Origin of the sequence: Bhargavaea cecembensis DSE10 (assembly GCF_000348905.1) — a bacterium.
GTDB classification, from domain to species: Bacteria; Bacillota; Bacilli; order Bacillales_A; family Planococcaceae; genus Bhargavaea; species Bhargavaea cecembensis.
This window is the reverse complement of record NZ_AOFT01000003.1, coordinates 1-112,210: the sequence shown is the minus strand read 5'-3', so window position 1 is coordinate 112,210 and position 112,210 is coordinate 1. Positions and strand designations below refer to the sequence as shown.

The 112,210-nt window shown below is 55.1% G+C and carries 115 protein-coding genes and 1 pseudogene (1 of these 116 cut by a window edge); 76 read left to right on the top strand and 40 right to left on the bottom strand.

Annotated elements, in window-relative coordinates; genetic code table 11:
• Window positions 1-702, top strand: the 3' portion of a protein-coding gene (locus tag C772_RS04015; protein WP_008297622.1) for a substrate-binding domain-containing protein. 444 nt of this gene lie to the left of the window's left edge; 702 of the gene's 1,146 nt are visible here — the last part of the coding sequence; its start codon lies off the left edge, out of view; it ends in the stop codon at window positions 700-702.
• 374 nt (window positions 703-1,076) lie between these two features.
• Here the strand turns inward: C772_RS04015 and C772_RS04010 are convergent, their stop codons facing one another.
• Window positions 1,077-1,604 (bottom strand): VanZ family protein, encoded by a 528-nt coding sequence (locus C772_RS04010; RefSeq protein ID WP_008297621.1) that lies wholly within the window; start codon window positions 1,602-1,604, stop codon window positions 1,077-1,079.
• A gap of 139 nt (window positions 1,605-1,743) precedes the next feature.
• On the opposite strand from C772_RS04010, the gene C772_RS04005 reads away from it, so the two are divergent.
• The 9 genes and pseudogenes from C772_RS04005 to ssuE all read left to right on the top strand — a co-directional run bounded on the left by C772_RS04005 (window position 1,744) and on the right by ssuE (window position 9,601).
• Window positions 1,744-2,763 carry an NAD(P)H-dependent flavin oxidoreductase gene (locus C772_RS04005; RefSeq protein WP_008297620.1) on the top strand — a complete coding sequence of 340 codons (1,020 nt, stop codon included), beginning with the start codon at window positions 1,744-1,746 and terminating at the stop codon, window positions 2,761-2,763.
• Window positions 2,760-3,107: a cupin domain-containing protein gene (locus C772_RS04000; protein ID WP_008297619.1), complete on the top strand. Its 348-nt coding sequence runs from the start codon at window positions 2,760-2,762 to the stop codon at window positions 3,105-3,107. The genes C772_RS04005 and C772_RS04000 overlap by 4 nt, the downstream gene beginning before the upstream one ends.
• Window positions 3,108-3,384: 277 nt before the next feature.
• Window positions 3,385-4,839 (top strand): annotated as a pseudogene (locus C772_RS16810) (choice-of-anchor I family protein); the annotation flags it as partial.
• 228 nt (window positions 4,840-5,067) lie between these two features.
• Window positions 5,068-5,865, top strand: coding sequence for an amino acid ABC transporter ATP-binding protein (locus C772_RS16805; RefSeq protein WP_081607117.1), 798 nt, complete (start codon window positions 5,068-5,070; stop codon window positions 5,863-5,865).
• Window positions 5,866-5,905: 40 nt separating this feature from the next.
• Entirely contained in the window at window positions 5,906-6,577 is a 672-nt protein-coding gene (locus tag C772_RS03990) for an amino acid ABC transporter permease (protein WP_008297617.1), read from the top strand.
• Window positions 6,578-6,597: 20 nt separating this feature from the next.
• On the top strand, window positions 6,598-7,392 hold the full coding sequence (locus C772_RS03985; protein WP_008297616.1) for a transporter substrate-binding domain-containing protein: 795 nt from the start codon (window positions 6,598-6,600) through the stop codon (window positions 7,390-7,392).
• Between the two features lie 18 nt (window positions 7,393-7,410).
• Window positions 7,411-8,742, top strand: a complete 1,332-nt coding sequence (locus C772_RS03980) for an LLM class flavin-dependent oxidoreductase (RefSeq protein ID WP_008297615.1) — start codon at window positions 7,411-7,413, stop codon at window positions 8,740-8,742.
• A gap of 41 nt (window positions 8,743-8,783) precedes the next feature.
• Window positions 8,784-9,041, top strand: coding sequence for a glutaredoxin family protein (locus tag C772_RS03975; RefSeq protein ID WP_008297614.1), 258 nt, complete (start codon window positions 8,784-8,786; stop codon window positions 9,039-9,041).
• 17 nt (window positions 9,042-9,058) lie between these two features.
• The gene (gene ssuE / locus C772_RS03970) at window positions 9,059-9,601 is read left to right on the top strand and encodes an NADPH-dependent FMN reductase (RefSeq protein WP_008297612.1); all 543 of its coding nucleotides are present in this window, start codon (window positions 9,059-9,061) and stop codon (window positions 9,599-9,601) included.
• 60 nt (window positions 9,602-9,661) lie between these two features.
• Here ssuE and C772_RS03965 read toward each other — a convergent pair whose 3' ends face one another.
• The 3 genes from C772_RS03965 to C772_RS03955 all read right to left on the bottom strand — a co-directional run bounded on the left by C772_RS03965 (window position 9,662) and on the right by C772_RS03955 (window position 11,662).
• Window positions 9,662-10,297, bottom strand: a complete 636-nt coding sequence (locus C772_RS03965) for an O-methyltransferase (protein WP_008297610.1) — start codon at window positions 10,295-10,297, stop codon at window positions 9,662-9,664.
• Window positions 10,298-10,430: 133 nt separating this feature from the next.
• On the bottom strand, window positions 10,431-11,345 hold the full coding sequence (locus tag C772_RS03960; protein WP_008297607.1) for a hypothetical protein: 915 nt from the start codon (window positions 11,343-11,345) through the stop codon (window positions 10,431-10,433).
• A complete protein-coding gene (locus C772_RS03955) occupies window positions 11,345-11,662 on the bottom strand; it encodes a YbjQ family protein (RefSeq protein ID WP_008297605.1) in 318 nt (105 codons plus the stop codon). The genes C772_RS03960 and C772_RS03955 overlap by 1 nt, the downstream gene beginning before the upstream one ends.
• A gap of 364 nt (window positions 11,663-12,026) precedes the next feature.
• Here C772_RS03955 and C772_RS03950 point away from each other — a divergent pair, with 364 nt between their 5' ends.
• Window positions 12,027-12,701, top strand: coding sequence for a hypothetical protein (locus C772_RS03950; protein ID WP_008297603.1), 675 nt, complete (start codon window positions 12,027-12,029; stop codon window positions 12,699-12,701).
• Between the two features lie 74 nt (window positions 12,702-12,775).
• Here C772_RS03950 and C772_RS03945 read toward each other — a convergent pair whose 3' ends face one another.
• Window positions 12,776-13,702, bottom strand: a complete 927-nt coding sequence (locus C772_RS03945; RefSeq protein ID WP_008297601.1) for an HD-GYP domain-containing protein — start codon at window positions 13,700-13,702, stop codon at window positions 12,776-12,778.
• Window positions 13,703-13,898: 196 nt separating this feature from the next.
• Between C772_RS03945 and C772_RS03940 the strand changes: the two genes are divergently transcribed.
• Complete coding sequence (locus tag C772_RS03940) at window positions 13,899-14,540, top strand: Type 1 glutamine amidotransferase-like domain-containing protein (protein ID WP_008297599.1); 642 nt, start codon at window positions 13,899-13,901, stop codon at window positions 14,538-14,540.
• A 6-nt stretch (window positions 14,541-14,546) separates the two neighbouring features.
• Here C772_RS03940 and C772_RS03935 read toward each other — a convergent pair whose 3' ends face one another.
• Window positions 14,547-15,212 carry a CPBP family intramembrane glutamic endopeptidase gene (locus tag C772_RS03935; protein ID WP_008297597.1) on the bottom strand — a complete coding sequence of 222 codons (666 nt, stop codon included), beginning with the start codon at window positions 15,210-15,212 and terminating at the stop codon, window positions 14,547-14,549.
• An 18-nt stretch (window positions 15,213-15,230) separates the two neighbouring features.
• On the bottom strand, window positions 15,231-16,112 hold the full coding sequence (locus tag C772_RS03930) for a DMT family transporter (RefSeq protein ID WP_008297596.1): 882 nt from the start codon (window positions 16,110-16,112) through the stop codon (window positions 15,231-15,233).
• A 436-nt stretch (window positions 16,113-16,548) separates the two neighbouring features.
• Here C772_RS03930 and C772_RS16290 point away from each other — a divergent pair, with 436 nt between their 5' ends.
• The 6 genes from C772_RS16290 to C772_RS16495 all read left to right on the top strand — a co-directional run bounded on the left by C772_RS16290 (window position 16,549) and on the right by C772_RS16495 (window position 20,930).
• The gene (locus C772_RS16290; RefSeq protein ID WP_008297595.1) at window positions 16,549-18,075 is read left to right on the top strand and encodes a T7SS effector LXG polymorphic toxin; all 1,527 of its coding nucleotides are present in this window, start codon (window positions 16,549-16,551) and stop codon (window positions 18,073-18,075) included.
• 10 nt (window positions 18,076-18,085) lie between these two features.
• Entirely contained in the window at window positions 18,086-18,526 is a 441-nt protein-coding gene (locus C772_RS03915; RefSeq protein WP_008297594.1) for an SMI1/KNR4 family protein, read from the top strand.
• 34 nt (window positions 18,527-18,560) lie between these two features.
• Window positions 18,561-19,052, top strand: a complete 492-nt coding sequence (locus C772_RS03910; protein WP_008297593.1) for a hypothetical protein — start codon at window positions 18,561-18,563, stop codon at window positions 19,050-19,052.
• A gap of 183 nt (window positions 19,053-19,235) precedes the next feature.
• Complete coding sequence (locus C772_RS03905) at window positions 19,236-19,643, top strand: hypothetical protein (RefSeq protein ID WP_008297592.1); 408 nt, start codon at window positions 19,236-19,238, stop codon at window positions 19,641-19,643.
• 123 nt (window positions 19,644-19,766) lie between these two features.
• Entirely contained in the window at window positions 19,767-20,216 is a 450-nt protein-coding gene (locus tag C772_RS03900) for an SMI1/KNR4 family protein (protein ID WP_008297591.1), read from the top strand.
• Window positions 20,217-20,633: 417 nt separating this feature from the next.
• On the top strand, window positions 20,634-20,930 hold the full coding sequence (locus C772_RS16495; RefSeq protein WP_008297589.1) for a hypothetical protein: 297 nt from the start codon (window positions 20,634-20,636) through the stop codon (window positions 20,928-20,930).
• 60 nt (window positions 20,931-20,990) lie between these two features.
• Here the strand turns inward: C772_RS16495 and C772_RS03885 are convergent, their stop codons facing one another.
• On the bottom strand, window positions 20,991-21,362 hold the full coding sequence (locus C772_RS03885) for a VOC family protein (protein WP_008297587.1): 372 nt from the start codon (window positions 21,360-21,362) through the stop codon (window positions 20,991-20,993).
• Window positions 21,363-22,324: 962 nt separating this feature from the next.
• On the opposite strand from C772_RS03885, the gene C772_RS03875 reads away from it, so the two are divergent.
• The 5 genes from C772_RS03875 to C772_RS03855 all read left to right on the top strand — a co-directional run bounded on the left by C772_RS03875 (window position 22,325) and on the right by C772_RS03855 (window position 28,150).
• Entirely contained in the window at window positions 22,325-24,580 is a 2,256-nt protein-coding gene (locus C772_RS03875) for a DEAD/DEAH box helicase family protein (RefSeq protein WP_008297585.1), read from the top strand.
• The gene (locus C772_RS16025) at window positions 24,528-24,884 is read left to right on the top strand and encodes a hypothetical protein (RefSeq protein ID WP_008297584.1); all 357 of its coding nucleotides are present in this window, start codon (window positions 24,528-24,530) and stop codon (window positions 24,882-24,884) included. Before C772_RS03875 ends, C772_RS16025 begins: the two co-directional genes overlap by 53 nt.
• A 367-nt stretch (window positions 24,885-25,251) precedes the next feature.
• Complete coding sequence (locus tag C772_RS16020; protein WP_008297582.1) at window positions 25,252-26,301, top strand: GGDEF domain-containing protein; 1,050 nt, start codon at window positions 25,252-25,254, stop codon at window positions 26,299-26,301.
• A gap of 38 nt (window positions 26,302-26,339) precedes the next feature.
• Window positions 26,340-27,380 carry a GGDEF domain-containing protein gene (locus C772_RS16015; RefSeq protein WP_008297581.1) on the top strand — a complete coding sequence of 347 codons (1,041 nt, stop codon included), beginning with the start codon at window positions 26,340-26,342 and terminating at the stop codon, window positions 27,378-27,380.
• A gap of 86 nt (window positions 27,381-27,466) precedes the next feature.
• Window positions 27,467-28,150 (top strand): phosphoribosylaminoimidazolesuccinocarboxamide synthase, encoded by a 684-nt coding sequence (locus C772_RS03855; RefSeq protein WP_008297579.1) that lies wholly within the window; start codon window positions 27,467-27,469, stop codon window positions 28,148-28,150.
• Window positions 28,151-28,223: 73 nt separating this feature from the next.
• Here the strand turns inward: C772_RS03855 and C772_RS16010 are convergent, their stop codons facing one another.
• Window positions 28,224-29,111, bottom strand: a complete 888-nt coding sequence (locus C772_RS16010; RefSeq protein ID WP_008297578.1) for a TetR/AcrR family transcriptional regulator — start codon at window positions 29,109-29,111, stop codon at window positions 28,224-28,226.
• A gap of 163 nt (window positions 29,112-29,274) precedes the next feature.
• Here C772_RS16010 and C772_RS03845 point away from each other — a divergent pair, with 163 nt between their 5' ends.
• On the top strand, window positions 29,275-32,436 hold the full coding sequence (locus C772_RS03845; protein WP_008297577.1) for an efflux RND transporter permease subunit: 3,162 nt from the start codon (window positions 29,275-29,277) through the stop codon (window positions 32,434-32,436).
• A 496-nt stretch (window positions 32,437-32,932) separates the two neighbouring features.
• Window positions 32,933-33,493 carry a superoxide dismutase family protein gene (locus tag C772_RS03840; RefSeq protein ID WP_008297576.1) on the top strand — a complete coding sequence of 187 codons (561 nt, stop codon included), beginning with the start codon at window positions 32,933-32,935 and terminating at the stop codon, window positions 33,491-33,493.
• Between the two features lie 178 nt (window positions 33,494-33,671).
• Here the strand turns inward: C772_RS03840 and C772_RS03835 are convergent, their stop codons facing one another.
• A complete protein-coding gene (locus C772_RS03835) occupies window positions 33,672-34,811 on the bottom strand; it encodes a CAP domain-containing protein (protein WP_008297574.1) in 1,140 nt (379 codons plus the stop codon).
• A 128-nt stretch (window positions 34,812-34,939) separates the two neighbouring features.
• Here C772_RS03835 and C772_RS03830 point away from each other — a divergent pair, with 128 nt between their 5' ends.
• The gene (locus tag C772_RS03830) at window positions 34,940-35,917 is read left to right on the top strand and encodes a bile acid:sodium symporter family protein (protein ID WP_008297573.1); all 978 of its coding nucleotides are present in this window, start codon (window positions 34,940-34,942) and stop codon (window positions 35,915-35,917) included.
• A gap of 35 nt (window positions 35,918-35,952) precedes the next feature.
• Here the strand turns inward: C772_RS03830 and C772_RS03825 are convergent, their stop codons facing one another.
• The 3 genes from C772_RS03825 to C772_RS03815 form a co-directional block, all read right to left on the bottom strand.
• Window positions 35,953-36,771: an SDR family oxidoreductase gene (locus C772_RS03825; protein WP_051059395.1), complete on the bottom strand. Its 819-nt coding sequence runs from the start codon at window positions 36,769-36,771 to the stop codon at window positions 35,953-35,955.
• A gap of 75 nt (window positions 36,772-36,846) precedes the next feature.
• The gene (locus C772_RS03820) at window positions 36,847-37,629 is read right to left on the bottom strand and encodes an RsiV family protein (RefSeq protein WP_008297569.1); all 783 of its coding nucleotides are present in this window, start codon (window positions 37,627-37,629) and stop codon (window positions 36,847-36,849) included.
• 269 nt (window positions 37,630-37,898) lie between these two features.
• Window positions 37,899-39,044: a zinc-dependent alcohol dehydrogenase gene (locus C772_RS03815; RefSeq protein ID WP_008297567.1), complete on the bottom strand. Its 1,146-nt coding sequence runs from the start codon at window positions 39,042-39,044 to the stop codon at window positions 37,899-37,901.
• A 239-nt stretch (window positions 39,045-39,283) separates the two neighbouring features.
• On the opposite strand from C772_RS03815, the gene C772_RS03810 reads away from it, so the two are divergent.
• The 7 genes from C772_RS03810 to C772_RS16620 all read left to right on the top strand — a co-directional run bounded on the left by C772_RS03810 (window position 39,284) and on the right by C772_RS16620 (window position 42,893).
• Window positions 39,284-39,925 carry a pentapeptide repeat-containing protein gene (locus tag C772_RS03810; RefSeq protein WP_008297565.1) on the top strand — a complete coding sequence of 214 codons (642 nt, stop codon included), beginning with the start codon at window positions 39,284-39,286 and terminating at the stop codon, window positions 39,923-39,925.
• Between the two features lie 19 nt (window positions 39,926-39,944).
• On the top strand, window positions 39,945-40,316 hold the full coding sequence (locus C772_RS03805) for an iron chaperone (RefSeq protein ID WP_008297564.1): 372 nt from the start codon (window positions 39,945-39,947) through the stop codon (window positions 40,314-40,316).
• A 62-nt stretch (window positions 40,317-40,378) separates the two neighbouring features.
• The gene (locus C772_RS03800) at window positions 40,379-40,846 is read left to right on the top strand and encodes a hypothetical protein (protein ID WP_008297563.1); all 468 of its coding nucleotides are present in this window, start codon (window positions 40,379-40,381) and stop codon (window positions 40,844-40,846) included.
• 97 nt (window positions 40,847-40,943) lie between these two features.
• Window positions 40,944-41,354, top strand: coding sequence for an HIT family protein (locus C772_RS03795; protein WP_008297561.1), 411 nt, complete (start codon window positions 40,944-40,946; stop codon window positions 41,352-41,354).
• Between the two features lie 61 nt (window positions 41,355-41,415).
• Entirely contained in the window at window positions 41,416-42,327 is a 912-nt protein-coding gene (locus C772_RS03790) for an EamA family transporter (protein ID WP_008297560.1), read from the top strand.
• 179 nt (window positions 42,328-42,506) lie between these two features.
• Entirely contained in the window at window positions 42,507-42,695 is a 189-nt protein-coding gene (locus C772_RS03785; protein ID WP_008297558.1) for a hypothetical protein, read from the top strand.
• 24 nt (window positions 42,696-42,719) lie between these two features.
• Entirely contained in the window at window positions 42,720-42,893 is a 174-nt protein-coding gene (locus C772_RS16620; protein WP_008297556.1) for a hypothetical protein, read from the top strand.
• Window positions 42,894-42,929: 36 nt separating this feature from the next.
• Here the strand turns inward: C772_RS16620 and C772_RS03780 are convergent, their stop codons facing one another.
• From C772_RS03780 to C772_RS03765, 4 genes are all read right to left on the bottom strand, one after another.
• Entirely contained in the window at window positions 42,930-43,823 is an 894-nt protein-coding gene (locus tag C772_RS03780; protein ID WP_008297555.1) for an ABC transporter permease subunit, read from the bottom strand.
• Window positions 43,824-44,011: 188 nt separating this feature from the next.
• On the bottom strand, window positions 44,012-44,755 hold the full coding sequence (locus C772_RS03775) for an ABC transporter permease subunit (protein ID WP_008297553.1): 744 nt from the start codon (window positions 44,753-44,755) through the stop codon (window positions 44,012-44,014).
• 136 nt (window positions 44,756-44,891) lie between these two features.
• Complete coding sequence (locus tag C772_RS03770; protein WP_008297552.1) at window positions 44,892-47,042, bottom strand: MMPL family transporter; 2,151 nt, start codon at window positions 47,040-47,042, stop codon at window positions 44,892-44,894.
• 177 nt (window positions 47,043-47,219) lie between these two features.
• Window positions 47,220-47,717 carry a CarD family transcriptional regulator gene (locus C772_RS03765; RefSeq protein WP_008297551.1) on the bottom strand — a complete coding sequence of 166 codons (498 nt, stop codon included), beginning with the start codon at window positions 47,715-47,717 and terminating at the stop codon, window positions 47,220-47,222.
• A gap of 148 nt (window positions 47,718-47,865) precedes the next feature.
• Here C772_RS03765 and C772_RS03760 point away from each other — a divergent pair, with 148 nt between their 5' ends.
• Window positions 47,866-48,306: a MarR family winged helix-turn-helix transcriptional regulator gene (locus tag C772_RS03760; protein ID WP_008297550.1), complete on the top strand. Its 441-nt coding sequence runs from the start codon at window positions 47,866-47,868 to the stop codon at window positions 48,304-48,306.
• Between the two features lie 15 nt (window positions 48,307-48,321).
• Window positions 48,322-48,561, top strand: a complete 240-nt coding sequence (locus C772_RS03755) for a hypothetical protein (protein ID WP_008297549.1) — start codon at window positions 48,322-48,324, stop codon at window positions 48,559-48,561.
• 59 nt (window positions 48,562-48,620) lie between these two features.
• Here C772_RS03755 and C772_RS03750 read toward each other — a convergent pair whose 3' ends face one another.
• Window positions 48,621-48,821 carry a cold-shock protein gene (locus C772_RS03750; RefSeq protein ID WP_008297547.1) on the bottom strand — a complete coding sequence of 67 codons (201 nt, stop codon included), beginning with the start codon at window positions 48,819-48,821 and terminating at the stop codon, window positions 48,621-48,623.
• A 277-nt stretch (window positions 48,822-49,098) separates the two neighbouring features.
• On the opposite strand from C772_RS03750, the gene C772_RS03745 reads away from it, so the two are divergent.
• Window positions 49,099-49,641, top strand: coding sequence for an NfeD family protein (locus C772_RS03745; RefSeq protein ID WP_008297546.1), 543 nt, complete (start codon window positions 49,099-49,101; stop codon window positions 49,639-49,641).
• A gap of 49 nt (window positions 49,642-49,690) precedes the next feature.
• Window positions 49,691-51,265: a flotillin family protein gene (locus C772_RS03740; protein WP_008297545.1), complete on the top strand. Its 1,575-nt coding sequence runs from the start codon at window positions 49,691-49,693 to the stop codon at window positions 51,263-51,265.
• Window positions 51,266-51,412: 147 nt separating this feature from the next.
• Here C772_RS03740 and C772_RS03735 read toward each other — a convergent pair whose 3' ends face one another.
• Both C772_RS03735 and C772_RS03730 read right to left on the bottom strand, forming a co-directional pair.
• Entirely contained in the window at window positions 51,413-51,706 is a 294-nt protein-coding gene (locus tag C772_RS03735) for a hypothetical protein (protein ID WP_008297544.1), read from the bottom strand.
• A gap of 415 nt (window positions 51,707-52,121) precedes the next feature.
• Entirely contained in the window at window positions 52,122-52,592 is a 471-nt protein-coding gene (locus C772_RS03730) for a GtrA family protein (protein WP_008297543.1), read from the bottom strand.
• A 289-nt stretch (window positions 52,593-52,881) separates the two neighbouring features.
• Here C772_RS03730 and C772_RS03725 point away from each other — a divergent pair, with 289 nt between their 5' ends.
• On the top strand, window positions 52,882-53,580 hold the full coding sequence (locus C772_RS03725; RefSeq protein WP_008297542.1) for an ABC transporter ATP-binding protein: 699 nt from the start codon (window positions 52,882-52,884) through the stop codon (window positions 53,578-53,580).
• On the top strand, window positions 53,570-54,847 hold the full coding sequence (locus C772_RS03720) for an ABC transporter permease (protein ID WP_008297541.1): 1,278 nt from the start codon (window positions 53,570-53,572) through the stop codon (window positions 54,845-54,847). Before C772_RS03725 ends, C772_RS03720 begins: the two co-directional genes overlap by 11 nt.
• Window positions 54,848-54,927: 80 nt before the next feature.
• Here the strand turns inward: C772_RS03720 and C772_RS03715 are convergent, their stop codons facing one another.
• The gene (locus C772_RS03715; RefSeq protein WP_008297540.1) at window positions 54,928-55,332 is read right to left on the bottom strand and encodes a hypothetical protein; all 405 of its coding nucleotides are present in this window, start codon (window positions 55,330-55,332) and stop codon (window positions 54,928-54,930) included.
• Window positions 55,329-55,781 (bottom strand): GNAT family N-acetyltransferase, encoded by a 453-nt coding sequence (locus C772_RS03710; RefSeq protein ID WP_008297539.1) that lies wholly within the window; start codon window positions 55,779-55,781, stop codon window positions 55,329-55,331. The genes C772_RS03715 and C772_RS03710 overlap by 4 nt, the downstream gene beginning before the upstream one ends.
• A gap of 177 nt (window positions 55,782-55,958) precedes the next feature.
• Here C772_RS03710 and fumC point away from each other — a divergent pair, with 177 nt between their 5' ends.
• The 4 genes from fumC (at window position 55,959) to C772_RS03690 (ending at window position 59,694) form a co-directional block, all read left to right on the top strand.
• A complete protein-coding gene (gene fumC / locus C772_RS03705; RefSeq protein WP_035001346.1) occupies window positions 55,959-57,341 on the top strand; it encodes a class II fumarate hydratase in 1,383 nt (460 codons plus the stop codon).
• Between the two features lie 282 nt (window positions 57,342-57,623).
• Window positions 57,624-58,172: a PCYCGC motif-containing (lipo)protein gene (locus tag C772_RS03700; protein ID WP_008297536.1), complete on the top strand. Its 549-nt coding sequence runs from the start codon at window positions 57,624-57,626 to the stop codon at window positions 58,170-58,172.
• Window positions 58,173-58,429: 257 nt separating this feature from the next.
• Window positions 58,430-59,089, top strand: coding sequence for a Dph6-related ATP pyrophosphatase (locus tag C772_RS03695; protein WP_035001343.1), 660 nt, complete (start codon window positions 58,430-58,432; stop codon window positions 59,087-59,089).
• Window positions 59,086-59,694 (top strand): tetratricopeptide repeat protein, encoded by a 609-nt coding sequence (locus C772_RS03690; RefSeq protein ID WP_008297533.1) that lies wholly within the window; start codon window positions 59,086-59,088, stop codon window positions 59,692-59,694. The genes C772_RS03695 and C772_RS03690 overlap by 4 nt, the downstream gene beginning before the upstream one ends.
• Before the next feature lie 62 nt (window positions 59,695-59,756).
• Here C772_RS03690 and C772_RS03685 read toward each other — a convergent pair whose 3' ends face one another.
• The 4 genes from C772_RS03685 to nfsA form a co-directional block, all read right to left on the bottom strand.
• Window positions 59,757-60,122, bottom strand: a complete 366-nt coding sequence (locus C772_RS03685) for a helix-turn-helix domain-containing protein (protein ID WP_008297531.1) — start codon at window positions 60,120-60,122, stop codon at window positions 59,757-59,759.
• Between the two features lie 111 nt (window positions 60,123-60,233).
• Window positions 60,234-61,055 (bottom strand): purine-nucleoside phosphorylase, encoded by an 822-nt coding sequence (locus C772_RS03680; RefSeq protein ID WP_008297530.1) that lies wholly within the window; start codon window positions 61,053-61,055, stop codon window positions 60,234-60,236.
• Between the two features lie 83 nt (window positions 61,056-61,138).
• On the bottom strand, window positions 61,139-62,317 hold the full coding sequence (locus tag C772_RS03675) for a class I SAM-dependent methyltransferase (RefSeq protein WP_008297528.1): 1,179 nt from the start codon (window positions 62,315-62,317) through the stop codon (window positions 61,139-61,141).
• 50 nt (window positions 62,318-62,367) lie between these two features.
• Window positions 62,368-63,099 carry an oxygen-insensitive NADPH nitroreductase gene (gene nfsA, locus C772_RS03670; RefSeq protein WP_008297526.1) on the bottom strand — a complete coding sequence of 244 codons (732 nt, stop codon included), beginning with the start codon at window positions 63,097-63,099 and terminating at the stop codon, window positions 62,368-62,370.
• Window positions 63,100-63,230: 131 nt separating this feature from the next.
• Between nfsA and C772_RS03665 the strand changes: the two genes are divergently transcribed.
• Window positions 63,231-64,820 (top strand): FMN-binding glutamate synthase family protein, encoded by a 1,590-nt coding sequence (locus C772_RS03665; protein WP_008297525.1) that lies wholly within the window; start codon window positions 63,231-63,233, stop codon window positions 64,818-64,820.
• Between the two features lie 96 nt (window positions 64,821-64,916).
• A complete protein-coding gene (locus tag C772_RS03660; protein WP_268743600.1) occupies window positions 64,917-66,581 on the top strand; it encodes an AMP-binding protein in 1,665 nt (554 codons plus the stop codon).
• Window positions 66,582-66,740: 159 nt separating this feature from the next.
• On the opposite strand, the gene C772_RS03655 is transcribed toward C772_RS03660, so the two are convergent.
• Window positions 66,741-67,112: a DUF2188 domain-containing protein gene (locus C772_RS03655; protein WP_008297522.1), complete on the bottom strand. Its 372-nt coding sequence runs from the start codon at window positions 67,110-67,112 to the stop codon at window positions 66,741-66,743.
• Window positions 67,113-67,450: 338 nt separating this feature from the next.
• On the opposite strand from C772_RS03655, the gene putP reads away from it, so the two are divergent.
• Window positions 67,451-68,938, top strand: a complete 1,488-nt coding sequence (putP, locus tag C772_RS03650; protein ID WP_008297520.1) for a sodium/proline symporter PutP — start codon at window positions 67,451-67,453, stop codon at window positions 68,936-68,938.
• A 91-nt stretch (window positions 68,939-69,029) separates the two neighbouring features.
• Here the strand turns inward: putP and C772_RS03645 are convergent, their stop codons facing one another.
• Entirely contained in the window at window positions 69,030-70,598 is a 1,569-nt protein-coding gene (locus C772_RS03645; RefSeq protein ID WP_008297519.1) for a BCCT family transporter, read from the bottom strand.
• A gap of 168 nt (window positions 70,599-70,766) precedes the next feature.
• On the opposite strand from C772_RS03645, the gene C772_RS03640 reads away from it, so the two are divergent.
• Window positions 70,767-71,468 (top strand): VOC family protein, encoded by a 702-nt coding sequence (locus C772_RS03640; protein ID WP_008297517.1) that lies wholly within the window; start codon window positions 70,767-70,769, stop codon window positions 71,466-71,468.
• 54 nt (window positions 71,469-71,522) lie between these two features.
• Window positions 71,523-72,800: a GTPase HflX gene (hflX, locus tag C772_RS03635; RefSeq protein ID WP_008297515.1), complete on the top strand. Its 1,278-nt coding sequence runs from the start codon at window positions 71,523-71,525 to the stop codon at window positions 72,798-72,800.
• A gap of 58 nt (window positions 72,801-72,858) precedes the next feature.
• Here the strand turns inward: hflX and C772_RS03630 are convergent, their stop codons facing one another.
• On the bottom strand, window positions 72,859-74,454 hold the full coding sequence (locus tag C772_RS03630) for a glutathione ABC transporter substrate-binding protein (RefSeq protein ID WP_008297514.1): 1,596 nt from the start codon (window positions 74,452-74,454) through the stop codon (window positions 72,859-72,861).
• Between the two features lie 217 nt (window positions 74,455-74,671).
• Window positions 74,672-76,306: a glutathione ABC transporter substrate-binding protein gene (locus tag C772_RS03625; RefSeq protein WP_008297513.1), complete on the bottom strand. Its 1,635-nt coding sequence runs from the start codon at window positions 76,304-76,306 to the stop codon at window positions 74,672-74,674.
• A gap of 320 nt (window positions 76,307-76,626) precedes the next feature.
• On the opposite strand from C772_RS03625, the gene nikC reads away from it, so the two are divergent.
• From nikC to C772_RS03605, 4 genes are read left to right on the top strand one after another with little or no spacing between them, the layout of a single operon-like run.
• Complete coding sequence (gene nikC / locus C772_RS03620) at window positions 76,627-77,520, top strand: nickel transporter permease (protein WP_008297512.1); 894 nt, start codon at window positions 76,627-76,629, stop codon at window positions 77,518-77,520.
• A 15-nt stretch (window positions 77,521-77,535) separates the two neighbouring features.
• Window positions 77,536-78,477, top strand: a complete 942-nt coding sequence (locus tag C772_RS03615; RefSeq protein ID WP_008297511.1) for an ABC transporter permease — start codon at window positions 77,536-77,538, stop codon at window positions 78,475-78,477.
• 35 nt (window positions 78,478-78,512) lie between these two features.
• Entirely contained in the window at window positions 78,513-79,538 is a 1,026-nt protein-coding gene (locus C772_RS03610; protein ID WP_008297510.1) for an ABC transporter ATP-binding protein, read from the top strand.
• Window positions 79,510-80,541, top strand: coding sequence for an ABC transporter ATP-binding protein (locus C772_RS03605; RefSeq protein ID WP_008297509.1), 1,032 nt, complete (start codon window positions 79,510-79,512; stop codon window positions 80,539-80,541). The genes C772_RS03610 and C772_RS03605 overlap by 29 nt, the downstream gene beginning before the upstream one ends.
• Window positions 80,542-80,895: 354 nt before the next feature.
• Here the strand turns inward: C772_RS03605 and C772_RS03600 are convergent, their stop codons facing one another.
• Together C772_RS03600 and C772_RS03595 are read right to left on the bottom strand one after the other, a co-directional pair.
• Window positions 80,896-81,957 (bottom strand): permease, encoded by a 1,062-nt coding sequence (locus C772_RS03600; protein WP_008297508.1) that lies wholly within the window; start codon window positions 81,955-81,957, stop codon window positions 80,896-80,898.
• A 120-nt stretch (window positions 81,958-82,077) separates the two neighbouring features.
• The gene (locus C772_RS03595) at window positions 82,078-83,796 is read right to left on the bottom strand and encodes an ABC transporter ATP-binding protein (RefSeq protein ID WP_008297507.1); all 1,719 of its coding nucleotides are present in this window, start codon (window positions 83,794-83,796) and stop codon (window positions 82,078-82,080) included.
• A 164-nt stretch (window positions 83,797-83,960) separates the two neighbouring features.
• On the opposite strand from C772_RS03595, the gene C772_RS03590 reads away from it, so the two are divergent.
• The 12 genes from C772_RS03590 to C772_RS03535 all read left to right on the top strand — a co-directional run bounded on the left by C772_RS03590 (window position 83,961) and on the right by C772_RS03535 (window position 95,500).
• Complete coding sequence (locus C772_RS03590) at window positions 83,961-84,830, top strand: DUF6612 family protein (protein ID WP_008297506.1); 870 nt, start codon at window positions 83,961-83,963, stop codon at window positions 84,828-84,830.
• Between the two features lie 286 nt (window positions 84,831-85,116).
• Entirely contained in the window at window positions 85,117-86,067 is a 951-nt protein-coding gene (locus tag C772_RS03585; protein ID WP_008297504.1) for an ABC transporter permease, read from the top strand.
• Window positions 86,060-87,010: an iron chelate uptake ABC transporter family permease subunit gene (locus C772_RS03580; RefSeq protein WP_008297501.1), complete on the top strand. Its 951-nt coding sequence runs from the start codon at window positions 86,060-86,062 to the stop codon at window positions 87,008-87,010. The genes C772_RS03585 and C772_RS03580 overlap by 8 nt, the downstream gene beginning before the upstream one ends.
• On the top strand, window positions 87,007-87,768 hold the full coding sequence (locus tag C772_RS03575) for an iron ABC transporter ATP-binding protein (RefSeq protein WP_008297499.1): 762 nt from the start codon (window positions 87,007-87,009) through the stop codon (window positions 87,766-87,768). The genes C772_RS03580 and C772_RS03575 overlap by 4 nt, the downstream gene beginning before the upstream one ends.
• A 37-nt stretch (window positions 87,769-87,805) precedes the next feature.
• A complete protein-coding gene (locus C772_RS03570; protein ID WP_008297497.1) occupies window positions 87,806-88,780 on the top strand; it encodes a siderophore ABC transporter substrate-binding protein in 975 nt (324 codons plus the stop codon).
• A 202-nt stretch (window positions 88,781-88,982) separates the two neighbouring features.
• On the top strand, window positions 88,983-89,591 hold the full coding sequence (locus tag C772_RS03565) for a phosphatase PAP2 family protein (RefSeq protein WP_008297495.1): 609 nt from the start codon (window positions 88,983-88,985) through the stop codon (window positions 89,589-89,591).
• A gap of 77 nt (window positions 89,592-89,668) precedes the next feature.
• A complete protein-coding gene (locus tag C772_RS03560) occupies window positions 89,669-90,322 on the top strand; it encodes a uracil-DNA glycosylase (protein ID WP_008297493.1) in 654 nt (217 codons plus the stop codon).
• A gap of 32 nt (window positions 90,323-90,354) precedes the next feature.
• Window positions 90,355-92,040: a putative bifunctional diguanylate cyclase/phosphodiesterase gene (locus tag C772_RS03555; RefSeq protein ID WP_008297491.1), complete on the top strand. Its 1,686-nt coding sequence runs from the start codon at window positions 90,355-90,357 to the stop codon at window positions 92,038-92,040.
• A 222-nt stretch (window positions 92,041-92,262) separates the two neighbouring features.
• Window positions 92,263-93,072 (top strand): zinc transporter ZupT, encoded by an 810-nt coding sequence (gene zupT, locus C772_RS03550; RefSeq protein WP_008297489.1) that lies wholly within the window; start codon window positions 92,263-92,265, stop codon window positions 93,070-93,072.
• A 79-nt stretch (window positions 93,073-93,151) separates the two neighbouring features.
• On the top strand, window positions 93,152-94,375 hold the full coding sequence (locus C772_RS03545) for an MFS transporter (protein WP_008297487.1): 1,224 nt from the start codon (window positions 93,152-93,154) through the stop codon (window positions 94,373-94,375).
• 47 nt (window positions 94,376-94,422) lie between these two features.
• Window positions 94,423-94,767 carry a DUF6054 family protein gene (locus C772_RS03540; RefSeq protein WP_008297486.1) on the top strand — a complete coding sequence of 115 codons (345 nt, stop codon included), beginning with the start codon at window positions 94,423-94,425 and terminating at the stop codon, window positions 94,765-94,767.
• Window positions 94,768-94,882: 115 nt separating this feature from the next.
• On the top strand, window positions 94,883-95,500 hold the full coding sequence (locus C772_RS03535; protein ID WP_268743598.1) for a class I SAM-dependent methyltransferase: 618 nt from the start codon (window positions 94,883-94,885) through the stop codon (window positions 95,498-95,500).
• A 30-nt stretch (window positions 95,501-95,530) separates the two neighbouring features.
• On the opposite strand, the gene C772_RS03530 is transcribed toward C772_RS03535, so the two are convergent.
• From C772_RS03530 to C772_RS03515, 4 genes are read right to left on the bottom strand one after another with little or no spacing between them, the layout of a single operon-like run.
• Entirely contained in the window at window positions 95,531-96,043 is a 513-nt protein-coding gene (locus tag C772_RS03530; protein WP_008297482.1) for a GNAT family N-acetyltransferase, read from the bottom strand.
• Window positions 96,044-96,076: 33 nt separating this feature from the next.
• Window positions 96,077-96,646 carry a DUF7010 family protein gene (locus C772_RS03525; protein ID WP_008297481.1) on the bottom strand — a complete coding sequence of 190 codons (570 nt, stop codon included), beginning with the start codon at window positions 96,644-96,646 and terminating at the stop codon, window positions 96,077-96,079.
• A gap of 38 nt (window positions 96,647-96,684) precedes the next feature.
• Window positions 96,685-97,476: an SGNH/GDSL hydrolase family protein gene (locus tag C772_RS03520; RefSeq protein WP_008297479.1), complete on the bottom strand. Its 792-nt coding sequence runs from the start codon at window positions 97,474-97,476 to the stop codon at window positions 96,685-96,687.
• A complete protein-coding gene (locus C772_RS03515) occupies window positions 97,473-97,784 on the bottom strand; it encodes a nucleotide pyrophosphohydrolase (RefSeq protein ID WP_008297477.1) in 312 nt (103 codons plus the stop codon). The genes C772_RS03520 and C772_RS03515 overlap by 4 nt, the downstream gene beginning before the upstream one ends.
• A gap of 102 nt (window positions 97,785-97,886) precedes the next feature.
• On the opposite strand from C772_RS03515, the gene C772_RS03510 reads away from it, so the two are divergent.
• The 7 genes from C772_RS03510 to C772_RS03480 all read left to right on the top strand — a co-directional run bounded on the left by C772_RS03510 (window position 97,887) and on the right by C772_RS03480 (window position 103,355).
• The gene (locus C772_RS03510) at window positions 97,887-98,480 is read left to right on the top strand and encodes a DNA-3-methyladenine glycosylase (protein ID WP_008297475.1); all 594 of its coding nucleotides are present in this window, start codon (window positions 97,887-97,889) and stop codon (window positions 98,478-98,480) included.
• Between the two features lie 60 nt (window positions 98,481-98,540).
• On the top strand, window positions 98,541-99,059 hold the full coding sequence (locus C772_RS03505; RefSeq protein WP_008297473.1) for a type 1 glutamine amidotransferase domain-containing protein: 519 nt from the start codon (window positions 98,541-98,543) through the stop codon (window positions 99,057-99,059).
• A 246-nt stretch (window positions 99,060-99,305) separates the two neighbouring features.
• On the top strand, window positions 99,306-99,638 hold the full coding sequence (locus tag C772_RS03500) for an ArsR/SmtB family transcription factor (RefSeq protein ID WP_008297469.1): 333 nt from the start codon (window positions 99,306-99,308) through the stop codon (window positions 99,636-99,638).
• Complete coding sequence (locus tag C772_RS03495; RefSeq protein ID WP_008297468.1) at window positions 99,635-100,930, top strand: arsenic transporter; 1,296 nt, start codon at window positions 99,635-99,637, stop codon at window positions 100,928-100,930. The genes C772_RS03500 and C772_RS03495 overlap by 4 nt, the downstream gene beginning before the upstream one ends.
• Window positions 100,931-100,940: 10 nt before the next feature.
• Window positions 100,941-101,360: an arsenate reductase (thioredoxin) gene (gene arsC / locus C772_RS03490; protein WP_008297466.1), complete on the top strand. Its 420-nt coding sequence runs from the start codon at window positions 100,941-100,943 to the stop codon at window positions 101,358-101,360.
• A gap of 118 nt (window positions 101,361-101,478) precedes the next feature.
• Entirely contained in the window at window positions 101,479-102,297 is an 819-nt protein-coding gene (locus C772_RS03485) for a GNAT family N-acetyltransferase (RefSeq protein WP_008297465.1), read from the top strand.
• Window positions 102,298-102,536: 239 nt separating this feature from the next.
• Window positions 102,537-103,355 carry an alpha/beta fold hydrolase gene (locus tag C772_RS03480; protein ID WP_008297463.1) on the top strand — a complete coding sequence of 273 codons (819 nt, stop codon included), beginning with the start codon at window positions 102,537-102,539 and terminating at the stop codon, window positions 103,353-103,355.
• Window positions 103,356-103,476: 121 nt separating this feature from the next.
• On the opposite strand, the gene hmpA is transcribed toward C772_RS03480, so the two are convergent.
• Window positions 103,477-104,661 carry an NO-inducible flavohemoprotein gene (gene hmpA / locus C772_RS03475; protein WP_008297461.1) on the bottom strand — a complete coding sequence of 395 codons (1,185 nt, stop codon included), beginning with the start codon at window positions 104,659-104,661 and terminating at the stop codon, window positions 103,477-103,479.
• 221 nt (window positions 104,662-104,882) lie between these two features.
• Here hmpA and C772_RS03470 point away from each other — a divergent pair, with 221 nt between their 5' ends.
• The 3 genes from C772_RS03470 to C772_RS03460 all read left to right on the top strand — a co-directional run bounded on the left by C772_RS03470 (window position 104,883) and on the right by C772_RS03460 (window position 107,307).
• Window positions 104,883-105,326, top strand: a complete 444-nt coding sequence (locus C772_RS03470; RefSeq protein ID WP_008297459.1) for an RrF2 family transcriptional regulator — start codon at window positions 104,883-104,885, stop codon at window positions 105,324-105,326.
• A 49-nt stretch (window positions 105,327-105,375) separates the two neighbouring features.
• Window positions 105,376-106,305 (top strand): manganese-dependent inorganic pyrophosphatase, encoded by a 930-nt coding sequence (locus tag C772_RS03465; RefSeq protein WP_008297457.1) that lies wholly within the window; start codon window positions 105,376-105,378, stop codon window positions 106,303-106,305.
• Between the two features lie 135 nt (window positions 106,306-106,440).
• The gene (locus tag C772_RS03460) at window positions 106,441-107,307 is read left to right on the top strand and encodes a YitT family protein (RefSeq protein ID WP_008297456.1); all 867 of its coding nucleotides are present in this window, start codon (window positions 106,441-106,443) and stop codon (window positions 107,305-107,307) included.
• 52 nt (window positions 107,308-107,359) lie between these two features.
• Here the strand turns inward: C772_RS03460 and C772_RS03455 are convergent, their stop codons facing one another.
• Window positions 107,360-108,148 (bottom strand): AAA family ATPase, encoded by a 789-nt coding sequence (locus tag C772_RS03455; protein WP_008297454.1) that lies wholly within the window; start codon window positions 108,146-108,148, stop codon window positions 107,360-107,362.
• 94 nt (window positions 108,149-108,242) lie between these two features.
• A complete protein-coding gene (locus C772_RS03450; protein WP_008297452.1) occupies window positions 108,243-109,616 on the bottom strand; it encodes an FAD-dependent oxidoreductase in 1,374 nt (457 codons plus the stop codon).
• A 117-nt stretch (window positions 109,617-109,733) separates the two neighbouring features.
• Here C772_RS03450 and C772_RS03445 point away from each other — a divergent pair, with 117 nt between their 5' ends.
• Window positions 109,734-110,372 carry a DsbA family oxidoreductase gene (locus C772_RS03445; protein ID WP_008297450.1) on the top strand — a complete coding sequence of 213 codons (639 nt, stop codon included), beginning with the start codon at window positions 109,734-109,736 and terminating at the stop codon, window positions 110,370-110,372.
• A gap of 89 nt (window positions 110,373-110,461) precedes the next feature.
• Here C772_RS03445 and C772_RS03440 read toward each other — a convergent pair whose 3' ends face one another.
• Window positions 110,462-111,034 carry a YceI family protein gene (locus tag C772_RS03440; RefSeq protein WP_008297449.1) on the bottom strand — a complete coding sequence of 191 codons (573 nt, stop codon included), beginning with the start codon at window positions 111,032-111,034 and terminating at the stop codon, window positions 110,462-110,464.
• 209 nt (window positions 111,035-111,243) lie between these two features.
• Here C772_RS03440 and murB point away from each other — a divergent pair, with 209 nt between their 5' ends.
• The gene (murB, locus tag C772_RS03435; protein WP_008297447.1) at window positions 111,244-112,158 is read left to right on the top strand and encodes a UDP-N-acetylmuramate dehydrogenase; all 915 of its coding nucleotides are present in this window, start codon (window positions 111,244-111,246) and stop codon (window positions 112,156-112,158) included.
• Window positions 112,159-112,210 lie beyond the last annotated feature (52 nt).

Here is a 112,210-nt window from a genome sequence, read left to right as displayed (position 1 = left end):
AAGGATTATGACCCGTACATGAGCGAAGTGATGTCGAACCGCACCGGACAGGCGTACGAGAGCCTCATAAACGGTGAAGTGGATCTGATTTTTGCGGCAGGCCCATCGGAGGCCCAAAAAGAACGGGCAAGACAGGCCGGAAAAGAACTGGACCTCACGCCGATCGGCAAGGAAGCGTTCGTCTTCTTCGTCAACCGGAAAAATCCGGTCGATGGCCTCAGCCAGAAAGAAATACGCGGTATCTACGCCGGTGAAATCACCAACTGGAAGGAAGTCGGAGGTCCTAGCACGGAGATTCGCGCCTACCAGCGGCCGCCGGACAGCGGCAGCCAGACGGCGCTCGAAGCGTTCATGGGAGACACGCCGATCATGGAGGCGCCGACCGAACAGACTGCAGACCTCATGAGCGGCATCATTGAAGATGTCGCCGACTACCGGAACTACGGCGGCGCGATCGGCTACACGTTCCGGTTTTATTCCCAGTCGATGATCGGCAACCATGACGTCCGGCTGCTCGCGGTCGACGGTGTGGAGCCGACCGCGGACAACATCCGCTCCGGCGACTACCCGATCGTCAGCGAACTGTACGCCATCACCGCCGGCACCGACAACCCGAACGTCGCGCCGTTCATCGACTGGATCCTATCGGAGGAAGGGCAGGAGATCGTGGAGAAGACCGGGTATGTGGGGATCGGTGAGTAAATCAATATAAAAGCCGCCTTTTAGGGGCGGCCACGGAAAAATCAATCCAGTGTGGACGAATGATGACCGGAGGCGGTGGTGATCGTAATCCAGCCGCAGGTGGTGATTTCATCATTCATCCGTTTGATCTCGTCATTCATTCATCCAATCTCGTCATTCGACCGGGTAATTTCGCCATTCGCGTTCTGAAAGCGGACGAATGACGAAATCGGGGCGTTGAATGCCGAAATTAAGTCCCCGAATGACGAAATCGACGGAAGATGCAATCATTTGTTGCTGCCGGATTTCACCTGAAACCGTCTGGTGCTAGTTAAGAGCCGGCACTCAAAAATTTGAGTGTGGCTTTTACATTGGACTTTTTCAATGGCCCCTATCTAGGGAGCTTTTTTCATATCAACCATCTTCCACGCCCCACACCCGACCAGTGCCCCGAACGTATTCAGGATGACATCATCCACATCCGTCGTTCGCCCGAGGAAGTACTGGACTGTTTCCACACCACCCGACAGCAGCAGGCCGGCCAGCGTCCCTTTTAAAACCAGGTGACGGCGGACAGTCCCTCTCGCCCCGAACAGGAATCCGAACGGCACGAACAGCAGGATGTTCAGCACGATATTGCGGAGCGGGACGCCCGGACTGACGGCATTGGCAATCATCTCCGTCATGCTTTTGAATGGAATGAGATTGATGTTCTGTTCGCCTGTGGGACCGGGATCCTTCGGGTACAGCGTGATGAACAGGATCGCCATGACGCTCAGTGCGAACAGGACGTTGACGAAGATTCTCTTTCGGCTCAGGCCGGGATTCCGCAAATGAATAACGGCAAAAATCACACCTGTAACGGCGGCTGTGAATACAAACAGCGGGATCACCCCGTCAAATGCTCTCCAGAGCTGTTCCATGGCGGCACCTCCGGTCCCGAATACTGTCTGTCTACCCGGGACGGGGGCGGGGCATGCAGGAAGGAAATCGAAGGGCAGAACGAGAAAGGGAATGGGTGGAGATTGGACGGCGGAAATGGCAACCAAAGGAGACGATCAAATGAACACAAACTGGTGGAAAGCACTCGAGATGGAGTACCCGATCATCCAGGCGCCAATGGCCGGCTCGACCACGCCCGGGTTTGTCGCGGCGTGCCTGGAGGCGGGTATTCTCGGTTCGCTCGGGGCGGGGTATATGACGGCCGAGGAGACGCGGGCGGCCATCCGGAAAATCCGGAACCTCTCCGATAAGCCGTTCAGCGTCAACCTGTTCGTGCCGGAGCGGCCGGAGCGTGACGAGGCGGTGATCGGGGAGGCGCACCGGGCGCTGGCACCTTTTCGTGAGGAGCTTGGGCTGCCCGGGGAAACGCCGGCGCTGAGCGAGAGCGAGTTTGCGCGCCAAGTGGACGTCTTGATCGATGAAGGTGTGGAGGTGGTGTCGTTCACGTTCGGGCTGCCCGATGAGGAGACGGTCCGCAAGCTGAAGGATGCGGGCGCTTTGCTGATCGGCACGGCGACAACGCCGGAAGAAGCCTTGGAAGCGGAGCGGAGCGGGATGGATGCGGTCGTGCTGCAGGGCAAGGAAGCGGGGGGGCACCGCGGTGCATTCATCGGAGATGACCGCTTCCTGACGCTCCATGAGCTGCTCGCCGAGGCCAGGCTGACGGTGCCGGTCATCGCTGCCGGCGGCATCCACGACGCGGAAACGGTCCGCGCGGCGCTGGACGCCGGAGCTTCCGCGGTCCAGGTCGGAACCGCGCTCCTCGTCACGGAGGAAAGCGGCGCGAATGACTTGCATAAGGAAGCGATCCTGAACTCCGATGAAGGCGAGACGGTGATCACCAAGGCATTCAGCGGCAAAAACGCGCGCGGGCTCAACAACCGCTTTATCGAGGAAATGGCAGAAGCAGCGATTGCCCCGTACCCGATCCAGAACGACCTGACCAAGCAGATCCGCTCGGCGGCCGGCAAACAGGGCAAGGCGGGCCTGCTGTCGCTCTGGTCGGGTGAGAGCGGATGGAAAGCCAGGCGCGGCAAGGTTTCCGAGATCGTCAGAAGGCTGATCGGAGAAGAGGAATGAAGTTCTTTCGGTTTGATGCGGGCACAGCGAAGCCAGTCACCCACGGCGGATCCGACTTTACCGTCCAGCCGTTTGTCCGCTCCGGAGGCCGCTTTCAGACCGCACTGATGACGCTCGGGGAAAACGGGGTCATCGCGTACCACGAGGCCTCGGTGCCGCAGGTGATGATCGTGCTCAGCGGCAGCGGGACCGTCTGCAATGAAGAAAAGCGGTATCACCCAGTCCGGGAAGGATCGGCCGTCTTTTGGGACAGGGGCGAGTGGCACGAGACCCGCTCGGAAAAGGGGATGACCGCCCTCGTAATTGAGGGGGAGGGCCTCAAGGAAAGCGACATTCTCCTATAAGATTGAATCCATCCTTCTGCGGGTCGTTGCCGCAGAAGGGTTTTTTATTGGACGGATCTTAAACATGTCCTCAACAACCTCTCAACATTCGATTGTTACGCTCTCCTTTGAATGCATTTGAGTGGAGGGAACCGGAGTGAAGTTCAGGAATATCGTGTGGACGGGTGTGGCCGCCGCCGGGCTGCTGATTGCGGGAGGACAAAGCTATAAGGTGCTTGGGGAGGAGCCGTCATTTTTCCAGTATCAGGGCGGTCATCTGACTGCTACTCAGGTCGGTATGTATGACAGCGGTTCGGGTGAAGGCGGGACGGAGATCCTTGCCTACGACGAGAAGCTGAAGAGGGCATTTGTGACGAACGGAGCGGAGTCGGCAATCGATGTGGTGTCATTCGAGCGGCTGGACACTGGTGTATTCAAGAACATGAAGCGGCTGGACCGCATCCATCTTGCTGAGTTTGATATCCGTGATGTGGACGACATCACGAGTGTGGCAGTCCACCCTGAGCGTGACCTGGTCGCGCTGTCCGTTGTCAGTGACCCGAAGATGGACCCGGGATACGTCGTCCTGCTGACGAAGGGAGGAAAATTCGTCGATCAAATTCAGGTCGGCGCACTGCCGGACATGGTGACGTTCACACCGGACGGCAAGAAACTGCTGGCCGCCAACGAAGGAGAGCCGGCAGATGATTATTCGGTCGATCCGGAAGGCAGCATCTCCGTCATCGACCTGGACACGCTTACCGCAAAGACGCTGACGTTCGAAGGCGTGCCGCTGGATAACCAGGTCCGCGTCTCTTCGGAAGGCAGCGTCCTGCAGCAGCTGGAGCCGGAGTTCATCACGGTGTCCGACGACAGCAAAAAGGCGTTCGTGACACTCCAGGAAAACAACGCCATCGCAACAGTCGACCTGGAGGCCGATCGGATCATCGATGTCAAAGGGCTCGGCGTGAAAGACCACTCGCTCCCTGGCAACGAGCTCGACGGAAAAGAAAATGGCGAGACGAAGCTGGAGCAATTGCCGCTCCTCGGCCTCTATATGCCGGATGCCATCGATACATTCACTGGCGGCGAGAAGACCTACATCGTGACGCCGAACGAAGGCGATGCGAGGGACTATGACGCATATTCCGAGGAAGCCGAAATCGGCGATATTTCAGGCCAAATCAAACTCAACGCCGAGCACTACGAAGGGTATAACCAGAAACAGCTGGACCGCCTGTTGGACAAGGGGCTGCTGGATGAACTGGCCGATACGAAGATCACCCTGGAGAACGGAAAAAATGAAAACGGCGATTATGAGGCGCTCTATACATACGGCGCACGCAGCTTCTCCATCTTCGACGCCGAAACGATGGATCTTGTCTATGACAGCGGCAACGAATTCGAGAAAGTCACTGCCAAGGCACTTCCGAAATTCTTCAATACGACAAACGATGAAATTGCCTATGATGACCGCAGCTCTTCCAAAGGGCCGGAACCGGAAACCATCGTGACGGGTGTCATCAACGGAACGACATATGCTTTCATCGCCCTGGAGCGTACGAGCGGGATCATGGTCTATGACCTGAGCCGTCCGGAAAAACCGAAGTTCACCACGTTCATCACGAGCCGTGACTTTAGCGAAGACGTGAAGGGGGACGTCTCTCCGGAAGGCCTGCAATTTATCCCGGCCGATGACAGCCCGATCGGCAAGCCGCTGCTCGCAGCGACCCATGAAGTGTCGGGAACGGTGGCGGTATACGAGTTTGAATCATCCAAAGGGAAGAAGAATTTAATAGAGATGAATCCGACCCCTGTTGCAGAATGGAAACTGCAACTGGGGTTTTACTTTGCAGTTAAAGTAGAGCGCTTACATTTATGGAGTAAAACAATCTTATTGACGATGAAGAAATATCACACTATACTAACTCCAGTTAAACCTACTAACCTAATAGGGTTAATCGTAGTAGGGAGGTACCATATGATCAAGGTCACAGATCTGAAAAAAAGCTTTAACCGCACAGAAGTGCTGAAAGGAATAAATTTCGAGGTCAATGACGGGGAAGTGGTGGTCATTATCGGGCCTTCGGGATCGGGAAAGTCCACTTTGCTCCGCTGCCTGAACTTTCTCGAGCGCCCGGATTCCGGTGTGATCCAGATCGGCGACCAGATGGTTGATGCCCAATCCGCCAAGCGTGCGGACATCAACCGACTGCGCATGCAGACGTCCATGGTGTTCCAGCACTATAACCTGTTCAAGAACAAGTCCGCTCTTGAAAATGTGGCGCATGCCCTGATCGTCGCCAAGAAAATGAAAAAGAGCGAAGCCTACGAAAAGAGCCGTGCTTTGCTGAAGGAAGTCGGGCTGTCGGATAAAGAGGCCAACTACCCGGTCGCCCTGTCCGGCGGCCAGCAGCAGCGGGTCGGGATTGCCCGTGCGCTTGCAGTGAACCCGTATGCCATCCTGTTCGATGAGCCGACCTCTTCGCTCGACCCCGAATGGGTAGGGGAAGTGCTCAGGGTCATTGCCCGCATTGCAGAAGAACAGAAAACGATGGTGATCGTCACCCACGAAATGGAGTTTGCCCGTGAAATCGCGGACCGCGTCGTGTTCATGGCGGATGGATTCGTGGTCGAGGAAGGCTCGCCCGAAGACATTTTTGATCATCCGAAAAACGAACGGACGAAGAAATTCCTGCAAAGCTACAGAAATGCGTCTGCCCGTCAGAAAACCGCCATGCAGGCGACCGACGAAACCATCACCCCGGAGGCGCACTGATGGCTCAACACTTTAATTTAATTGTTGGCGGTGTATGTAAATGAATTTCGACCTCGGTTATATGATTGAAATCATTCCGGAACTCCTCAAGTATTTGCCGATGACACTTTACCTGGCGATCGTATCCATGATCATCGCGGTGATCATCGGTGTGATTCTTGCATTGATCCTTGTGAATAAAACGCCTGTACTTCTGCAGATTGCCAAAGTGTATATTTCCTTCTTCCGCGGAACGCCGGCGCTTGTCCAGCTGCTCCTGATCTACTTCGGGCTGCCGCAGCTGTTCCCGGGACTGAATGCGATGTCTGCTGCAACTGCCGCAATCATCGCGTTCAGCCTGAACACCTCTGCCTACCTCGCCGAAATCTTCCGCGCGGGACTCCAATCGGTCGATAAGGGGCAGGCGGAAGCCGCGGTATCAGTCGGCATGACTTATGCACAGGCCATGAGAGGGATTGTGATTCCACAAGCAGTGCGAAACGCGATTCCGGCAACAGGAAACATCTTCATCGGGCTGATCAAGAACTCGTCGCTCGCGTTTACGATCGGCGTCACGGAACTGCTGTCGCAGGGGAAACTGCTGGCAACAGCCAATCTGAGATTCTTCGAGGCGTACCTCGCCGTCGGCCTTATCTACTGGGCACTGACGATTCTGTACAACTGGCTACAGCAATGGTATGAACACCGGATCGGCAAGCCGTACCGGGTCTGAACTAAGGGGGATAACATCCAATGAGAACACTTAAATTCACACTGGTCCTGCTGGCGATCGCTGCTCTTCTGGCAGCATGCGGCGGCGAGGCTGGCGATAGCGCTGACGGCGGCTCCGATAAGAAAGTCGTCAAAGTCGGCGCCACACCTGACGGTTATCCGCAGTACTTCAAGGAAGACGGCGAGCTGAAGGGCTTCAGCGTTGACGTCATCGAAGCCATCTATGATGAACTGGGTTACGAAGTCCAGTGGGAAGTAACGGATTGGACCGGCGTGCTAGCGAGCATGGAAACCGGCAAAATCGACACGGTCGCGAACTTCGCGGCTACACCTGAGCGGGGCGAGAAGTACAACTTCTCCGATCCGTACTACAATTCAAAGGCTGTGCTGGCAACCGGCAAAGACCGGGAAGAAATCTCGTTCGATGAGCTGAAAAAAGGGAAGATTGCCGTAGCTATGGGAACCAACTATCCGAACGTCCTGACAACAGCTTATCCGGACGAAGAGTTTAATTTTGTTACGTACGAATCAGCTGATGTCATCTATAGCGATGTCGGCAGCGGGAAACTGGATGCTTTCGTGCATGGCAGGGAGATCCTCATGGCGCAGATCAATGAAAAAGGCCTGCCGCTCCGTGTGGTTGGCGAACCGTTTGGCGACCAGCCGGTGGCACTGCCGTTCAAAAAGAATGAAGAAGGCGACAAGATGATCGAAGAGGTCAATGGGGCGCTTGAAACACTCCGCGCGGACGGAACGATCTCCGAGCTGTCGGAAAAATGGTACGGCATGGACCTGCTTGAAGACAGCAAGAACTAAGGAAGAAGGGAATCGGACATGACGAACAAACAGATCAATCTCGGGGTTCTGCTTTATGGCCCGGGTGCCCATATGAATTCCTGGAAAGCGCCGGACGTCCCGGCTGACGGCAGCATCAACCTCGAACATTACGTGAACATCACCAAGAAAGCGGAGAATGCCGGCTTTGCGTTCGCGTTTATCGCGGACGGGCTCTATATCGACGAGAAGTCGATCCCGCATTTCCAGAACCGATTCGAGCCGCTGACGCTTTTGTCTGCACTGGCGATGGTTACCTCGAAAATCGGGCTGGTCGGCACGGTCTCGACGACGTACAGCGAGCCGTTCAACATCGCCCGACAGTTCGCGTCTCTCGACAAGCTCAGCGGCGGACGCGCCGGCTGGAACGTCGTGACGTCACCGCTCGAGGGCAGTGCGGAAAACTTCAACCGGGGAAATCACCCGGAACATGCCCTCCGCTATGAGATGGCTGCAGAGTATGTCGATGTCGTCCAGGGACTGTGGGACTCGTGGGAAGACGATGCCTTTGTCCGGGACCGTGAAACCGGCAAGTTCTCCGACTTCTCCAAGATGCACAGGCTCAATCATAAAGGCAAGTTCTTCAAGGCGCAGGGCCCGCTCAACATCGAGCGCTCCGAACAGGGCCAGCCGGTTATCTTCCAGGCAGGCGCCTCGAAGACGGGCAAAAACTTCGCCGCCAAATATGGGGAAGCGATCTTCACGGTCAGCGGACCGATCGAAAAGGCGAAGGCGCAATACCGTGAACTCAAGCAGGCGGCCGTGGATAAAGGACGCCGGGCGGAAGACCTCCTGATCTTCCCGTCACTGTCCCCGATCATCGGCCCGACCGAAGAAGCGGCGGAGCGGAAGTACGAAGAAATCAAGAACCTGCTGTCAGTCGAGGAAGCCCTGACGTTCCTCAGCCGGTACTTTGACCACTTTGACTTCAGCGGATTCCCGCTGGACGAGCCATTCCCGGATATCGGTGACGTAGGCAAAAATGCCTTCCGGTCCACGACCGATGAGATCAAGCGGACGGCGAAGGAAGAAAACCTGACGCTCCGCGAAGTGGCGCTGCGCGTCGCGACTCCGAAAGATCCGTTTTTCGGCTCGTACGAACAGGTGGCCGACCGCATGATCCAGTGGATCGATGAGGAAGCGGCGGACGGCTTCATGCTGAATCTCCAGGTGCTGGGCGGCCAGTACGACGAATTCATTAATCATGTCCTCCCGATCCTCGAAGAGAAGGGATACTACAACCGCGCGGCAAGCGGCGGTACCCTCCGTGAAACGCTCGGCCTGCCGTTCAAGGAAAACCGGTATCAGGATGAGCCGTCCGAGGTTCACTGAAAAGGGCATCCGTCCCTCCAAATAAGAAAGGAAGATGCAACATGTCCAAAGATCTGTCCATTGTCGTCTGGTCCAAGCAAGGCTGCAGCTACTGCGGCGATGTAAAGGATTACCTCGAGAAAAACGGTTATGAATACCGCACAGTCGACGTCACAGAGCACGACGACCGACGGGATATCCTTGAAACCAAATACGGCGTCCGCCATGTGCCGGTCATCGAGATCGGCCGCGGCAACCGGTATGAAGCGGTCACTGAAGTCGGCGTCGAGCACCTGGAAAGCGCGCTCGGCAGGCTGTGAAGGAGGAAGGGGACGGAATGAGCCATATCGTCATCTTGTCGGGTAGCCCTTCAGAGAATTCCCGTTCGGAGAAAATTCTCCGTTATCTTGGAGAGCGGCTGGAACAGCAACAGTTCTCCGTCACACATATTTCAGTCAAGGATGTGCCGGCTGAAGACCTGATGTTCGGCAACTTCAAGAGCCCGGACGTAATCCGCATTGCCGAACAGGTCGGACAGGCGAAGGGCGTCATCGTCGGCACGCCGGTGTACAAGGCGGCCTATTCGGGTGTGCTGAAGGCGCTCATCGATATCATGCCGCAGGACATCCTGGAAGACACGCCCGTGCTCCCGGTCATGACGGGCGGCAGCATGTCCCACCTTCTCGCGCTTGAATCTGCGCTTAAACCGCTGCTGGCCACGCTGAAGGGTGTCAACCTGAAGGGGCTGTACTATATGGACAGCCAGCTCGACAAGTCGGCAGATCAGCCGATCGTCGATGAAGACGCCTTTTTGCGCACGGAAAAACAGCTGGACTACTTTATCCGGAAAGTCGGCCGGGAACAGGCAACGCGCGTATAACTGAACAAAAAAGCATCCCCCCGAGCAGGACCGAATCCTGCTCAGGGGGATTTTTAGTGCTTATTTTACGATGGATACCGTAAGCCCGTCACCGACCGGAATCAGCAGGGACTCCAGCTTCGGATGGTTCGCAACCGTCTTATTGAAGGTTTTCATGATTTCAGTATTCCGGGTGGGCTCTGCGGATTCATCCGCGACGGTGCCGCGCGCGAGGACATTGTCACACACAATCAGCGCGCCGCTTTCGGCGATCCGGATGCAGGCCTCGAGATAGTTTTCGTAGTTTTCCTTATCGGCATCGATAAAGAAAAAGTCGAACGTCTCGCCTCGGCCGGCCAGCTGTTCCAGGCTTTCAAGAGCGGGTCCCGTCATGTAAGTGACCCGGTCGCCGAAGCCGGCTTTGGTGAGATTGCTTTTGGCGAGATTGGCATAGTCCTCGATCAGCTCGAGCGAAGTGAGCGTGCCGCCTTCGGCCATCCCCCTTGCAAGGCAGATGCCGCTGTAGCCGCCGAGCGCGCCGATTTCCAGAACACGCCTGGCTCCGGACATCGTGGCAAGCATCGTCAGCAGTTTTCCCGAAGCGGGCGGGACGGAAATCTGCCGCATATCGTTTTCCTCGATGGAGGCAAGAACGTCATCCAGTTGTGAATCAGGATTGGTAAATATGGATTCAATGTAATCGTTGATCGTTTCCATGGCTCTCTCCTTCGGCTATCATCCTTGTGGAAGTATTCCAGTTACGGTATTCAGATTCCCCGGGACTTTGGCTGTAAAACAAAGAGATGGTTTTATTGAATCTTTGATTTTCCGATTTCTGAAATGGATGGAATCACGCGCCGCCCATGTCATATAGATAAAGGTCGGGCCCGTCCAGCATGAGCAGCTGCGGGCCGCGCGTGGCGACCAGCAATGGTGAGAGTTTCTTTCCGTTGGGCTTCTTGAACCGGAGGCAGCCGCGCCGGACATAGCGCCGGCCTTTTCGTTCGGTAAAGATGAATTGATTGTCCTCATAAAATAGGATTCTGCTGCCGTCTGCCGTTGCGGCCATGGCAGAGGCTCCGTCGATATCAGTCGAATAGTAGACCGTCTGCCCGTCTTGGACGAATCCAACGTCAAAGTCCGTGTAGTAGTGGAATGCCGCCTCGTTGCCGACAGTCGTCATCGCATAGCAATCGGCGATGAACCGGTTACCGGTGCCTTGGTACTCCCATACAATCCGGCCGTCCGGACTCCATTTGACGAGGCCGGACTTTCCGAGCGGGTCTTCCCATCCGTAGTTGCCGAAGATGCCTTCATCGAAGTACCCGCACCAGATGTGGTTGTCCGGTGTAACGGACAGGTGATCGATGCCGTCGCCGAGGCAGAACTGGCGGACAAGCTGTCCGTCCGCCGTGTAGACACGGGCGTTCCGTTCGATGTTGCCGTCTCCGTGATTGCAGGAGCGGGAGCCGCACAGGAGAAGGTGGTTTCCATCATCGATCGTTTCGAAGAAATGGTAGTTCCACTTCTCCCGCGGAAAGTCGGTTACCGTTTTGGCGCCGTTCCGGATAATGACCGCCCTGTAGGCAATCGGGTTCCTGGTGACGGACCGGGGAAAAATCTCCTCGGCGAGAGCGGGGATTTTCTTCGTGAAAAGGAGGCACAGCTCGCCGTCTGCACCGATGGCGATGCTGACCGGAGTGAATCCGTCCATTTCCTCTGAAACTGAGGCGACCGGATGGAGCCGGACGCTTTTGTCCGCCATCAGTCCCTATAGGTGACGGCCGTACCCGTCGCGACGCACATCATCATGCCTTCACGGAGCGTTTCGAAATCAAGGTCGACGCCGATGATGGCGTTTGCGCCGAGGCGCTTTGCACGGTCCTGCATTTCCCGGAGCGCAATCTCACGGCCTTCCGCAAGCTTGTTTTCATAAGCCGAACTGCGGCCGCCGATCACATCCGTCACAGAGGCGAAAATGTCCCGCACCACGTTCGCCCCCATGATCGCTTCTCCAACCACAATCCCGTGATACGTCTCGATCTTCTTGCCTTCCAGAGAATTTGTTGTCGTCACCAGCATGATGAATCCCTCCATTTTCTTGATAGCTGTTGTACGCTTCGGCGGACCGGAACGTTTCATCTTAATAAAATCTTCATGATTTTATGAGGGGAACTTTCACATTTGGAGCGTATGGTGGAAGAAGAAAGCGGCCGGTCTTGTGGGAAATGGTTTGCGTAACAATCAGGCGCATTTGCGTAACATTCACAGCGGCTCCGCCACCATCCGTAAATTTTTTCCTGAATAGGGCGTAAGCCTGAAACGTCCGGCGCTGCCCGACCGTATAGTGTAGTAACGGGATCGGCGGTCCCGGAGCGGAATCGGTCTGGAGACTGAGACGGATTCCCGCCGGAGGCCGTTTTGGAAAAGGAGGGTCCGGTCCACAATGAAGATAACGAATGACAAGGCCGGGCCGGCGTTCCGAAGCGGGCCGGGGCCGGATAACAGGGGGAACATCATCGTGAAGGAGATCTACATCGTACTGACCGATACGGGGACTGTGCTGTCTAAGATCATCCGCCGATATACGGGTTGCCCATTGAACCACGTTTCGATCGCATTCGATGAGCAGCTTGAGGAGATGTACAGCTTCGGCCGCGTGCAGCAGCGCAATCCGTTTTCCGGCGGATTCGTAAAGGAGCGTGCGGGGGAAGGACTTTTAAAAGACGCGCAATGCGCCGTGTTCCGGTTCCGCGTGACGGAGGACGAGCACCGGCGGATCCGCGGACGCATCCTGGAGATCGAACGGGAGCGCCACCGCTACACGTACAACTTCATCGGTCTGATCGGCGTCATCCTCAACCGGGAAATCTGCCGCAAGCGGGCATACTTCTGCTCACAGTTCGTCGTGGCGATGCTGGCAACCGCGGGCATCAAAATCACAGACGAGCCGGCTTGGCGGGCGCAGGCCCGGCATTTCACCCAGTCGAGCCAGCTGGAGCCGGTGTATAAAGGGCCGCTCCGTGAGTACGTGGCACCGGGGAACGTTGTCACCATCAGCCCGCGCCGGGGGATCCGGGCACGCCTGCCGCGTGTGCCGTTCCGGCGGGCGGCGTCTTAAACGAGAAAAGCAATGCGTCCGGTCATTCGGACGTTTTTTCTCTTTATCTGCAAATAAAAACGCTTAGTTGAATTCTAAGCGTTCGACTTTCTATGACCAGCGGACCGGATCACTTCATCAAACACGTCCGCAATCTCGGGATCGAATTGTGTTCCTTTGCCTTTCCGGATCTCATTTAACGCGGTGTTCTGATCGAGTGCATCACGGTATACCCGCTTTGAAGTCATGGCGTCATAGGTGTCTGCCACTGCGACGATTCGGGCAAACAGGGGAATCTCATGGCCTTTCAACCTTTTTGGATATCCCTTCCCGTCAAAGCGCTCATGGTGGTGCAGCACAATATCAAGCACACCGTTTTGAGAGAATTCGCCCACGTGTTTGATCATGTCATAGCCGATGGTCGGGTGGGATTGAATGATTTCATATTCCTCATCCGTCAATCTGCCTTTTTTAAGGAGGATTTGTTCGGGGACACCGATTTTTCCGATGTCGTGAAGCAAGGCACCCTGCCGGATGATGTCGCATTCTTCTTTGGATAGCTCCATTTGCTCAGCGATCAAAAGCGCATATTTCGCGACATTCATGGAGTGGTTCAACGTATAAGGGTCCCTGGAATCCAGCGCGTTGGACAGGGCCGTGGTCAGTTCCAGATTGTCTTCTCTCACCCTCTGGGCGTATCGGATCAGCCCTGCAGAGATGAGGGTAATCAGATAATAGGTCAGAAAATGAAGAAGGTATGCGAGTAAGCCAGAGCCCCCATCCGGGATGAGGAAATACCTGCAGGTGACCACCAGAGCGGTGAGGATAAACAGAACCCGTTTAGGCTTGTCACTATAGCCGATTCCCAAGAAAATCACGGTAAAGATATACAGGATGAAAACTTGGTTGTCAGCTTGCAGAGTAATGCTGTTGATCAGCACACTGAACATCAGCAGCCCCCAAAAACCGAGCCGGGCGCTTTTCGGATTACTTACCCACCTGTTTAATAATCTGCTGGTCATGCTGATCCTCCCCGGAAAAAGGTTCGTTCGTGTTTTCTATGATTCCATCTTCATCCAACACACAATGAAGTTCAAATGAAAACCTCAATCTATTAGGTAAAGTAGCACGTGGTTTCATAGCATTGATCATCAGCAAATTGACCGAGAAGACCCGTTATAATGGGATTAAAGAAACATCGAGAAATGGGGGAGTCCGTTGAAACTGCTGCTGACGTCAAACGGTTTCTACACAGATGAGATCAAGAGGCGGTTTTTGGATTTGCTTGATGCGGACCCCCAATCCTTGGAGGCCGCCATCATCACGACGGCCTCGCCCCAGAAAGAACAAAACCGCTTTGCGAAAAAAGCGGGAAGCGACTTTGAGGAGATGGATTTCCGGAAGGTGGACTGGGTGGATATCGAATCGGAATCACCGGATATCCTTCTGCAGAAAGACGTCATCTATATCAATGGCGGCAATCCTTTCTTTCTGTTGGAGCAAATGAAGAAAAGCGGGGCGGACCGGGTTCTTGCGGAACTGGCTCAGAAGGGCACGGTCATCGTAGGTGTCAGTGCCGGGGCGGTCCTTCTCGGCCCGGATATCAGGGTCGTCCATCACTTTACGCCGCAGTTGAATGCACGGAATATCGATGACTTTTCGGCATTGGGCCTGACTGACAAGCGGATTTTCCCTCACTATGACCGGGAAGACCTGTTCGGGGACGGAACGGGGAAGACGATCGAGGAGCGGATCCGTGAGTTTGAAACGATTGAATCATGCAGCGTCACGAGATTGAACGACGACGGTTATCTGGTGGTGGAAACATTAAAAAGCTCAGGGACGGAGACGCATCCCTGAGCTTTTTTACATGATGATCAAAAAGAAGTTGTGAAACGAGTGAAGGATGATGACGGACCAGAGCGAACCAGTTTTTCTGAAGATCCATCCGAACACCAGACCGACGAAAAGGACGTAGGCATGACTGCCCAAATTAAAGAAAGTCCCCTGGTACAGCCAAATCGGATAGTGGATGACCAGAAACAGAAGCGCCGCGGCCATATTCGCCTTCCAGAAGGAGAGCCGTTTCGCCAATGCCTGGAGAAACAGGCCACGGAAGACGATTTCCTCTGTAAGGCCGACTAGGAGAAAGACGTTAAGGAATCTATCGAACGAGACATTGAAATGAAAACCTCCGCCGTTCAACACATACGCCTGGATGGTGAACCAGAGTCCCAGCAGGGCGGACAAACCAAAGCCCCAAAGGAGCCCCTTCCGGAGATTGGCGGTCAGCTTCAGAAAGTCGGCCGGATCGCTTTTCAGGCGGAACCTGATGAACAGCCAGACCGGAACGATCCAGACCATGATCTTGAGGGCCGCTTTTGCCAATGCTGTCGCTGTTTCCGGAAGTCCGCTCAAATACGGAGGAAGGACGATTTCCCGGAACGACCAGACGGCCAGGAATAGAATGAAATAGATGCCAAGGGTCCTGTAGAAGCTGTCGGTTTTTTCTCCATAGCGCATGCTGTCCATGGCCGCGGTCGCCTCCCATCAGTGATCTGTCCGAACGCTGCTTTTCAGCCGGAAGGCCGGCTTGACTTCCGCCACGAGCACGGCAACCAGGATCAGCGCTGCGCCGAACACCATCCGGCCGGTCATGACGTCGTTGATGAACAGGACGGCCAGCACCGAGCCGAAGAACGATTCCAGTGACAGGATGACGGCTGCCTTTGTTGGTGTCGTGTATCGGAACGCGAGATTCTGGCAGACGTAGGCGATCGTCGTCGAGAAGACGGCAAGATAGACGACTGACCAGATCGCTTCATTGGACGGATTCGACGGGAAGCCGCCCTGGAAAAGGACCGCCACCGTGCTGAGCAGAGCCGCCGTCGCAAACTGGACGATGGTCAGTACCAGGGCGTCCTCTTTTTTAACAAACATATTTGTGTAGAAGATATCGAATGCGAATCCGACCGCGCACAGCAGGGTGAGCAGGTCACCGATATTGATGGTGAACGAGCCCTGCAGCGACAGGAACGCAATCCCGGTGAGCGCAATGACGGAGGCCATCAGCTCATGACGGTCGATCCGCCGCCGGTAAACGAGATATGCGATCACCGGCACGATCACGACGTTCACCGCCGTCAAGAACGCGTTCTTGGAAGGCGTCGTATATTCAAGCCCGACCGTCTGCAGCGCGAACGCCACAAACAGGATCGTACCGAGCACCGCCCCTTTCCAAAGCACCGACTTCGAGATCAGCCGGAGCTTCTTGTAGAAGAGGACCGTGATGATCAGCGTGCCCAGGAGGAACCGCCCCGCCATCACTTCATACGCCGTCAGATGCTCGAGCGCAATCGCCGTCATGACAAACCCGCTTCCCCAGACGATTGCGGTGATCAGAAGCAGGATATCCCCGATATACCGTTTCATGGCCGACCCTCCCCGTCATTTCATTCTTCTAATATATCATGAGGGCAAAGGCTGGGGAGGGCAAAATTGGCTTAATATCCGATGTCAGGACTTATCCACGGTCGAAAGGGAGCAGAAGCCTTCCTTATCCCCGGACTTATCCCGACATTCCACAGCCAAAATCCGATTTTGACATCGAAACCGGGGATAACCCGGATATCCACAACCGATTTATAGGAGTGGGAAGAAGATCTCCACAGGTGTTGGAAATCAAAGACTGCCCTTGTTTTTATGGGCGTCATTTCTGAGAAGGCTCGTGGGCACTAAGAGCTAGTAAGGCGTAACAGCTTTCCTATTTACTCAAGATTGAATACAGACTTTTGTCCGATTAGAGAAACAGGGAATTTCTGAGAGAATTAGTGGCAGTAGAGATTTCCGTTTCCGGGAGTGTGAATCAGTGAAGGTATTGGATGTACAGCAATTTCATGAGGGGTTACATCGGAACATAGAGAAGCTGAACCGCCTGGAAGAAGAGATACAGGGAATTAAACAGGTGGTGGAAGAACTTGTCTTGCTGGAAGATGCTTTAAAGGGAGAAGGCGGTAATGCCATTCGCTCGTTTTACCAGGAATGTCATTTGCCGCTGTTGGATTTCTTTATAAGTTTTAAAAGCCGTTTCGCTGATACTCTCCGGCGTATCGGAGAAGCACTGAATTCATTCGAGCCCGACCGGATGGGAAAGATCAGGCAGGAATTTCTCGAAAGAGAAGTCCAGGCAGGGTTAGAGGAGATTCGAAGGATTACAGGAACCCTTACAGACGAGACGAACAGCATCATGGACAGTGTTGCAGATATTGTTTCTCTTCCTCATCTCGATGACAGTGAAGTACAGGAAGGTGTCAGATCCTCGGAGAGACAGCGCGACTCTACTATTGGAGGACTGATGGAATTCGACCAAAGCCAGACTGCTGCTTTGTCTACTGTTGACATGGATTTGAAGAAGATGGAGCAGTGGATCATTGATGTCGAGAGTATGATGACCGAGGGATTGACAGGCGCAGATTTTCCTGCAGATTCATGGAAAACGGTCACTGCCCGGCATCCGCTGCGACTTTCCTTGACTGCGCACGACGCATCTGTTGATGGACTTTCTAATATGTCAGGATTGAATCGTCCCAACATGGTATCCGGAGCAAACTCCTATCCTGTACCTGTGACCATTGCAGGTGAGACAAATACATACGATCTTTCAGAATCGATACCGGATAAAGATGAAGGGGCAATTAGAGAAAATAGCGTCGGGCAATTCTTAGAAGAAGCCGGGGAAGGCGCGATGAGCGTTGGGAAAGGCATTATGGACTTTTTATTTCTTGAAGATTTAGAGACTCTTGCAGATCCCAAAACATCAAGTGGAGAAAAAGTTCTTGCAGGCGCTTCTCTTTTGCCTGTAGGAAAGCTGTTTAAAGGCATTAAATTGGGTGGAGAACTTTTGGGGATTAGCGATGCGGCAGATGGAATGGGACGCGCAGCAAAAAGTATAAAAAGTGCTGCTAAGACTGAAAAAATAAAAGAGATTGAGAAAAAATATGATCAACCAGATGCTGTATCCAAAGAGGAATTATTAACAAAACCCAAGAATTCACCTAATCCAAGGAAGTGGATTGAGAAAGGTGGGCGTGTGTATATTGATAAAAATGGAACATGGATTTATCAGCATCCTGATGGCCACTTTGTTAGATATCCTAATGGATTTCCCGACTTTAAAGAGGCTGGATTTGTAAAGCAAGAGGTTAATATAGGAAGATTTGAAAGCTATAATACCGATTTCAAAAGAGCTGATGAGTTGGCACCAAATGGCCCTAGAGATGCGAAAAATAATACTTGGCACCATCATCAAGATGGTAAAACTATGCAAGAGATTAATAAGGAAATTCACAAAGAATATACCCATAGAGGCGGCATGGCTCTCAAAAAACGAAATTAAGGAGATTATTATGACTATTCAAAAGTTCGGTAGTGCAACGCTGCAGGAAATCAATGAAATTGAAGAACAGTATAAAGTAAAACTGCCAAATGATTATGTGGAATTTTTGCAGGAATTCAATGGTGGCGTTATAGAAAAAAATGATGAAAACAAAGTTTTTATAAAGGACACCTCTGCATATATTCATGTTGACGTGTTGTATGGGTTACAAACTGGTAGTAGAACATCTGACATTGAAACCTGGATGAACAAGTTTGAGGATGATTTACTGGAACATGCGATGATCATCGGTGACGACTTGATGCAGGGGTTCATTGTTCTGATTTGCGAGGGCGAATTTGAGGGCGTTTATTACTGGGATGACTCTTATCAATTTGATGATTCTACGGATGAAGAGAATACCTATTGGATTGCAGATAGTTTCAGTTCGTTTGTAAAACAACTTATATAAAACGGGATAGTTAGGATCACGTTGAAGAGGGATTATGGCTCTGGGAGAGATATTATTGGGCAAGACATTTGAGGATTACCTTTCTGAAGCACAGACCGATATGGTTGCAGTGTGTTTGGAGTATGTAGAGGGGAAAGCAGATGACATCTATATTTACGGTTCTTATGAGCCTAAGATGTACGCATTTAACGTTTTCTATAGGATTAATGGTAAGGTAGTACGTAAACATCAATTAAACGAGGCAGTAGAATCATCTCAAAACCCAAAAGCACATGAGTATGATATTTCAAGGGAAAGAATGAGTGCATTAACAAGGATAGGGATGGATAACTTAGAATTAATTCATGATAAGTGTCAGGAATTTAATAGAGATATGCCGACAGAACTTAAATTACATTATGATATAAAGCAAAACAAACTCGAAGGTAACTATCGATACGATTTTGTTTATTCAAATGATGACGAGTTACTTCCTGCAGATATTTTTAATGTATGGTTTGAAGAAGTGAAAAACCAAGAAAACTGAGCGAAAAGGAACCCGCGGGAGCGTCCCTGCGGGTTTCTCGCCTATTATTCAGCACGACAGGAAGAAAAGGCCCAATGAAGAGCCAAGTCTTCTCTTAAAGGTGAGGGTAATGCATTTTTTGTGATGAGGGTGTGTTCAGGGTGAAGAAATTCGAAGATCATCTCGCTGAAATACAGGACAGACATGGTCGCTGTATGTCTGGAGTATGTTGAAAATCGACCGGATGACATATATATCTACTGTTCTTATGAGCCAGAAATGTATTCTTTTGATGTTTTCTTTAGGATCAATGGCAAGACTGTCCGGAAAAACAAATTGAACGATGCCGTTTCAAATGAACAGTATGATGTAGAACTCGATCGGCAGAGGGCGTTATTACACAACGGAAATGAGAACTTAAAACAAATTCATGCTAAGTGTAAGGAATTTGGTAGAGACATGCCAACGGAGATCAAGTTGCACTATGATGTGAAGAAAAACAAACTGGAAGGCAGTTATAACTATGAGCTGGTTTATTCAAATGATAATGAGCGACTGCCTGATCATATCTTCGGTGCCTGGTTCAATGAAGTGAAAAGTCATGAAGAATAAATAAGTCTACCCTGCAAGAACGTTTTCCAGTGGGGGGCACTCAGGTTATCTATGTGCGACAGGTGGAGTCCGCCTTTTTCTCCACTGTTAGTGAGGAATGAATGGCTATGGGGGACAGATGGAATGAATATAGAGGAATTATCCGACTTTATTAAGAAAAACATAGACGATGATGACTTTACCGGCGGAGTAAATGATAAGCAGATTGAATATATTCAAGAGACTTTGGATATCCGATTGCCTAAAAGTTATAAGTGGTTTTTAGCTAATCATGGATCAGGCGGTTTGTTTGGTGTTGCTATTTTAGGAGTGGCTAAGTCAAATATAGCTCCCGTTCTAAATGCAACAAAGAGTTATAGGGAAATAGGAATGAATCATGACTTAGTTGTGATCGATGACATCGGTGAATACGCGTATTGTTTGGATACAAGCAGAATGAAGAACGGTGAGTGTCCGGTAATTGCATGGAATCGACAAGGTGGACTGGATGACTTCGATACTGCGAAGAACTTCTATGAATTCTTGTTACAAAGGTTAATGGATGCAAAAGAAGCTTGGGAAGAAGATTTTTGATTCCAGTGGAGGGCTAAGTCGTGAGTAACATATTTGAAGATCATCTTTCCGAATTACAAACAGACATGGTCGACGTTTGTCTGGAGTATGCGGATAATAAGGCAGAACGACTATTTGTTTATGCCTCGTACGAACCTAACATGTATGCCTTTGATGTCTTCTATAAAATTAACGGGCAGTTTGTTCACAGGGATCAATTAAATCATCTGTTCAAAAATCTGGTCTGCAAAGTCACGAATACGATTTTTCCGATACAAGGCAGTTGGCCATGCTGAAAAATCGGCCGTGAGATTTTAAAAAAGATACGTAATAAATGTGAAGAATATAATAGAGAAATGCCAACGGAAATTAAACTAGATTATGATGTGAAGAAGAATCAACTTAAAGGACAATATAAATATGGTTTAATCTATTCCCATGATGGTGAACTATTCACAAAATCAAAGTCGAAAAGAAGTAATCCATTATGATGTATCAGATGAACGCCAAAGATTACTTTTGAAGATCGGAAAAGAGGATTTAAAGAAGATTCATGAATTGTGCCGGGAATACAATATGGACTGTCCAACAGAAATCAAACTGCATTATGATGTTAAGGAAAACAAACTCTCATCAAAGTACAAATACGATCTCATTTATTCCAATGATGAAGAGTTACTTCCAAGCCACATTTTTGATGCCTGGTTTGAAGAAGTGAGGAGCCAAGATAACTGAGTAAAACCCGCAGGGACTCCTTCCTGCGGGTTTATCGCCTATTCCTCAGGCTTGGACTCATTACCAGTGTGCTTGAAGTTTATTTCCATCTGGGTCGTAAAAGTGGAAGAAGGCATGGCCGTGATCTTCTTTAATATCCTCGACCTTCACTTGATGATCAATTAAGTGTTGATGGAAATTGGATAATTCCGGACTTGTAAAGCCGATGCTGAATTCTGGTTCATGGTCAATTGTGAAGTGTGCATATGTTTCATCTTCGGTAGGAACTATGATCAGGAGGAAAGGTCCTTCATTTACTTTTATAATTGCACGTTCATCCGTAGTGTTTAGTAACTGAAGCCCTAATACATCACTATACCATCGTGCGGACAGTTCTAAATCTTTTACAGGAATTCTAATGTAATGTACCTGTTCAATAAATGATAGACCCATAGCCTTCTCTCCTTTACTACAGCCGGATATCATATTAGTTCCATTTCTATATACCTTGTCCCTTTAACGGAACAATAAATTTCCTATGATCGGCTTTAAGGATGGTGAACTCATGAGAACCTTTAAATCTAAACTCGTTACCCTTTTATGTACAGCGATATTTGGTGCCGTTTATTTTGCTGTCATTCTATTTCCTCCAGTAGAGAATTTTATTACGGTTATTTATTACACTTGCATGATGTACCCGGTCATATTGTTATATATGTCACCGGGCATTCCGGTTTCATATCTGGTCGATTTCATTAAAAAACGTACAGGCAAGACACATCTTCTTTATTCGGCCGGAATGTACCTGGTGATAAGTTTTATCCTTTTCTATGTGCCCTTCATATTGATTCAAAAGGGAACTTCCGTTCATGCGATGTTTTACTTTTTAGTGATCCCTTTCATTTATGGTGTTTTGGAGCTCCCCATTAGAAAGAAGCTATCAATTGTTTAACCCGCAGGGAAGTTTCTCTGCGGTGGACATGCGAAATCAATTTTTCTCATTGGTTGAAGCCTTTTTGTTTCTTATATATCTATATATATTAATAGCCACATTGATAGGGAGAGTTATTGCAAGTGCTAGTACAAATGATGCAGTTTGAGGGAGAAACATTTGTGGGCCAAAGAAAAAGTTCAAGATTGCAACCACTCCCAATGCACCTAAAGCAACTAAAGTATATGACCAATAATATGTCCAACCCGTCTTTTTGTTATGTTCTATGTTAACAATGCCCCCTTTTTCTAGAAGATTAATGAATTCGCTCTGGCTAAATCAATTATTTCTCGCAAGTTCCAAATTTTATCTATTCCATTTATTATACTGAAGAAAATTGGATTTAAAACCCGCAGGGACACCTCCCTGCGGGTTTGATAGGATTAGGAGAAGAATGATGTGGTTGACGGGAGGAGGCAAGCAGATGGAGGAGTTTCCGGTGGCAATGAAGTTCCCCCATCCTTGGCGGTCTTATCAAGAAGAGGTGTTGTCGGAACTTGATCAGCACTTGGAAAACGGGCATCTCCATCTGGTCGCGCCGCCGGGTTCGGGGAAGACGGTGCTGGGGCTGGAGGTGATGCGTCGGATCGGCAGGCGGACGCTGATTGTCGCGCCGACGATTGCACTTCGGGAGCAGTGGGCAGACCGGCTCACCGACCTGTTCCTGGAGGGGGTGCGGCCGGACTGGCTGTCGTCCGATCTTTCGTCGCCAGGATTTGTGACGGTGACCACGTATCAGTCGCTTCACGCGCTGTTCAAATCCGGCGGGGAAGGGCCGCTGCTCGCCGAAGGTTTCGGGACGATTGTGTTGGACGAGGCGCATCACCTGCGGACTTCCTGGTGGAAGACGATGATGGACATCAAGGAGGGGCTGGGAAACCCGGCGGTTGTTGCGCTGACCGCGACGCCTCCTTATGACGAGTCACCTGCCGGCTGGCAGCGGTACGTTTCGCTGTGCGGACCGATCGATCTCGAAATCCCGGTCGCCTCGCTCGTGAAGGCGGGCGACTTGTGTCCGCACCAGGATTATATCCGCTTCACCGTCCCGTCGGCTGATGAGCTCTCGGAGATTTTGGCGTTCCGGGAACGGACGGATGAATTCCTGGATGAGCTGCGGGAAGACGGGGAATTCATCCGCTATCTCGAGCAGCACCGGTGGATTGTTCAGACGGAGGCCCATGTCGAAGAGATCCTCGGGATGCCCGGGGTATTTTCGGCGATGCTGATGGTGCTGAAGGAAAGCGGTTCGGAGGCATACCGGGAGGCGCTGCTGCTGATCGGCATGCCGGAGGAGACGATGCCGGCGCTTGACCGGAGCTGGATGGAGGAGCTGCTGACGGGGCTGTTGTTCAGGCTGGGGGACGAAGAAAAGGAAACGGTTAAACGTCTGCGCAAAAGGCTGTCCCGGATCGGGGCCATCCACCGGCGCTCCGTTTACCTGACGTCCACGCCGGCGATCAGCCGCGCGCTTGTCCAGAGCCAATCGAAACTCAACGCGGTTGCGGAAACCGTCCGTCTTGAAAAAGAGATCTTGGGTGACCGGCTGCGCATGGTCATCCTGACCGATTACATACGGGCGGATGACATGCCGTCAGCGCCCGGCGATGAAAAGCCGTTGACCCGGATCGGCGCGGTTCCGGTGTTCGAGATGCTGCGGCGGGAGTTGGGAAGCCGGGTTAGGCCGGCTATTCTCACAGGATCGATTGCAGTCGTTCCGGCAACGGCCTCACCAAGGCTGGAAGGGGCGGTTCCGCTCCCGCATGATCCGTCGTTCGTGCGGATCCCCGTGAATGATGCGAACCGGCAGGGGATGGTCGCTACTGTCACTGAGCTTCTTGAAAAAGGGGAAATCGACGTGCTCACCGGGACGGCCGCGCTTCTCGGCGAGGGCTGGGACGCACCGTGTGTGAACTCGCTTGTCATGGCGTCCTGTGTCGGTTCGTACATGCTGTCCAACCAGATGCGCGGCCGGGCGATCCGACGCAATCCGGCAGACCCGGACAAGACGGCGTCAATCTGGCATCTCGTCACCGTCGACCGCGACGCGGAGGACGGCGGCGATGACTGGCGTTCGCTCGTCCGCCGGTTCCGCTCGCTTGCGGGTCCGGGGGCGGAGCGGGATGTGATTGAGACGGGCATCGGCCGGCTAGTAGTCGGGGAGCCTCCTTTTTCAATGGAGGAGATCGATCGGCTGGACGGTGAAATGGAGCGAAGGGCCCGTTCAAGGGACAACCTCGGGGAGCGCTGGATGCGGGCAGTTGATTCCGGCAGCCGGATGGTGGAGGAGGCGGTCCTGCCGAGCCGATCGGTTCCGAGACCGTTTTATCTCGACAATACGCTGAAGGGGCTTTTGTATGTGGCGGGATTTACCGCCGCCGGAGCGGCATGGGACGCGGGGGGCTGGATCCGCCGGCTGACCGTTACGCCGTTCGGCGAATCAACCCTTTGGGGCGGGCTTGCCGGGCTTGCGGTCGCCGCACCGTCATTCTGGCATGCGGGCAGGCTGTACATGCGGCATCCGTCCGTCGAGTCGAGTTTGAAGGAGATTGCCGAAGCGCTCTATACCGCGATGCACCGGAGCGGGATGCTGGACGGGCCGGCAGAAGAGGGAGCCATCCGGGTCACCGATGGACGGGCAGGGCTATTACACATGCTGGCTCACGGTGGGCACGACCCGTGAAAAGACCCGGTTTATGAACGCACTCGCCGAACTGCTCGGGCCGATTGAGAATCCGCGCTATCTGATCGTGAGGCGATCCCGCGGATTCGGAAAGCGGTTAGACATCCATGCCGTGCCTGAAGAACTTGGACGGAAAAAGGAGACCGCGGAGACTTTCCTGGAAGAATGGAAAAAGCGTGTCGGCCGGGCCGAGCTGATCTACACGCGAACACCCGAAGGCAGGACGCAGCTGCTTAAAGCCAGGATGCGTGCGCTGTCCGCGGCATTCGTCCCGGAACCCGAGCGCATCAGCGGATGGCGCTAAAGTTATCCACCGTTAAGCGGAGGTCTGGGCACACAAATCATCGGGCTTATCCCCGTCCTCCACAGAAAAGTCCGACTTTTGCACGGGGATCCGGGGATAACCCGCTTATCCACAGGCTGTTTCGGAGAGAACAGAGGACTTCTCCACAAATGGACGCAAGGACCAACAGGCCTTGCGTCCATTTCTTTGCGTGGCTCTATTTCGTCATCCCTGCCCTCAATCTCATCATTCACTCCGCCAATTTCGTCATACGGCTCCCCGGTTTCGTCATTCGCCCATCCCCTCCCCTGAAGATATTTCCGCCGAAGCGCGTTTTCTTCGGGATGAAGGGGAATACGGAAAGTAACCTGCAGGAGGAGGGATGCGGATGGATACTGAGCAGCAGCGGTTTTCGGATATGAAGCGGCGCGTTTATAAAATCGTCCTGCCTGTACTGGTGGGCTTGCTCGGATTAAGTCTGTTTCTTTCAGAGAATGAGGGGCTGCTCCTGATGATCAACCTGATTTTGCTGGTCGGCATGCTGTTCGCCTGGCTCCTCCTGTCGACGAAACTTTCGTTGCGTGTCATTGAATGGTTCCTGCTTGCCCTTGCCGGCGCCTACCTGCTTACGATGGTGATTCAGGGAATCTACACGCAGATGCTGGAATACGGGGATTCCTCGCTAGGTGACTTTATCATCTGGATGCCGCTGATCGCCCTGCTGATGTTCCTGCTGTTTGACCGGCTTCCTGCCCTGCTCGCAAATTTGGCCCTTTTCGTTGTTCTGCTGATCCCGTCTGTGCCGGCCTTCCCGCACCTTCATTCGGAGCAGGTCGAGTCACTGATCCTGTTTTACACGGGGATTGCGGTCTATACGGGTCTTGCTTATTTCCTTCACCAGCTGTACAGAAGGCGCGCCGAACAAAACGCCATGCTGCGCTTTGCCTACATGGACGCGCTTACGGGGATTGCGAACCGGCACCGGATCGACAACTGGCTGAGGAAAAAGGTCGAGCTGGGGGAGCAGACCGGGCAACTCTTTTCGGTTCTCTTTTTCGACCTTGATCATTTCAAGGACATTAATGACGTCTATGGGCACAAAACGGGTGATGATGTTCTGCGGCAGTTGGCGAAAGTGGTCCAGGGGGAACTGGACCACGGCGACCTGTTTGGCCGTTGGGGCGGGGAGGAGTTCATTATCCTCACCGACACGGGCGAGCAGGAGTCCTTCCTGCTTGCGGAGCGGCTGCGCAAGGCGGTGGGGGAACACGACTTCGGGATTGCGGGCAGGGTGACCGCCAGTTTCGGACTGTCCGTCAACCGGCCGGGCGATACCGCGGAATCGGTCGTTCTCCGGGCGGACGAGCGCATGTATCAATCCAAGCAGGCCGGCCGAAACCGGGTGACCGGACGGACGATGGTGAGCGGGGACGACTGAACAGACAGGCGGAACCCGACTTGGAAGGAGGGAGCATGATGGGCAGTGACCAAAAGCAGTTCGAGGAGCAGAAGCGGCGCGTCTACCTGTTTGTCCTGCCGATCATCGCTGCATCCCTCGCGCTGAATCTTCTGATTACGGAGGATATCCGTCTGGTTCAGCTGATCAAGTTTGTCCTGCTGATTGCGATCATCGGCTGCTGGGGGCTTCTCTGGACCCGATGGCCGCTTATTGTGGCGGAAATCCTGATTCTCGGAGTCTCGCTGGTTTATCTGCTAGCTGCGATTCTAAGCTCGCTGTTTGTCCATATGCTGGAACAGGGCCAGCTGCAGCTCGGGAATTTCATCCTTTACGTTCCGTTTATCGTTGTCCTGAGTTTTCTCATTCTCGAGCGGAAGCAGGCGGTCATGGCCTGCTTTACGCTCCTTCTCCTCATGATCGCGCCGGCCATCCCGGTGTGGGGCAGCCTTGCCAGCAGCCAGGTTCATTCGCTGATCACGCTGTATGTCAGCCTGTTTGTCTACACGTTCCTGGCGTATTTTTTACATATCCTCTACAGGAGGCGGGCTGAGCAGCGGGCGATTGCCCGCTTTGCCTATATCGATGCCCTCACCGGGGCGGCGAACCGATACCGGATCGACGAATGGCTGGCGGAAAAGGTGGAAAAGGCGGACCGGGAAGGTACCGATTTCTCGATCATCCTTTTTGACATGGACCACTTCAAGCGTGTGAATGATGAGCACGGCCATAAAACCGGAGACGATGTGCTGCGGCAAATGGCCGACCTCGTCCGTTCGGAACTTGGGCCAGGCGATCTGTTCGGCCGGTGGGGCGGCGAGGAATTCATCATCATCACGAACGAGGAGATTCCGGGTGCAATGGAACTTGCGGAGCGCCTCCGGGAAGCGATCGGCTCCCATGATTTTGGGAAAGCCGGCAACGTGACCGCAAGCTTCGGTGTTGCGGGTGAGCTGCCGGGGGACACGCCGGAGCGACTGTTGAACCGGGCTGATGAACGGATGTACCATTCCAAGCGGACGGGCCGGAACCGGGTGACCGGAGAGACGGCAGCAGAGTGAAAAGACGTAAAATGTCTTTGTAAGCATTTATTAATGTTCGTCTTTCGGTTATAATTGTGTCAGATCAGCCGAAAGAGGTGGACTGTGTGAAGCGGATTTACGAAGGCAAGACAAAGGATGTCTACGAGCTGGAGGACGGGACGATCCAGCTGAAGTTCAAGGATGACGTGACCGGGGAGGATGGTGTATTCGACCCCGGCGCCAACACGGTCGGCCTGACAATAGAGGGTGCCGGGCGCGCCGGCCTCCGCATGACGGAATACTTTTTCGGGAAGCTGGCAGAGGCCGGCATTCCGACACACTTTATCGGAGCGGATGTTGACCGCCAGACGATGAACGTCCGGAAGGCGGACGTGTTCGGCAAGGGACTGGAAGTCATCTGCCGCTATCGCGCAGTCGGAAGCTTCCTGCGCCGCTACGGAGCCTATGCGGAAGAAGGACAGCCGCTTGACGCATTCGTCGAAGTGACGATCAAGGACGACGAGCGCCAGGACCCGCCGATCAGCAAAGATGCCCTTGTTGGGCTCGGCATCCTGGACGCCGGAGAGTATGACACACTTAAAGAACTGACCAAACAGATCTCCGGAGTCGTGAAGGACGAACTCGCTGCACGCGGCCTGGAGCTGTATGACATCAAGCTTGAATTCGGCCGCGACGCAGAAACCGGCGAGGTCCTCCTGATCGATGAGATCTCCGGCGGCAACATGCGTGTCTACAAAGACGGAGAATATATCGAACCTCTGAAGCTCGAACAGCTGCTGTTCGGGTGAGAAACAACAAAGAAGCACCTGCCCGGAAATGGGCAGGTGCTTTATATTGGATGGGTCACATCGCCGGGATCCGTCAAAGATGCGGATCCGTCCCGAACTTCTCCTCCAGGCGGCGTAGGCAGTCCCCGAATTCCGGATAGGGACGGAAAACGGCGAGGACGCCCCGTATTGCGGTGACATCGGCACTTGGTCCTGCATCGGCCTGTGTCCCCAGAAAGTCGAGGCTCGATGACAGGTACTGGGCGGTCGCGCGGGGAAGCGCCAGGCCGGACAGGATGGTGCGCATCACATCAATGACGCCTGCCGCATCCGTCTCCTCCTCGCCTTCCGGGAAAAAGGAGAACAGTGTCCGCACCGTCTCGTCGTCAAGAAGCGGCCGGTAGGTTCCGGCAAGAAACTCCTCTGCCGCCTGGCCGGTCATCCGGACGATGAGTTCCGCCAGCGCCTCCGGATAAAGGGCCTGGGGATTCGAGATGAACTGCTGCATATAGTTGTTTTTGATGCCTTCCGTGATGACGGAGATGTCGTGGATAAATGGGCGGATCGCCTGGCCGTACATCGCGATAAGCTGTTCCCGGTACCATTCGGCCTGTGACACCCGGAGTTCTTCGATAAAGCGGATCAGTTCCGGATTCAGGCTGTAGGCCTGGTCACGGACAACCATCGCGATAAAGTCGGTGTGACGCTGAATCTGGGAGATCTGGACCTCGGTCTGGCGCAGGAAGTTCTCCTTGGCGGACTGCGCGGGGTCGACGGCATTCTCCATTTCCTCCTGGATCAGTGAGGTGTAATACCTGAAGATCTCCACTTGGAGAGCATCCTTTGATTTGAAGTGTAGATAGAAGGCGCCTTTTGAAATTCCGGCATGGGCGGCAATCTCCTGGATCGAGGTGCCGTGGAACCCCTTTTCCGTGAAAAGGGCGATTGCCGCCTCGATGATGCGCTTCTTGGTTTCGTTCATGGGCTTGGTCCTCCTTTGACCGGACGGTCAGTGACTCCAGTATAGCAGAATAAAAATGGATAAAGTGTGACAACTGGCTCATATGATTGTATCCGGCTGGTGTTTCCTTTATCCTAATAGAGGTAAACTGACCGGTCAGTCACAGGAACGGAGGAAAGCAGGCTTGAAAAAGATCATCAACTTTTCCATCAACAATAAGTTCGCCATCTGGCTTCTGACGATCATGGCCATTGCGGCGGGGATCTATTCCGCTGCCACCATGAAGCAGGAGTCGATGCCGGACATCACGGTACCGGTCGTATCGGTCATGACCGTTTATCCGGGTGCATCCCCGGATGAGGTCGCCGATTCGGTCACCGTCCCGGTTGAGCAGAGTTTAAGGAACGTCGAGGGCGTGAAGTCGATTCTCTCGTCCTCGATGGAAAACATCTCATCCATCCAGCTCGAATTTGACTTCGAGAAGGATATGGACCGGGCGGTCACGGAAGTGGAGGGCGTCCTAAAAAACGTTTCGCTTCCGGATGACGCACAGGATCCGGCCATCTCCCGGATCAGCATCAATGCCTTCCCGGTCGTCGCCCTCAGCATCACGGGCAACGGCCAGGACCTCGATGAACTGACGGAAATCGCCGTCAAGGACATCGTCCCGGCGATGGAAGAAGTCGAAGGGGTCGGGAACGTCCAGGCAAGCGGGCAAAAGTCGAAAGAAGTCCAGCTCGACTTTGACGACGAGGCGCTTGCCGCTGCGGGCCTTGACCGCGAAACGGTCACGGGCATCATCCAAGGTTCCAACATTGCCTTCCCGCTCGGGCTGAACCAGCTTGACGGTTCCATGAAGAACGTCGTCATCGACGGATCGATTGCTTCCCTCGAAGCACTCGAGAACCTGCAGATTCCGGCAGTGCCTTCGCAGGGTGCCGGCCAGCCAGGTGCCGGCGCTGCCCAGGCCGGACAGGGTGCCGATGCGGGCCAGGCCGCTCCGGGAGCAGGCGCCATGCCGCCGGCGGCCATGACCGGCCTGCCGACGGTCGCACTTTCGGATGTGGCAACAATTGAGGTCATCAACGAATCCGAGTCGATCTCCCGTACGAACGGGGAGGATTCGATCGGCGTCCAAATCGTCAAGAGCCCGGATGCCAACACGGTCGATGTCGTCAACGGAGTCAAAGATGAAGCGAAAAAGCTTGAAGAAGATTATGGTGTCGACATCGCCATCACGTTTGACCAGGGTGAGCCGATTGAACAGTCGGTCGAAACGATGCTGTCGAAGGCATTGTTCGGTGCGCTGTTTGCAATCATCATCATCCTGCTGTTCCTGAGAAGCATCAAGACTACATTCATCGCGGTCATTTCGATCCCGCTGTCGCTTCTCATTGCGCTGCTTGTCCTGAATTCGATGGACATCACGCTCAACATCATGACGCTCGGCGCGCTCACCGTCGCGATCGGGCGGGTCATCGACGACTCGATTGTCGTCGTCGAAAACATCTACCGCAGGATGCACCTGCCGGATGAACCGCTGAAAGGCAAGAAACTGATCCTTGAGGCGACGAAGGAAATGTTTGTCCCGATCGCGTCCTCGACGATCGTAACCATCGCAGTCTTCCTGCCGCTCGCACTCGTCTCCGGCCAGGTCGGCGAGCTGTTCCTGCCGTTCGCACTGGCAGTCGTGTTCGCGCTGCTTGCATCCCTTCTCGTCGCGATCACCGTCGTGCCGATGCTGTCACACTCGCTGTTCAAAAAGCAGCTTTACGGCAGCAAGACCGGCGTCGCCCGCAAGACCGAGAAGCCCGGACGCCTCGCGCAGTGGTATGCGGGTGTCCTGGAATGGGCGCTCAATCATAAATGGATCACGGCCGGAATCTCGGTCCTGCTCCTGGCGGCGAGCTTCCTGCTCGTTCCGCTGATCGGTGTCACGTTCATTCCTGAAGAAGAACAGAAAGTGGTCATGGCGACCTACAATCCGGAGGCCGGCCAGCCGAAGGAAGAAACGCTTGAAATCGTCTCCCGCGCCGAAGAGCTCCTGGAAGAGCGGAAGGGCGTCACGTCCTACCAGTTCTCCATCGAGGAAGCCGGCGGAATGGGCATGATGATGGGCGGCGGCGCCAACTCTGCCCTGTTCTTCATCGAGTATGATTCCGACTTCGAGAACTTCTCGGAAGAGCCGAAAAAGCTCGTGGAGTCACTAAATAAAGAATCCGGAAAAGGCGAATGGGGCTCGATGGATTTCACGTCCATGAGCGGCGGCTTCGAACTGTTCGTCTACGCGGACAACGAAGACGACCTGAAAGCCTCATCCGATCAGGTTGAGAAAATCCTGAACAACACGGACGGCCTGGAAGCGGTTGAAAGCGACCTGACGGAAGCGTACGACCAGTACACCTTCGTCACCGACCAGCAGCGCCTTGCCGAACTCGGCCTGACCACTGCACAGATCGGCATGGCGCTGAACGAAGGCAATCAGGGAGCGGCCCTCACCTCCGTGAAACATGAGGGGGACACGCTCGATGTCTTTGTTGCCGTTGAAGAAAAGGAATTCGGCACGTTCGATGCGCTTGAATCGACCGAAATTCCGACCGCGCTCGGCGGTACGGTCCAGCTCGGCGAAATCGCCGAAGTCGAGGAAGGCGAAGCACCGACGACGGTGACCCGCCGGAACGGCAAGCTGTACACGACCGTCTCCGCGGAAGTGACCGGCAAGGACTCCACGGCGATCTCCCGCGAGGTTCAGGAAGAAGTGGACGGATTGGATCTTCCGGCAGGTGCTACGGTCGAATTCGGCGGCATCACCGAACAGATCAATGAGTCGTTCTCGCAGCTTGGCCTCGCCATGCTCGCGGCGATCGCGATCGTCTACTTTGTCCTCGTCGTGACATTTGGCGGCGCACTGGCACCATTCGCGATCCTGTTCTCGCTGCCATTCGCGCTCATCGGAAGCTTCGTGGCGCTGTGGATCGCGGATGAACCGATCTCGGTGTCCGTCATGATCGGCGCGCTCATGCTGATCGGAATCGTCGTCACCAACGCAATCGTTCTCATCGACCGCGTCATCCACAAGGAAAACGAAGGCGAAACAACGCGCCAGGCACTGCTTGAAGCCGGCGCCACCCGTCTCCGCCCGATCCTGATGACCGCGCTCGCAACCGTCTTCGCCCTGATCCCGCTCGCCATCGGAGCAGAGGGCGGCGGCATGATCTCCAAAGGACTCGGCATCACCGTCATCGGCGGCCTCGTCAGCTCCACCCTGCTGACGCTGCTCATCGTGCCGATTGTATACGAAGTCCTCGCGAAATTCCGCAAAAAGCCAATGGTTGAACCGGAATAAGCTTTTGGAAGCACCTGTCCCTTTTTGGGGCGGGTGCTTTTTGATTTTGGGGCGTGGAGTTGCCGCATGGGTCGTGGAGTTGCCACATGGGGTGCGGATTTACCACATAGGGCGCCGCCATACTCCAAGCGTGCGTCCCATACTCCGAATGGTGCCGCGATACTCCAAACGTGCGCCCCATACTCCGAATGGTGCCGCCATACTCCAAACGTGCGCCCCATACTCCGAATGGCGCTGCCATACTCCAAACGTGCAACTCATACTCCAAATGGTGCCGCCATACTCCCAAAGTGTGTCCCATACTCCAAATGGCGCCGCCATACTCCAAACGTGCGTCCCATACTCCGAATGACGCCGCCATACTCCAAATGGCGCCGCCATACTCCAACTTCCACCCCATGCCCCGGAATTCGACTGCCGCGGTCGCCGCAGTGCCCAACCGATGAATACCTTTTCCGCGCCTTGACCATCCTCCAAAGGAAGGAGGATGATTGAAATGAAGAAATGGATATACGGAGCGGCTGCAGCAGCTGTGGTCCTTTCCGGATGCGGGATGCAGATGGGGAAGGAAGAGAAGATTCCGGTGATGAGCGAGGGGGTGACCAGCGCCATTGAATCGGACCTGATTAATGCCGAAGGGGAGACGGTCGGAACGATCCTCCTCACGGGTGACAAGCAGGGGACCGGCATCCGCATTACCGCGGAGGGGCTCGAACCCGGAACCAAGGCGATCCATGTCCACGAAAAGGGTGAGTGCACGCCGCCTGATTTCGAGTCCAGCGGCGCCCACTTGAATCCGGAAAAGAAGGAGCATGGTTTTGAGAACCCGAAAGGCTTCCACGCCGGCGATCTGCCGAACATCGAAGTCGATGCGGATGGCAATGTCGACCTCGAGACAGTTTCCCAGTACATCTCCCTTAGGGAAGGCCACCCTGGCTATTTGCTGGATGAAGACGGCAGCGCAGTCGTCGTCCATGAAGGGCCGGATGACTACAAGACGGACCCTGCAGGAAAATCGGGCGCCCGCATCGCGTGTGCGGCATTCAATAAGAAGTGAGGAAGACCCGCTGCCCAAACAGCGGGTCTTCTTTATGCGAGTGCGCTGAAAATCATCCCGAGTGCATAGAAATCGATGGCGAGTGGTGCGCAAAACTGGGCGAGTGCCTCGAAATGCCTCTCGATTGCACTTATTCGCAAAAAAAGCCCGCACGCTGAAAGCATGCGGGCCCTTAAACTCATTTAAACAGGAAGTTCTCCGTGTAGTATGGCTGGTCTTCTTCGTTGAAGGCGACACCCACGCCGAGCATGCGGAAGTCCTCATTCAGGATGTTTTTCCGGTGGCCGAGCGAGTTCATGAGGCCTTCGTGGGCGAAGATGCTGCTCGGCTGGCCGTAGGCGAGGTTCTCTCCGGCGCCGCGGAACTGGATGCCGTCTTCCGCCATGCGGTCAAACGGCGACTGGCCCTGCTGGTTTTCATGGGCGAAGTAGTCATTCACCGCCATGTCCTCGCTGTGCCTGACGGCAGTGGAGGCGGTGCGCCCGTCCCAGTCGAGGACGCCGTAGCCGTGCGCCACTCGTGCGGCATTCGTCAGGTCGAACAGCTGGCGCTCAAAGCCTTCTTTCAGGTCCGTATCGGCAGCACCGTACAGTGCATCTTGCGAATGCTCCAGTTCCTTTTCAATGATCTGGACGGCCGTGACGGTGTCGTTTTGGTGGAGGTCATAGAAAATGGTGACGTAGCTGTTGTCGAGTTCGAATACATCATACTCGCCGTTGCTCTGGATCAGGAAAGCACTGCGCCCCTTGACGATGCGGTCGAGCGGGCGGCCGTATTCCGCCCGGACGGATGCTTTCTGTGAGCCGTAGGCGATTCCGCTCGTGGAGGCGATGATGTCCTGGTTGGTGTACAGCCCGTTGACGCGGCCTTCCCCGTCAAACGACACCATCGCGAAGTTATGGTAGCCGTCATGGTAGGCGTGCCATTCGACGCCGTATTCGTTCATCGTGGAGCGGGCGGGTTCACCGAGCTCTGTCTGGACGAGTTCCCGGGTGTCCCCGATCCCGATATTGTGCACGGTGATCGGGACGGATTCCGGCCGCTCCAAATCCGGCTTCTCCGCTTCCGCGCCGGAAGTCTGGCGGGCGCGCTCGTCCTTCACGGACTGCTCCAGCTTCGCGTAAAGCGAATTGGCGCCTTCATTCAGCTTGCCGAGGGCCTGGTCGACGGCGGGCTGCCCGCCGACGGCTGCAATAAGCTCGTCTACCCGGTCGAGAAACGACAGGTCGACGACGCGGGACAGCGGCTCTTCCCAAAGCGGCCTGGCCAGAAAGACCAGGACGGCCAAGAGGATCAATCCGAACAACCGTCTCACCATGCACAATCACCTCCTTTATCTTTCCATTTTACCACCAACGGCATGGTTTCATGCATCCGTCGATTCGAAACCTTCCCGCTCTCGGAGTATAATGGTGTCCAACGATTCAAAGAGAGAAGGATACGCCCATGCTGGAACGTTTCGATGGTTTCCTGAAGAAAGGGATGCCGGTCATCACGCCGCTCAGCCTAGTTGCGGGCGTGCTCATCGCGGATACAGGAAGCCGCCTCCTGGGCTTTGTCCCGTGGATCTTCGCCCTCATGACGTTCGCGGGCAGCCTCGGGATGCGGACGGCGGATCTGAAGAATGCAGTGAGGCATCCGCTGGCGGTGCTGCTGAGCCTCGCTTTTCTGCATCTGCTCATCCCGGTCTGGGCCTATGTGTTCTCGGTGCTGGTGTTTGACGATCATCTGCTGACAGTCGGGTTTGTTCTGTCGGCCGCCGTGCCGACCGGGGTCTCGAGCATCATCTGGGTGAGCATGTACCGGGGGAACCTGGCGCTTTGCCTGTCGATCATCCTCATCAATACCATGCTTGCGCCGCTGATTATCCCGGCCACCCTTTTCGTGGTGGCAGGGAAGGGGGTCCCCGTCGATACGGGAGCCCTTGTCCTGGATCTGCTCCTAATGGTCGTGCTGCCATCGCTGGCCGGACTGCTCCTGAACGAATGGACGAAAGGGCAGGCGGGGAAGTTGCTCGGCCCCAAGCTTTCCCCGCTTTCCAAGCTGTCCATCTTCGCGATTGTGCTCATCAACAGCAGTGTGATTGCGCCTTATCTCAAAAACTTCGATCTTGATCTGCTCAAGGTGATTGCGGGCGTCCTGCTGCTTTCTGCATCAGGCTATGCGTTCGCTCTCCTGATCGGGGAAAAGGTGTGGAAAGGAAGGCCGGATATCTCGGTCATGTTCGTCTTTAACGGCGGCATGCGGAACATCGCCCTCGGTGTCGTCATTGCGACGGTCTATTTCCCCGCCAAGGTCGCCGTTCCGGTGGTCTGCGGCATGCTGTTCCAGCAAATCCTGTCTGCCGTATTGGGAAAGGTGATCGAGCGGCGCCACGGAATGGGAGAGGCCGGTCAGGCCATCCCGCAGAATCATGCATCATAAAAACAGGGCCATCCCATTCGGGACAGCCCCTGCTTTCAGATTTCCATCTCCCACCGCTTCTTCTCCGTCTTTTTCAGCTGGTCTTCCGTTTCCTGCGGATGGACGGTCCTAAACGGGTGATGGTCTTTCGGGATGATTTCGACCATTTTGTCGATCATGTCCTGCGGGTCAAACTGGTTCTTCAGGTTTTCCTGCTGCTTCAGGATATCTTCCTTCTTTGTGAAGTGGACGCTGTCGTCAAACCATTTCCAGATTTCCTCGCCCGCGCGGTCATTGAAGCCGGTATTGTAGGCGCCGGGGTTGATGGTCGCGACCTGCACGCCGAACGGCTCGAGTTCTTTTTGCATCGTCTGTGCAATACCTTCGATGGCGTGCTTTGTGGCGGTGTACGGGCCGACAAATGGAGTTGCCGAGATGCCGGCCATCGAGCTCATGAAGATGATCTTGCCTTTTCTTTTGTCAACGAGCCGCGCTGCTGCCAGCCGGGCAGATTCCAATGTGGCAAATACATTCACCTCGAAAAGCGCACGCACACGGTCCATCGGGATTTCGGCAAGGGGACCGCCTTCGTTGATTGCCGCGTTCGCGACAAAGATGTCAAAGTCGGTTTTGCCGATTTGCATGAGGTCACGGGGATTGGTGATGTCCAGCTTGTACACATCCATGGCAAGCCCTTCCTCTTCCGCCTGCCGCAGCACATCCGTTTTCTGTGATGTCGTTTCGGTTGTGGCGATGACTTTGTGCCCTTGTCGTGCCAATCCAAAAGCTGCGCCCCGGCCGAGGCCGCTTCCCGCTCCGGTGATGAAAATGGTCTTCAATCCGACCGCCTCCTTCTGGGTGGTTGTCTTCCTCATGCCCGGAGCCGGGGAGGGTAAAACATCAGGGCAAAACAAAAAGACCCGCTGAGGGGTCTTGGCAAGAGCCGGCAGTCAGAGCTGTCCGGCATATTCTTCTTTCAGGAAACCGCGTACCTGGTCGAGCGGGATGTCCGCACGTACGACGCCGGCTGCACCGACCGCGATCTCATACTCATCGAAATAGATCGAGAGCCGGTCATTGCGGATCGCCCATTTCCATGAGGAAGGGTCGTTCAGCGCCATCGCGAGCAGGTCGTCGAAAAGGTCATCTTTCAGCGGCTTCTGTGAAAACAGGTCTTCCTTCACGAGTTTCTGGAGAACCCGGCCGTCACTTTCAAGATCGAACAGATCCGCCAGTTCGACGATCCGGCCCTGGGACGGATCAATGTTGAACGGCTTGATCTTCGTGATGCCGTTTTCGCCTCCTGTGTACTGGTAGGACGTGTACAGCAGGCTGTAGAGGCTGCCCGAATGAGGCAGTTTTTCCGCAGTAAGCCTGAGGTGCGCGCGCTCGCCGTCTTCGAGCTGTTCTTTATATTCGTCGACGCTGCCTTCAAAGAGGGCTTTTTGCTCGTCGATCCACTTGGCGATCGGCTTCTCCACTTCCTGATGATCCGCCGATACCGTATTGATGTCCATGGTGTACCATTTTGTCTGTTCCGTAACCGTCTGAAGCTGAAGGCCCGGAGTTTCCGGCTGCTCCTTCGTGACGGCCGCGTCCGCGATCCCCGAATCCTCGCCGACCGCAGCCGGTTCACCGGTCTGCGAGGAGGCGAATCCGAGCACTGCGGTTAGAGCCAGCGCGGCCAAAAGAGACCACGAAGGCCAGCCCGGCCGCTTCATTCGCGTATTCATAAATGTAAATCAGCCCTTCTATTTTTTGGCCGCCTGTTATTTATATGATCAGGCGACCCCCCTATTAACTCGTTCAGTATACCATTGATTTCCGTGATAAGGGAGGGAAAATGACAAAACCATGCAAGGATGCGGCCTTTGTGAAAATTCTGGGGATTAAGAGAAGGTTTTTGTTATCCTCGGAATCGGACAATTAATGCCGCCCGGAATACTTTTCCATAACGCAGAAAAAGGGCTTCCCGTCGTACGGAAAGCCCTTCCGGATATGGTTATGGTTTCAGGACCACTTTGGTGCATTCATCGCCATGTTCATAGAACGTCTTATAGGCAATCGGCGCTTCTTCGAGAGGGACGATATGGGAGATGATCTCGGTCGGGTCGATTTTGTGTTCCGTAATCATCTTGAACAGGTCCGGCATCAGGTGCGGGACGGGTGCCTGTCCGGTCTTGATGGTGACATTGCGCTCGAAAAAGCGGCCGAGCGGGAAGGCGTTGTACCAGAGGCCGTAGACGCCGGTGAGCTGGACAGTGCCGAAGCGGCGCACGGCGCGGTGTGCGGTGCGGAGAGCGGTGAGGGAGCCGCCGTGGATTTTCATCTTATGCTGCACTTTTTCCGGAACAGTCTTTTCCCCGTCCATTCCGACGCAGTCGATGACGACATCGGCACCGCCGGACGTGAGTTCCTTGAGGTAATCACCGGTCTCGTTCGAGTCGCGGTAAGTGACCGTTTCGACTTTGTTCATTTCCCTCGCCTTCGCCAGGCGGTACGGCACAGTGTCGACGCCGATCACGCGCTTGGCACCCATCATCCAGGCAAACTTCTGGGTCATGAGGCCGATCGGGCCGCATCCCAGCACGATGACGGTATCGCCTTTCTTTACGCCGGAGTTCAGGACGCTCCAGTAGGCGGTCGGGAGTACGTCCGACATGAAAAGGACCGCTTCATCCGGCACTTCCGCCGATTCCGGGATGACAAACGGCAGGAAGTTGCCGAATGGCACGCGCATGTACTCTGCCTGCCCGCCCGGGTGGTTGCCGAACATCTCCGTGTAGCCGAAATAGCCGCCGAAGTCGGTGCCCGGTGTAGGGTTTGACTCGGGGTGTTCGCACTGGCTCTCCATGTCATGCGTGCAGTACCAGCATTCACCGCATGCCACGTTAAATGGGATGACGACACGGTCGCCCTTTTTCACCTTCGTCACGGCAGGTCCGGTTTCTTCGACGATTCCCATCGGCTCGTGCCCGATCACATATCCGGGACGGGTCATGATCGAGCCTGCGTAGATGTGCAGATCAGAGCCGCAGATTGCGGTGGAGGTGATGCGGATGATGATGTCATCATCTTTTTCGATTTTCGGGGCTTCCACATTCTTGACCTGGATGTCTTTTGCGCCTTGGAAAGTCACTGCTCTCATAAGTCGAACTCCTCCTTTGGGGATGTCTCCCTTAATAGTTTCCGCTTTCCGGCCCGGGTAAACGCCGGGGGATGCGCCGGAGCGGACGGACAGGTATACTTGGAACATGAAAACCCGCAGTCAGCGGGCCGGGGAGGAGAACAGATGATTTTCGGAATGGACAGCGTCCCGATGTGGTTTTATGTTCTCGCGATCTGCGTGGTGATTCTGTTCATCATTGCCGCCGAGTGGTGGACAAGGTGACTGTCGTGAAGATCCGGGAGCCGAAGCTGATGAAGGAACTGCCGGAGACCGCCTGGGAGGAGGCGTTTGACGAAGAGGATGCTTCGGTCCGCTCAGTTTGTGTGGATGGGGGCGCCGCCGTATCGGACGGCCGGGTGATCCTGGACGGTGCCTGGTTCAGGAAAACCGACTTCCGCGGCTTCCGGGCGCCTGCGTCTGAACTGATGGACGTCGTGTTTGACGGCTGCGATTTGTCGAATGCGGATTTTTCCCGGTCTTCGCTGCACCGCTGTGAGTTCCGGGGGGCCAAGCTGACCGGCGCCGTATTCAGCGAATCGATGCTTCGGGACGTGCGCTTCACAAACTGCGCAGGCCGTTACTCAAGCTTCAACTTCTCGAAGCTGAGGAACGTTGCGTTCGATAACTGTGAGCTGGAGTCGGCGGATTTCGTCGACTGTTCGATGAAGGCGGTGGCATTCGGCCAAAACCGGCTGGACGACATCAGCTTTCTCGATACGGATCTGGACGGCATCGACCTGACCCGCACGGAATTCAGCCGGATCACCGTCACGCCGTCGAAACTCGCGGGGTGCAAAGTGACGCGCGAGCAGGCGATCGGGTTTGCCCGCACGTTCGGGCTGGTCGTGGAAGAAGATTGACCCGATGGAGGGAGTATGTATGGAAGTTTTTAAAGAATACCTGAATGGCATCGACCATCCCGACCACAGGGAGCGGGTGGAGGAGATGCTCGGCTGGGTGGCCGAATCGTTTACGGAACTTGAGCCGGTGATCAAATGGAACCAGCCGATGTTCACGCATCACGGCACGTACATCATCGGCTTCAGCGTCGCCAAGAATCACATGTCCGTCGCGCCCGAGCAGGCGGCGATGGTGAAGTTCGCGGAGGACATCGAATCTTCCGGCTTTGCCCACACGAAGGAATTGGTCCGCATGCCGTGGAAAAAAGAAGTGGACTACAGGCTGCTCAGGAAGTTCATTGAGTTCAATATCAGGGACAAGGCGGACTGCGGGACATTCTGGAGGCAATAAACGCTGCGGATACAACGATTAGAACTCTCCGCAATGCGGAGAAATTAAGGAAGGTGTTTAGGATGCTCAGCTTTCAAGAAAAAGAAGCCATCATCGCGAAATTCCCGGAACTCACCCGGAAGGAAGTGTCGATGGGGCGCGTGAACTACCATTACGAAGAATCGCTTCATGAAAAAAAGATCGTCGTGCGCCACCTGCACGAAAACGGCAACGGCTTTGTGTATGTCGGGAAGCTTCCGCAGTACGAAGCGGACAAAAAAGGATTCATCAACATCCGCGACTTCTCGGCGGAGGAACTTGAAGAGGTCCTGGCGGAATCGGTGCGCTACCTTTCAAGCGACCCAGCAGGAGAGCCGGTCAATGAAGCATGGATAAACCGCGAAGGCACCGAACTCCATCTGAAGGAGGAGAACGGCTACTTTAACCTGTACTACGGCGAGAACCTCGAGGAAGGATTCGACTCCGCGAAGGAAGCACATCTGTATCTGAAGGAAGAAGGCTTCCGCCTGAAATCGGGAGGCGCCATGTAATGGACGGCAAGAAGTTCATCATTGTCTTCCTTACGATTTTCATCCTGGTCGTTGTAGGCGTCCTGCTCAGTTTCTGGGTGTTCTACCAGGTGGATAATTGAGCGGCGGAAACTGCCCGTTCTGTGACCTTTCCCTGATGGAAGGACAGGAAATCGTACTGGAAAACAGTTTTTGCCGATTCCTCATGATGCCGCAGGAAGTGCTGAAAGGCTCCGGGGTGATCGTACCCATTGAGCACCGTGAGACGGTATTCGAGCTTACGCCCGAGGAATGGCGGGCAACACAGGACCTGCTAACAGAGGCGAAGTCGCTGCTTGACCGGGAATTCTCGCCGGACGGCTACAATATCGGCTGGAATGCCGGCGGGACCGGCGGCCAGCACATCCCGCATACCCATCTTCATGTTATCCCGAGATTTGCCGATGAACCCTATGCGGGAAAAGGCATCCGGCATTGGCTGAAAAGCCCGGACAACAGGAGACCTGATTCTGAGAACAAACTAAATTAGTGGGCGCTTCCGTTTCCCGGGAGCGTCTTTTTAAGAGAGAAATAAAGAGGGGGGCAGAATGATGGGCGGCTCTTCGAGAAAAACGGGCTTTTTCCTCGTCATCACGGGTGCGACGCTGTGGGGCGTCGGCGGCACCGTCGCGCAAAAGCTGTTCCAGCAATACGGGATCGACGTGAACTGGCTTGTCACAACACGGCTCCTCATTGCCGGGCTGCTTCTTTTGGCGGTGCAGTTCCTGATGAAGGACCGCTCCCAGATTTTCGGTGTCTGGAAAGAAAAGCGGACAGGCGCACAGCTGGTCGTGTTCGGCCTGTTGGGCATGCTCGCGGTCCAGTATACATACATGGCCTCCATCCGGCACGGAAATGCAGCGGTGGCGACTTTGCTTCAATACCTGGCGCCGGTCATGATCATCTTCTACCTGGTCCTCCGCAGGCAGACGGTATTCCGGCGGGAAGATCTCGTGACGGTGATCCTCGCACTTGGAGGCTGTTTTCTGCTGCTGACGAACGGATCGCTTTCCGGCCTGTCCGTTCCGGCGCCGGCCGTTGTCTGGGGTGTGCTGTCAGGGGTCTCGCTGGCGTTTTATACCCTGTATGCCATCCCGCTTCTCGCACGTTTCGACTCGCTGGTCATTGTCGGATGGGCGATGATCATCGGCGGATTTGCACTCAGTTTCGTTCATCCTCCGTGGAAGATCGACTTGTCGGGCCTGGACGCGGAGGCGCTCGGCTACATTGCGTTTGTCATCATCTTCGGCACGATGATCGCCTTCTGGTTCTACATAGAAAGCCTCCAGAGCCTTCAGCCGAAGGAAACGAGCCTGCTCGGTAGCCTGGAGCCGCTGGCGGCAGTCCTGACGACGGTCTTCTGGCTGCATGAGCCGTTCGGCGGGTTCCAGTGGGCAGGGACGGCCGCGATTATCGGCATGATTCTGTTCATGGCATTCAGCAAGAAGCCGGCGGGGGAGTAGCGGATGTTTCGGAGCGGTTGTGTTAGGGTGGAAAAAAGAGGTTGCCAGCCGGGAGGTGGATGGGTATGGGGAAGCGGAGCGTCATCATACGAATCCTCCTGTTCGGGGCCGGATTCCTGCTTGGAGTCCTGATTTTGCCGAAGCTTTTGGGATGGTGGTAAACAAGGGGGATGGTTTGGATGAGCTTGGGGAAACTGGTTAGATTTCCATTGCTTTTATTCGTTACCGCATGCATCTGGCAAGCGGTGGCACCGGGAGAAATCCGCTTTGCCGATAATCTGGGTGTTTCACTGGTCGCCTTTGCCATGATGGCGATTTGGGAGTGGGCCAAAAAGCCGGGACCGTGGGGGCAGAGCCGGCAATCCTGATGCATTGGCAAGGGGGACTGCGACATGAGATGGGCGATTGTTTTCCTTTTTATCCTGATTGGCTCCTTCATTTTCGTGCTGAAAATTGATGGGATCGGGATAGCCGGAACGCTGTTGAAAATACTTCTGGGCATCGGCTGCTTCTACATTGCAGCCCTGTTCATCCCGGGGAAAAAGGAAAAGCAGAAAAACAGCTGACCGTCATGCGGCCGGCTGTTTTTCATTTGCCCTCATTTAAAATTCGCGGCGCGTTTTGACGGCTTGAAGCTTTTTCAGGCCTTCCGCCAACAGGTAAAAGCCGATGATGGAAAACGTCATCGCGGCCAGAGCGGCAATCGGGATCCATTGGGCCGAATAGATGTCCTGCCGCAGGTTGCTCAAGAGTACGGGCCAGGAATCGGACGTTTCCACGGCCAGGTAGCTTCTGTCCAATTGAGAAAAGAATTTCTGGTTGACGTAGATGCCGATCACAGCCAATTGGGCAAGCAAAATCATCGCCCGGCCTGATTCCGACGGGATGGTGACGGTCAGTTCTCTCTTCAGGGAAGGCCAGTAATAGTCTCTGAAGAGTGTCCATCTGCTGCCTCCATTGGTGATGGCGGCTTCCATATAAGTCTGTTTCCGCTGTTGGTTCAGGTTTTCATAAAACACGATGGCCAATCTTCCGACCTCGACGGCCGAGATGATGACGAGCACCCACAATGACCGATGATCCGAAAACATGACTCCGGGCACCGCCAGCAAAATGCAGATGATGAAAATCGTCGGCATAAATGAAAAGAAGGCATTCCACAGGTTCATCAGGAAGCGCAGGCCCTTCAAGTAAAACGCCCCTGCGGAAATGAGCAGCGCGGCCGCCACACGCACAGCCACGATCACGCCGAGAATGTAGAAGGTTTCCCTCGCACCGATGATGACTTTGGACCAGAGATCCACCCCTTTCCGGTCGGTTCCGATGAGGAAATCGTCGGATGGCGGGATGGGAGGAGCGAGCAGCGTGCCATCCGAATCCCTCAAAACGAGCGTCCGGTCCATCGAGCCATCCACCAGTGGCAGATAAGGGCCGAATAAGATCATGATCAGTACGGTTCCGATCATGGCGGATCCGATCCATAATGTCCGGTTCATCGTTTATCCTCCAGTGGCGAAATGGCTGACCGAGCGATTCCCGATACGATGTTAAAGGCGAGGATTACGACGGTAAATAAAAAGATATAGCCGATCTGCGAAATGATATTCGGGGAGACGAGCGCACCGACATAAAAAGTGGTCGAGCTTCCGAGCGAATGATACATGTAAAAAGCGGCTCCCCTGTATTACGTGAACACTTCAACGATAAACAGGTTCGATAACGTGTAGAGGACCATCGTGTTTGAATAGGCCATTATTTTCGGCAGCCCGTTTTTCAGCATGTGCCGATACAAGATTTTCAGTTCTCCGGTCCCTTTTGAGCGCGCGGTGCGGATATAGTCCAGGCCCTGCTCGGTCTCAAGCGTCTTGAATGTGATGTTCGCGATGAACATCACCGGATAAATCGACAGGTAAAGGATGTTCATCAGGACATTGTCGATTTTATCGTGGCCGAACAGGTCGATCTCGACCAGTCCGTAGCTTTGCAGGAGAAGAACAGCCAATTGAATGAAGATGATGATGGCGATGTCCGGCACAGACAGGAAAGCGATGGTGGCTGGCTGGCCAATGAGTCTCGCCTTTGTTTTTCTGACGTTGTAGTCGAAAATCCCTTTGGCGATTCCGATAAAGAAGCCGATGACAATCGCCGGCATAAAGATGAGCATACTCCGAAAAAATACGGATGTGACCTGCTCCATGATCGGGCGGCCTGCCTCATCCGTTCCCAGACCTCCTGTTTCGTAGAGATAGGTGAAGAAGGCCTTGATGTTGGCGGCGTGGTTTTGGATCTGATAGTCATAGGCGGCGCCCATAAAAGCGCCGCCCCTGCCTTCCTCGAAAACGGTATCCATCGGAACCAGAAGGAGCAAAAGCAGGATGGCGAATGAGAAAAGCCAGACGGCTGTCCGGAGTGCGATGGTTTTGATCATGAAGAGACACCCCTGTATGTAAAAGGATCTGTTGCATATTCATAGCAATTATACTATAAAACTAGTTTGAATTTTCTTTTCATCTTTTGCATAAGAAAAGCGGCTGCTCCAAGATTGAGCAAGCCGCTTCATTCTATTAATGCCAGTTCCCAGCCTTGTAAGGTCCTTTCCGGAACGGCATCCACCAGTTCCATTTTCCGAACAGTTTCATGAGGCTCGGGACGAGCAGGAGGCGGATAATCGTCGCGTCGATGGCGACGGCGATCGCGATGCCGACGCCGATCTGCTTGACCGGCATGACTTCGGTGAACGCGAACGCGCCGGTGAGGACGATCATGATCAGTGCTGCGGACGTGATGATCTTGCTTGTCGCGGCGAGTCCTTCGACGGTTGCGCGGTCGTTGTCATAGTCCTTCGTGTACTCCTCCTGGATGCGGGAGATGAGGAACACTTCATAGTCCATGCTGAGTCCGAAGACGAGGCTGAAGACTAGCACCGGGATGATCAGCGCGATCGAGCCGGCTTCCAGGCCGAAGTGTCCGTACTGGAAGATGTAGACGAGCGCACCAAACGCCGCGGACAGGCCGATGACGTTCATGATGATCGCCTTCAGAGGAATCAGGACGGAGCGGAACGCGATCATCAGGATGATGTACGTCGAGACGATGATGATCGCGAGCACATAGACGATCTTGTCCCAAATCTCATCGAAGATCTCCTGGTTGAACTTCGGATAACCGCCGACAGACAGATTCCATTCGGTCTCCTTTTCCGCCCAGTCGCGCGCCCACTCCTGGGCTTCGGCCGATGCGCCTTCCGGCTTCAGCGTGACCGGGACGAGGAGCGAGTCTCCTTCAATGAAGGAATCGAGAAGCGGCTCGACGGCTGCGGCCGTTTCCGGGATTTGGGTGGCCTGCAGCCACGTGTCGGCATCTTCGATTTCTCCTTCGGTGAAGATGGTGGAGACTTCATCGGTTCGGCTGTCGTTGAGGAGGGCATCCTGCAGATTCTCGATTTCCCGGATGCCGTCTTCGTTTTCCCAGCCGCCCTCGCGCTCTGCGATCAGGTAGGCCGTGGAGTTGGACAGGCCGAACTCGTCTTCGATCTTCTCGAACGCCTGGCGGGTGTCATTGGACGCCGGGAGCGAGTCCATCTCCGGGATGGTCAGCTCCATGTCCTTCACCGGGATCATGAAGATTCCGAGGATGAGGAGGGCGCCGATCGTGACCAGCACCGGGCGCTTGATGACGCGCTCCGCGAACTTGCGCCAGCCGCTTGAGCCTTCTTCCTTTACCTTGAGGATGGTCCACTTGTTCAGCCGGTCGCCAAGGATGAGCAGAACGGCCGGAAGCAGGGTGAGCGACGACAGGACAGCCAGGGACACGACCGCCATGCCGCCGACGCCGATGTTCTTGAACAGGTCGATCTGGATGATGAACAGAGCGCCGAGCCCGATGAACACACAGAACGCCGAAAACAGGACGGATCGTCCCGCGGTGAGGATTGTCGTCCGAACCGCATCCTCGACGGACTGCTTTTTCCGCTCTTCACGGTACCGGTTGATGAACAGAAGCGAGAAGTCGATGCTGAGGGCAAGGCCCAGCATCGGCACGATGTTCAGCATGAAGATCGACAGGTCCATCGACTGGCCGATCAGTGTCATCGTGCCGAATGTCGTGATGATTGTGGCAATCCCGACAAAGAACGGAACAAGTGCCGCGACCACTGATCCGAATGCGAGCAGCAGGACAATGAGGGCGATCGGCAGCCCGATCGTCTCCGCCTTGACCAGGTCGCGCTGGCTCGCCTTGTTGATGTCTTCGCTGATCGCGGTGCCGCCGGTAAGGACGGCTCCGTCATGATTGGCGGTTTCCTGGATGGCCGACACCGCTTCGCTCATGTCCGCCTCTTCTTCAAAATGAAGAAGGGCGTAGGAGAGATTCCCGGTGTAGAGGGAGTCATCTTCCAATGGAGAAACAACCTCCTCCGCGAGCCCGAGGTCCTCCACATCCGACACGGCCGTTTCGATTTCCTCATCGGTCATGTCCTCAAAGACGAGGAACATCGTCTCCGCCGGCAGGCCAAACTCCTCGGTCAGCCGGTCGGCCACTTGTTCATATTCGCCGTCCATCCGGAAGCCGTCCCCTTCAAGGACCCCGGGCAGCTTGATGGCCTGGAATGCCATGAAGGCGGCAATCAGGATCCAGAGCGCAATGATCCACTTCGGAAACCGGATGACGAGATTCGCTAACGTGCGCAAAAGGCTTCTTCCTTTCAGGTCAATCATAGATTGTTTTTCTCCAATAGTTTACATGAGAGGAAGAGGATTTGTCGTGCGGGAAGAACGTGGCGTTAAAGATGGGGGATGGAGGCGAAAGTACACCAAGCCAGCGTGAGGCTCGTGGGTGTGTGGCTCGTTCCACAATAAAAAACGCACCCCGTTACCGGGATGCGTCCATTCGGTTTATTGTGGGGTGCCGGCCAGGATTCGCTCTTCTACCCGATTCGCCACTTCTTCAATCGAGATGCCGAGGGCCATCGATAGCTCCCTGAACAAAATCGATTGCACATGGTTCAGGATTTTGCGGTCCTGGTCATAGATCTTCTGATCGGTGTTGAGTTTCTTGTCCATGAGTGCGCCGGTTACTTCTGCGATCTTCTGCCGGTCGCCCGACTGAACGAGGCTCTGGTAGGCGCGTGCCCGGTGTTTGGGATCGTCCACCCATTCAATGCCCGGCCTTCCGAATACGTCCATCAGTTCCTCGGCTTCCTCGCGGTTCATCGTCCTCATGAGCCGCTTTTTCTTGCCGTCCACAGGCGTGCTGATCTTCAGCGTCTGTTCTCCAAGCGGGTGGAGCACATAATAAAGCCGGGTCTCGCCAAACAGATCCTTCTTGCAAATGTCATCGATTTTGCACAGTCCGTGCTCGGAATAGATGACGACATCACCGATCTCAAACATCCGCATGGCCTCCTCATGGCATTTTTGTCAACTAAGTTTACATTCATTGTACCCCTATCAGGCTGTTTTGTCAAATCGGTTGACAATCAGCCCGATGCTTGTCATGATAATCCCGTTGTGAAACTGGAGATAGAGAGGAAGGGTCAGGATGCCGGAAATGAGCGGCCTGGACTTGATCGATCTGCTTGGTGAGAGGCATTTCGGCCTTCGGCGGATTGCGGAAGAACTGTGGAATGAGCGAGGGGACCTTGCGATTTCCAACTCGGAATGGTTTCTGATGGCAAGGATCAGCGGCGGGGAGCCGACCATTGCCGAAGTGAGCCGGAAGGTGGACATCACCCGGCAGGCGACCCATAAGCTGATCCGGAAAATGTCGGAAAAGGGGCTTGTCGAAGTATCCGACGACGAGCGCAATAAAAAAGTGAAGCGCGTCCGCCTGACGAAGCTTGGGCATGAGTGCTATGAACATAATGAACAACTGAAAGCGGAACTGGAAGTCCGTATTGCCGAAGCGATCGGAGCCGGCAGGGTCGCCGCGCTGAAGGAGATCCTTGCAATGGATTGGGGACTGGAAAACAGGGAATCGTAAGAAGGAGAGTCAAAGATGGCAGGAGGGATCCGTGTGAGGAATCTGTCGACAGCCGAAAAGATCCTATTCGGGATTGCTTTGGTGATCCTGGTGGCTTCCATATTTAATCGTGACCTGTTCCGCTTCATGTTCCTCGCATTTGCACTTGCCTTCGTTTACCGGGTCATCCGGCCGAAGGAAGGGGAGAAGCGGGGATGGAACCTTCTGATTGTGGCGCTGCTGCTGATGGGGTTCCTGCTGGCCAATCCCTGGTAACATCAAAAAAAACGCCGTCTCCCGGAGGAGACGGCGTTTTTAGAAGTCGTTAAATGAAATTACATTTTTACGACGTTCGCAGCTTGAAGACCGCGTGGGCCTTCTTCGATTTCGAATTCTACTTCTTGACCTTCATCAAGGGACTTGAACCCGTCTTGCTGGATAGCGGAGAAGTGTACGAATACATCGTCGCCATCTTCGCGCTCGATGAAACCGAATCCTTTTTCTGCGTTAAACCATTTTACTTTACCTTGTTCCATGTTTGTTTCCTCCTTGGTGCCGTTCGACACACATGTGTTACTATCCTTGCTCAAGTCTTGATGTGTCAGGATGAAGAGAATTCCACCCGAACGTCATTGCCGAACAAAAATAATTCTCTTACATCATAACAGCACTTCCAAATCATTGCAAGTGAAATGCAGACGAGTTTTGAGAAGACAGACCTCTGTCTTCTTTCCGGCCATAAATGAGAATTTTTTGAAACCCTTTCAAACCCTGTTACGTAGAACAGGTAAGCAAACAGAGGGGGTGGGGAGGATGAATGTATTCGGGCTGCCGGTAGAGCAGCTGTATCTGATCGTCCTGATCATCGCGGGACTGGCAACGGTGCTGTACCTGTTTTTCGGGGATGTGGCGGACGGTGCAGGGGAGGCGGTGCCTATTCTGAATCCGGCGGTGATTTTGGCATTCATTACATTTTTGTCGGCTTCCGGGTTCATCTTCGAGAACGTGACGGGGTTGGGAAGTGTCACAATCCTGGCGGTCTCGGCCGGGATCTCGGCGGTGCTGTCGTTTCTCCTTTATTTCTTTGTTCTTCTGCCGCTCCGGTCCGCCGAGGCGTCGACCGCCTATACCGAGGAATCGCTCCTCGGCCAGGTGGGGCGCGTGATCACGCCGGTTCCGGAAGACGGGTTCGGCGAAGTCGTCATCGAGACGGTGAACGGTCTCATCTCCAAGCGGGCGGCGGGTCTTGAAAATGCCGCAATCGGCTACGACCGTGAAGTGCTGATCATCGAGATCCGGGACGGCACGCTCATCGTGAAGGAGTACGAGCCGTTCCGCTTCAAAGAACTGTCTTGAGCATCTCCTCCGGCTGTTCTGCTTATATCTGAAAAAGGGGGCATCACACATGGTTTGGATTGCAATCGGGATTGTCGCATTTGTGCTTCTGGCCATCATCGGCGTCTACGTGACGCGCTACCGCACCGCGGGGCCGGACGAGGCGCTGATTGTCACGGGGAGTTATCTGGGTTCAAAAAATGTGCACACGGATGAAGCGGGAAACAAGATCAAGATCATCCGCGGGGGCGGGACGTTCGTCTTCCCGGTGTTCCAGCAGGCGGAACCGCTCAGTTTGCTGTCAAGCAAGCTTGAGGTGACGACGCCGGAAGTGTACACCGAGCAGGGCGTGCCGGTCATGGCGGACGGCACGGCGATCATCAAGATCGGCGGCTCGATCTCCGAAATCGCGACTGCGGCCGAGCAGTTCCTCGGCAAGGCAAAGGAAGACCGCGAAAACGAAGCGAAGGAAGTGCTGGAAGGCCACCTCCGCTCGATCCTCGGATCGATGACCGTCGAGGAAATCTATAAGAACCGCGATAAGTTCTCCCAGGAAGTGCAGCGTGTCGCCTCACATGACTTGGCGAAAATGGGCCTCGTGATTGTTTCTTTTACTATTAAAGATGTACGCGATAAAAACGGCTACCTCGACTCGCTCGGTAAGCCGCGGATCGCACAAGTGAAGCGCGATGCCGACATCGCAACCGCGGAAGCGGAAAAGGAAACACGCATCAAGCGTGCCGAGGCCGACAAGGAAGCCAAGCAGGCGGAACTGTTCCGCGCAACAGAAATTGCCGAGTCCGAGAAGGAAAACCAGCTGAAGGTAGCGGAGTACCGCCGCGAGCAGGACGTCGCGAAAGCGCGCGCCGACCAGGCGTACGAGCTGGAATCCGCCCGCGCCAAGCAGGAAGTCACCGAGCAGGAAATGCAGGTGCGCATCATCGAGCGCCAGAAGCAGATCGAGCTCGAGGAAAAGGAAATCCAGCGCCGGGAGCGCCAGTACGATTCCGAAGTCAAGAAAAAGGCCGACGCCGACCGCTATGCCGTCGAGCAGAGCGCGGCCGCCGACAAGGCAAAGCAATTGGCCGAAGCCGATGCCGAGAAATACCGCATCGAAGCCCGAGCGAAGGCAGATGCCGAAAAGATCCGGCTTGACGGGATCGCCAAAGCTGAATCCGAGCGCGCGCAGGGTGAATCGGAAGCAGACGTCATCCGCCTGAAGGGTCTTGCAGAGGCGGAAGCCAAGCGCAAGATTGCCGAAGCGTTCGAGCAGTACGGCCAGGCCGCTGTGCTCGACATGATCGTCCGGATGCTGCCGGAATATGCGAAAAACGTCGCCACTCCGCTCAGCAACATCGACAAGCTCACCGTCGTCGACACGGGCGGCGGGGAAGGCGGCGGCGCCAACCGCGTCGCAGGCTACGCAACCGGACTGATGTCGAGCCTGCAGGAATCGCTTAAGGCGAGCTCCGGCATCGACGTAAAGGAAATGCTCGAGAACTATTCGGGCAAGCATAACCTGCGACCGAGCCTCGATGACATCGCATTCGAGATGAAGGAAAAGCGGGAGAAGAAGGAAACGCCTGTGCCTGAAGCGGCGGATGAGGAATCCCCGACGGAAGACGCACAGCAGGTGGAAGTATGATTGAATGAAGGAACCCGGATCCGGCCTCGTGGGAGGCTTAGGGTCCGGGTTCAATTTATACTCTGATCTTCACGATGAGATAGCGGATGAAAGCAAGAGAATGAGCATTCCAATCGGGTTAATGCTTGAAATTATATTTTGTCCTCCTCAGAGAATGCTTTGGATGATCGGCGGAATCAGGATGACGGCCGCAAGTGAAATGGCAAGAGCGGCAGTCCGTTTCTGCTTTAGTGATACAAGGAGAAGGATCATGCCGGTGACCATCATGGCAAGAAGAGCAAGACCGGAGGCGAAATAACCCTGTTTAGAAGAAATCGGGATACTGATCATGCTTGCGTTGGAGCCTTCAAAATGGCCAAGTTGGTTTAAGGTGATATTGAGGCCGATGCCAATTGCCAAAATAAGAATGGCAGCAGTGAGAAGGTGTTGGTTGGAAATCATCGACGCTCATCCTTTTTTATCCATTATATCCGTTCCCGGCTGTGACTGCATCAGGTACTTTTACAACGGTTTTAGAATAAACTGAACGGTGGTATACTAAAATCAGAAAAGCCATCCGGCGGCAACCGGATGGCCCAGCAACACGGCGCTCAGAGAAGTTGCCCGCAGTCAGCGAATCAGAAAATGACCCCCTTAGCGAGCCGTCAACTCAGGTCAGGGGGTCATTTTTTGTGTGTCGATTCCATAATGGCGACAACCAAAGCCGCAAATGCCACTGCGAACATCAGTGTTTCATATATGGACACAGGCCTCACCCCCTCTCTTGCGGGGAGTGGGGCAGACCACCCTGTGCAAACCGTGCTGCTGTTCCTTTATTTTAACATGCCAGCATACGTCCGCCCCTGCTCCGGAAGAATCATTTCCGGGCAGGGGTTTTATTGATGGTGCGCTGGTGCACTCCATGAAGCTGATGGTCGCCCTGCTTTCCAGCGAACACCCATGCCCGCTGGATGAGGAATCCGGCAATGAAAAGGCCGAAGTCGACGAGCACTTTCAGGATCGTTTCATTGATGAACCGGAACAGGAAGTGGAGGCCGGTGACAAGCGCAGCGGACGCTGCCATGTTGAAGAGGACGAGCGCCGCGTACTTCAGGAATGAGTTTTTCGACCCCGACCTAAAGACGAGCCGCCTGTTGACGGTATAGTTGAACACCGCGGACATCGTGCGGGCGATCACCGTCGCAAACGTGATGTACATGACAGGCGAGTCTTCCTCGAGCCACCTCGAGAACACCCAGAACAGGCCGATGTCGATGGCGAATGAGGCAACGGCAGACAGCGTGAACCAGCTGAAGGTGCGGTACGTCTCTTTCCGGATTCTCTTCATGGCCGCACCTCCTTTTTATAAGTCCCATACCCGTAGGGAAGCCGGGTGAATCGGGACGGGAAGGTGTAAATTAGGGGGAACGTGTAGACTCGGTGCGTCAATGTGTAAACTCAAGAGCTGAATGTGTAATCTCGGGCACAGACCATCTCACGGACCGATGGCGTACTCTCGCCCGGTCAATGTGACCACCCGCCTTCCCATCTTAAGAAAATCTTCATTTTCCCCCTTCCTAATCCTTCAGATTCACTCCCTATACTGAAATCACCAACCACTTATTGGAGGAATGAACATGATCGAAGTGAAGGGGCTGTCCCATTCGTTCCGGGTCGGCAAGAAGGGGAAGGAAACGGAAGTGCCCGTCTTAAAAGAACTGACACTGAAGGCGCAGGACGAAGAGATCGTATCGATTGTCGGCCGGAGCGGGTCGGGGAAGTCGACGCTTCTTCACATTCTTGCGGGGTTCCTGCAGCCGGATGCGGGACGGGTGCTTGTAGACGGGACGGACCTCACCGCGATGAACGAGGCGCAGCGGGCGGCATTCCGGCTGGAGCGGTTCGGATTCGTCTTTCAGAACTTCCAGCTGATGCCCGGACTGACGGCGTACGAGAACATCGAGCTGCCTTTGACACTGAAGGGCGTGCCGGCAGCGGAGCGCAAGCGGAAAGTGGTTGAGTTGCTGGAAAACACCGGCCTGACCGAAATCAGCGGGCATTATCCGAACGAGCTGTCGGGCGGACAACAGCAGCGTGTCGGCATCGCACGTGCCCTCATCACCGAACCGCCGGTCATCTTCGCGGATGAGCCGACGGGCAGCCTCGATTCCGAGACCGAACAGGACATCCTGAACCTGATTTTGTCACTCAACCGGAAGTACGGCATCACGTTCGTCATCATCACGCATGACGACGAGGTGGCGGCCATCGCGAATCGCCAGTACCGGATGCACGACGGCGAACTTACGGAAGGGGGCCTCCGCCATGTCGTTTAAGGATCAGATCGGATTCGTCCGCCAGCATATCCGGCGGAACCGGCTCCGGGTGTTCATGACGGTGCTCGCCGCGACAATGGGCACGGCGTTCCTGATCGTCCTCGCGTCAGTCGGCTTCGGGCTCCAGAAGACGATCAAGGATGATATCCTGTCGAACCAGATGGTGACGCAGATCGAAGTGTACAGCGAAGACATGACCGATGCGAAGACGGATGCGATGAAGGAGATCGGTCACGTCGAGGCCGTCGTCCACCGCAAGCAGCTGGTGCCGGTGGTGATGGGCGAAGTGGAGGGCCACACCGGCAGCATGAACACGCACTTCACAAATTTCGGCGATGAACAGGCATCCGGATTCAGGCTTGCGGATGGCCGGTTCCCGGAAAATCAGGGTGAAGCGATCGTCGGCTCGAAATTCGCCCAGCAGCTTGTTGATGAAAGTGTGGAAACCGCTGAAGACGAAGAGCCTGCTTACTATGAGGGGGAGCTGATCGGCAAGACAGTGAATCTGTCGTTTTCCGAAGCGGAGGATGGAGCGGAAACGATGCCGCTCACCATTGTCGGTATCAAAGAGGAGCCGGGCAAGGACTGGGCGTTCGACGGTTATCTCTACGTCGACCAGTCATTGATCGGTCCGATGGAAACGGCTTACGCGGCAGCGTCTGCAGGCCTGCCCGAAGGGGAAGACATGCCGTTCACAAGCAGCCAGGTGAACGTGTATGCGGATGACCTCGCAAATGTAAAAGCGATCACCCAGACACTGAAGAACGACGGATACTCGGTGTATTCCGTATCCGAGGAAATTGAGCAGATTGACGTGTTCTTCCTCGCGCTGAAGGCGGGACTCATCTTTGTCGGGACGATTGCGATCCTCATCGCATCGATCGGCATCTTCAATACGATGACGATGGCTGTCACGGAGCGGACGCGTGAAATCGGCGTCATGAAAGCGCTCGGCGCCGGACCGAAACTGATCCAAAGGCTGTTCCTGATGGAAAGCGCATGGATTGGACTCGTCGGCACGGTCATTGCGGTCGTGATCTCCTACGGCGTGAGTTTTGCGGCCAATGCCATTCTTCCAATTGTTGTAGACGCAGCGCTCGGCGGCGAAACAGGCGACTCGTTTGACGTGACGTTCTCCGTCATCCCGTGGCAGCTCGTCCTGATCGCCTCGGCGATTTCATTGAGCGTCGCCATGATCTCCGGCTGGCGGCCAGCGCGCAAGGCGACGAAAACGGATGTCATCGGGGCGCTGCGGCATGAGCTTTAATAGATGAAAAAGGCATCCGCGGTGTCGGATGCCTTTTCCTATGTAGAGCCTGCCCGCCGTTGCCGGTCGGGCGGCCTGTTTTATCCTATTCGGAACCGGCGGCCGCGATGCGTCCTCACCCGATAAAAAACAGACGCGGTAATGGCGCCCACTCCGCCCAGCAGGAGGATGCCGAACAGATCAAGGCCCAGGTTGGCAGAGGACTCGATGTTTGGAGTATTCATCACCACATAGAGAAGTGCACCGAAAAGCGCGCCGTAGAAGATGAAATTGCCTAGGGATGAACGAGAATCGTATTTGATGAGCATTTCTCCGAGCAGGGAGCCGATGAGCGCGAACGGAATTCCGAACATGAGCAGGTACATTATGATGAAATAGTCAAGGTCACCTGTTGTACCGTTAAAAAATGATATCGCCACAATCGCCAGCAGGACCGTGCCGCACATAGTCAGGTATGATGCGAGAAAGGCGGACAGGAATCTCATTGGGCACCCGGATCCAGTTCATAATGATAGAAGGCCACATCCCGTACATATCCGTTTTTCTCGTACAGGTGCTGTGCCGCGTGGTTATCCACCGCCGTGCTCAGACTGATGCCGGCCGCTCCGGTATCCAGCGCCAATTCCTTGGCTTTCTGGAGCAGCAGCTCCCCGATTCCATGTTTACGGGCGCTTGCATCCACGTACAGGTCATTCAGGATCCAGGCCTTTTTCATGGAAATCGATGAAAACGTCGGATACAGCTGGGTGAATCCCAGGTATTCATTTTTCTCGTTTTTTACGGTGAAAATGATGGAATCCCCGTGATCCAGCCGCGTGCGGATATAATTCCTGGCCCCTTCCGGATCGGACGGCTGGCGGTAAAATTCCCGATACAGATTGAACAGGCGCGACACGCCTTCCAGATCTTCAAAAGTGGCTTGATAGGCTTCCATATGTATCCTCCCAAACTATCAGTCGTCTTATAAAAGATGAAACTAAGAATAACAGAAGATATCAAAAATTGTCTAATCGGCTTTGCCGGTCGGTTGTCCCTTCTATTGTTTCTTGACCGGAAATGTAGCAAAATAGAGAAGGATTGAATTTCAGCAGACCCGAAAGGATGAGGAATGATGGAATACCGCATTGAACGCGATACGATCGGCGAGATCCAGGTGCCTGCGGACAAGCTTTGGGGTGCTCAGACACAGCGAAGCAAGCAGAACTTCAAAATCGGCTGGGAGAAAATGCCGATGGAAGTCGTCCGGGCATTCGCCAACCTGAAAAAGGCGGCAGCGATCACGAGCAACGAGCTCGGCAACCTGTCCGACGCGAAGGCTAAAGCAATTGCTGCAGCAGCCGACGAAGTGATCGAAGGCAAGCTCGACGACAACTTCCCGCTTGTTGTCTGGCAGACCGGTTCGGGCACGCAGTCGAACATGAACATGAACGAAGTGCTTGCTCACCGCGGCAATCAGCTTCTTGAAGAGTGGGGCGAGGAAGACCGTCTCCACCCGAACGATGACATCAACAAGTCGCAGTCGTCGAACGATACATATCCGACGGCGCTCCACGTTTCCGCAGTCGTTGCTGTACTGAACGACCTTCTTCCGGCAATCGACAAGCTGAAATCGACGCTTGATGAGAAGGCCAAGCAATTCGACGATATCATCAAGATCGGCCGTACACACTTGCAGGACGCGACACCGCTCACACTCGGCCAGGAAATCAGCGGCTGGGTGCGCATGCTTGAAAAAGACCGTGTCATGATTGAAACTGCAGTCGAGCAGATGAAAGAACTTGCAATCGGCGGCACCGCGGTCGGTACAGGTCTGAACGCGCCTGCAGGATTCGGCGACAAAGTCGCTGCACAGATCTCCAAGCAGGTCGGCATCGAGTTCACCTCTGCGGAGAACAAATTCCACGCGCTGACAAGCTATGACGAAGCCGTCTTCACGCACGGCGCAATCAAAGCACTCGCGGCTGACCTCATGAAAATCGCGAACGACGTGCGCTGGCTGGCAAGCGGCCCGCGTTCCGGCATCGGCGAGATCACGATCCCTGCCAACGAGCCGGGCAGCTCGATCATGCCGGGCAAAGTCAACCCGACACAGAGCGAAGCACTGACAATGGTCGTTGCCCAGGTTATGGGGAATGACGCGACAATCGGATTTGCTGCAAGCCAGGGCAACTTCGAGCTGAACGTCTTTAAGCCGGTCATCGCCTATAACTTCCTCCAGTCGGTCCGCCTGCTGACTGACGGAATTATCAGCTTCAACGATAACTGTGCAGTCGGCATCGAGCCGAACCACGAGAAAATCCAGGAGCTTCTGGACAACTCGCTCATGCTCGTCACAGCCCTGAACCCGCACATCGGCTACGAAAACGCGGCGAAGATCGCAAAGACAGCCCACGCGGAAGGCTCCACTCTGAAAGAAGCGGCCATCAAGTCCGGCCTTCTGACAGAAGAGCAGTTTGATGAATACGTTGTTCCTTCGAAAATGATCGGACGATAAGAAAATGATGCAGCCGGGGACTCGGGTCCCCGGTGTTTTTTATGGGTTTTTTTTGTGATGGCTGGGGGAGGCTTCGTCAGCCGCGGCCAGAGTCTCGTCATTCATCATCAGTACATACGCGAATGACGAAATCGGAGACGCGAATGATGAAATTAAACCAATGAATGACGAAACCGGGCTGTCCGTCCCATACCTTCGCCCTTACCGATGCGGATGTCATCTTTTGCTCACAGCATCTCGTCGCGTCTTGCGGTATAGTGGTACGCAAAGGAGTGATTCCACGTGAAGAAACGGTTCATCTATATACTCGCGGCGCTCGGACTTGTTTTGTCCGCATGCGGCAATGACGCAGCTGGTGAGACGGATACCCATGAGGATGAGGCTACCCATGAAGGGCATGACCATGCCGCCCCGGCCGACCGGGAAGTGAAGGAAGGCCAGACAGTGCTCCCGAACGGCGATCTTCAGGAAGTGACCGCCTCGGCGGACGAACTGCCGTCGTTCCTCAATGACAAGCCGGAAGACATGCAGCTTGTCTACCAGGTGGCGGGTTCTGCAACTGAGATCCTTGAGTGGATGCCGTGCTACTGCGGCTGCGGGGAAAGCGCCGGGCACAAAAGCAACATGAACTGCTTTATCTCGGAAGTCCGCGAAGACGGCTCGGTCGTCTGGGATGACCACGGCACGCGCTGCCTCGTCTGCCTGGAAATTGCGGTGGAATCCGTGAAGATGTTCCAGGACGGCAAGTCGCTCAAGGAAATCCGTGAGACCATCGACGAAACGTATAATGAAGGCTATGCAGAGCCGACCCCGACGCCGATGCCGGCGTAAGGGGGAAGCGGGGCGGGAGCGCCCCGCTTTTTATATGGGGAAAAAGAGGAGAGGTCGCGAAATTGGGCATTGCGGCCGCGTACCCGGTCGATGCAGTCGCGAAACCGGGACTTGCGGTCGCGAATCCAAGCTGGGGCCGCGAATTCGCCCGTTGCGGTCGCGAAACCACAAGTTGCCGTCGCGAATCCCACACTTGCGGTCGCGAAATCCCCGTCCGCTGTCCCATATGCTACACTCTCCCTAAAGGGGGCCACACGATGAACAACCAACCATTTTTCGCCTCATGGAGCGGGGGCAAGGATTCGGCACTTGCACTTCACCGGGCGATTCAAAACGGCGGCAGGCCGGAGCGGCTGCTGACGATGTTCGACAGCGGGGGGGACCGGTCGAAGTCGCATGCGGTGAGCGAGGCGATCATCCGCGAACAGGCAAATGCGATCGGCATCCCGCTTGTGATCCGGCGCTCGGGCTGGACGGATTACAGGGAGCAGTTCCTCTCGGGGCTGGATGAGATGAAGGTAGGGGGAATCCAGACAGGTGTATTCGGCGACATCGACCTGGAGGATCACCGGAAATGGGTGGCTGATACATGTGCGGAGAGGGGCATCGAAGCGGTACATCCGCTCTGGGGCATGGGCCGCACGGAAGTGGTCCGCTCATTCCTCGATGCCGGTTTCCGGGCGACTGTCGTCGTGGGCCATGATGAGCGCTTCCCGGCCGAGTGGGTCGGCCGGACATTTGACCACCAACTGATCAGAGACATGGAAAGCCTCGGCATCGATCCGTGCGGGGAGGCCGGCGAGTTCCACACGCTCGTGACGGACGGACCCGTCTTTAAAGACCCGCTCCGCCTGAACCAGGCCGATCTCCTGAAGCGTGACGGCTATTCGTTTGCGCGAATGGAGCTATCGGAATGAAGGAAGCATTCGAAGCATTCAAGCGGGAGGACTGGACAGAGGCGGAGCGGCTTTACCGCGCGCAGCTTGCCGATCCGGAACAGGAAGAAAACGCGATGCATATGCTCGCGTTCACTCTGGCGATGAAGAAGGAATACGGAGAGGCGCGTACCCTCTACGAAGAGCTTCTGCACCGGGCGGAACAGCAGGGTCACCAGGAGGCATCCGCCATCGCCATGCACCAGCTCGCAATGGTCTGCCGGTTGGAAGGGGACGCGCCCGCCGCCAAACGCTGGCTGGAGCGGGAGCGCGCCCTCCGCCGGGAACAGTTCCCGGATGACCATGCCGGCCATTCCGCCAACGCCTATGAATTCGGTGAAGTGGCGCTGGTCGAAGAGAGACTTGAGGAAGCGATCGGGGCTTTCCGGCTGGCGCTCCGAGAAGGGAAAAAAGCGGAAGACGATATATGTATCGCCTGCGCCTGGCGGGGAATCGGACAGGCGAGCGCCCGTTTCGGCCATGATCCGGGGCCGGCCTATGAACAAAGCATGGACGCTTTCAGGAGAGCCGGGGATGCCAAGGGCGAAGAGGAAGTCCGCTGCCTGCTGGAACAGCAGTCCGGATAAGGGCAAAAGAAAAAAGCACCGAATGTCGGCGCTTTTGCGGGCAATCCGCCCGGCAGGGATATTCAGATGACTGTGTAGTCTTTTGGGCGGACGGTCCGCTGTGTGCGGATAAACGTCATAGCATCCAAAAGTTCGTCCTTCGACAACCGTCGGCCGTCCAGACGAAGCTCATATGTATCGAGCATGTCGTCGGCCGCCTCTTTAATATCCACGGAAACGGGTTCGCGGTTCAGCAAATAGTCGGTGGTCACTTCGAAGAAGTCTGCAAGGGCAATCAACTGGGGGTAGGTCGGCAGTTTCTTGTCGAGCTCAAACGTCCAGATCAGGCTTTTCGCGACGCCGATTGTCTCTGCCAACTGCTCGGGGGAAACTTCATGCTGGATCCGGAGGGCTTTTAGCCGCTCGCCGAATGTGAGGGATTCGTTCACTGCAAACACCTTTCTGTATAAAAGTTAGAAAATTTAAATTCCTCATGTAGCATATCATATATTGCCTGAAAAATAAAACGACAACCCCTGGGGTTGTCGTTTTCTGCGGATTTATGCCATTTCAGCGAGAACGCCTTTGACGAGTCCTGAGAATTTCGACTTGACCTGGGCGGCGACCTCAATCACTTCGTCGTGGCTGAGCGGCTGGTCAAGGATGCCTGCTGCCATGTTCGTCAGGCAGGATATGCCGAGTACGCGCATGCCGCCGTGTGCCGCGACAATCACTTCAGGCACGGTCGACATGCCGACCGCATCCGCGCCGAGCGTACGGATCATGCGGATTTCCGCAGGCGTTTCGTACGTCGGGCCGCTCCACCATGCGTAGACGCCTTCGCGGAGGCTGAAGCCGAGGCTTTCTGCAACTCCATATGCCTTCGCCTGCAGTTCCTTGCTGTACACCTGCGTCAGGTCAGGGAAACGCGTGCCAAGCTCCTCGTGGTTTGGCCCGATCAGCGGGTTGGTGCCGGTCAGATTCAGGTGATCGGTGATCAGCATGAGGTCCCCCGGGCTGAAGTCCTTGTTTACCGAGCCGCAGGCGTTCGTGATGATCAGTTCCTGGATGCCGAGCGCCTTCATGACGCGGACCGGGAACGTGACCTCTTCGAGCGAGTAGCCTTCGTAGTAGTGGTAGCGGCCCTTCATCGCTGCGACTGTGCTCCCGTTCAGCTTGCCGATGACAAGTTCGTTTGCATGGCCGACAGCGGACGACGTTGCAAAATGCGGAATCTCCGCGTACGGGATGATGACGGCTTCTTCAATTTCGTCGGCCAGCGAGCCGAGTCCCGAGCCGAGGATCAGGCCGACCGTCGGTTTATGTTCGGTTTTGTCATTGATAAATGATGTGGCTTCCCAGATTTTATGGAACAGGTCCATTTGAATCTCTCCTCTTTTTTACGGGCATCAATAACCGCCCGTTTCCTACATTGTTCATACCCCCGCCCGCATGCGGGAAATCCTCATCCGAGGACGGGGGCGAGTTCTTTTTTCAGCTCGCGCTCCATGAACGGTTCCGCGCCGAGCATGTCCCGGAAGGCTTTGTATCGGGTCACCCGCTCCGGGCCGGCTGTCCGTCCGGTCTTATAGGCGCGGATCATGATGTTTTTCGGTGTATGTGCCATGTCGATGAATTCCAGCAGCTGCGCATCATACCCGAGCAGGCTCAGCAGCTCGGCCCGGATCGAGTCGGTCGCCAGCGCCGCGAAGCGCTCCTTGATGAGTCCGTGCTGGAGCATGACACCCAGTTCAGGCGAGTCCAGCTGGCTGAACAGCTCGTGCTGGCAGCACGGCACGCTCAGGATGACATCCGCATTCCATCGGACGGCGCGGGCAAGTGCCATATCGGTGGCGACGTCGCATGCATGAAGCGTAACGACCATGTCGACCGCCGTCTCGTCATTATAATCGTTGATGTCGCCGACGAGAAACTCCAGGTCTTCCCCGTAACCGAGGTCGGATGCGATTTGCCGGCATTCTTCGATGACTTCCTTTTTCAGATCTAGACCGGTCACCCGGACGTCGAGTTCCTTTTCAATCCTCAGGTAGTGGTAAAGGGCAAACGTCAGATACGACTTGCCGGATCCGAAATCGAGGATGCGGATCGTCCGGTCCGTCGGCAGATGGGCGAGGCTGTCGGCAATGTACTCGGTGAACCGGTTGATCTGCCGGAACTTGTCCATCTTGCCCTTTTTCACTTTCCCGTCCTCGGTCTGAACGCCGAGCCGGACGAGAAACGGATACGGCTTGCCTTCCTCGAGGATGTACTGTTTTTTCCGGTTGTGGGAGAGGTTCGGTGCCGCTTTCGTATCGGTCCGGCCGGACTTCCAGGAGACCTTCAGCTTCTTCGAGAGCCGCACCTGCACGTCTTCGCCGGTGAACGAAGCCTGCATCTGGCGGAAGTTGCGCAGCAGGCCGTCAAGGACGGGGCGGACTTTTCCTGCCGGCACATTTTCGTGCTTCAGAATGCGTTCGTACTGGTATTCGAACTGGATATGGAGCTCTCCCTGAAGTTCGACGGGCTTTAGTCTGATGCGCTTCAGTTCCTCTGACTTCAGGCGCGGCTGGCTGATCGTCGCCTTGACCAGCGTGCCATTCGCCATGCGGGACACAAGCGCATCCATCATCTCTTCAAATTCCATCGGCAGTCCTCCTCTCTGTTCGGGAATCTGCAGTGTGCGGTGCTCTTATATTATTCGAACCGGAACCCCTGTTTGGCGAGGAATTCCTTCAGATGCATGCGGCGCGGTTCTTTCAGGAATGCCGCCATGTCTTCAGACCAGGTGGCGTCCTTGCGGTTGCTTCCGCGGTTCAGGTAATAGTCGTTCATCGTGCGGTCGTATTCAGGAAGCAGTTCTTCATACTTTTCACTATTGTACTCATTCTCATGCAGCACGGCACTTACCGGAAGGCGCGGCTTGACCTCGTTGCGGAACTTCGGCACGCCGATCGTCATGCCATAGAGAGGCGCAACGCCTTTCGGCAGGCCGAGGACTTCGCTGATCTCTTCGGGTGCATTCCGGACGCCGCCGATATAGCAGATGCCGTACCCTTCCGATTCCGCGGCAACGGCAACGTTCTGTGCAAACAGTGCCGCATCCGTTACGCCGACGACGAGTGCCTCTGCGTTCGAGTAGGCGATTTTCGCGTCCTGGAGGGCTGCCGCGGCTTCCAGCCGGCGGTAATCCATGCAGAAAACAAGTGCCGCGCCGGCAGTCAGGAACTGCTTCGGATTTTTCGAGAGCTCCGCGAGTGCCTCGCGCTTGACCGGATCGGTCACATGGATGACCGAATACGCCTGTACAAAGTGCGAGCTTGCCGCATGCTGGCCGGCGCTGACGAGCCGCTCGACCGTCTCCCGGCTAAGGGTGACATCCTCGTAATCGCGGACAGAAGAGTGGGAGTTAAGAAGATCTAAGACCATTGATAAAGACCCCTTTCAAGTTTATGTATCCCCATGCATCACACCCTAGCTTATCAAAGAAGTTTTAGGGTAAACAATTTTCGAGGTCTGCACCATCCGGAAATACATACTGAAAGGGGAGAAACGGAAAAATGAGCACTTTTTTTGAGAATGTGTCGCTGACGGCGATGATCCTGTTTATCCTGCTCGTCATTGTGCCGATCGTGACGCTGGACTGGCTGTTTTTCTATGACCGCGGGCAAAAGCAGCACTCCATCCTGCGGAATTTCCCAATTCTCGGGCGTGTCCGCTATTTTCTTGAGAAGACGGGCCCTGAGTTCAGGCAGTACCTGTTCTCCGATGACAACAGCGGCAAGCCGTTCAGCCGGGAGGAGTACTTGCATATGGTGCTTCCTGGCAAGTACAAAAGCTCGCTGATCGGCTTCGGTTCGAAGCGGGATTTCGATGAGCCCGGCTATTATATCCGGAACGCCATGTTCACGAAGCAGAACGAAGAAATGCGTGTCGACAATTCCGACCTGGTCGACACCCGCCACTATGTGATCGACGATGAGGGGCTGTTTACGCGCCGCGAGCACATGGAGGACATTCCGGCGCTTCCGTGGCTGCTGCCGCCGGATGACGCCGTCGTGATCGGGCCGGAATGCCGGGAGCCGTTCCATGTGCGCAGCCTGCTCGGCCAGTCGGCGATGAGCTTCGGATCGCTCGGCAAAAACGCCATCACCGCGCTGTCCAAGGGGATCGGGATGGCAAAAGGCGCCTGGATGAACACAGGCGAAGGCGGCCTGTCTGACTATCATCTGTCAGGGGGTCCGGAGATCATCGCCCAGATCAGTTCAGGCCTGTTCGGCTACCGGACGCCGGACGGGGAGTTCGATATCGAAAAGGTGAAGGAGAAGGCCGCCATCCCGAATGTCCGTGCGTTTGAACTGAAGCTCGCCCAAGGTGCAAAGATGCGCGGCGGCCACGTGGAAGGCGAGAAAGTGACCGAGGAGATCGCCAAAATCCGGACCGTCGAGCCATATACGACCATCAACAGCCCGAACCGGTTCCGTGAGTTTGATGATTACCCGTCGATGTTCGAGTTTATCGGGCAGATCCGCGAGGCCGGCGGAAAGCCGGTCGGCATCAAGGTGGTCATCGGCAGCAAGAGCGAAGCCGATGAACTGGCGAATTGGATGAAGAAGACCGGAAAGGGCCCGGACTTTATTTCGGTCGACGGCTCGGAGGGCGGTTCCGGAGCGACCTACCAGGATCTGGCAGACAGCCTCGGCCTGCCGATCAAGACGGCGCTCACCATCCTTGATGACTCGCTGCGTGAGCATGGCGTCCGCGAACGGGTCAAGATCATCGCCTCCGGCAAAATCACCACGCCCGACAAAGCGGCCATTGCGCTCGCGCTCGGGGCGGACCTCGTACAGGTCGCCCGCGGGTTCATGATCTCCGTCGGCTGCATCATGGCACTCAAGTGCCATACAAATGAATGCCCTGCAGGCGTCGCGACGACTGATGAAGACCTGCAGCGTGCGTTGGTCGTCGACGAGAAAAAGTACCGCGTCACCAACTACATCCTCACGATGCGCGAAGGGCTCTTCCGCATTGCCGCGGCTGCGGGCCTGGATTCCCCTACAAAACTGAACCGGAGCCACCTTGTGTACATGGACGAACGGGGCCGTGCCCACCCGGTACATGCCCATGACGAGCATTTGAGTGTGCGCTAAAAGAAGAACACGCCGTCCTGAGGGGCGGCGTATTCTTTTGGTCTGAATTAAGTTTCGAAACCATCTGAAAAGTGTGGTAACATACTGTTGAAAACGATTTCAAGAGGGGGCGTTTGGATGGCACTGCTCAATAAAACTGTCGGAGAAGTGGTCCGGGAGAAGGCGCGGGAGTTCCCTGATGTGGAAGCCTACGTTTATCCGGAACACGGAATCCGGAAAACCTACCGGGAATTCGACGAAGAGACGGACCGTCTGGCGAAAGCGTATCTCGGGATGGGGATCAAAAAAGGGGAACATGTGGCCATCTGGAGTGACAACAAGCGACAGTGGTTCCTGAGCCAGTTTGCGACCGGCAAGATGGGGGCCGTGCTCGTGACGGTGAACACCAACTATCAGGCTGCGGAGCTCGAGTACCTGCTGAAGCAGTCAGAGTCGACGACGCTCATCCTTGATGAAGGCTTCAAGGGGACGAGCTATATCGACATCATCCGGCAGGTATGCCCGGAGGCCGAGGTCTCGGAAAAGGGCGAGATCTCGTGCAGGAACCTCCCGCATCTGAAGCGCATCATCCTCATGACGGAGCGTGACGAGCCGGGAATGTTCAAGTGGTCCGAGTTCGAGGAAAAGGCTGAGGGTGTATCAGATGAGGAGCTGGAAGAGGTATTCCGGTCGCTTGACCCGGAAGATGTCATCAACATGCAGTACACATCAGGCACGACCGGCTTCCCGAAAGGCGTCATGCTGACGCACAACAATATCGTCAATAACGCTCAGCTGATCGGAGACCGGATGAAACTGACCGAGAAGGACCGGCTATGCATCCCCGTACCGTTTTTCCACTGCTTCGGCTGCGTGCTCAGCACCCTGACGGCGGTTACGCACGCGTCAACATCTGTTATCATCGAACAGTTTAATCCGCTTGCCGTGCTGAAGGCCGTGCAGGATGAGAAATGCACGGCGCTCAACGGCGTACCGACCATGTTCATCGCAGAGCTCCAGCATCCGGAGTTCAAGAACTTCGACACATCGAGCCTCCGAACGGGCATCATGGCCGGCTCCACTTGCCCGATCGAGGTGATGAAGCAGGTCATCAACGAAATGGGGGCCAATGAAATCACGATCTGCTACGGCCAGACGGAATCGTCACCGGTCATCACCCAGACCACGACGGAGGATCCGATCGAGAAGCGTGTGGCGACTGTCGGCAAGCCGCATCCGCATGTTGAAGTGAAGATCATCGACCCGGTGACCGGAGAGGAAGTGCCGCAGGGACAGCCGGGGGAGCTGTGCACGCGAGGCTATCATGTCATGAAAGGCTACTATAACAATGAAGAGGCGACCCGCAAGGCGATCGATGAAGACGGCTGGCTCCACACCGGCGATATCGCCGTCATGGACGAAGACGGCTATCTCGACATCACGGGCCGCATCAAGGACATGGTGATCCGCGGCGGCGAGAACATCTATCCGCGCGAAATCGAGGAATTCCTCTATACGCATCCGTCTGTCAGCGACGTCCAGGTCGTCGGCGTGCCCGATCCGAAATATGGCGAAGAGCTCATGGCATGGATCATCCTGAAGGCAGGCGCTGAAGAGACCGAAGAGTCGATCCGCGAATACTGCAAAGGGAAGATCTCCTACCATAAGATTCCCCGCTATATCGAGTTCACTGACGAATATCCGATGACCGCTTCAGGCAAGATCCAGAAATTCAAGCTCCGGGAGATGTCCGAGGAACGCACCGGCATTGGGGCGAAATAATGTGAAAGCCGTCCCGGCATGAAGCGGGACGGCTTTTTTGATGCGGAGCGGGGGCTATGTCAACGTTTCAGCGGAGTATGTCAACGTCTCAATGAAGTTAATCAACGTTCACTAAAACCATCTGCCGGCCATGAAAAAGGACCGCATCCCGTGCGGCCCTCATCCTTCATAAAGCGTATCTTCGAGTTCTCCGTCGCCCTTATAGATCTTCAGGACGCCGTTTTCGTCGTTGATGCGCGGCTTGGCTTTGTCGAGTAGGTCGTCTTTCGTGTCTTCCCGCAGAATCGCCCGGTCGCTGCCTTTTTTGCGGAGCACCCATTCTTCTCCGTCTTCCCTCACTTCATACACAGGCCGTCCGCCGTCATCGTCCCCGTGCACGTATTCGCGTGCGCGGTCCAGTGCAATCGGGATGGCGCGGCTGTCTTCATAGCCGTCGCGAACGAGGGCATTGGCAATGTCGATCGCTTTCTCCCTGACCGGATCGTCCAGGTTCTTGAACGAGTCGGGGTAATCCTGATTGTTCCATGGCATTTGGAATCGCCTCCTTATACCAAGAGGAATTCCCCCGGTAGATTAGGCTAAACCTTACCCTCGGCTCTTTCTGTGTCATGGGCTGCTTCATCCGCAGACAGGTTCCGCCGGTATTCGGGCGGCTTCTTCAGGCAATTGGCCATGGGGCATCATCCGACACGCCTGCTGTCATCACCGGTCGATTTCCCGGGAAATAATGGGGGGACAGGCAACCATATTCCGGTATTCGCCAGCATCATCTGTTTTCTTCTTTAAAACGCCGTTCCATTTCTCTAAATTGACAGTCATATAGGACCAGGCCTTATGATAGGATGGGTTACAGAAGGGGGAGTGATTATGTGACAGATACTACTTTTAAGTTAATCGCAATCATCATCTACATGGCGGCCATGCTGCTCATCGGCTGGTATGCCTACAGGAAAACTGCCAATCTTACGGACTATATGCTTGGGGGACGCTCGCTCGGGCCTGCGGTCACCGCACTCAGCGCTGGCGCAGCAGATATGTCCGGTTGGCTGCTCATGGGCTTTCCGGGAGCAATCTATCTTGCGGGGCTGGGTGAGGTCTGGATCGGAATTGGCCTGACGCTTGGTGCTTATCTGAACTGGCTATATGTTGCACCCCGGCTCCGTACGTACACACAGGTTTCAAGCAACTCGATCACCATCCCGAGTTATTTGCAGAGCCGTCTCAAGGATCGCTCGCCATTCCTGAGGATCGCTTCGGGCCTGATCATTCTTATATTCTTCACGTTCTATGTATCCTCAGGCATGGTCGCAGGCGGCGTCTTTTTCGAGAGCTCGTTTGGCCTAAATTATCATACCGGCCTGATCATCGTTTCTCTTGTTGTTTTGGCTTATACATTGTTCGGCGGGTTCCTCGCAGTCAGCTATACGGATTTTGTTCAGGGCCTCATCATGTTCCTTGCTCTCATTTTGGTTCCGGTGATCGGCGTCTTTCTCACGGGAGGACCGGCTGAGACCATCAGCACCATCCGGGAAGCAGAACCGACCCACCTCAGCCTGTTTGCAGGCACGACGGTGGCGGGGGTCATTTCATCCATTGCCTGGGGGCTCGGCTACTTCGGCCAGCCGCATATCATCGTGCGCTTCATGGCGATCAGCTCTGTCAAAGAGACCCGGTCCGCCCGCCGGATCGGGATCGGCTGGATGATTCTCAGCCTGGTTGGCGCGATGCTGACAGCACTCGTGGGCTATGCTTATTTCCTGCAGAACCCGGATCTTTCGCTGACCGATCCGGAAGCGATCTTTATCGAGATGGGTCAGGTCATCTTCCATCCGTTTATTGCGGGCGTCATTTTGTCGGCAGTCCTTGCGGCGATCATGAGTACCATCTCTTCCCAGCTGATTGTCACTTCATCTGCGTTGGTTGAGGATCTTTACAAGGCGGTCATCAAATCCGACGCCGAAGATAAAACGTATGTCCTGTATGGCCGGCTGGCTGTCCTTTTTGTGGCAATCGTGGCATTCGCCCTTTCATGGGAGCAGAACGATACGATCCTGAAGCTGGTATCGTTCGCCTGGGCCGGATTCGGTGCAGCATTCGGTCCGGTGATCCTCCTGTCGCTCTACTGGCGGAAGCTGACATCACAGGGCGCGCTTTGGGCCATGATCACCGGCGCGGTTGTCGTCATGATCTGGGGCAACGTCGAAGCCCTGACCGGCACGCTCTATGAAATCGTGCCAGGGTTCCTCCTGAGCCTGCTTGTGGCGGTGCTGGTCAGTAATGCGACTTATCGTCCGAACGAAGAAATCGAGCGCGAATTCACGGAATCTCTCGAGCTGCTCGAACGCGAGCAAAGGTGAGGGAATACAACCGGAAAGCCGGCTGTCCTCCCTTCTGAATGAAATGAATATAAAAAATCCGATCCTGCCATTGGCCGGATCGGATTTTGCTTTATTCTTTGGATCGTTCGACTTTTTCTTTTTTCGACAGGTTCTCAAGGCGCTGGAACCGGCGGAGTTCACGTTTGTTTACCGGAAGCGGTTCTCTCTTCAGCAGGATGATCATGGAGAACATCAGCATGATGAGGATGATGCCAAACGGCAGGGCCGAGGCGAGTGATGCGGTTTCCAGACCGTTGATGCCGCCTGTGAAGAGGAGGACACCTGCGATGGAGCCCATGAGAATGCCCCAGATCAGCTTGGCCGGCATTTTCGGATTGAGTGATCCGCCGGACGTCATGCTGGCCAGGATATATGTAGCGGAGTCAGCGGATGTCACGATGAATGTGAAAATCAGCAGGATCGCAAGGACTGAAAGCAGTCCCGGCAACGGCAGTGTCTGCTCGAACGTCGTAAACAGCGCGGACGTAACATCCTGGTTGACCATTTCCGCGATGTTGGTTCCATTGTTCAGGTCACTGTAGATCGCCGTTCCGCCAAATACAGCCATCCAGAACATGGCGATTGCGGGAGGGATGATCAGCGTGCCGACAATGAATTCCCTGATTGTCCGGCCGCGCGATACACGCGCGACAAACGCGCCGATAAACGGTGACCAGGCCATGACCCAGGCCCAGTAGAAGACGGTCCAATCCTGGACCCAGAGCCGGTCTTTATAAGGCTCAAGCCGCAGACTGTACTGAACAAAGTTCGCGATATAGTCACCCAGCCCGACAACAAAGGTTTCAAGGATAAAGACAGTAGGGCCTGCAAAGAATGTGAACAGCAGGAGACCAAGCGCGAGACCCAGGTTCAGGTTACTGAGATAACGGATTCCGCGGTGCAGCCCTGTTGTAGACGACAGCAAGTAGGCGACCATCATTACCGCAATGATGCCCAGCTGGACATAGGGGGAAATCTCAATGCCGGCGACGGCGTTGAGTCCGCCGTTCATCTGGAGTACACCCAATCCGATCGATGTGGCCATCCCCATGATTGTCGCAATGACGGCGAGGATGTCAATCGTGTTCTTTACCGGTTTCGACGATCCCACAATCGGCTCGAGGGCGGTCGAGATGAGTCCGGTTTTCTTCTTGCGGAACTGGAGGAAAGCGATGACAAGTCCGGTGAGCGTAAACATGACCCACTGGTGCATGCCCCAGTGGAACATTGAGTAACCCATTGCATTCCGGGCGGTTTCTTCAGTCATCGGTTCAAGCTCCTCGAATGCCGGATTGAACATATGGCTCATCGGTTCGGCTACGCCCCAGAAGACCAGTCCGGCACCAAAGCCGGCAGAAAAGAGCATGGCGGTCCAGGTGAAAAATGAGAACTCCGGTTTTTCGTCTTCGGCCCCAAGTCGGATGCGGCCATATTTGCTGATGGCAATGCCGAGCAGGAAGACGATAAAAATGAAGACAGCCAACAGATAAAACCAGCTGAAGGTATCGATCGTGAAGTCGTATACCGAGGATGCGACCGATGCGAATGCATCAGGTACAACAGCTCCGATGACGACCAGAGCCAGGATAAATAATGCGGAAACAATAAAGACTGGGTTTTTCCAGTTTGATCTGTCCATGTTCCTCTCCTTCTATGATTTTGTTTTATTATGTAGAGGTTACATAATAAGATGTATACCCGAGGGTAACGAAGATGAACGGGGGCTTCAAGGCTAAATCGGAAATTGACGGAAAAATTAGGCCTTATTGACTAGTGTTGTCCGAAAATATCGAAAGGAGACAGGGATTTGAAACTTGATCATGCAGTTTTTTTCAGCAACCGGACGCCTGAGGAGGATGCGGCCGCATGGAAGGAGCAGGGGATGAATGGAGCCCCGGGCGGCCGGCATGACCAGTGGGGGACACAGAATGCACTTTATTATGCCCGGAATGCGTACATTGAAGCATTGTCCGTAGAGAAACCGGAAGTAGCGAAGGCAAGCAGGCAGTCCCTCGCGCAACTGCTCGTCCACGATTTGAAGGCATACGGTCCGGGATGGGGAACGATTTGCCTGCGGCCGGGAAATTTGTATCAGTTCGAGAAGCACTTAAATGAGCGGGGATACAAGACGACGGGCGTGCAGGAGGCTTCCCGGCGCACGGCAACGGGTGAGCTGCTGGAATGGAAACTGCTCTTCATTGAAGAGGAAATCGGGGAAGGACTGCCGAACCCGTTCTTTATCGACTGGGGAGTGGAGGACGGGACGCGGATGAATCAGCTGATCTCGTCAGGGACCATGCCTGAAGAAAACTTGGCATCACGCATCACGGAAGCCGTCATCCGGGTCCGGAATCCGGAGAGTGCCGCCGTCCGGTGGGCTGAAATGCTCGGATTGGACCGTCCGGCGGGCAATAGGCTGGCGCTGGAAAATGCCGATATTGTCTTTGTGCGGGGAGAGGGAGCGGAACGTCTGGCTGATGTCTCCATTACCCGGGAAGGCACGCGCTGAAGTCCTGCAGGACGGGTATACTGAGGACAGGCAGCCACAACTGGAGGGATTTCAATGGAAGAAACACTGGAACGCGCCGTGCTCGTCGGGGTTCATCTTGACGACGATGAGCAGTTTAATTATTCAATGGAGGAACTGGCAAATCTTGCGGAGGCCTGCGGCGTGGAAGTTTCCGGCATAGTCACGCAAAACCTGGAGCGTCCGAACCCGAGCCACTACATCGGTTCCGGAAAGGTGAAGGAAATCCTCATGTTCCATGATGAGACGGATTCCAATCTTGTCATCTTCAATGATGAACTGTCGCCTTCACAGATCAGGAACCTGGAGACTGAGCTCGATACAAAAGTGATCGACCGGACGATGCTGATTCTGGACATTTTCGCAAGAAGGGCGAAAACCCGGGAGGCCCAGCTTCAGGTGGAACTGGCCCAGCTGCAGTACATGCTCCCTCGCCTGGTCGGCCTGCGCGCTTCGCTGAGCCGGCAGGCCGGTTCGACGGGCGGCGGCGTGGCAACCCGCGGTCCCGGCGAAACGAAGCTCGAGCTCGACCGCCGGAGGATCGAGGACCAGATCGCCCGCCTCCGCCGCGAACTGGATTCCGTGAAGAGCCACCGGGAAACGCAGCGGAAGCGGCGGGTAAAACGTGATGTTCCTGTTGTCTCGCTGGTCGGCTATACGAACGCGGGCAAATCGACGATCATGAACTCGATGCTTGCGGGCATCGGGGACGGTGCGGGCAGGCATGTGCTCGAGAGGGACATGCTGTTTGCGACACTGGATACTTCGGTGCGGAATATTCATCTTCAGGACAACCGCGAATTCCTTCTGACCGACACGGTCGGCTTCGTCGGAAAGCTGCCCCACCACCTGGTGAAGGCATTCCGCTCGACCCTTGAGGAAGCGGCCGATGCCGACCTGCTGCTCCATGTCGTCGACGTATCGCATCCTGAGCACCGCTACATGATGGATGTCACTGAGGATACGCTTGCCGATATCGGCATCGAGGGCATCCCGGAAGTCCACGTATACAACAAGTCGGACCTTGCGGGACTGGAGCATCCGAGAAAGCAGGGGAACAGCATCTGGATTTCCGCGAAGGATGCGGGAGACATCCGGACGCTCACCGAAATGATCGCAGCAAAAATTTTCGGAGACTACGTCAGGGTCAGGCTGCTGATCCCGTTCGACCGGGGAGATGTGGTCTCGTATCTGAATGAGCATGCCGATGTAAAAGATACCGAGTATACGGAAGCCGGCACACTTATGGACGTTGAAATCAGGGAGGCGGACAGGAACCGCTTCAGGGAGTTCCTCGCTCCGTCTGAGGAGTAACCTGAAACCACGATCATCAAAAAACTCCCTTCCGCATAAGCGGAAGGGAGTTTTCATGTCAGTTCAGCGTGACGTCTTTTAGCTGATAATAGCCGCTTGCATCGACACTGAATCCTTCAACATTGTTGGCAACGCCGGTCAGGTATTCCTGGTGGTGGATATAGGAGATCGGAGCTTCTTCGATCAGGATCTGCTGAAGCTGGTCGTAGATTTCTACGCGCTTCGCTTCATCGATTTCTGCGCGGCCGGCATCAAGAAGCTTGTCGACTTCCGGATTGCCGTAGAATGCCTTGTTCGCTCCCGTCCCTTTCTGTGAAGAATGGAACAGGGAGTAGAGTCCGTTGTCAGCGTCACCGGTCGCGTTGGACCAGCCCAACTGATACATGTCCTGGTCGCCGGCTGTCAGGGTTTCCAGGTAGGAGCCGAACTCCATTTGCTCGACTTTGACGTCGATGTTCAGTTCCTTCAGCTTCTGCTGGAGGAGGACCGCAATGTCGATCCGCTGAGGGTTGTCATTGGTGATGATGGTCGTTTCAAAACCGTCGCCGTAGCCGGCTTCTTCAAGAAGTTTTTTCGCTTCTTCCGGATTGTAGCCGAGTCCTTTGATGTTTTCATCATAGGCGAACGTTCCCGGAGCCAGCGGGCCGTGTGCCGGGACGCCGTAGCCGTCATAGATGCCGTTCACGATCTCTTCGTTGTCGATCATCATGGAGATGGCCTGGCGGACGCGGACATCATTGAACGGTTCTTTTTCCGTGTTGAATCCGACAAACGACAGGGCTCGGGAAAGCTGCTTGTTTACCGTAGCGTAATCGCCGCCTTCAATCTGTGCCACTTCGTTCGGCTGGAGCGGGTCAATGATATGGGCATTTCCGGTCTCGAGTTCAGCAAGGCGTGTCGCGCTTTCCGGAACAACCTTGAACGTCACGGAGTCCACTTTAGGCGCGCCGTCCCAGTAGTCTTCGTTTTTCACAAGCTTGACCGCGACGCCCGGGTCCCAGCTTTCAAACTTGAAGAACCCGGTGCCGACCGGATGCTGGTTGATGGCCGATCCCGGTTCCTCACCATTTTCCATCGCGGCATAGTCCTCATCGATCAGCTTGGGGCTGATGATGGCACCGCCGGAGTGTGACAGGTGAGAGAGGAGCGGCGAGAACGGATAGGCTGTTTTGATCTGGACGGTGTGGTCATCGATGACTTCCACACTCTCGAGCATTTCATACAGATAGGCCTTCCCGGATGCCACTTTCGGGTCACGTACACGGTCGAACGTTTTCTTGACCGCTTCGGCAGTGAAATCTGTGCCGTCGTGGAATTTCACTCCTTCGCGGAGCTTGAATTCCCACGTCGTCTCATCAATCGCTTCCCATTCTGTTGCCAGGCTTGGGACGATTTCGTTGTTTTCGTCTAGTTCGACAAGGGTGTCAAACAGATTGTTATGGATATTGTTGGACGGAACATCGTTTGAGCCCTGAGGATCCAGTGTCGATGCATCTGACAGGACCGCGAGGATCAGATCGCCGCCTCCGGCAGTTTCACCGTCTCCGTTGCCGGAATCACCGCCGGTGTCTTCCTGTCCGCCGCCGGCACATGCCGCAAGGAACATGGACAGCACGAGGGTCAGGATCAGGAGCAGTTTTGTGTTTTTTCTCATGGTGTAATCCCCCTTTTCTTACCGCCTATTATGGTAAATGCGATATTTCAGAAATATATCACACAAACCTGATGCGGACAATAGGGTCTCGGCGGCCAGAATCAGCCAAAATAAAGACAGCGTTTCCAAAACGACGTAAATGCGGGACTTCTCAGAATGAAAAATAGACAGCCGCAAAAGAACCCTCCCGCACGTGCGGGAGGGTTCTCGTTTGCAATTATTCGGACAGGGTGACGTTCTTGAGCTGGTAGATACCGGATGTATCGATATCAAAGCCTTCAACGCCGTTTGCAAGACCTGTCAGATATTCCTGGTGATGGATGTAGACCATCGGTGCGTCTTCGATCAGGTGTTCCTGAACCTTGTTGTAGATTTCCTGACGGGCTTCAGGATCTGTTTCCTGGCGGCCTTCGTCAAGAAGCTTGTCGACTTCAGGGTTTTCGTAGAACGAGCGGTTGCCCGGGTCGCCCTTCTGGGACGAGTGGAAGAGGGCATACATGCCGTAGTCCGCATCGCCTGTCGGGTTGGACCAGCCGAGGATGAACATGTCATGCTCGCCGGCAGCCGTCTGGTCGAGGTACGTACCGAATTCCATCTGTTCAATCTGGACATCGATGTTGACTTCCTTCAGCTCCTGCTGGAGGAGGACTGCTGCGTCAACACGCTGCGGGTTGTCGTTTGTCCAGATCGTCGTGGAGAAGCCGTCAGCGTAGCCTGCTTCTTCAAGCAGCTTTTTCGCTTCTTCAACGTTGTACTCGAGCGGTTTTGCGTCTTCGTTGTAGCCGAAGATGCCAGGTGCCAGAGGACCTTTCGCCGGAATGCCGAAGCCTTCGTAAACGCCGGAGATGATGTCTTCTTTGTTTACGAGCATCGAGATCGCCTGGCGTACCCGGACGTCGTTGAACGGTTCTTTTTCCGTGTTGAAGCCGATGTACGAGAGGCTCGAAGATGGCTTCTGGTGAACCGTGCCGCTGCCGGAGTCATTGATCTGCTGGACTTCGTTCGGCTGAACCGGGTCGATGATGTGCGCGTTGCCCGTTTCAAGCTCGGCGACACGTGTCGCTGCTTCAGGGACGACCTTGAATGTGACAGAGTCGACCTTGGCAGGTTCGTTCCAGTAGTCTTCGTTTTTCACGAGCTTGATCTCGGAGCCGGGGTTCCAGCTTTCAAACTTGAAGAAGCCGGTGCCTACAGGGTTCTCGGAGATGACAGAGCCTGGCTCTTCGCCATTTTCCATCGCCGCGTAGTCTTCGTCGATGGACTTAGGGCTGATGATGCTGCCGCCGTTATGGGACAGGTGGGCGAGAAGCGGTGCAAACGGATACGCTGTCTTGATCTGGACAGTGTAGTCGTCCACGACATCCACGCTTTCAATCATCTCGAAGAGGAAGTAGCGAGGAGATGCGACTTCAGGATCGCGTACACGGTCGAGGCTTTTCTTGACTGCCTCTGCGTTGAACTCTTCGCCGTCATGGAATTTGACGCCTTCCTGGAGTTTGAACTCCCAGGTTGTATCGTCGATTGCGTTCCATTCCGTCGCTAGGCCAGGTTCGATCTCGTTGTCATCGTTGCGGTTGACAAGTGTTTCAAAGATATTTGCCTGGATGTTGGAGGACGGAACATCGTTTGATCCGGCCGGATCAAGCGAAGAAGCATCGGATAGGACTGCGAGAATGAGGTCGCCGCCTTCGCCGCCGCCTTCAGTTGTGCCCTCTTCGCCCTGGCTGCCGTCATCGGTGCCGCTTCCGCTGTCGGAAGCGCTGTCATCTCCGCCGCCGGCACAAGCCGCGAGGAACATGGAGACGACCAGCATCAGGATCAAGAGCAACAATGAGCTGCGCTTATTCTTCATGCAAATTCTCCCCCTATATTTTGTTTTTTGATATTGCGCAATCGACCGCAATATTCAGAAAGAATATACCATACCAAATTGTTGATGACAATAGTGTTCTGGTGAAAACGTCAAGTGCTGATATAAATGTAGAAGTCTTTCGCGCATCAACCTGATAGAGCAGAAAAGGTATTTTAAAAAGTGTCAAAAATTATTATGTTTTTGTACTTTTCCGTATTTAAATTTATATGTCGAATTTAGACTATTCATGGTAAACTACCGATTATAGATATTGAGAAAAAGGCGGCATCTACTGCCGTCCTGGGGAAAGAGGGATTAATATGTCTGAGCAAACAGCCGGAGCCTCCGCGGGTGAAAGGGCTTACAATCCTCGCCTCGAACTCTACAAGGGCTTTTGGAAACGGTTCAAAAAGAACAAGTCGGCCCTTGTCGGCGGGATTGTTGTGCTGTTTTTCATCTTGGTGGCCATCTTCGGACCGATGCTTGTCAGCACGGACCCGAATGCCACGGACATCGCGAACAAGCTCCAGCCTCCGTCCGCGGAGCACTGGTTCGGGACTGATAACTACGGGCGAGATATCTTCGCAAGGATTATCCATGGAACAGGCCTGACACTGATCGTCGGGTTTGTCTCTGTTATGATCGGCGGGATCATCGGTGTCCTGTTCGGCATCATTGCCGGTTATTACGGCGGCAAGATTGACACGGTCATCATGCGTCTGATGGACGTCCTGCTCGCTTTTCCGGGGATTCTCCTCGCGCTCGCCATCGTGAGTGTACTCGGCGGCAGTATCCAGAACATGATCATCGCAATCGGGATTTTCTCGGTCCCTGCTTTTGCGCGGATCGTCCGCGGATCGACCCTGTCGGTCCGGAAACTTGAGTATATTGATGCGATGAGGGCGCTCGGGGCATCCGACTTCCGGATCATCTTCAAGCATGTCCTACCGAACGTCCTGTCTCCGATCATTGTCCAGGCGACGCTCCGGATCGCGACTGCGGTCCTGACTGCCGCCGGCCTGTCATTCCTCGGCCTCGGCGCGCAGCCGCCGACACCCGAGTGGGGCGCGATGCTTTCTGCCGGACGTTCGTACATGGCGGAGTCTCCGCATATGATTCTGATTCCGGGGATCGCCATCGTCCTCGTCGTTCTTGCATTCAATATCTTCGGTGACGGGCTGCGCGATGCGCTTGACCCGAAAGCGAACAAATAAGGAGGGAGAAGCGAAATGCTTAAATACATCATCCGGCGGGTCCTTCAGACCATCCCGGTTCTCATCGGTGTCTCCATTCTCGTCTTCTCCCTGATGCATCTGATCCCGGGCAACCCGGCCCAGATCATCGCAGGGGAAGGTGCTTCGGAGCAGACAGTCAGGCAAATCGAGGAACGCCTCGGCCTGAATGACCCGATCCATATCCAATACTTCAACTATATGAGTGGCGTCCTCCAGGGCGACCTCGGAAATTCCGTCCGCAGCGGCCGTGCTGTTTCGGATGAGATCGCTGCCCGCTTCTGGGTCACGGTGGAATTATCGTTCTATGCCACCGTCCTCGCCGTCTTCCTCGGACTGATGGCGGGGATCATCTCGGCCGTCCGCCGATATACGGTGGCCGATACGGCCATCATGGTTATCGCGCTGTTCGGCCTGTCCATGCCGAACTTCTGGCTGGGCCTGGTCCTGATCGACTGGTTCGCCATCGGCGGGGACTGGCTGCCGGAGTGGGCGAAGCTGCGCCCGTCCGGCTGGGGCGACAGCTGGCGGCAGGTCATCCTGCCGGTCATCACGCTCGGAACGGGCGGTGCGGCGATTATCGCCCGCATGACCCGCTCTTCGATGCTTGAAGTCATCAACCAGGACTATATCAGGACGGCGCGGGCCAAGGGCCTTACCGACAGGATCGTCACGTACCGCCACGCGCTCAAGAATGCGCTGATCCCGGTTGTCACGGTTGTCGGACTTGAATTCGGCGGATTCCTCGGCGGCGCAGTCCTGACAGAGACCATCTTCGCCATCAACGGCATGGGCCGCCTGACGGTACAGGCCATCACCCAGCGGGACTTCCCGATTGTCCAGGGTGCTGTGCTCGTCCTCTCAGTCCTGTTCGTCTTCGTTAACCTGATCGTCGACATCTCATATAAACTGCTCAACAAGCGGATCGACCTGAACTGATCGGTCCCGTCCACGGCCCAAGGAGGAAAGATCAATTGGAAGAAACGATTTTGGACGTGCGCGGCCTGCGCACCTCTTTCTTCACGGACGAGGGGGAAGTCAAAGCCGTCGACGGCGTGAGCTTCTCCGTCCCGAAAGGTAAAACATTAGGAATCGTAGGCGAGTCGGGGTCCGGCAAGAGTATCACTTCTCTGTCGATCCTCCGTCTTCTCGCTGAAAACGGCAAAGTGGTCGACGGTGAAATCCGCTATAAAGGCGAGAATCTCCTTGATTTCTCGGAAAAGAAAATGCGGAGCATCCGGGGAAACCAGATCTCGATGATTTTCCAGGAGCCGATGACTTCGCTGAACCCGGTCTTCACGGTCGGCCAGCAGATCTCGGAATCCCTTACCACCCACCAGGGCATGAACAAGAAACAGGCAATGGCGAAATCCGTCGACCTGCTGAAACTGGTCGGCATCCCGTCGCCGGAAAAACGGGTCACACAGTATCCGTATGAACTGTCAGGCGGGATGCGCCAGCGTGTCATGATCGCCATGGCCCTGGCCTGCAACCCTGAGGTTCTTGTCGCGGACGAGCCGACAACCGCGCTCGACGTGACGATCCAGGCACAGATCCTCGGCCTGATCAGGGACCTTCAGAACCGCCTCGGCATGTCTGTGATCCTCATCACCCACGACCTTGGCGTCGTCGCGGAAACATGCGACTATGTCGCCGTCATGTACGCCGGGCAGGTTGTCGAATACAGCGATGTGCGGACACTGTTCCGCAAACCGCGCCACCCGTATACGGTCGGGCTGCTGAAATCACTGCCGCGGCCTGACGCAGACCAGGAAAAGCTTGTCCCGATCCACGGCATGGTCCCGTCGCCGTTCAATATGCCGAAGGGCTGCCGGTTTGCGCCGCGCTGCCCGGCGGCGACCGACCTTTGCGCAGAAAAACTGCCTGATCTGTTTGATGACGGAGAAGGCAACCAGGTACGCTGCTGGATCTATGATGAAGAATGGCCGGGACCGAAGGAGGTGGATGTCTTTGGAGAAGAAAGAATTGCTAAAGGTTGAAGGGCTGAAGCAGCACTTCCCGATCAAGGGCGGCTTCTTCGGCCGCACGGTCAACCATGTCAAAGCAGTGGATGATATCAGTTTTACTGTCTATGAGGGGGAAACCGTCAGCATCGTCGGTGAATCCGGATGCGGGAAGTCCACAACCGGACGCGCCATCCTCCGTCTTGAAGAACCGTCTGACGGCAAGGTGTACTTCGAAGGCACCGACCTCGCTTCCCTGTCGAAATCGGAAATGCGGAAATACCGGAAGGATCTCCAGATCATCTTCCAGGACCCGTATGCCTCGATCAACCCCCGCCAGTCGATCTCGGATGTCCTCAACGAAGCGATGGAAATCCAGAACGTACTGCCAAAAAAAGAACGCCGCAAGCGGATTCTTGAGCTGCTTGAGACGGTCGGCCTGAACGGAAGCCAGGCAGACCGCTACCCGCACGAATTTTCGGGCGGCCAGCGCCAGCGGATCGGCATCGCCCGAGCGCTGTCGGTGAATCCGAAACTCATCATCTGCGACGAAGCCGTATCGGCGCTCGACGTCTCGATCCAGGCCCAGGTGCTGAACCTGCTGGAAGAGCTGCAGGATGAGTACGGTCTGACTTATCTGTTCATCTCCCATGACCTCGGCGTCGTCCGCCATATCTCGGACCGCGTCATCGTCATGTATCTCGGCAAAATCATGGAGATCGGGGACAAGCACTCGATCTTCGATAACCCGAAACACCCGTATACGAAGGCGCTTTTGTCGGCCATTCCTGTTCCGGATCCGGAGCGGGAGCGGGAACACATCGTCCTCCGCGGCGACGTGCCTTCCCCGATCGACCCGCCGACGGGCTGCCGATTCCACACCCGCTGCCCGTTCGCCCAGGAAAAATGCCGGGTCGATGTGCCGGAACTCAAGACGCATGATGGCATGAAACAGAGCCACGAAGCCGCCTGCCACTTCGTCGAAGAGATTGAAAGCGGACAGCTCAAGCCGAACTATATGGAAACCGCGTCCTTCTAATAGATAGAAGAGACTCTGAAGCCCGCTGCCGGGAAGGCAGCGGGTTTTCTTATGGAGTATGAAGTTGGAATAAGGAGTATGAAGTTGGAATAAGGAGTGTGGAGTTGCAACAAGGGGCGATGAGTTGCAACAAGGGGCGATGAGTTGCAACAAGGGGCGCGGAGTTGCAACAAGGGGGTGTGGAGTTGCAACAAGGGGCGCGGAGTTGCAACAAGGAGAGCGGAGTTGAAACAAGTGAATCGCATTTACAGCATGAGTATTGTACTTACAGCATACGAATCGGGCTTACAGCAATATGATCCGCCAATCAAAAACCCCGCTCCGTCACCCGGAGCGGGGGCTCAAAAACACTGATTACAATACCCACATGCCGACGAGGCCGCAGAGGACGCCGAGCAGGATGACCGCGCCGGCAACGAACCAGAGGACTTTTCTCGGGAACGCGCCTGCGACGAGGATCAGCGATGGCAGGCTGATGGCCGGCAGGGTGACGAGCAGGGCAGCGGCTGGGCCGGTGCCGAGTCCGGCAGACATAAACGTCTGGATGATCGGAATTTCCGCAGCGGTCGGGATGACAAACAGCATGCCGCCGATTGCAAACAGCAGAATCATGAGCAGCGTATTGCCCGATGCACCGTCAAGCAGCGGGAAGAGCCACGGGCGGACCGCCGCAATGAGCAGGACCGAAATAAAGTAAGCAGGGATGATGAAAAGTGCCATCCGGCCCATGCTCTTCAGCCAGCGGGAAAGGAAGCTGCCTTCTTCCGGTGCAATCGCCGTTTCCGCTTCTTCCACCTTGCGGGCAAGTTCTTCCGGAGCCGGCTGCGGGGCAAAGCGGTTCGCCAGGTAGCTGACTCCGAAGACGAGCACGATGCCAAAGACGGCACGGAGCAGCGTGAATTCCCATGACAGGACGAACGTCATGAAGATGAGGACCGCCGGGTTCAGGACGGGATTACCGAGCCAGAAGGCGAGCGCCGCTCCGATTGAGACGTTCTTTTTCCGCAGGCCCGCCGCGACGGGTGCCGCGCAGCAGGTGCACATCATGCCCGGAAGGCTCGTCAGGCCGCCGATGGCCGTGCTGCCGAATGAGGTTTTGCCGAGCGTGCGCATCAGCCAGTCAGCCGGGATCAGGACCTGGACGAGCGAGCCGAGCACAATCCCGAGCACGGCCGCTTTCCAGACCGCCAGGAAGTACGTGACGACATACGACCATGTGCTTTCCCAGGAGAATGTTCCGGCATCTGCCGGATCACCGAGAATCGAATCGCCGATCGACTGGGTCGTGATGGCGGTGATGCTTTTATCGACATATGGAAGCCATTTTACATAAGCTAGCCCGATGATCGCGACGAGCAGGAAGATAGCTACATATAGAATCGTCCGTTTTCTGTCGGACGCATGGGTGGTGTTCAACGTTCAGGACCTCCTACAAAATGTTAACCGGCATAGTATACCACATTACAGACTTCTTCCATAGGTTAAGAGTGACATCGTTCCAATAGAAAATCCCCCGCCGGGCAGGCGGGGGATCAATCAGGCTTCCTGGAACTGGATGTTGTGCAGGTTGGCAAAGACGCCGCCCTTCCTGACAAGCTCGTCATAGCCGCCGTCTTCCGCGATGCCGTCCTTTGTCACGACGACGACACGGTCCGCGTTGCGGATGGTGGCAAGACGGTGGGCGATGACCAGAGTCGTCCGGTTTTCGGACAGTTCCTCGAGTGATTTCTGGATAATGCGCTCCGTCTCGGTATCAAGTGCCGATGTGGCTTCATCCAGGATGAGGATCGGCGGGTTCTTCAGGAACATCCTGGCGATGGCGAGCCGCTGTTTCTGCCCGCCGGAAAGCTTAAGTCCGCGTTCGCCGATCTGTGTTTCATAACCGTCAGGCAGATCGGCGATAAATTCCTCGAGATGGGCCTTGCGGGCGGCCCGGTACACTTCCTCTTCGGTCGCGCCGAGCTTGCCGTAGGCGATGTTCTCGAAAATGGTACCCGTAAAGAGGAACACATCCTGCTGCACGATGCCGATCTGTGAGCGCAGCGACTTCATCGTCATGTCCCGGACATCGATTCCGTCAATGGAAATCGAGCCGCCGTCGACGTCGTAGAAGCGGGGGATCAGCGAGCAGATCGTCGTCTTGCCGGCACCGGAAGGCCCGACAAACGCGACCGTCTGTCCGGAGCGGATCGACAAACTGATGTCATTCAGCACCGGCTTGGATCCGTCATAGCGGAACGACACCCGGTCAAAGCGGATATTGCCGTTCAGATGGGAAACTTCAACGGCATCCGGACGGTCGAGCACTTCCGGCTCCTCGTCCAGCAGTTTCCGGAACCTCCGGAATCCGGCCATGCCTTTCGGATACATCTCGAGAAGCGCGGCGATCTTGTCGACCGGCTTAATGAGGACGTTGACAAACAGCACGAAGCTGACGAGCTCACCGTAGGTCAGGCGGTCGTTAAAGGTGAACCAGGCCCCGACGACAAGGACGAGCAGCGTGACAAGGCGGGTCATCATGTACATGCTGGAGTGCGTCCATGCCATGACTTTGTAGGCCGCGATTTTGGCGAGCCGGAAACTTCCGTTGTCTTTCCGGAACCGCTTCATTTCGAACGCTTCGTTCGTGAACGATTGCACGACGCGGACTCCGGACACGCTATCCTCGACACGGGCATTTACATCCGCAATCCGGCTGTACATGTTCCGCCATGCCTTGTTCATCTTCGTATTGCAGAATGTGATGACCGCGACGAGGAACGGGATCATGACGATCGTGATCAGCGCGAGCTCCGGGTTGATCGTGTACATGATCGAGAACGCCCCGATGATTGTCATGACGGCAATGAAAATATCCTCCGGCCCGTGATGGGCAAGTTCGCCGATGTCGAACAGGTCATTGGTGATGCGGCTCATGATGTGTCCGGTCTTCGTGTTGTCGAAGAAGCGGAATGATTGCCGCTGCACATGGTCGAACAGCTGCTGGCGCATGTCCGTCTCGATGTTCACCCCGAGCTTGTGGCCCAGGTAGGAGACGATGAACTGCAGGAACGTACTGAGGAGATAGACCCCGAGCAGCAAAAGGCTGATCCAGACGATCCGTCCCCAGTCACCGGTAGGAAGCAGCTCGTCAATAAACCACTGCACTGCAACGGGAAAGGCGAGCTCCAGCAGCGCCACGAACACGGCACTGGAGAAGTCGATCATGAACAGCCGCTTATGCGGTTTATAATAGGAAAAGAATTGCTTGAGCATGGGATCCTCCATTCATCTATTTCGGCTTCCGTTATTATAGCCGAATCAAGAAGAATCCGGTAGAGGACTGGGTCTTTCGTCGGGTTTCTTCAAGAAAACGGAACTTTTCCATGAATGTTGCCGTATTACGGACTGTATCCAAATGAGAGAGGCGGTAATTCTATATGAAGAAACTCTTAATGGCCATGGCGGCCGGCACTCTGACGCTTGGTCTGGCGGCATGTAATGAGACGGCCGAGCCGACGGAAGGCACATCGGAAGAAAAGCAGAGCGACCTGACGGCAGAGGAAGTTTACGAGAAAGCCCTGACTGCTTCCCAGGAGATGAAGAGCGCCGAAGCCAAAGTGGAAATGGACCAGAAAATCTCCATCCCTTCCCAGGAAGTCGAGATGAACACGAACACCAACATGGACATGGAAATGACGCTGGACCCGATGGCGCTGCACCAGAAGGGCACGATGGCCATGAGCGCTGCGGGCGGTGAAGAGATGTCGATGGAAATTGAAGTCTATATGACCGAAGACGGAACCATGTATATGCTGGATCCTCAGGGAGAGCAATGGATCAAGATGACCGGGGCTGTCCCCGGGCTCGACCAGCTGACCCAGAATCAGCCGGATCCTTCCGAGCAGCTTGAGCAGCTTCAGGAATACGCGCAGGATATGAAATTCGAACAGAACGAAAACGAGTACATCCTGAAGCTCACGGCCGACGGCGAGAAGTTCAACGAGCTGATCAAGCAGACGCTCCAGGAGCAGTTGCCGCCTGAAGCGCTCGAGCAGATGGGCGAAGAAGAGCAGAAGGCACTCGAGAATATGAACATCAATGAACTCCAGTATGAAATGTACGTGGATAAAGAAACCTTTAATATGACCGTGATGAATATGGTCATGTCCATGACGATGGAAGAGCAGGGTGAGACGCTCAATATCGACATCGACTCGAATACGGCCTACGAGAACATCAACGGCATCGAGAAAATCGAGGTTCCCCAGGAAGTCATCGACTCCGCTGTCGAACTTCCGCAGCAATAAAAAAACAGGAAAACCGCAGCCCTCCGCTGCGGTTTTTTTGTATGCCGTGAAGACTGAAGCAGTGTAAATCCGGACGGGCGACTGGGACAGGGTATTTTCTGAAAAAACTCACTTCAGCCAAGGGAATTCTAAACGATAATCATTCTAATCTAAATGATAATCATTTTCATTTACCCTTTGACTTCCCGATAACGCGTGCTATAATAACAATTGTGAAGGTGATGAGAATGATTTTCAACAGAACATTCTCAATAGCCTTTCAAATTGCAGTGCATCGGGGATAGCCATGAAGACACGTTATCTGATTGCTGGTCTCGTCATCCTGTCGTTCTTATCTTTGTTCGTCGGGGCGAGCAGCATCACACCAATGGACCTCTTGGATTGGAGTTCCGAAGAAACCCAAATATTCTTGATCAGCCGTGTGCCGCGGCTCGTTGCCATCCTGCTTGCAGGTGCGGGCATGAGCGTTGCCGGCATGATCATGCAGCAGTTGAGCCGGAACAAGTTTGTTTCACCGACAACAGCAGGGACACTAGATGCGACCCGTCTCGGGATCCTCGTATCCATGCTCCTGTTCACGAATGCGACGATGCTCGAGCAGATGGCCATATCATTCGCATTCGCACTTGCCGGGACACTCTTGTTCATGCAGATCCTGGAGCGCATCAAGTTCAAAGATGCGATCTTCATCCCGCTGGTCGGGCTGATGTTCGGAAACATTTTGTCGTCCCTGACGACATTCTTCGCCTATCGGTCGAATGTGATCCAGAACATTTCCTCCTGGCTGCAGGGTGATTTCTCCATGATCATGTCAGGGCGCTATGAGCTTCTGTACATCAGCGTGCCGATCCTGGTACTCGCCTACCTGTACGCCAACCGGTTCACGGTTGCCGGGATGGGGGAGGACTTCTCGAGGAACCTCGGCCTCAACTACAGGTTTGTCGTGAACTTCGGATTGATCCTGGTCGCATTGATCACCGTAACGGTCGTCCTCACGGTCGGCATGATTCCGTTTCTCGGACTCATCATCCCCAACATCGTCTCCATCATCAAAGGGGACAACCTAGAGAAAACTTTGCCGCACACGGCACTCATGGGAGCGATTTTCCTGCTTATCTGTGACATTCTCGGACGTGTGCTGATCTATCCATATGAAATTTCCATCAGTTTGATGGTCGGGGTCATCGGCAGCGGCATCTTCCTTTACCTGCTGTTCAGGAGGAAAGCCTATGCGTGATTCCACAAAACTCATCATCCTGTATGCGCTGGCGGCGCTCTGTGTCGGGCTGTATCTGTTCCATGACCTGAATGGAAGCTACGACTACGCCCTCCCGAGAAGAGGCGTGAAGGTTGCGGCCATGGCCGTGACCGGCATCGCGATCGCCTACGCAACGGTCGTCTTCCAGACGATCACCCAGAACCGTATCCTGACGCCGAGCATCATGGGGCTGGACTCGCTTTATATGCTTCTCCAGACGCTCATCATCTTTTTCCTGGGATCGACCCATATCACGGTCGTCAACAAGCAGGTCAACTTCCTGCTGTCGGTCGCGGCGATGATCATTTTCGCGCTGATGCTCTACCAGTTCCTTTTTAAGAAGGGGAACCGGCCGGTCTACTTCCTGCTCCTGGTGGGGATCATCGTCGGAACCTTTTTCGCGAGCATCTCGACATTCCTCCAGGTGCTGATTGATCCGAACGAGTTTCTGACCGTCCAGGATGCCATGTTCGCCAGCTTCAACAACGTCAATGCAGACCTGGTCTGGCTTTCCATTGCGGTTGTCGCCGTCTGCATCATCATCGGATGGCGCCAGCTTAAAATCATGGACGTGATCTCGCTTGGCCGGGATATCTCCATGAACCTGGGCGTACCGTATGACAGGATGGTGCGCGGCACCCTGATCCTGTCGGCGGTCCTGATCGCCGTATCCACGGCGCTTGTCGGCCCGATCACATTCTTCGGGCTGATCGTCGCCAACCTGAGCTACCAGTTCATCAAGTCTTATAAGCATTCCTTCACCATTACGGCTGCAGCCGGCCTGAGTATGATCCTCCTCATAGGAGGACAGTGGATTGTCGAGCGTGTCTTCACCTTCTCGACCACTCTGAGTGTTGTCATCGAGTTCGCCGGCGGCGTGTATTTCATCTATCTACTACTTAAGGAGAGTCGATCCGCATGATTCAAGTTCGTGAGCTGTCCAAGTTTTATGGAAAAAAAGCCGTCGTCGAAAAGGTATCGGTCAATATTCAGCGTGGTCAGATCACTTCGTTCATCGGGCCGAATGGGGCGGGCAAGTCCACCCTGCTCTCCATGGTAAGCCGTCTGTTGGATGCAGACACCGGAGAAGTGCTGGTCGACAAGGATGATGTGCGCAAGATGAAGTCGAACGACTTTGCCAAGCGCGTGTCGATCCTGAAGCAATCCAACTATATGAACGTCCGCCTTACGGTCCGTGAGCTGGTCTCGTTCGGACGATTCCCGCATTCAAGAGGGCGCCTGAACGAGGAAGACATTCGGATCGTCGACCAGGCGATCGAGTACATGGAGCTCGGGGACTTGCAGGACAACTATCTGGATGAGCTGTCCGGCGGGCAGCGCCAGCGGGCATTTATCTCGATGGTCATCGCCCAGGACACCGAGTATGTCCTTCTCGATGAGCCGCTCAACAACCTTGATATGAAGCACTCCGTCCAGATTATGAAAATCCTCCGCCGCCTCGTGGATGAACTCGGCAAGACTGTAGTCATCGTCCTTCATGACATCAACTTTGCGTCGGTATACTCCGACCGGATCGTGGCGCTGAAGAATGGGCGTGTCATTAAAGACGGCCCGACCGAGGACATCATCAACTCCGAGTCGCTAAAAGAGATTTATGACATGGACATTCCGATCAAGCAGATGAGCAACTGCCGGATCTGCGTATACTTTAATTCCTGACCACACATAATCGAATAGGAAAGACGAGGGATTCTATATGAAAAAGTTCGCGTTTATCACGATGCTGATGGCATTCATCCTGTTCTTGGGTGCCTGCGGCAACGACAATGCAGCAGAAACTGAAGAAAATAGCGGCAGCACATCCGGTGAAGCCACTGAAGAAACAACCGAAGACAGCAAATCCGTGACAATCGAGCACGAGCTCGGCGAAGCAACGATCGAAGGCACGCCTGAGAAAGTCGTCGTCTTTGACTTCGGTATCCTGGATACACTCGATGAACTCGGTGTAGATGTAGCCGGCCTTCCTCAGGCAAGTGTACCGGGTTACCTTGAGCAGTACGCTTCGGATGACTACACGAACGTCGGCAGCCTGAAAGAGCCGGACTTCGAGGCGATCCACGCACTCCAGCCGGACGTCATCTTCATCTCCGGCCGCCAGGCCCAGCTGTATGACCAGTTCGCAGAAATCGCACCGACCGTCTACATCCCGATCGATACGACGAACTATGTAGAGTCCTTTAAAGAGAACATGAACACCGTCGCTGAGATCTTCGGCAAAGAAGATGAAATGAACACTGAACTCGAAGACATCGACAGCCGCATTGCTGCCATCCAGGAGAAGACTTCTGCATCTGAAGAAAAAGCGCTAATCGTCCTCGGTACGCAGAGCAAGGTCAGTGCGTACGGTCCGGCATCCCGCTTCGGCCTGATCCACGATGTCTTCGGTGTGAAGCCGGCTGATGAAGGCATTGAGTCCTCGACACACGGCCAGAACATCACGTTCGAATACATCCTCGACACGAACCCTGACATTCTGTACGTCATTGACCGTGACGCGGCAATCGGCGAGGATTCGAGCGTAAAAGAATCGTTCGAGAATGATCTTGTCCAGAAAACGAATGCCTACAAAAATGAAAAGATCCACTACCTGAACGGTGAATACTGGTACCTCTCCGGAGGCGGCCTGCAGTCGATGAAAGAGATGATCTCCGAAATCGAAGGAAGCCTCTGATCGGTTCCGCCCAAACACCCTGCCAAGCGCAGGGTGTTTTTTATATGCCTTGAAAATCATGTAGAATCAGCAGGAATCACGCGCATTAAAACAGAATATTACAAATACATTTTCCTCACCAGTGTCTGCGGTTCCTGCGGGTATGACCTCTGCCTCCAGTGTTAAAATGAATACAGAGTTTTCACATGCTGGAGGAATTCGGATGAAGAATAACAAAAGAAAAGTCTGGGCCGCAGTGGCCGCCACGGTTTTATTTGTTCTGCTTGCCGTCTTTTATGAGTCTTCGCCGATGCAGGCGTTTGACAGGACCTTATCAGGTTGGCTGGGGGACGCCGGGTTTTTGGAAGGGTTCAGCTTCTTCGGCAATCCATCGACCATTTTTGCAGTGTGTCTCACCGTGATCGTTCTGCTTCTCATCAGGCATTCGCCGAGAGATGCGCTGTTTATCCTGCTGGCGGTGGGAGTGGGATACGCAATCAATGAAGGCCTGAAGGAGTGGTTTGGGCGTCCCCGGCCGGAAATGGAGGGGCAGCTTGAAAGCCACAGCTTTCCCTCAGGCCATGCGCAGATGGGACTGCTTTATGTAAGCTCCATCGGAATTATTGCGATGAGACGGATCCGATCCATCTACTGGCGGAGGGCCATTCCTGCAGTTGCAGGCATACTGATTGCGGGTATGGGCCTTTCACGGATCGCACTCGGGCGGCATTATGCGACGGATGTACTGGCGGGCTGGTCCGTCGGCACGGCCTACCTGCTTCTGTTGCTGATCCTGTTTTCTTACTGGAATAGGGACCGTATCCAGTCCTGATCGGCGGGATCCCCGATTGTTAAGGATTCCCGGCATGTGGTATAGATAAGGGACAGCAGGAAAGAAGTGATGGATGGATGTACAGAATCAGCGAAGAGCTTGCGGAACTCGGGCGCCGGCGTATGGGCGGCGCGCAGGTGGAAGGGTTTGTCTACGGCCAGGGCCCGGCTGAGCCGGAACTGATGCTTGTCGGCGAAGCGCCGGGAGAGTTTGAACTGGTGGACGGAATCCCGTTTATCGGCCGCGCGGGCAAGGAACTCATGAAGTCCCTTGCCTCGATCGGGCTGCGCCGAGAGGATGTCTATATCACGAGCGCCGTGCGGAGCCGCCCGTACCGCTGGGGCACGAAAAAAGAGCGCGACGGCACGCTCACCGAGCGCAAGTATAACCGGGCGCCGACGGCAAAGGAGATTCTCGCCCACGCGCCGCTCCTGGATGCGGAAATGCGGGACGTGCGGCCGAAGCTGATCGTCACGCTCGGCAACATCGGCCTGCAGCGCTTGCTCGGCAAAGGCTATAAGGTATCGGATGTACACGGGCAGCTGATCGAGAGGCCGGTCCAGTACCTGGCGGATCCGGCGGACCGGACATACAGCCTGACGGAGGATGTCAGGACCATCATTCCGACCTTCCACCCGGCTTCCGTGTTCTATAACCCGTCTCTGCGCGAAAAGGTGGAGGAAGACTGGCAGGCGATCGGCAGGGCGCTGAAAAGACATGGCCGGCGATAACGGCACTTAGCTTATGAAGGAGGTGGAAGCAGATGAAGGGCCTCGGAAACAACGGCAGCAGCCAGGGAGGACTGCTGAACGAGCAGGATGCCATCCGCATCATGGGCGGGCTGGCCAGTGCCTTCTATGTGCTGGACGAGCAGTCGGATTTTATTTACATCAATGAAAAGGCGTGCCGCATCCTGGGACGGGAAGGGGATCACCTGGTCGGAAAAAACGCCTGGACGGAATTCCCGTATGCGGTCGCCGCGGGCCTGAAGGAGATGTACGATCGCATCCGGAGAACAGGTGTCGCCGAGACGGATGAAATTTATTACCGGCCGGCAGGACTCTGGCTGCAGGTGGACGCCCAGGAAATCGGCGACGGCCGGGTTGCAGTCCTGTTCCACGACATCAGCCGTTACAAGGAAGCGGAAGCCCGGCTGGAGATGCTCGCTTTCAGGGACGATCTGACCGGTCTTCCGAACCGCCGTTCCACGATTGAGAAGATTGAAGAAAACATCCGGGAAGGGAACCCGTTTTCCGTCGTGCTCTTCGATATCGACAGCTTCCGCCAGCTAAACGACCTTCACGGACATGAAGCGGGAGACCAATATATCCGGCAGATCGCGGAGCGGCTGAAGGATCTCCTGCAGGATGGCGATGTGGTCACCCGTGTCGGCGGGGATGAATTTATCTTCCTCACCCGCCGGACAGATCCAAATGAGCTGAACAAGTGGGTCAAGGAAATGTTCAGGCAGACGGCCATCTCCGTCAGGCTGAATGATAATGTAAGCTTTTCCGCCTCAGCGAGCGTGGGAATCAGCCGCTACCCCGAAGACGGGCAGACCACAGCCGAACTGCTCAGCATGGCAGACACCGCCATGCACGAATCGAAGACAAAGAGGGGCAGCTGCTTCCTGATGTTCCATGATGAGATGAGGACGAGACTGGACCGCAGAAGGCTGATTGAGGATGACCTGTTCTCGGGGGAATTTAAGAAGAAGGGGTTCTCCTGTGCGGTCCAGCCCCAACTGGACGGGGAGAGCGGCCAACTGATCGGAATCGAAACACTGTCAAGGTGGAATCATCCCGAACTCGGCCCTATTACCCCTTACGAATTCATCCCGATTGCAGAGGAAAGCGGGAAGATCAGGGAACTGACGATCCATCTCCTCAATCTGGTCCTGGCGGAAGGGAAATGCTGGGCAGAAAAATATGGCAGTGTCCCGCGGATCGCCGTCAACGTGACATCACAACTGTTGGATGACAAGAGATTCTACGGCACCGTGATGAGAATGCTCCGGAAGTGGAGGATCCCTCCGGACCGCTTTGAGATCGAGATTACCGAGTGGAAGGAAATCCTCAGCTCCGACCTGGTACTTTCCAATCTGAGGAAATGCCGCAGCAAAGGCATCTCCGTCGCGATTGACGACTTTGGCACCGGATTTTCGGGCCTGTCTTATCTGACGAATTTCCCGGTCGACAAGATCAAGATCGACCGGTTCTTCGTCTCCGGCATCGGCATGATCAGCAAATCGGAAGCGATCCTGAAATCGATCGTGTCGCTGGCGGAAGGCCTTGACTGCGACGTGATCGCAGAAGGCGTCGAGACTGCTGAACAGCTGCAGTTTTTGTTGGACATCGGATGCCGGGGTGTCCAGGGCTATTATTTTGATGCACCGCTCCCGCCCCGGGAATTCGAAGAAAAGTATATGCCCGCCTCGCTGTCATGCTGAGGTCCGGATCCGCGCCAGGTGCGCGGATTTTTTGTGTGGCTTTGATTACAGTTGGATTCGCGCCGGCACCCAGCAAATCCGTGCCGGCATAACCTAATCTTCTATGGACCTGAACCGACACATTTGAAGCGGTATTTCGAAAATTCTTCCGCAAATAAGTTGCACAAGGGAAACTTTCTGGCATATAATAGCATCATCTTAAATCAGAAAGCGGATGGTTGAATGGAAGGAAACCTCTGGATCGCATTCGGCCTGACTCTGTTTGCGGGATTGGCAACGGGCATCGGCAGCCTGCTTGCGTTCTTTACTTCCCGGACAAACACAAAATTCCTGTCAGCCTCGCTTGGATTCTCGGCAGGTGTCATGATCTACGTCTCGCTTGTCGAAATTTTCGTCAAGGCAAAAGATGCGCTGACTTATGAACTTGGAAACACACCAGGCTATTGGGCGACGATTGCCGGATTCTTCGGCGGGATGCTGCTGATTGCGGTCATTGACCGATTTATCCCGTCGACGGGGAATCCGCATGAGGTGAAGAGCGTAGAGGACATCGGGAAGGGACCGACGAATGATGAATATGCGAGATTGAAGAAGATGGGTGTCTTCACCGCATTGGCAATTGCCATCCACAACTTCCCGGAGGGCATTGCGACATTTACATCGGCCCTCCAGGACCCGACACTCGGTGTGGCCATCGCCATCGCGGTTGCCATCCACAACATTCCGGAAGGCATCGCGGTGTCCGTGCCGATGTACTTCGCGACAGGAGACCGGAAGCAGGCATTCAAGCTGAGCTTCCTGTCCGGCCTGGCGGAACCCGCGGGTGCGGTGATTGCCTTTCTGATCCTCATGCCGTTTCTGAACGGCATCATGTTCGGCATCATTTTCGCGGCGGTCGCGGGGATCATGGTATTCATCTCGGTAGATGAACTGCTGCCGGCCGCGCAGAAATTCGACGAGGCCCATCTGTCGATCTACGGCATGATTGCAGGTATGGCGGTCATGGCGATCAGCCTTGTTCTCGTTTCATGAAGGATATTGTCAAACGGTCTTGCACAATGTATAGTTATGGAGTCAATAAAACTATACAACTGTAAAGACAGGTGAAAATATGGCCTCAAATACTGGACGGCAGGCACCAAAGCCTGCCATTTCACGCAACAGATTGCTGGGAACTGCCGGGCTTGCCTGGATGTTCGACGCCATGGACGTCGGCATTCTATCGTTCGTCATCGCGGCGCTTGCCGTCGACTGGGCGCTGACTCCCGGGGAGATGGGCTGGATCGGCAGCGTTAACTCGATCGGCATGGCGGTCGGCGCATTCGCCTTCGGCATCCTGGCTGACAGGATCGGCAGGAAAAATGTCTTTATCCTCACGCTGGTGCTGTTCTCGCTGGCGAGCGGACTGTCCGCGGCGACCACCGGACTCGCCGCCTTCCTCGTCCTGCGTTTCATTGTCGGGGCGGGACTTGGCGGGGAGCTTCCTGTCGCCTCCACGCTGGTTTCCGAAAGTGTCGGTGCCAAGGAGCGGGGGCGCGTCGTTGTCCTGCTTGAAAGTTTTTGGGCGGGCGGCTGGCTGATTGCTGCCCTGATCTCGTACTTTGTCATTCCGGAATACGGCTGGCGCATTGCGCTGATCCTGACCGCACTGCCGGCACTTTATGCGATTTATCTTCGCATCCACCTTCCCGACTCGCCGGAATTCACGGCGAAAAAGGAAAAGCGGGGAAGCATCGGCGGCAATATGAAGGCGCTGTTCTCGGCGAAATACCGCCGGGCAACGATCATGCTCTGGATCGTCTGGTTCACGGTCGTCTTCTCGTACTACGGCATGTTCCTCTGGCTGCCGAGCGTCATGGTCATGAAGGGCTTCGACATGATCCACAGTTTCGGCTATGTCCTCCTGATGACGCTTGCCCAGCTGCCTGGCTACTTCACTGCAGCCTGGCTGATCGAGAAAATCGGCCGCAAGTTCGTCCTGAGCGTCTTCATGATCGGGACGGCAATCAGTGCCCTCGTGTTCGGAAACGCGGACATGACCTGGCTGCTGCTCACGGCCGGCGCTTTCCTCAGCTTCTTCAACCTCGGGGCATGGGGCGCGCTGTACGCCTACTCGCCTGAACAGTATCCGACGGTCATCCGGGGGACCGGGACGGGAACCGCGGCGGCTGTCGGCCGGATCGGCGGCATCTTCGGGCCGCTGCTTGTCGGCTCACTCGCAGGTGCCGGCGTGGGGCTCGGCCCGATTTTCTCCATCTTTACCGGAGCTGTCCTGATCGGTGTCGCAGCCGTGCTCATCCTCGGCACCGAGACAAAGCAGATTGAGCTTGAATGAAACGCCTGAAGCCCCCATTCCGTAAAGACCGGAAAGGGGGTTTTCTGATGGAGACAAGAGATCTTTTTTTGTCGGTCAGCCCGTCACGGGCGGCGGACCTTGTGATCGATGCATTGACCGTCGGTTCGGTGAGCGGCCGGATCGTCGACCAATATACGCGGAGCACGGGCAGCCGGGAAATGGTCGTCCTCATCATGGAGAAGTACTTCATGAGGACCAGCAACCGCGCCACCCTCACGATGATTGCGGACAACTTTGATGGAGACGGCCGCACCAAGGTCCGGCTGACCGGTTCGGGCGGCGGAAGCGGCGCCTTCATGAAGTTTGACTGGGGAGCGGGCGCAAGCTTTTCCGGGAAAGCGGAAGAGGCACTGGCGAAGCACCGGGTGTGAGCGGTTTTCTGGAGTCCGGATCCGAAAAGACGGAAAATCGGACTTAGGGCATCGGATTCGGACTTAGGAACCGATTTCGGACTTAGGGGGCGGAAATCGGGCTTTCCGTACAAAAATGGACTCAGAGGAGTGGCGTATGGAAGAAAACGTGTTCGGGCAGATGGCTAGCAGGTATGATACTGAAGAAAGAATCGAACTGGCGCAGGTGATCACAGAAGAAGTGAGGCAGGCATTGGGGAATGGCCGGACAAAATCCCTGATCGATTACGGGAGCGGAACGGGCCTGGTGGGCCTGGAGTTAACCGACCTTGTGAAGTCTGTGCTTCTGGTGGATTCTTCAGAACAGATGCTGGAAGTCGCAAAGGGCAAAATAGCGCGCAGAGACATCGCCAATGCAGAGGTCCTGTATTCGGACTTTACCACGGAAACACCCGAACTCAAGGCGGACATCGTCCTGATGTCCCTTGTCCTCCTCCATATCCCCGATACGGACAAGATCCTGCGTAAATTGCATGAGGTGCTGAATGAAGGCGGTCAACTGATCATCGTGGATTTTGACAAGCATCATGAAGTCAGCCATCCGAAAGTCCATAACGGATTCGAGCATGAGGAGCTGAAGAACCGATTATCCCATGCAGGATTTGTTCCGCTTGAGATCCGTACTTTCCATCATGGAGAACGCATTTTCATGAACCGGGATGCTTCCATGTTCATCTCCATCAGCAGCAAATAAAGCACGCCGGGAAAAGGGTCCCGGCGTGCTTCATTGATAACGCCATTCATAATGGGTGAATCTCATGGTCTGATTGTTCATTACAAATTCCCGGTCATCCGTTCCTGTATGAACGAAGCCATTTTTCTCGAGGACTTTCGAGGAGCCGATGTTCGCTGTTGTGGTTTTGGCGAAAATTCTCCGAACTCCAAAACCGCCTGCGAGCTGAAGCAATTCCAACAGCGCTAGAGTGGCCACGCCTTTTCCTCCATGAGCTTTGCCGATCCGGTAGCCGAGTTCGGCAGTTCCGTTTTCAGCATCGATGCCGGTCAGGTTCATTCTGCCGAGGATCCGGTTGCCTTCATCCTTGATCAGGAAAAAACGGGACGCGCCGGCGGCCTGCTCTTCAAGCAGATCGCCGAGCCGGCCCAGAAAAACTTCATAACGGTAATAATCGTCGCCCCGGCCCGGCACTGCGGTTTCGAAGAATGCCCTGTTTTCCGCTTCAAATGCATACAGCCGCCCGGCATCTTCTTGCCGGAGCGGTTCCAGCCGAATGTCCATCCGCTATTCCCCCGTTCAAAAAAAAGAGCCGGATCAGGCGGCTCTTTTCTCCATTCCGGCCACGCCGGATTTCTTTTTGTAATCAGCAAGCAGCCAGCCGTTCAGCACGCCAAGAAGGATGAGGAAGGCGAGCGGGACGGCCCAGAGGCTGTCCGGTGCGGCTGCCCATCCGACGAGCGTGGACACGATCGCCATGACCGGCGCCATCAGATAGTAGGCCTTCGTATCGTACAGCCACCCGTACGGGAGGAAGTGCGCCCCGGCAATCACGGCGAAGATGAAGACCATCGCTTCGGGCCGGCTTCCAAGTGCCCAGAAGACAAGCGGAAAGTAGGCGAACTGGGCAAGGTTGCACACCAGGCCGAGGCTTCCGAGCGGGTTGTCCTCCGATTTCCAGTCGGCTTTCAGCAGGCCGGCAAGCCCGACGGCCAAAGGGAACAGCAGGCCGGTCAGCGCGAGAAGGATGATATTCTGGAGCCGGAGCTCAATCGGCAATAAAAAGGCGGCGGTGATCAGCGTCCAGACGACCATCCCCGATAAAAGGAACGGAAGCCCGTTTTTGTTGCGCAGTGCAAGATCTTGCTTGAGTGCGTGCAGGTCCATCTGAAATCCCCCCAGTGTGAAAATCCCCCAAAATCCCCTTACTTGGCTGTGAGATGCGGCCAGATAACGTCGGCCCAGATGCGGTATCCGAGGTCGTTCGGATGAATGCCATCCTTGAGCGTCTCCGGCAACCTGACACCCCGCTGCTCCATAAGCGAGAGCATTTCATCATGGATGTTAATGTATGCCCATCCCTTGTTTTCGATGAAGGCCTGAGTGCCATAGACATAGTCGGTAAATTGCAGCCCGAGAGTGTTCACTTGCGGTCCGAACTTGTTTTCGGTGATCGGGTTCGGCGAGATGAAGAGGATCCGTGCTTCCGGCAACACCTCCGAATACAGGGCGTGCAGCTGTTCCAATGATGCATAGGTATCATCAAGTGAGACATTCTTATTATGATTGTTGATGACGGACGTTTCGATGATGAGGACATCCGGTCGTCCCGCAATGACCGGCCCGGTCACTTCATCCTCGAGCAGGCGGACGGATGTGTATCCCGAGTGTCCGTGGTTTTCAATTTTCAGGGTGTTAAGCGACGGATAGACGGTGCGCAGATGTGCCTGGGTAAGTGCGCGCCATGTTTTCGACTGGTTGGACGCGCCGGAGCCTTTTGTGACGCTGCTGCCGGTCACGGCCATGCGCGCCTCGCCTGTGGTAAGCGCCCGGAAGACAAGATAGTCTGCGACGGGCTGACCCGGATTTTTCAGTGGGTCGACTGATTCGATCGTGGCGACGTCGGCGGATGCCTTGCCGCCTTTTCCTTCCGGCCGGAAAAGGAGAAGGAGTGCGCCTGCTGCGGCCAGAAGCAGGACGAACTTGACCTGCTTCATTCGTGCTCACCTGCCGGAACCGGGTACTTGAGGGCGTTTTTCCGGATTTTGGAATGAGCCGCTTCATCCAGGTCAAAGCCTGCGACGTCAGCCAGCTGAAGAAGGTAGATATAGACATCCGAAGCTTCTTCGATGATGCCTTCCCGGTTTTTCGCGATGGCCTGTTCGCCGGACATCCACTGGAAGTGTTCCAGCAGTTCCGAGGCTTCAAGAGACACGGAAATGGCCAGGTTCCGGGCATCCCGGTTGCCCTCTGTCCATCCACGGGCTTTATTGAAAGCGAGGATTTCCTCGGTGAGTGTCGTCATGGTGGATATTTCCCCCTAAAATCTGTTTAATTTTAGTATAACCGATATCGGGTAGACAATGAATGGAAGATTGTTCGGTTTCATGGAAGGGAGTGGGGACGTATGTACAGGCCGATCGGCCCCGGTTTTTTCAAACAGCCTGTCCTGGAGCTGGCACCCGCGCTGCTTGGACAGTACATCGTCCATGAAACGCCGGAAGGATTGGCTGCCGCGCGGATCGTTGAGACGGAGGCGTATCATGGTCCGGAAGACCGCGCGGCGCACAGCTTCAATAACCGCAGGACAAAGCGGACGGAAGTGATGTTCGCGGACCCGGGGAGAATCTATACGTATCAGATGCATACCCATACGCTCATGAATGTCGTCGCCGGAGAGGAAGGAACGCCACACGCAGTCCTGATCCGCGGAGCGGAGCCGGTGGAGGGGCTGGAACTCATGCAGGACCGCAGGGGATGGCATCTGAAGATTCCTGACCTCACGAACGGTCCGGGCAAGCTGTCGAAGGCGCTCGGCGTCACGATGGAATCGTACGGGGGCGTCTGGTACGAGGAGCCGCTCTTTATCGCGCCCGGTCCGGGACTTGCCGGAGAGCTGAAGGCAGGCCCGAGGGTCGGCATCCAGAACACGGGAGAGGCGGTACACTATCCGTGGCGTTTTTTCGAGGAAGGCAATCCGTTTGTCTCAAAGTATCGCTGATGTTTAAGAGTGGATGAAGCGGGAAGAGTAGATAGGGACATTCATAAAGGAGTGATCAGATTGGCTAAAATTGCAACGGTTATTACAGACATGTTTGAAGACATTGAGTACACGGACCCGGCAAAAGCATTTCAGGATGCCGGCCATGAAGTGATCACCATTGAAAAAGAAGCCGGCAAAACGGTGGAAGGCAAGCAAGGCAAGGAGAAAGTGTCGATCGACAAAGGCATCGGTGAAGTCAGCGCATCCGACTATGACGCGCTCTTCATCCCAGGCGGATTCTCGCCGGACCAGCTCCGAGCGGATGAGCGGTTTGTCAGCTTCGCCAAAGAGTTCATGGACGCCAAGAAACCGGTTTTGGCCATCTGCCATGGCCCACAGCTGCTCATTACGGCAAAGGCGCTGGAAGGGCGCAAGGCCACCGGCTACAAGTCAATCGCACAGGACATGAAGTACGCCGGTGCGAACTTTGAAGACTCCGAAGTCGTTGTCTGCCAGGACCAGCTCGTCACGAGCCGCCAGCCTGACGACATCCCGGCATTCAACCGCGAATCGCTGCGGGTACTCGAAGGGAAATAAGATGTGATTGTGAAGCGCGCTGCCGTGGCGCGCTTTTTTGGTGTGAGAAAAGCGGAGCGAGCATAGCATCCGGTGAAGCGCGCATAGGATTGCGACAACCGCGCATAGCAATCGATGAGCGCTCTTTATCGTAGGTGAGCGCACATAGAAACCCATGTGCGCTCCCATCCGGTCAACAAATAAGTATTGACTTATATGTGTCCGGGCAAATACAATAAACCGGTATTCTTTTTTGGAGGGATTCCGGTGGAACTGACGGAACTTGAAACATTTATGAAAGCGGCGGGCGACGGCTCGCGGCTGAAAATTTTACAACAGCTCACAGAGGGCGAGGTTTGCGTCTGTGACCTGACCCCGCTCGTCGGGCTGACGCAGCCGGCGGTGAGCCAGCACCTGAAACGTCTTAAAGAAGCAGGTATCGTGACCGGAGAAAAGCGTGGCCGGTGGACGTTCTGGTCGCTTGACCGGTTACATCCGCTGCACGACATTCTGGTCGGCCTGCTTTCCAGGGTGCCGGCTCCGGAGCGGACGGCAGCGGACCTTGAAGCAGCCGGTGAGAAAGGATGCTGTGACGCATGATGGCCTGGTTGGCAGCACTCATTTTCCTCGTCACGCTGGTATTCGTGATCTGGCAGCCGAAGGGGCTGTCGATTGGCTGGTCGGCAATTGCCGGAGCGGTCGTTGCCCTGCTTGCGGGTGTTGTCAGCATGCAGGACGTTTGGGATGTGACCGGCATCGTCTGGAATGCGACGCTCACCTTTGTCGCACTGATCCTGATCTCGCTTATCCTCGATGAAATCGGCTTCTTTGAATGGGCGGCCCTTCATATGGCGCGCTTTGCAAAGGGAAGCGGTGTGCGGATGTTCTTCCTCATTACACTTCTCGGCGCGATTGTCGCGGCATTGTTCGCCAACGACGGAGCGGCGCTGATCATCACGCCGATCGTCCTTGCGATGATGCGGGCGCTTGATTTCAAGGACAAGCTGATTCTTCCGTTTATCATGGCCTCCGGGTTTATCGCGGACACGACATCACTGCCGCTCGTGATCTCGAACCTCGTGAATATTGTCTCGGCTGACTTTTTCGGCATCGGATTTTCCGAGTACGCCTTGCGCATGTTCGTGCCGAACCTGTTCAGCCTTGTGGCGAGCATGCTCGTGCTTTACCTGTACTTCGGCAAAAGCATCCCGAAGCGGTTTGATGAGTCCAAACTGGCGGAGCCCCGCTCGGCCATCCGGGACATGAAGCTGTTCCGCCTTTCCTGGGCGGTCATCGCGGTGCTTCTGGCCGGCTACTTCCTGAGCGAGGCGCTCGGCGTACCGGTCTCGATCATTGCGGGAATTGTCGCCATCCTGTTCCTCGGCATTTCCGCACCGAGCAAGGCGGTGGACGAGAAGGCTGTCGTGAAGGGAGCACCGTGGGCGATTGTCTTCTTTTCGATCGGGATGTATGTCGTCGTGTACGGTCTCCGGAACGCCGGGCTCACTGATGTACTCGCTTCTGTCATCGAATGGACGGCTGGCCACGGCCTGTATGCGGCAACTATTGGCATGGGCTTTATCGCGGCGATTCTGTCTTCTGTCATGAACAATATGCCGACCGTCATGATCGACGCGCTGGCCATCCAGGATGCGGATGTGCCGGATCGAGTAAGGGAAGCGCTGATCTATGCGAATGTCATCGGGTCCGACTTGGGTCCGAAGATGACGCCAATCGGCTCGCTTGCGACGCTTCTCTGGCTGCATGTGCTGTCACTGAAGGGCGTTAAAATCTCTTGGGGCTATTATTTCAAGGTCGGGATCGTCCTGACGATCCCCGTCCTGTTCATCACGCTGACCGGCCTGTATCTGTGGCTGGAAGTGCTTAACTGAGGTGTTGGAAATGGAAAAGAAGCTGATTTACTTTCTTTGCACGGGCAACTCGTGCCGGAGCCAGATGGCGGAGGGATTCGGCAAGGCGCTCCTCGGTGACCGCTTTGAGGTCCGCTCCGCCGGCATCGAGGCTCATGGACTGAATCCGGAGGCGGTACGGGCGATGGCGGAAGCCGGCATCGACATCTCGGGACAGCAGTCCGAGACGATCAGCACCGATCTCCTGAAACGCGCCGATTATGTCATCACCCTATGCGGGGATGCCCGGGACAACTGCCCGGCTGTCCCGACAGATGCCGTCCGTGATCATTGGGGATTTGACGATCCGGCACGGGCACTAGGGACAGAGGAAGAAAAGCGCGCCGTCTTCCGCCGCGTCCGCGATGAAATCCGGGATCGGATCATGCGCTTTTCGGAAACAGGGGAATAACCGGGAAATGCGCCCCCAGTGGGCGCGTTTTCTTTTAAGCATGGAAATCTGAAAATTCCGTTGAGCAGGCTCGCCTGCTGTGCTATGATATCCCGAAACCCAAAAAGGAGGCGGGACCATGATCAGACAGCTGCTAGAGGCCGACAGGCAGGAGACCATGGCGTTTATCGGCGTTCAGCCGGCGGAAAACCTTTTTATCATCGGAGATATCGAGGCGTACGGTTTCGAGGATCCGATCCAGACACTTTGGGGCGACTTCGGGGAGGACGGGGTGATCCGCGGTGTTCTCCTTAAGTACACGGATAATTATATTGTGTGGGCTCCCGGCGACTTTGACGCAGCTGGATTTGCGGCTATCATCAATGCCGACCCGTCTTTCCGCTTTCTCTCAGGCATCGAACCGATCGTCCATAAGGTGGAGCCTTACCTCGATCGGAAGCCCGATCACCCGAGGGTGCTCTACTATGCCAAATGCGAGACGGCAGCCGGGCTTCCGGCCATTCCGCAGGAGGTCACGGTCAGGAAGGCGGTTCCGGATGATGCTGAGGCTCTGATCGATCAGATGTACGCCATTCCGGAATTTGCTGACGGAGAATACAGCGTGTCCCACAAACGCCGCACCCTGGCGGAAGGGACGGCAAGAGCGTGGCTGATCGAGGGGGACGGGCGCATCATCAGTTCTGCCTCGAGTACCGCCGAAAACTCGATGTCCGCGATGATTGTCGGTGTCGGGACCATTCCCGGATACCAGCAGCAGGGCCTTGCCTCCTATTGCATGTCCGTGCTTTGCCGGGAACTGCTGGATGAGGGCAAGATGCTCTGCCTTTTCTACGATAATCCTGCAGCGGGCCGCATCTACAAGCGGATCGGCTTCCGGGACATCGGCAAATGGTGCATGTGGACATATGAGCGTAAGCGGGTTCCCGCAGAACATTGATTTATTATAGAATCAGAAACAAATAGGTGTCATTATAAACCGGATTCGGATGATCCTGCCGGGAGGGTCCGAATCCGGTTTTTTTGATGGAGTGATGGGGTATTTAATGAAAGTATCTTCGAAACTGTCAAAGAAATTTCAATAAGACACCATTTAAATCCTATTAAAGAATGTTATCCAGTGAAAAGCATTGCGAAACATGTTTTAATGGGAGCAGCCTGACTGAAGGGAAGATCTCCATGCTCCACTACAAGACCTACATCAAAGGGGACAAGCATCCGTGGGTGACATTCATCCACGGGGCGGGCGGCAGTTCGTCCGTCTGGTTCAAGCAGATCAAGGAATTCCGCAAGGCGCATAACGTCCTGCTTCTCGACCTCCGGGGCCACGGGCGCTCCGAGCGCGGCCGGTGGAAAAAGGGAGACTCGTTCCGCGAGGTGGCCGATGATGTGGTCGAGGTCATGGATAAGCTCGGCATCGGCAGTTCCCATATGATCGGCATGTCGCTCGGGACCATCGTTGCGCAAACATTGGCGGAAAGGCACCCTGATCGGGTCAAGTCGCTGATTCTGGGCGGCGCGGTCATCGGGCTTGATATCCGGACCAAGCTGCTGCTTTGGGCGGGCAACACGTTCAAGCGGTTTGTTCCATATATGCTTTTATATAAACTGTTTGCCTACATCATCATGCCAAAGAAGGAACACGAGGAATCCCGGCTCGCTTTTGTCAACCAGGCGAAGAAGATGTGCCAGAAGGAGTTTGTGAAGTGGTTCTCGCTCACAAAGCTGATTAATCCTTATCTCGCGCGACTGCAGTCAACCACGACCGGTGTGCCGACGCTGTTTCTGATGGGGGAGGAAGACTATCTGTTCATCCCGCCTGTCGAGGAAGTGGTCCGCCGCAGCAAGAAGTTCCGTCTCATCACGATCCGGAACTCGGGCCATGTCTGCAACATCGACCAGCCGGATGCGTTCAATCGGCACTCGATCCGGTATATCCGGGAAATGGAGTCTGCGCAAGAGCGCAGCTTAAACTTCGGAAGCCGGCTCTCCGGCTGAATGTTAAGCTAATGCCTGCGAATGTTAAGCAAGCCCTCTGAATGTTAAGCAAAACCCCATACACCATGCAGAAATAAACCCCGACCGGATTTCCGGTCGGGGTTTTGCAATGCTTGCATGATTAAGCCGTGATGGCTTCCAGTTCTGCTGCAGGGCCGAAGAATTCGTAGTGGATCTTTCCGACCGGCACGCCGATTGCCTTGAGTTCGTGGATCATCGCATTCATGAACGCTGCAGGGCCGCAGAGATAGACATCGCTGCCTTCGATGACGCGGCTGCTGAGGAATCCGCGGTCCAGGAAGCCTTCTGTGTCGGAGTAGCGCACTGAGTAAGTGGCATTGTCGTTGCCGGCCGCCATTTCACGGAGGTCCCCGTCAAACGCCTGGAGCTGCGGGTTGCGCGCAGAGTGGATAAACGCCGCCTTGCGCTCCGGCTGGTTGCTTGTTATGTGGTCAAACATGGCCATCATCGGTGTGAGGCCGACACCGCCGCTGATGAGTGTGACCGGAGTCGTTGCTTCCGTGTGGAGGAAGAAGTCACCCGCAGGGGCGCTTACTTCGATTCTATCGCCAACATTGACGCTCCGGTGCAGGAATGTCGACACCTTGCCTTCCGGGTTGCACTCGTCTTCACGCTTGACGGAGATGCGGAACATGTCTTCCTGCGGCGCACGGGACAGGCTGTATTGGCGGATCATCATGTACTTCTCGCCAGGGATCGTCACGCGGATAGTCAGGTATTGGCCGGGCTTGTAAGTTGGTACACCCTTGCCGTCTGCCGGCTTCAGGTAGAAGGAAGTGATGACGTCGCTTTCTTCCACTTTCTTCGCGACGACAAAGTCCTTGAAGCCGTCCCAGCCGTTCTCTGAGTTTGCGGCTTCGTCGTACATGGACTTCTCAACGCCGATGAAGGCATCGGCGATCACACCGTAGGCTTCGCCCCAGGCATTAAGGATTTCAGGAGTGGCTGCGTCGCCGAGCACTTCCTTGATCGCGCCGAGAAGGTGATGGCCGACGATCGGATAGTGTTCCGGGCGGACGTCCAGGCCGCGGTGCTTGTGTGCGATCTGTACGACTGCAGGTACGATGGCTTCGAGGTTGTCGATATATTTCGCAGCGGCAAGCACCGTGTTGGCGAGTGCCGTCTGCTGGCGGCCGCGTGATTGGTTGGCGTGGTTGAAGATGTTCAGGAGTTCGGGATGGGCTTCAAACATGTTCTTGTAGAAAACTGTAGTAATCGTCTTGCCGTGTTGTTCGAGTACAGGTACGGTGGACTTCACGATGTCGATCGTCTGTTGGGAAAGCATGTTTACAACTCCCTTTCGGTTGTTTGGATTGGTTGTTCTTGATCTGTCTCAATCATATTCCTGTGCAATTTCTAAAGCAATATATAAAATACATCTTTAGGGGCATGTCGGAATTCCGTCACATTCCATTCAATACACTGTCAAAATTTAAAGAAAACGATTTGCTTTCATTCCAGCTGAACAAGCCTTTATAATATGGAAGGAAAGGCGAGTGACTATGCATGAGAATGACGATGTACACTGATTATGCGCTCCGTGTCCTCATGTACCTCGGCGCAAAAAAAGACGGTGAATTATCTACAATCCAGGGCATTTCGGATGCTTACGGAATTTCCAAGAACCATTTGATGAAAGTCACACACCAACTCGGCCAATTGGGGTATGTGGAAACCGTCCGCGGTCGCGGCGGCGGTGTCCGGCTGGCCGTGCAGCCGGAAGACATCAACATCGGGACGGTCGTTCGCCAGACCGAGGATGACTTCAATATCGTCGAATGTTTCAGCTCCACGGCGAACCGGTGCGTGCTCAGTCCGGTCTGCGGCCTTCGCGGTGCGCTGAACCAGGCGCTACTGGCATATCTTGCGGTGCTCGACCAACATACGCTCGCCGATTTTCTGATCAATAAAGAAGACCTTGCGGCGTTATTATCAAGCCGGGAGATATGATAGAATAAGGAAGGAAAATTTGAACTAGACGGTCAGGAGTGAATCATCAATGTCTAAAGTACTGGTTTTCGGACATAAAAACCCGGATACGGACTCTATCACGGCGGCCATCGCCTATGCCCATCTGAAGCAGCAGCTCGGCATGGAAGCGGAAGCGGTCCGGCTCGGCGAAGTGAATGATGAGACGGCATACGCATTGGAGAAGTTCGGCTTCGAGGCGCCGCGGCTTGTGAAAAATGTCGCTGGAGAAACGGACGGCGTCATCCTTGTCGACCATAACGAATTCCAGCAGAGCGCGGACGACATCGCAGATGTGAAAATCCTCGAGGTTGTCGACCACCACCGGATCGCGAACTTCGAGACGGCAGACCCGCTCTACTATCGCGCGGAACCGGTCGGCTGCACGGCAACGATCCTGAACAAGCTTTATAAGGAAAATGATGTCGAGATTCCCGCGAATGTTGCAGGACTCATGCTTTCCGCCATCATCTCCGACTCGCTGCTCTTCAAGTCTCCGACATTCACGGGCGAAGACCGCAAGGCGGCGGACGAGCTGGCGGAAATCGCGGGCGTCGATGCAGAAGAGTACGGCCTTGCCATGCTGAAGGCCGGCGCTGACCTCAGCAAGAAGACGCTCGAGGAACTCGTCAACATGGACGCCAAAGAGTTTGAGATGGGCGGCAAAAAAGTGGTGATCGCACAGGTGAACACAGTCGACATCAATGACGTCCTCTCCCGCAAGAAAGAGCTTGAAGACCTGCTTTACCGTGTGATTGCAGAGCGCGAGCTTGGCCTTTACATGCTGGCGATTACGGACATCCTGAACAATGACTCGACCGTCCTCGTCCTCGGCAGTGAGTCCCAGGCCGCATGCGGCGCGTTCAATGTCCCGCTGGAAGACAATCTGGCTGTCCTGAAGGGCATCGTGTCCCGCAAAAAGCAGATTGTTCCGGTTCTGACAGAAGCTCTCGCAAAATGATCGGATTGACAAAAGCCCCGGCGATGCCGGGGCTTTTGCCGTCTTTGCAACCGGCAGTTAAAATGGGTTGCATCACGGTACGTCTTTTCTTCATACTTTACTAAGGGCAACTGCCTCAGAATAGGAGTCTACCAGATGTCAGATTCAAAGCGTAAGTTTCTGTCCGAGTCCATCCCGGTCCAGCTGTTCCTGATCACGGCCGGAGCGATCATTGCGGCCATCGGGCTGGAACTGTTTCTCGTTCCAAACAATATCCTGGACGGCGGGGTCATCGGGCTTTCGATTATCCTGTCAGAACTGACGCCCCTCAGCCTAAGCATTTTCATCATCATCCTGAACATCCCGTTCATCTTCCTCGGGTACAAGCGGATGGGCGTGCGGTTCACGGTCAATGCGCTTTACGGCATCATCGTGCTGTCTGTGGCGACCGGCTATCTCCACCGGTTTGATGTGGTGACGGACGACCTGTTCCTCGCAACCGTCATCGGTGCCGTCATTCTCGGTTTCGGAGTCGGGCTCGTCATGCGCATGGGCGGGGCGCTGGACGGCACCGAAATTCTCGCCATCCTGATCAGCAAGCGTCGTCCGATCTCGGTCGGGCAGACCGTCATGATCATGAACGTCTTCATCTTTATCCTGGCCGGCCTGCTCGTGTTCACATGGGAAACGACATTCTACTCGATGATCACTTACTTTATCGCCTCGAAGGTGATTGATATGGTCGTCGAGGGTACAGAAGAGTCCCTCTCGGTCATGGTCATTTCCGATCATGCGGAAGAATTGGCAAAAAGCCTGATTGAGAACGTCGGACGCGGCGTCACTTTCCTGAACGGAGAAGGCGCGTTCACCAATGACTCCAAAAAAGTCCTTTATGTCGTTGTGGACCGCCTCGAGATGGCGGATGTCCGGACGGCGATCCGTGAGACGGACCCGGAAGCATTCGTCATCGTCCAGCGGGTCAGCGAAATTTCGGGAAGCAACTTCAAGACACCCGTGCACTGAAAAAATCACCCGGCTCCTCCATTTGGGAACCGGGTGATTTTTTGTGGCCTGATCAGCCGAACAAGTGCCTCAGATAGCGCTCAGGCGCATTGAGGAAGTCCTTGGTCATGCGGACATGTTCGATTTCATCGAACGACGAAGGTTCAAGGCGGCCGCCGCGGATCTCATAAAGGTCCGCTCCGGGATAGGCCATGATGATCGGAGAGTGGGTGGAGATCAGGAACTGGGCGCCTTCTTCGGCCATGTCATGCAGCATCGCCAGCAGGGTGAGCTGCTTGGCGGGGGAAAGGGGCGCCTCCGGCTCGTCCAGAATATAGAAGCCGTCCGGCCTGAAACGCGCGGTGAACAGGTCAAGGAAGCTTTCACCGTGTGAACGGAACTCAAGCCCTTCGCCGTATAGGTTCCGGAGCTCTGCATATGTCCGTGCATAGGGCTGGGCTTCGAGGCTATGCGGTTTCCGGTTCCTGATTTCTTCGAGTGTCTCCCGGGCATCTTCGCGCATCCGGGAGACGGCGATCGTGTAGGTCACGAAATCCAGCGCCCTGAAGAAAAAGCCGTTCCGCGATTTGACCGACCAGCTGAGTGTCAGGTGGTCCGCGATTTCGCGGGCGTGTTCAAGGGCCGGGTTTCCTTCGATCGGCTCGCGGCTGATGAGGATGCTGTCGGCCGCTGCGGCGATGCCTTCGAGCAATGTGGTTTTTCCCGTACCGTTGTCCCCGGCGATGATGGTGACGGGGGAACGGAATGTGAAGGAGTCGAATTCCCGGACGACCGGAAGCCCGAACGGAAACCGCTCTTCGGCTGGCATCGGATTTTTTAGCCGGATCTGTTTTAGGATCATGGTCGGTCCCCCTTTTCTACCACTCTAGCAGAAACCCCGTCTGCGTGAATCCCAAATATAAAATGCCTCCGGACGAACCGGAGGCGGACACCATTTACAGTTTGAGGGGCTTTGTCGCCGGGCCTTCCAGCACCGAGCCGTCTTCGCGGAACCTGGAGCCGTGGCACGGGCAGTCCCACGTGCGGTCGCCCTCGTTCCATCGGGTTTTGCAGCCCATATGCGTGCATGTCGGCGTATCCAGCCGGACCGTGTAGCCCGTAGCCAGCTCGCCGGTGACCAGGCCGTTGATCTTGACGGCCTGAAGAAGCTTTGCGCCGAAACCGGTCCGTCCCGGGCTGTACATTTGAATGGCTTCATTGGGCCGTCCGACAATCAGGTCGCGGAGCACTTCGGATCCCGCGAGCGACCCGGACAGGCCCCACTTCCGGAAGCCGGTGCTGACATAGATATGGGGCAGGTCTTCCGTGAGGCGGCCGACATACGGAATATAATCCGGTGTCTTCGGATCCTGGGCCGACCACCTGTGGGACACATCGGTTACGCCGAAATGTTTCCGCATATGCTCCGAAAGTTCACCGTAGTTTTCCCCGGTCTCTTCTTTCATTCCTGCCAAGTGATTGCTGCCGGAGACCATGAGATAGGCCTGGCCGTCGATTCCCGCTGTGCGGATCGACAGGGAGTCGGCATCCACGCCCAGATACTGGTTTTTCAGTTCCGTCGCCGCTTTAGCTGCAACCACATAGGAACGGTTGACCTGGAGTTTCATGATGTTCAGGTTCTGGAATCCGACCAGCGGATAGTGGGTGCAGATGATCAGTTCACTGAAGGTGACATCACCGCCATTTTCAAGCTCCACAAACCGTTTCTTGAAGTTCATCTTCCTTACAGCGGAGTCTTCATAGATCCGGGCCCCGGCGTCCGCTGCCATCCGGGCCAGGCGCTGGCCGAAGCGGAGCGGATGGATCTGCAGCTCGTCGTGCATCGACAGCGCGCTTTCCACAGTGAACGGCAGTTCCGTCTCATTCACGAACGCCCCCTGGATGCCGATCTGCTTATAGGCTTCCCACTCCTTCCGGAGGTTCTCCGTTCCGAGAGGGGTGCGGGCATACAGGATGGAATCGAGCGGGCGGGCCTCGTCATCACGGGCAATTTCCCGGGCCCTGCGGACGGCGCGCTCGTTCGCCTGGTAATAAGTCCGTGCCGTTTCCAGGTCAAACTGCTTGATCAGCTTTGAATAGATGATGTCATGCTGTGCGGTCACTTTTCCTGTCGAGTGGCTTGTCGTGGAGCCGAGTATCCGGTCCTTCTCCAGGACGATGACATCCTTGCCGGCCTTTGCCAGCTGCTCGGCTGCCGCAATTCCGCCGATGCCTCCGCCGATGATGCACACATCACAGCGGAGTGAGCCTTGTGCTTCCGGGAATTGATCGCGCGGGTACCCCGTGTCGATCCAAAGTGGTTCATTCAATCGTAAGTCCTCCAATCATTCAGGATTGCCCATGCCGGTGAAGGCGGGCGGATTCCTTGTCTCGTGCTCGGCATCCCCCTACAATGAAGACAGTGAAAACGGAAGGGGATCGGTGACATGAAAATAGAAGTATGGTCTGATTATGTTTGCCCGTTCTGCTACATCGGCAAACGGAAACTGGAACATGCCCTCGAGAAGACCGGGCTCGGAGAAAAGGCGGAAATCGTCTTTAAAAGCTATGAGCTGGACCCGCAATCCCCGGAAACATCAGAGGAATCGATGGTTTCCGTGCTGGCCGGCAAATATGGCACAACTGTAGAACAGGCGGAAGGCATGACAGCCAATGTCACCGCAGCGGCCAAAGAAGTCGGACTCGAATACAACTTCTCCAAAATGCGCCCTGCAAATACCTTCAGCGCGCACCGGCTTGCAAAATGGGCGGAAGAGCAGGGGAAGGCTTCTGAGATTTCGGAGAATCTCCTTCGTGCCTACTTTATCGAAAACCGTGAAATCGGGCGCAAGGAAGTTCTGGCGGATATCGCGGAGGAAACGGGCCTGGACCGCAAAGAAGCGGAAGCCATGCTGGGCTCCGGCCGCTACGAAGAAGACGTGCGTGCGGATATCGGAGAAGCCCGCCAGCTCGGTGTGCAGGGCGTCCCGTTTTTCGTCCTCAACCGGAAATACGCGATTTCCGGCGCGCAGCCTGATGAAGTGTTCGAACAGGCGCTCCGGCAAGTTGCCGAAGAAGAGTCATGAAATGTTGGACCTGCCGCATCCTAATCGTGGATGCGGTTTTCTGATGCAAAAAAGCGGCCGCCCTTGTATGGGCAGCCGCCTTTGGTCAATCAGGATTCGAGACTTTCTTCTTCTGCTTCTTCTGTCTGTGGCTGCTCTTCGGTCGCTTCGAGGTCGAGGTGGATTTTCACGTCTTCGCCGACAAGGACGCCGCCCGTTTCAAGCGCCTGGTTCCAGGTGAGGCCGAAGTCCTTGCGGTTGATCTTGCCGTCAACGGAGAATGCGACGACTTCCTGGCCCCAAGGGTTTTTCGCCCGGCCCTCATATTCGGCTTCAAGCGTGACGGACTTGGTCTCTCCCTTGATGGTCAGGTCACCGGTCACTTTGTACTCGTCGTCACCGTCCGGCTGGATGTCGGTGGAAACGAATGTGATCTCCGGATGATTCTCCGTATCGAAGAAGTCGGCAGAGCGGAGGTGATTGTCGCGGTCCTCGCTGTCCGTATCGATGGAGTTCACATCAATCGTGAACTTGAGCGAGGCACCGGTCAGATCTTCCGGATCCGCCTCGACCTCTGCATCAAACTTGCCGAACGATCCCCGGACTTTCGAGATCATCATGTGCTTCACTGTAAACGTTACGTGAGAGTGAGCCGCGTCAATCTGCCATTTCGTCTTTGCCATTGAAACTCCTCCTTAAGAATGCCGTGATAATTTGAATTTAAGACAATATTCCGAACGAGTCAAACAATACCCCTCAGCGGGTTTCGCCTTGCGGGTGCGACTTGTCAAAACGCCGGGCAGACAGCATACTATATAATTGTGAATGAAGATTAGAGAGTAAGAGTCCCGCAGCAACCGGGCGGAGAGCCTCTGAAAGGAATGGCAATTTAATGAGCAAAAAACAATGGGCTGATGACCTCAAGCAATTCATCGGCGATGAACACGTGAAAATAGATGAACCGCTTTCGCGCCATACAATGACCCGGATGGGCGGAAAGGCGGATCTGTTCTGTGACCCGGAGACCGAGGAGGGCGTGCAGGCGGTGGTCCGCTACGCCCATGAACAGAATATCCCGGTGCTTCTGCTCGGGAACGGATCGAACATGGTCGTGCGTGATGGCGGTGTACGCGGAATCGTGCTGAATCTGTCCAATCTTAATGAGATCCGCTTTGACGGAAAATCCGTCTATGCAGAAAGCGGGGCAGACATCAAAGTTGTCTCCAGGCAGTCCGCATCGCGCGGCCTGGCCGGCTTTGAGTTCGCCTGCGGCATTCCGGGCTCCGTCGGCGGCGCGATGGTGATGAACGCGGGTGCATACGGCGGCGAGATCAAAGATATCATCCACCGCTGCACGGTCCTGACGCCCGAGGGGGAGCGGCTGGTGCTGTCGAAGGAAGAGCTGGAGCTCGGTTACCGCACGAGTATCATTGCGAAAAAAGGGTATTATGTCCTGTCCGCGGAGTTCGTCCTCGAAGAAGGGGATCAGGAAGAAATCAATGCGAAAGTGGCCGACCTGACCCACCAGCGTGAGTCCAAGCAGCCGCTCGAGTATCCGTCGGCAGGCAGCGTCTTCAAGCGGCCTCCGGGTTACTTTGCCGGCAAGCTGATCCAGGATTCCGGCCTGCAGGGCAAAGGATTCGGCGGCGCCGAAGTATCGACCAAGCACGCCGGCTTCATCGTAAACAAAAACGGCGCAACGGCAACCGACTACATCCGCACGATTGAAATGGTGAGGGAAGCCGTCAGGAACAACTTCGGCGTCGACCTGGAGCTGGAAGTCAAGATTGTCGGGGAAGAATCGTAAACAGGGAAGGGAGAGCGGAGTTAAGCCACTCTCCCTTTTTGTATATAAAAAA

What these genes read in the sequence shown, in the direction of transcription:
- C772_RS04010 (WP_008297621.1), bottom strand. Translation starts at nt 1,604, where the DNA reads ATGGAACAGCTCTGGAGAGCATTTGACGGGGTGATCCCGCTGTTTGTA.
- C772_RS04005 (WP_008297620.1), top strand. Translation starts at nt 1,744, where the DNA reads ATGAACACAAACTGGTGGAAAGCACTCGAGATGGAGTACCCGATCATC.
- C772_RS04000 (WP_008297619.1), top strand. Translation starts at nt 2,760, where the DNA reads ATGAAGTTCTTTCGGTTTGATGCGGGCACAGCGAAGCCAGTCACCCAC.
- C772_RS16805 (WP_081607117.1), top strand. Translation starts at nt 5,068, where the DNA reads ATGATCAAGGTCACAGATCTGAAAAAAAGCTTTAACCGCACAGAAGTG.
- C772_RS03990 (WP_008297617.1), top strand. Translation starts at nt 5,906, where the DNA reads ATGAATTTCGACCTCGGTTATATGATTGAAATCATTCCGGAACTCCTC.
- C772_RS03985 (WP_008297616.1), top strand. Translation starts at nt 6,598, where the DNA reads ATGAGAACACTTAAATTCACACTGGTCCTGCTGGCGATCGCTGCTCTT.
- C772_RS03980 (WP_008297615.1), top strand. Translation starts at nt 7,411, where the DNA reads ATGACGAACAAACAGATCAATCTCGGGGTTCTGCTTTATGGCCCGGGT.
- C772_RS03975 (WP_008297614.1), top strand. Translation starts at nt 8,784, where the DNA reads ATGTCCAAAGATCTGTCCATTGTCGTCTGGTCCAAGCAAGGCTGCAGC.
- ssuE (WP_008297612.1), top strand. Translation starts at nt 9,059, where the DNA reads ATGAGCCATATCGTCATCTTGTCGGGTAGCCCTTCAGAGAATTCCCGT.
- C772_RS03965 (WP_008297610.1), bottom strand. Translation starts at nt 10,297, where the DNA reads ATGGAAACGATCAACGATTACATTGAATCCATATTTACCAATCCTGAT.
- C772_RS03960 (WP_008297607.1), bottom strand. Translation starts at nt 11,345, where the DNA reads ATGGCGGACAAAAGCGTCCGGCTCCATCCGGTCGCCTCAGTTTCAGAG.
- C772_RS03955 (WP_008297605.1), bottom strand. Translation starts at nt 11,662, where the DNA reads ATGCTGGTGACGACAACAAATTCTCTGGAAGGCAAGAAGATCGAGACG.
- C772_RS03950 (WP_008297603.1), top strand. Translation starts at nt 12,027, where the DNA reads ATGAAGATAACGAATGACAAGGCCGGGCCGGCGTTCCGAAGCGGGCCG.
- C772_RS03945 (WP_008297601.1), bottom strand. Translation starts at nt 13,702, where the DNA reads ATGACCAGCAGATTATTAAACAGGTGGGTAAGTAATCCGAAAAGCGCC.
- C772_RS03935 (WP_008297597.1), bottom strand. Translation starts at nt 15,212, where the DNA reads ATGGACAGCATGCGCTATGGAGAAAAAACCGACAGCTTCTACAGGACC.
- C772_RS03930 (WP_008297596.1), bottom strand. Translation starts at nt 16,112, where the DNA reads ATGAAACGGTATATCGGGGATATCCTGCTTCTGATCACCGCAATCGTC.
- C772_RS03915 (WP_008297594.1), top strand. Translation starts at nt 18,086, where the DNA reads ATGACTATTCAAAAGTTCGGTAGTGCAACGCTGCAGGAAATCAATGAA.
- C772_RS03910 (WP_008297593.1), top strand. Translation starts at nt 18,561, where the DNA reads ATGGCTCTGGGAGAGATATTATTGGGCAAGACATTTGAGGATTACCTT.
- C772_RS03905 (WP_008297592.1), top strand. Translation starts at nt 19,236, where the DNA reads ATGGTCGCTGTATGTCTGGAGTATGTTGAAAATCGACCGGATGACATA.
- C772_RS03900 (WP_008297591.1), top strand. Translation starts at nt 19,767, where the DNA reads ATGAATATAGAGGAATTATCCGACTTTATTAAGAAAAACATAGACGAT.
- C772_RS16495 (WP_008297589.1), top strand. Translation starts at nt 20,634, where the DNA reads ATGATGGTGAACTATTCACAAAATCAAAGTCGAAAAGAAGTAATCCAT.
- C772_RS03885 (WP_008297587.1), bottom strand. Translation starts at nt 21,362, where the DNA reads ATGGGTCTATCATTTATTGAACAGGTACATTACATTAGAATTCCTGTA.
- C772_RS03875 (WP_008297585.1), top strand. Translation starts at nt 22,325, where the DNA reads ATGGAGGAGTTTCCGGTGGCAATGAAGTTCCCCCATCCTTGGCGGTCT.
- C772_RS16025 (WP_008297584.1), top strand. Translation starts at nt 24,528, where the DNA reads ATGGACGGGCAGGGCTATTACACATGCTGGCTCACGGTGGGCACGACC.
- C772_RS16020 (WP_008297582.1), top strand. Translation starts at nt 25,252, where the DNA reads ATGGATACTGAGCAGCAGCGGTTTTCGGATATGAAGCGGCGCGTTTAT.
- C772_RS16015 (WP_008297581.1), top strand. Translation starts at nt 26,340, where the DNA reads ATGGGCAGTGACCAAAAGCAGTTCGAGGAGCAGAAGCGGCGCGTCTAC.
- C772_RS16010 (WP_008297578.1), bottom strand. Translation starts at nt 29,111, where the DNA reads ATGAACGAAACCAAGAAGCGCATCATCGAGGCGGCAATCGCCCTTTTC.
- C772_RS03840 (WP_008297576.1), top strand. Translation starts at nt 32,933, where the DNA reads ATGAAGAAATGGATATACGGAGCGGCTGCAGCAGCTGTGGTCCTTTCC.
- C772_RS03835 (WP_008297574.1), bottom strand. Translation starts at nt 34,811, where the DNA reads ATGGTGAGACGGTTGTTCGGATTGATCCTCTTGGCCGTCCTGGTCTTT.
- C772_RS03830 (WP_008297573.1), top strand. Translation starts at nt 34,940, where the DNA reads ATGCTGGAACGTTTCGATGGTTTCCTGAAGAAAGGGATGCCGGTCATC.
- C772_RS03825 (WP_051059395.1), bottom strand. Translation starts at nt 36,771, where the DNA reads ATGAGGAAGACAACCACCCAGAAGGAGGCGGTCGGATTGAAGACCATT.
- C772_RS03820 (WP_008297569.1), bottom strand. Translation starts at nt 37,629, where the DNA reads ATGAATACGCGAATGAAGCGGCCGGGCTGGCCTTCGTGGTCTCTTTTG.
- C772_RS03815 (WP_008297567.1), bottom strand. Translation starts at nt 39,044, where the DNA reads ATGAGAGCAGTGACTTTCCAAGGCGCAAAAGACATCCAGGTCAAGAAT.
- C772_RS03805 (WP_008297564.1), top strand. Translation starts at nt 39,945, where the DNA reads ATGGAAGTTTTTAAAGAATACCTGAATGGCATCGACCATCCCGACCAC.
- C772_RS03800 (WP_008297563.1), top strand. Translation starts at nt 40,379, where the DNA reads ATGCTCAGCTTTCAAGAAAAAGAAGCCATCATCGCGAAATTCCCGGAA.
- C772_RS03790 (WP_008297560.1), top strand. Translation starts at nt 41,416, where the DNA reads ATGGGCGGCTCTTCGAGAAAAACGGGCTTTTTCCTCGTCATCACGGGT.
- C772_RS03785 (WP_008297558.1), top strand. Translation starts at nt 42,507, where the DNA reads ATGAGCTTGGGGAAACTGGTTAGATTTCCATTGCTTTTATTCGTTACC.
- C772_RS16620 (WP_008297556.1), top strand. Translation starts at nt 42,720, where the DNA reads ATGAGATGGGCGATTGTTTTCCTTTTTATCCTGATTGGCTCCTTCATT.
- C772_RS03780 (WP_008297555.1), bottom strand. Translation starts at nt 43,823, where the DNA reads ATGAACCGGACATTATGGATCGGATCCGCCATGATCGGAACCGTACTG.
- C772_RS03775 (WP_008297553.1), bottom strand. Translation starts at nt 44,755, where the DNA reads ATGATCAAAACCATCGCACTCCGGACAGCCGTCTGGCTTTTCTCATTC.
- C772_RS03770 (WP_008297552.1), bottom strand. Translation starts at nt 47,042, where the DNA reads ATGATTGACCTGAAAGGAAGAAGCCTTTTGCGCACGTTAGCGAATCTC.
- C772_RS03765 (WP_008297551.1), bottom strand. Translation starts at nt 47,717, where the DNA reads ATGTTTGAGATCGGTGATGTCGTCATCTATTCCGAGCACGGACTGTGC.
- C772_RS03760 (WP_008297550.1), top strand. Translation starts at nt 47,866, where the DNA reads ATGCCGGAAATGAGCGGCCTGGACTTGATCGATCTGCTTGGTGAGAGG.
- C772_RS03755 (WP_008297549.1), top strand. Translation starts at nt 48,322, where the DNA reads ATGGCAGGAGGGATCCGTGTGAGGAATCTGTCGACAGCCGAAAAGATC.
- C772_RS03750 (WP_008297547.1), bottom strand. Translation starts at nt 48,821, where the DNA reads ATGGAACAAGGTAAAGTAAAATGGTTTAACGCAGAAAAAGGATTCGGT.
- C772_RS03745 (WP_008297546.1), top strand. Translation starts at nt 49,099, where the DNA reads ATGAATGTATTCGGGCTGCCGGTAGAGCAGCTGTATCTGATCGTCCTG.
- C772_RS03740 (WP_008297545.1), top strand. Translation starts at nt 49,691, where the DNA reads ATGGTTTGGATTGCAATCGGGATTGTCGCATTTGTGCTTCTGGCCATC.
- C772_RS03735 (WP_008297544.1), bottom strand. Translation starts at nt 51,706, where the DNA reads ATGATTTCCAACCAACACCTTCTCACTGCTGCCATTCTTATTTTGGCA.
- C772_RS03730 (WP_008297543.1), bottom strand. Translation starts at nt 52,592, where the DNA reads ATGAAGAGAATCCGGAAAGAGACGTACCGCACCTTCAGCTGGTTCACG.
- C772_RS03725 (WP_008297542.1), top strand. Translation starts at nt 52,882, where the DNA reads ATGATCGAAGTGAAGGGGCTGTCCCATTCGTTCCGGGTCGGCAAGAAG.
- C772_RS03720 (WP_008297541.1), top strand. Translation starts at nt 53,570, where the DNA reads ATGTCGTTTAAGGATCAGATCGGATTCGTCCGCCAGCATATCCGGCGG.
- C772_RS03715 (WP_008297540.1), bottom strand. Translation starts at nt 55,332, where the DNA reads ATGAGATTCCTGTCCGCCTTTCTCGCATCATACCTGACTATGTGCGGC.
- C772_RS03710 (WP_008297539.1), bottom strand. Translation starts at nt 55,781, where the DNA reads ATGGAAGCCTATCAAGCCACTTTTGAAGATCTGGAAGGCGTGTCGCGC.
- fumC (WP_035001346.1), top strand. Translation starts at nt 55,959, where the DNA reads ATGGAATACCGCATTGAACGCGATACGATCGGCGAGATCCAGGTGCCT.
- C772_RS03695 (WP_035001343.1), top strand. Translation starts at nt 58,430, where the DNA reads ATGAACAACCAACCATTTTTCGCCTCATGGAGCGGGGGCAAGGATTCG.
- C772_RS03690 (WP_008297533.1), top strand. Translation starts at nt 59,086, where the DNA reads ATGAAGGAAGCATTCGAAGCATTCAAGCGGGAGGACTGGACAGAGGCG.
- C772_RS03680 (WP_008297530.1), bottom strand. Translation starts at nt 61,055, where the DNA reads ATGGACCTGTTCCATAAAATCTGGGAAGCCACATCATTTATCAATGAC.
- C772_RS03675 (WP_008297528.1), bottom strand. Translation starts at nt 62,317, where the DNA reads ATGGAATTTGAAGAGATGATGGATGCGCTTGTGTCCCGCATGGCGAAT.
- nfsA (WP_008297526.1), bottom strand. Translation starts at nt 63,099, where the DNA reads ATGGTCTTAGATCTTCTTAACTCCCACTCTTCTGTCCGCGATTACGAG.
- C772_RS03665 (WP_008297525.1), top strand. Translation starts at nt 63,231, where the DNA reads ATGAGCACTTTTTTTGAGAATGTGTCGCTGACGGCGATGATCCTGTTT.
- C772_RS03655 (WP_008297522.1), bottom strand. Translation starts at nt 67,112, where the DNA reads ATGCCATGGAACAATCAGGATTACCCCGACTCGTTCAAGAACCTGGAC.
- C772_RS03645 (WP_008297519.1), bottom strand. Translation starts at nt 70,598, where the DNA reads ATGGACAGATCAAACTGGAAAAACCCAGTCTTTATTGTTTCCGCATTA.
- hflX (WP_008297515.1), top strand. Translation starts at nt 71,523, where the DNA reads ATGGAAGAAACACTGGAACGCGCCGTGCTCGTCGGGGTTCATCTTGAC.
- C772_RS03630 (WP_008297514.1), bottom strand. Translation starts at nt 74,454, where the DNA reads ATGAGAAAAAACACAAAACTGCTCCTGATCCTGACCCTCGTGCTGTCC.
- C772_RS03625 (WP_008297513.1), bottom strand. Translation starts at nt 76,306, where the DNA reads ATGAAGAATAAGCGCAGCTCATTGTTGCTCTTGATCCTGATGCTGGTC.
- nikC (WP_008297512.1), top strand. Translation starts at nt 76,627, where the DNA reads ATGTCTGAGCAAACAGCCGGAGCCTCCGCGGGTGAAAGGGCTTACAAT.
- C772_RS03615 (WP_008297511.1), top strand. Translation starts at nt 77,536, where the DNA reads ATGCTTAAATACATCATCCGGCGGGTCCTTCAGACCATCCCGGTTCTC.
- C772_RS03595 (WP_008297507.1), bottom strand. Translation starts at nt 83,796, where the DNA reads ATGCTCAAGCAATTCTTTTCCTATTATAAACCGCATAAGCGGCTGTTC.
- C772_RS03590 (WP_008297506.1), top strand. Translation starts at nt 83,961, where the DNA reads ATGAAGAAACTCTTAATGGCCATGGCGGCCGGCACTCTGACGCTTGGT.
- C772_RS03585 (WP_008297504.1), top strand. Translation starts at nt 85,117, where the DNA reads ATGAAGACACGTTATCTGATTGCTGGTCTCGTCATCCTGTCGTTCTTA.
- C772_RS03580 (WP_008297501.1), top strand. Translation starts at nt 86,060, where the DNA reads ATGCGTGATTCCACAAAACTCATCATCCTGTATGCGCTGGCGGCGCTC.
- C772_RS03575 (WP_008297499.1), top strand. Translation starts at nt 87,007, where the DNA reads ATGATTCAAGTTCGTGAGCTGTCCAAGTTTTATGGAAAAAAAGCCGTC.
- C772_RS03570 (WP_008297497.1), top strand. Translation starts at nt 87,806, where the DNA reads ATGAAAAAGTTCGCGTTTATCACGATGCTGATGGCATTCATCCTGTTC.
- C772_RS03565 (WP_008297495.1), top strand. Translation starts at nt 88,983, where the DNA reads ATGAAGAATAACAAAAGAAAAGTCTGGGCCGCAGTGGCCGCCACGGTT.
- C772_RS03560 (WP_008297493.1), top strand. Translation starts at nt 89,669, where the DNA reads ATGTACAGAATCAGCGAAGAGCTTGCGGAACTCGGGCGCCGGCGTATG.
- C772_RS03555 (WP_008297491.1), top strand. Translation starts at nt 90,355, where the DNA reads ATGAAGGGCCTCGGAAACAACGGCAGCAGCCAGGGAGGACTGCTGAAC.
- zupT (WP_008297489.1), top strand. Translation starts at nt 92,263, where the DNA reads ATGGAAGGAAACCTCTGGATCGCATTCGGCCTGACTCTGTTTGCGGGA.
- C772_RS03545 (WP_008297487.1), top strand. Translation starts at nt 93,152, where the DNA reads ATGGCCTCAAATACTGGACGGCAGGCACCAAAGCCTGCCATTTCACGC.
- C772_RS03540 (WP_008297486.1), top strand. Translation starts at nt 94,423, where the DNA reads ATGGAGACAAGAGATCTTTTTTTGTCGGTCAGCCCGTCACGGGCGGCG.
- C772_RS03535 (WP_268743598.1), top strand. Translation starts at nt 94,883, where the DNA reads ATGGACTCAGAGGAGTGGCGTATGGAAGAAAACGTGTTCGGGCAGATG.
- C772_RS03530 (WP_008297482.1), bottom strand. Translation starts at nt 96,043, where the DNA reads ATGGACATTCGGCTGGAACCGCTCCGGCAAGAAGATGCCGGGCGGCTG.
- C772_RS03525 (WP_008297481.1), bottom strand. Translation starts at nt 96,646, where the DNA reads ATGGACCTGCACGCACTCAAGCAAGATCTTGCACTGCGCAACAAAAAC.
- C772_RS03520 (WP_008297479.1), bottom strand. Translation starts at nt 97,476, where the DNA reads ATGAAGCAGGTCAAGTTCGTCCTGCTTCTGGCCGCAGCAGGCGCACTC.
- C772_RS03515 (WP_008297477.1), bottom strand. Translation starts at nt 97,784, where the DNA reads ATGACGACACTCACCGAGGAAATCCTCGCTTTCAATAAAGCCCGTGGA.
- C772_RS03510 (WP_008297475.1), top strand. Translation starts at nt 97,887, where the DNA reads ATGTACAGGCCGATCGGCCCCGGTTTTTTCAAACAGCCTGTCCTGGAG.
- C772_RS03495 (WP_008297468.1), top strand. Translation starts at nt 99,635, where the DNA reads ATGATGGCCTGGTTGGCAGCACTCATTTTCCTCGTCACGCTGGTATTC.
- arsC (WP_008297466.1), top strand. Translation starts at nt 100,941, where the DNA reads ATGGAAAAGAAGCTGATTTACTTTCTTTGCACGGGCAACTCGTGCCGG.
- C772_RS03485 (WP_008297465.1), top strand. Translation starts at nt 101,479, where the DNA reads ATGATCAGACAGCTGCTAGAGGCCGACAGGCAGGAGACCATGGCGTTT.
- C772_RS03480 (WP_008297463.1), top strand. Translation starts at nt 102,537, where the DNA reads ATGCTCCACTACAAGACCTACATCAAAGGGGACAAGCATCCGTGGGTG.
- hmpA (WP_008297461.1), bottom strand. Translation starts at nt 104,661, where the DNA reads ATGCTTTCCCAACAGACGATCGACATCGTGAAGTCCACCGTACCTGTA.
- C772_RS03470 (WP_008297459.1), top strand. Translation starts at nt 104,883, where the DNA reads ATGAGAATGACGATGTACACTGATTATGCGCTCCGTGTCCTCATGTAC.
- C772_RS03465 (WP_008297457.1), top strand. Translation starts at nt 105,376, where the DNA reads ATGTCTAAAGTACTGGTTTTCGGACATAAAAACCCGGATACGGACTCT.
- C772_RS03460 (WP_008297456.1), top strand. Translation starts at nt 106,441, where the DNA reads ATGTCAGATTCAAAGCGTAAGTTTCTGTCCGAGTCCATCCCGGTCCAG.
- C772_RS03455 (WP_008297454.1), bottom strand. Translation starts at nt 108,148, where the DNA reads ATGATCCTAAAACAGATCCGGCTAAAAAATCCGATGCCAGCCGAAGAG.
- C772_RS03445 (WP_008297450.1), top strand. Translation starts at nt 109,734, where the DNA reads ATGAAAATAGAAGTATGGTCTGATTATGTTTGCCCGTTCTGCTACATC.
- C772_RS03440 (WP_008297449.1), bottom strand. Translation starts at nt 111,034, where the DNA reads ATGGCAAAGACGAAATGGCAGATTGACGCGGCTCACTCTCACGTAACG.
- murB (WP_008297447.1), top strand. Translation starts at nt 111,244, where the DNA reads ATGAGCAAAAAACAATGGGCTGATGACCTCAAGCAATTCATCGGCGAT.